This is a genomic window from Streptomyces beijiangensis, from assembly GCF_017315755.1.
GTDB lineage: Bacteria > Actinomycetota > Actinomycetes > Streptomycetales > Streptomycetaceae > Streptomyces > Streptomyces beijiangensis.
The window spans coordinates 1-112,503 of record NZ_JAFLRJ010000036.1 but is presented as its reverse complement, the minus strand read 5'-3'; the positions used below and the strand labels follow the sequence as shown (position 1 = coordinate 112,503).

The following is a 112,503-nucleotide window of genomic DNA, read 5'->3' as shown; positions in this document are numbered from 1 at the left end:
CCCTCGCCCTGCGCGCGCTCCCGGTGGCCGGGCGGGGCAACCGCAAGGGGCCGCGCGAATGGCTGCTCGCGCTGCTGCAGAGCCGGTTCATGCGGATCGTCACGCATCCGGCGTTCACGATCCCGCTCTTCATCGCGAGTCTCTACGGGCTGTACTTCTCGCCGCTGTTCGACTTCCTGATGGGCAGCAAGACCGGCCACATCGCGATGATGGTGCACTTCCTGGCGGTCGGTCTGGTCTTCTTCTGGCCGATCATGGGCGTGGATCCCGGCCCGCACAGGCCCGGCTATGTGATGCGGATGCTGGAGCTCTTCGCGGGCATGCCGTTCCATGCCTTCTTCGGGATCGCACTGATGATGGCGACCGAGCCGATGGTCACCACGTACAAGAACCCGTCGTCCTCGCTCGCGATCGATGCCCTCGCCGACCAGAGCGCGGCCGGCGGCATCGCCTGGGCGTTCAGCGAGATCCCTTCGGTGCTGGTGCTGATCGCGCTGGTCTTCCAGTGGTACCGCTCCGAGCAGCGCATCGCACGGCGCTCCGACCGGGCCGCTGACCGGGACGGCGACAAGGAACTGCAGGCGTACAACGCCTACCTGGCGTCACTGCAGGCGCGCCAGCAGTAGCGGAGCGGGCACGCTCCGGGTGACGATGGCCCCCTCCACTCGAAGGAGGGGGCCTCTTCATGACCGGTTCCACGAAGGCGATGGGTGTGATGACCGTCGGAGCGCTGGTCACGGTGACCGGCTACACGGTGGTGCTCGGCAGCAACGGCTGGCTGTGGTTCAGCTGGGTGGTACTGGGGCTCGCGACCCTGGGGATGGTCGCGTCGCGCGGCAACTGATCAGAAGTGCCGGAAGTGTCAGAAGTGTCAGAAGTGGAAGACGGGGCCCGTCGCCGCTTGCAGCATGCAGGCGTTGGCGTAGGTCTTGTGCCAGGCGGTGGGACGGCCGTGCCAGGTCCCCGTCGCGCCGACCGTCACCGGGGCGAACTCCCTGGTGCACGGATGAGGGTCGCCGGCCAGCACGTCGAGGTCGCCGCCCGCCGCGTCGAGCGCCGCGCAGGCGGCCCCGGCGTCCGGGTGGTGGCTGGGGCCGCCCGCCGGGCACTGCAGCAGAACTCCGCGGATCCAGGTGTTCTCGTCGCCGGTGACGGTGAGGAAGAGACCCTGCGCCGGGGTCGGTTCCGCCTGGGCGGCCGGGGCCGCGGCGGCGAGGGCGACGAGGCCTGCTGCGGCGAGGGCGACAGGGATACGCATCCGGGGCTCCTGGTGATTGTGGTGCGGGTGTGGTGCCAAGGGGAGAGCCCAGGGCACCGCCCGGCATCGGCGTACAGCAAGCTGCCGCGCCGGTCTTCCCTCGTACGAGCAGGGCATGTCCCTCGGTCAGCGGGCAGGTCCGGCGGTTCAGTGCGCGCCTGCGCCGAACTCGGCGTGGCGGGCCAGCATCGCGTACTCGTCGTCCTGCTCCGGCGCGGGCGGCAGCCGACCGTGGTCCGCTGCCTCGCGGAGCTCCGCCATCAGCCTGTCGAACTCGTCGTCCGTCATCGTCCTCACCTCACCCGCGCCGTATCCGCATCCGCCGCAACGGAGGGATTTCCCGTCGCTCGGTGCACAGGTGATCCGTAGCCGCCCCGGGGTACGGATTGGTCTTCACCGGCCCTTCCCCTTCTCGGCGGCTTTCGCGACGTTCCGTACCATTCCCCCGAAAACCACGGCGTGGAAGGGCGAGACGCTCCACCAGTAGGCATGGCCGAGCAGCCCGCGCGGATGGAAGATCGCCTTCTGGGAGTACCGGGACCCGCCCTCGTCGTCCTGGTCCACGCGCATCTCCAGCCAGGCCAGACCCGGCAGCCTCATTTCCGCACGCAACCGGAGCAGCCGGCCGGGGACGATCTCCTCTACCCGCCAGAAGTCCAGCGAGTCCCCCACGCGCAGCCGGAGTGCGTCGCGCCGGCCGCGGCCGAGGCCCACCCCTCCGACCAGCCGGTCGAGCCAACCGCGCAAGGCCCAGGCGAGAGGGAAGGAATACCAGCCGTTCTTGCCGCCGATGCCTTCGACGACCCGCCAGAGGTCTTCCGGGGATGCGTGTACGACGCGTTGCCTGCGGTCGGTGTAAAGACTGCCGCCCGTCCAGTCGGGGTCGGTGGGCAGCGGATCGCTGGGCGCGCCGGGCACGGAGGCGGAGGACCAGTGCGTCACCACCTGGGCGTCCTGGACCCGCTACAGGGCCAGCGACAACGACTGGTCGAAGCCGATCGGCATGTCCGGCCCGTCGGGCACATAACGCGCGATGTCGTGTTCGTCGCCGACCACTTCATGACGCAGGGACTCGGCGAGGGGCCGGGCGATCGACCGCGGCACCGGTGTGACGAGGCCGATCCAGTGGCTGGAGAGTCTCGGGCTCAGCATGGGCACGGGAAGGATCAGCCGCTTCCGCAGGCCGGCGACCGCCGCGTACCTCTCCATCATGTCCCGGTAGGTCATGATGTCCGGCCCTGTGATGTCGAAGGTGCGGTTGACGTCCTGGGGCATGAGGGCGCTGCCGACGAGGTAGCGGAGGACGTCCCGGACGGCGATGGGCTGGATCCGGGTGCTGACCCAGCTGGGGGTCACCATGACCGGAAGACGTTCGGTGAGGTAGCGCAGCATCTCGAAGGAGGCCGAGCCGGAGCCGATGATGACGGCGGCGCGCAGCACGGTGGCAGGCACCGGGGACTTGAGGAAGATGTCACCGACCTCGGCGCGTGAACGCAGATGGGGCGAGAGGTCCTGGGTCGGGACCTCCGTCGGGGTGAGCCCGCCGAGGTAGACGATCCGCCGTACTCCGGCGGTCGCGGCGGCGTCCGCGAAGACACGGGCCGCATCGCGGTCGGTCTGCTCGAAGTCGGCGCCCGTACCGAGCGCGTGCACCAGGTAGTACGCCACATCGATGCCGTCCAGCGCGGCGGCCACGGACGCCGGGTCGGTCACATCGCCTCGGACGGTGTCGACCTGACCGGACCACTCGTGGTCGCGCAGCTTCTCGGGGGAACGCACCATGCAGCGCACCTGGTGGCCCGCCTTCAGCAAGGGGGGCACCAGCCGTCCTCCGACGTATCCGGTCGCGCCGGTCACCAGGCATCGGAGCGACGGATTCGTATCGCTGTCCATGAGGCCTCCCACCTGCTCTGTGCTGATCCGTTGGCGGCTGCCATCACCCCACACGAGATCACGAGGGCAGCGGAATTCCCCGCAGGCGGTCCCGGCCGCGAATGCCGCGGACCGGGACCACGAGGCGATTCCCCCGGACGACAGGGTCAGCTCTTGGGCATGAGGACGGTGTCGACGATGTAGACGGTGGCGTTGGCGGTGGGGACGTTGCCGCAGACGACGTTGGAGGTGTCGTTGACCTTGTAGGCGGTGCCGGAGCCCGAGGTGGTGAGGCTGCTCTTCTCCAGGGTGGTGAAGGTGCCGTTCTCGAGCTGCTTGGGGGTGAGCTTCTGGCCGACGACGTGGTAGGTGAGGATCTTGGTGAGCTGGGCCTTGTCGTTGAGGACCTTGTCGAGGTCGGCCTTGGGGATCTTCGCGAAGGCGTCGTTGGTCGGGGCGAAGACGGTGATGTTCTGGGCGTTGTTGAGGGTGTCGACCAGGCCGGCCTTCTTCACCGCGGCGACCAGGGTCGACAGGGCGGGGTTGTTGGAGGCGGCGGTGGCGACGGGGTCCTTGGCCATGCCGTCGAAGCTGCCCGCACCGTCCTTGGGGACCGAGGCGCACCCCGGACCGAACGGCTTGTCCGTACTCATCGCATCACCCGACGACGCCATCGACTTGCTCGCGGTCGGCGTGGACTCCGCCGTGCTGTCCTTGCTGTCGCTGGAACAGGCGGTCAGTGCGATCGGCAGGACCGCGGCGGCAGCGGCGATGAGGGCGGCACGGCGGAAACGGGGGGCACTCATGATGGATTCTCCTGTGAGGGGTTGCTGAGGACCGGCCGGAATGTCCGGCCCGGTCAGAGGGTCTGGTGGGGGCGAGGAGGTTCAGTCGACGGTGATCACCACCGAGTGCCGGCCGCTCGCGCCGTCGGGGATGGTGTCGGTGCGCTCCTCGGTCTGGACCTGGCCCGTGCGGTCGGTCGCGCGGACCGTGAGGGTGTGACCGCCGGAGGTGGCGTTCCAGGGACGGGACCACTGGCGCCAGGTGTCGGAGGTGTCCTCGGCGGCGAGATCGGCCGGCATCCAGGGACCGTCGTCGACCTGGATCTCGACCTTGTCGATGCCCCGGTGCTGGGCCCAGGCCACCCCGGCGATCATCACGGTGCCGGCTTTGGGACGGGCGAAGGGCTTGGGGGTGTCGATGCGCGACTCGGTCTTGATCGGCGCTTTCCTGGCCCAGGTCCGCTTCACCCAGTACGGGTCGTAGGAGTCGAACGTCGTCAGTTCGAGATCCTTGATCCACTTGCAGGCGGACACGTATCCGTACAGTCCGGGGACGAGCATCCGGACCGGGAAGCCGTGTGCGAAGGGCAGCGGCTCGCCGTTCATCCCGATGGCCAGCATCGCGTCGCGGCCGTCCATGACGTCCTCCACCGGGCTGCCGATCGTCATCCCGTCCACGGAGCGGGCCACCAGCTGATCGGCCGGACCGCCCCGCGAGGGAGGCTTCACTCCCGCCTCCTTGAGGAGGTCGGCCAGCCGCACACCGATCCAGCGGGCGTTGCCGACGTAGGGGCCGCCCACCTCGTTGGACACGCACGTCAGCGTGATGTCCCGCTCGATGAGCCGGCGGTTCAGCAGGTCCTGGAAGGTGACCGTGACGGGACGGCCGACACCCTTGCCGTGGATGGTGAGTTTCCAGTCCATGGCATCGACCTTGGGCACCACCAGGGCGGTGTCGACGCGGTAGAAGTCGCCGTTCGGCGTGATGAAAGGGCTGATGCCCGGCACATGCAGGGCAGCCCCCGCAGGTACCGGCTGCGCGGCCGATGCCGGAGCGGGCAGGACCACCTTTCCCCGGGAGGCGACGGCTCCCGCGCCGCGCGAACTGTTCAGCGACCGTCCGACGAGCCCCGCACCGGCGGAGGCTGCGGCTGCGGCGGTCGCGGCGATGACGAATCCACGCCGGTCCCAGCCCTGTTCACCCGGTGTATCCGCCGGATCCCTCGCACCGCGCGGCGGCAGGGTGAGACGGCCGATGAGCCAGTACAGCAGCACCGCGCCGACCAACGCCCCGGCGACGGACGGCAGCGCGTCCGCGGAACTGTCCGAGTCCGGACGGCTGGTCGCCGCCAGGGCGCCGACCACTCCGAACAGCAGGACCCCCGCGGCCCCGATACGGCGGTGGCGCAGAGCCAGCACACCGAGCGCGAGCGCCAGCAGACCGAGTACGGCAACGATGCCGAGCTGCAGCACGAGCTTGTCGTTGGTGCCGAAGTGCCGGATCGCCCAGTCCTTCACCGCGGGCGGGGTGCGGTCGATGGCCGCACCGCCCACCGCCACCACGGGCCCCGCTTCGGGGCGTACCACCGCGGACACCAGCTCGGCGACGGCCAGTGCGGCGAACCCGGCCAGCAGTCCCGAGAGGGCTGCGAGCGGAAGGCGGATGCCTCTGCTCCAAATTTTCATCACGGCTGCTATTCGGAGCAGGTACGTGAGGGGATTGGTCGTTCACCTCAACGAGTTCCGAAGGCGCCGCGGAGGCGGACGCCGCCCGGCCGTCGCGAGGACAAGTGCGGTATGTCCCTGGGTGGTTACACCAGGCGACACCTGCCCCTACACTGAGCGCCCCGAAACGAGCTGCGACCAGCAAGAACACACTTCGCAGAGTGGTTCGCTGCAGTAGGGAGCAACCGGGTGTTCTATTACGTACTCAAATACATATTCCTGGGGCCTCTGTTGAGAGTCCTTTTTCGGCCGAGGACCGAGGGGCTCGAACACATACCGGAGGACGGAGCCGCGATCGTCGCGGGGAATCATCTGTCGTTCTCCGACCACTTCCTGATGCCCGTCGTCCTGAAGCGGCGGATCACCTTCCTCGCGAAGCAGGAGTACTTCACCGGCCCCGGCATCAGAGGCCGGCTGACCGCCGCGTTCTTCCGCAGCGCGGGACAGATCCCGGTGGACAGGTCGGGCAAGGAGGCCGGGCAGGCGGCGGTCCGTGAGGGCCTCGGGGTGCTGCGCAAGGGCGAGTTGCTGGGGATCTATCCCGAGGGCACGCGCTCGCACGACGGCCGGCTCTACAAGGGCAAGGTCGGTGTCGCCGTCATGGCGATCAGGGCGCAGGTGCCTGTGGTGCCATGCGCGATGGTGGGCACCTTCGAGATCCAGCCTGCCGGGCAGAAGCTGCCGAACATCAAACGGGTCACCATCCGCTTCGGGGAGCCCCTCGAATTCTCGCGCTACGCGGGCATGGAGAACGAGAAGGCGGCTCTCAGGGCGGTCACCGACGAGATCATCTACGCGATCCTCGGGCTCTCCGGGCAGGAGTACGTGGACCGCTACGCGGCCGATGTGAAGGCCGAGGAGGCCCGGAAGTTCCTGCGCCGTCCGCTGAGCTGAGAGCGAAAGACCCTGGAAACCGTGATCACTTCGCGCCTACGGTCGCCCCATGAGCAAGGGAATCGCGTTCGTGGTCGGGGCAACAGGAATGGTGGGACGGGCTGCGGTGCCCGCGCTCGTCGCGGACGGCTGGGAGGTGCGGGCCGCCTCGCGCGGCGGCGACCGCGTGGCGGGCTGGCCCGGTGAGGTACGTACGGTCACCGTCGACCGCAACGAGGAGGGCGCGCTCGAAGCGGCCCTGGGCGAGGGCTGCGACGTCCTCGTCGACGTGGTCGCGTACGGAAAGGGACACGCACAGCAGCTGGCCGGTCTCGCGGACCGGGTCGGATCGGCCGTGGTGATCTCCAGTCTCTCGGTGTACGAGGACTCCTCGGGCCGGAGTCTCGCCACCCAGGGCGAGCCGGACGGCGCCCCGCGCTTCCCGTTGCCGATGCCGGAGACCCAGGCGACGGTGGCTGCCGACGAGGCGGCGTACGCGGGGCGGAAAGTCGCCCTGGAGCAGGAGCTGCTGGCGAGCGCCCTGCCGGCGACGCTGCTGCGGGCGGGCGCGATCCACGGCCCGTACTGCAAGGCCCCACGCGAACTGTTCTTCGTCAAGCGGGCGCTGGACGGGCGGCCGGTGCGCGTCCTGGCGTACGGCGGCCGCAGCCGCTTCCAGCCGGTGCACTCCTCCAATGTGGCGGAGCTGATCCGGCTCGCCGCCTCGAAGCCCGGTGCGCGGGTGCTCAACGCCGCGGATCCGCAGGCCCCGACGGTGGCGGAGATCAGTGCGGCCGTCGACGGGGTACTGGGCGTACGGAGTGAACTGGTCACCTTCGAGGGGAAGCCGGTCGACGGCACGGTCGGGGCGACCCCGTGGAGCGGTGAGAACCCCGTCGTGCTCGACATGGCGGCCGCCGAGCGCGAGCTGGGCTACCGGCCGGTGACCTCGTACGCCGACTCCCTGCCCGTCACCGTCGCGCTGCTGGCCGAGCGGCTGCGGGGCAAGGACTGGCGGGAGGCCTTCCCCGACATGGCCAGGACGTACGACCCGCATCTCGATCTCTTCGACTACGCGGCCGAGGACACCTGGCTCGCGGCGCGCTGACCGCAGCACGGAGGGGCGGGACCGGATCGCTCCGGTCCCGCCCCTCCGCGGTTCGACCTACGGCTTGGGCGTGGCGTGCGGTGTGCACGTCACGTCGTGGCTGTCGGTCCTGCCGGTGAGCAGGTAGCTGTCCACCTTGGTGTTGATGCACGGGTTGACCAGACCGGTCACACCGTGCGAGCCCGCGTCCTTCTCGGTGATCAGACGCGATCCCCTGAAGGCCTGGTGCAGCTTCACGGCGCCCTCGTACGGGGTGGCCGCGTCACGCTGGGACTGGACGATCAGGACCGTCGGCAGACCCTTGCCGGTCCTGACCTTGACCGGAGTCTGCTGCTTGGTGGACCAGGTGGCACACGGCAGGTTCATCCAGGCGTTCGACCAGGTCAGGAACGGGTACTTCTTGTTGAGCTCGGTGTTGTCGCGGTCCCACTTCTTCCAGCTGGTGGGCCACTTGGCGTCCGCGCACTCGACCGCCGTGTAGACCGCGTTGCCGTTCTCCGCGGAGATGTTGCCCGCGATGTCCGACATGTCGGGGCCTGCTGCGTCGACGAGCGCCTGGGTGTCACCGGCGACGTACTTGCTCCAGGTGGAGGCGACCAGCACCCACGAGGAGTCGTAGTACGGGGCGCTCTGGAAGAAGCCGAGGAGCTCGGCCGGTCCGACGACCCCACCGATGGGGGCCTTCTTCGCGGCGGCCCGCAGCTTCAGCCAGTTGGCCTCGACCTTCGCGGGGGTGTCGCCGAGGTGGTAGGTCGCGTCGTACTTGGCGACCCACGCCTCCCAGTCGTTCCAGCGGCCCTGGAAGGCCACGTCCTGGCCGAGGTTGGCCTCGTACCAGATGTTCGACTGCTCCGGGTTGACCACGCTGTCGACGATCATGCGACGGACGTGGCCGGGGAAGAGCGTCCCGTAGACCGCGCCGAGGTACGTGCCGTAGGAGACGCCCAGGTAGTTGAGCTTCTTCTCACCGAGCGCGGCCCTGATGACATCCAGGTCGCGTGCGGTGTTCGGCGTCGTCATGTACGGCAGCAGGTCGCCGCTGCGCTTGGCGCAGCCGTCCGCGTACGCGGCGGCCAGCTTGCGCTGGACCTTCTTGTCGGCCTCGCTGTCGGGGACCGGGTCGGCCTTGGGGGCCTTCACGAACTCCTGCGGGTCGACGCAGGAGATCGGCGCCGAGTGACCCACACCGCGCGGGTCGAAGCCCACGAAGTCGTACGCCTTGGAAGTGTTCACCCAGAGCGGGTTCTTCGTGGTGACCCGGGTCGGGAAGCGCATGCCCGAGCCGCCGGGGCCGCCCGGGTTGTAGACCAGCGCGCCCTGGCGCTCGGCCGCCGTGCCGGTGGAGACCGCACGGTCGACAGCGATCTTGATCTGCTTGCCGTTGGGCTTGGCATAGTTGACCGGGACGGTCACCCAGCCGCACTGGATCGGCTTCGAGAAGCCCCAGTCCGCCGGACAGTCCGCCCAGGCGATACCCGTCTTCGCGGCCTTCGCGGCCGCGACGGCGGCGCCGTACGCCTCGGTCTTGCCCTGCGAGGAGCCGTGGCCTCCGTGGTGGCGGCCGTCGGCGGTCGCCGGAACTGCCATGGCACTCGCTATGAGGGTCGCTGCGGCGGCAATCGCGCCGGCCGAGCCGAGCACTGCGGTGCGTCTCAAGTGGTACCTCCCCCTCCGTGAAGCGCCGCTCGTGGCGGCGCGTCTCTGTACGTACCCGGGGATCCTCGCCCCTGGAGTGCCCCCGGCAACAGGTCGTACAGATGTTTCTTTACCAATCCGATAGCCGGAGCCGGTGGTACCGCTCAGCGGTGCGCCGGACCGGCCGCCCAACCTCCGCGCATGGAAGGGACATTGCGGGTGACCCGCATCTCCCCGGGACCGTCCCCGAGACCCAAGGAGTGCTCATGACCGGTTACGGAACCAGCGCATCGCACCGTGAGTCGCGCGGGATGGCGAAGGCCGCCGTGATCCTCGGCATCGCCGACCTGGTGATCTTCGGAGCTCTGCCGGCCTTCGCCGCCTCCAACGCCGGGTTCAGCTGGTACGTCGGCAGCTGACGGCCCGCGTCACCCGGCCTCGTCGCGCAGTACGGCGTCGAGGAGCCTGCGCAGCAACAGCGCGTCGGGGGCCAGCGCGGTGACGAGAACGGCGGGGCCTGCGAGAGGGGTGAGGACTGCTGTCCCTGACAGAATCCTCACCTCCGGCTCTTTCTCCTCGAACGCCGGATCCACGATCAGGAGCTGGCCGACGGCCCGGTGTCCGCCGAGAACGGCGCCGCCGTCCCAGCCGCCGGGCGCGCCGGGGCCGTACCCCAACTCCTGGTCCAGGAGCGGGCGTCCGTCGCGGTGGACAGTGAGGCGGGTGGAGAGCGTGCCGGGCATTTCGCCGTACCGGCCCAGGATCTGCTCCTCGCGGTAGACCAGCCGGGCGGTGGGGGCGAGATCGATACGGGTCCGCATCCTGAGGTCGCTGCCGTACGCGGAGATCAACTGCTCGGGCAGCCAGCGCAGTTCGGAATCGTCGCCGACCGTGAGGCGTACGTCGTAGTGGGCCCGTTCTCCGTCGCGGCCGGGGAGGGCGATGGTGGCCGCCGCCGAGTCGACCGCGAGCCGCGCCCCTGCCCCCACCTCGGCCTCGATCGCCAGCCGGTCGCCGCCGAGCGGTGCGCTCATCGCGCCGACGACGGTCACCTTGGCCCCTGCCCCCGAGGCGCGCGTGCGCCGCAGGGCCAGGGGTCCGGCGCTCTCCAGCACGGGGAGCGCGGTGGCGCCGCCCTCCGTACGGACCGCGTGGATACGGGCGGTGGCCCGGATGCTCATGCCACCCAGCCGGCGAGCTGCTCGCGCAGCCAGTCGACGACGGGCCCGACCCCGTCCTCGCCCTTCAACGAGGTGAAGACGACGGGCAGTTCACCGCGCTGCGCCGCGGCGTCGCGGGCCATCCGGTCCAGGTCGGAGCCGACGTACGGCGCGAGGTCGGTCTTGTTGATCACGAGCAGATCTGCCGTGGTGACACCGGGCCCTCCCTTGCGCGGGATGTCGTCGCCGCCCGCCACGTCGATGACGAAGATCTGGGCATCGACGAGCCCCTTGGAGAAGGTCGCGGTGAGGTTGTCGCCGCCGGACTCGACGAGAATCAGGTCGAGCGGGCCGACCGCCTCCTCCAGGTCTTCGACGGCTTCGAGGTTGGCCGATATGTCGTCGCGGATGGCGGTGTGCGGGCAGGCACCCGTCTCCACGGCCTGGATCCGCTCGGGCGGCAGCACCGCGTTGCGCAGCAGGAACTCGGCGTCCTCGCGGGTGTAGATGTCGTTGGTGACGACGGCGATGGACAACTCGGTGCGGAGCGCCCGGCAGAGGGCGGCCACGGTCGCGGTCTTGCCGGAACCGACGGGTCCGCCGAGGCCGACGCGCAGGGCGCGCCTGCGGCCGTCGGGGCGGGTGGCATCGGCACTGACGGCGGCGGGGCCTTCGTGGGAATGGTCGATGTGCATGGTGCGACTCCTTGGGCCGTGCGGAGTTCTTACGAGGCGAAGAGGCGTACGGGCCAGGCCGCATGCGCCTCCGCCGTGATGTCGAGCAACGGCGCGGAGGCTGCGGGGAGTTCGCCGAAGCCGCCGCGCGCGGCTTCGGCAGCCCGCCGGGCGACCTCGTCCATCTCCGGGGCCAGGCGCGCGAGGACGGCCGTCGCGTCGAAGGGGTTCAGGCTCAGCAGACGTACGACCGCTGTCGCCGGACCGCTCACCGTCTCGTACGCGACACAGTGCGCGGCGTCCTCGGGGCCGAGCCCCGCCGACCGGGCGGCGAGCCCGAGGACGACAGGCTGGTGCGCGCCGCGCGGCCGGGCCGCTGCCAGTGCTTCCAGCTCGGGTGACGGCCAGCTGGCGCGGGCGGCCCGCATCATCTGGCGGCCGAGCCTGCGCGCGGTGGCGCGCAGGGCGGGTGACGGCGTACGGGCGTCGGCCGCCTCGTCGAGGCGGAGCGGGTCGAGACCGAGCGCGGCCGCGGCGGCGAGCGCCGCCGCGGTGAGTCCGGCGGTGTGCAGCCGCCCCCGGCAGAAGGCGGCCAGATCCTGGGCGTCGCGTATCCGCCCCGCCTTGACGGCCGGTTCGGCGCCGCCGGAGTGCGCGTGGCCTCCGGCGGGGAACCGGCCGTCGGCGAGGACGAGCAGTGCTGCGCGGCTCATCAGGAGCCCATCAGAAGAGGAAGTAACGCTGGGCCATGGGCAGTTCGGCGGCGGGCGCGGGCTCGACCGCCTCGCCGTCGATGGTCACCGTGAAGGTGTCGGCGTCGACAGTGACGCGCGGCAGCGCGTCGTTCTCCCGCATGTCCGCCTTGGTGATCCCCCGAGTGGAGTGGATCGGGACGAGCTGCTTGCCGGGCCCGAGCCGTTCCTCCAGGCCGTCGTCGATCGCCGTCTGAGTGACGAAGTTGTACGAATTGGCCGCGGGCGCGCGCCCCTTGGCGCCGAACATCGGGCGCGGCATGACCGGCTGCGGGGTCGGGATGGAGGCGTTGGCGTCGCCCATCTGTGCGTACGCGATCTGTCCGCCCTTGATCACCAGCAGTGGCTTGACGCCGAAGAACGCGGGCTCCCACAGCACCAGGTCGGCGAGTTTCCCGGTCTCCACCGAGCCGATCTCGTGGTCGAGGCCCTGGGCGACGGCCGGGTTGATCGTGTATTTGGCGACATAGCGACGTGCCCGGTGGTTGTCGGCGCGCCCGTCCCCGGGGAGTGAACCCCGGCGCTTCTTCATCACATGGGCGGTCTGCCAGGTCCGCAGGGCGACCTCGCCGATGCGCCCCATCGCCTGGGCGTCCGAGGAGATGATCGAGATGGCGCCGAGGTCGTGGAGGATGTCCTCGGCCGCGATGGTCGAGGGCCGGATCCGGGACTCGGCGAACGCCAGGTCCTCGGGGACGGACGGGTTGAGGTGGTGGCAGACCATCAGCATGTCGAGGTGTTCCTCGATGGTGTTGACGGTGTGCGGGCGGGTCGGGTTGGTGGAGCTGGGCAGGATGTACGGCTCGGAGACCACCGTGATGATGTCCGGCGCGTGCCCGCCACCCGCCCCCTCCGTGTGGTACGCGTGGATGGTGCGACCCGCGATGGCGGCCAGGGTGTCGCCGACGAACCCGGCCTCGTTGAGGGTGTCGGTGTGGATGGCGAGCTGGGCGCCCGTCTCGTCGCAGACCCGCAGACAGGCGTCGATGACCGCCGGGGTGGCACCCCAGTCCTCGTGGATCTTGAATCCGAGCGCGCCGCCCCGCAGTTGGGAGTGCATCGCGTCGCGGGACATGGTGTTGCCCTTGCCGAGCAGCCCGATGTTGACCGGGTACTCCTCCAGCGCCTCGAACATCCGGGTGAGGTGCCACTGGCCCGGGGTGACGGTGGTCGCCTTGGTGCCCTCGGCCGGTCCTGTGCCGCCGCCGACGAGCGTGGTGACTCCCGCCGACAGCGCCTGGTCGACGAGGGTCGGCGAGATGAAGTGGACGTGTGCGTCGACGGTTCCGGCGGTGAGGATCCGGCCGTTGCCCGCGATGATCTCGGTCTCGGGACCGATGACCAGATCGGGGTGGACTCCGTCCATGGTGTCGGGGTTGCCGGCCTTGCCGATCCCGGATATCCGGCCGTCGCGGATGCCGATGTCGGCCTTGACGATGCCCCAGTGGTCGAGGATCACCGCGCCGGTGATGACGGTGTCGGGTGCGCCTTCGGCACGGGTCGTACGGGACTGGCCCATCGACTCGCGGATCACCTTTCCGCCGCCGAACACCGCCTCGTCACCGGCGAGTCCGGGTCCGCCGGAACGGTCCTCCTCGATCTCGATGAGCAGGTCGGTGTCGGCGAGACGGATCCGGTCGCCGGTGGTGGGGCCGAACAGGTCGGCGTACACGGCGCGGGAGAGCTCAGGCATCGAGGGAACCTCCGGTCTCTCCCCGCAGGCCGGGGATGATGCGCGCCCCGGTGAAGGGGACGAGTTCGACGTCGACCGGGATCCCGGGCTCGAAGCGCACGGCGGTGCCCGCGGCGATGTTCAGCCGCTGTCCGCGGGCGGCGGCGCGGTCGAAGGCCAGACCGGGGTTGGCCTCGGCGAAGTGGTAGTGGGAGCCGACCTGGACGGGCCGGTCGGCGGCGTTCAGGACGGTGAGGCGGGTGACGGGGCGCCCCTCGTTGAAGGGGACGACCCCTTCCGCGTACAGGATCTCTCCGGGAATCATCGGTGCCGCTCCCCCGTCAGGCTATGGGCTCGTGGACGGTGACGAGCTTGGTGCCGTCCGGGAAGGTCGCCTCGACCTGTACGTCGTGGATCATCTCGGGGATGCCCTCCATGACGTCCGCACGGCTGAGCACTTTGCGTCCGGATGCCATGAGTTCGGCGACGGTACGTCCGTCCCTGGCGCCCTCCAGGATGTGCGAGGTGATGAGGGCGATCGTCTCGGGGTGATTGAGCCGCAGCCCGCGCGCCCGTCGCTTCGCGGCCACATCCGCTGCCACATGAATGAGCAGCCGTTCCTGCTCATGCGGGGTCAATTGCACGCTTCCACCTCACAGTTCGCGGCCCAGTGCCCGGCTGGGCGCAGCGGGGCCGTACCCGAACTTCAACATTTCGTTGAGGTGCGACGACAGACCCCGCGGCCAGGCATTGCACATTAGGGCGGAAGTTTTTCCGATGCGTTAACTGATCCTTTGATTACTCATGATCAGCGGCACGCGGGCCGTTCCTCCGTATACGGACACGGCGTTCAGCGCTCGCGGTGCTCCGCGGCGATACCGAAGCGGCCGCGTTCGCCGGGAGCGGACGTGATCGAGCGCACGGAGGAGACCGAACTGATCACCTGTTCCTCGGCCACCACCGACTCGCTCTCGAGTCGCTCCAGGTCAGCGGCGGACACCAGTGCGACAAGCGGCTTGCCATGGCGTGTGACGACCACCCGTTCGCCGCCGTAGACGACACGGTTGATCAAGTCGGCAAGCTCTGCCCGGGCTTGCGTCACGGGAATCTCGTAGGCCATGCTCCCCATCATAACGCCCTGTACGTCCTGTACATTTTTTACAGGAGCGTCGCCCGAGGAGAGGTATGCCCATGCACAGCCCTTCCGCCCACAGCGCCCGTTACGTACTGCCCGAGTTCACCGAGCGCACCAGTTCGGGGAGCCGCACCCTCGACCCGTACTCGAAGCTGCTCGGGGAGCGCGTCGTCTTCCTCGGGACCGCCGTGGACGACATCTCGGCCAACGACGTGATCGCGCAGTTCATCCATCTCGAGTACGACGCCCCCGACCGTGACATCTCGCTCTACATCAACTCGCCCGGCGGCTCGGTCAGCGCCATGTCCGCGATCTACGACACCATGCAGCTCATCGGCTGCGACGTCGCCACCTACTGCCTGGGCCAGGCCGCGTCCACTGCCGCCGTACTGCTGGCCGCCGGCGCCCCGGGCAAGCGGGCGGCGCTGCCTGGTGCGCGGATCGTCGTGACGCAGCCCGCGATCGACGAACCCGTACAGGGGCAGCCGTCCGATCTGGAGATCCACAGCCGTGAGCTGCTGCGCATGAGGGAGCTGATGGCCTCGATCCTCGTCACGCACACGGGCCGCAGCGCCGGGCAGATCGCGGCGGACATCGAACGCACGCAGGTCTTCGACGCCACCGGGGCCAAGGCGTACGGGCTGGTCGACCATGTCGTCACCAAGAGGTGACCGGGATGCTGCCACCGGAGTTGCCGCCGCTGCCCGCGCTGACGCGCGCCGAGGCCGAGTTCATCGACAGCTATCTGGACGTGGTGGACCAGCTGGGGCGGATCAATCCCGCCCGCGGCAGCGACACCTACGGGGCGCTGAGGGCAGCGCAGGCGCTGGTCGCCCGCGCCGCCGAGCTCCGGGACGCACTGACGCTGATGCACGCCCGCGGCGAGGACCGGCTCCATGCCGGGACCCTCGCGACGGCGCTGCGGGTGCTGGACGGGGAGCGCAGAGCCGGACGGGTTACCGTGCCACCCCCGGCGGGGAATTGATCTGTCTCCCCCGGATGGCGTAGACGGGACTAGGCCCTCTGCACCAAATGACTTGCGCGGTGCACTGAGACGTAGTACGGAATCTGCGATTCCGCACCTGGCGGGGCGGTCGTCGAGGGCTCGACGCTCTACAGCTGCGGAGTCCTGTCCACCCGAACAGGGCAGTCGTGAGGAGCCTCACATACCAACGGTAAAGTTCGGAAATCCGGCACTTCATGCGTCAAGATCCCTGATGACGACAAGCCCCCGCCACCTCGGCGGGGCGGTCCGGGCGGACGCCGAGTCCTGCCGCCGCACCCGGACGTCTGGTCGACAGGAGTGCATCGGCAGGAGTGGAGGACCCAGGCAGTACGGGCCCGACCCGAGTGTGGGATCGGCCCTTGGGGTGAAGCCGCGAGCAGCGGCCGGGCATCTTCGCCAGTCCGAATCCGACAGGTCATCCTTCACAGGCGGTTGACGAAGGGTTGCGCATGACTGCGCGGATTTGTGTCCCGTCCCTGCTGTCCAGAACCGGTGCCGTAACGGTTCTCACCGCCGCCGCTGTAGGTGGCACCCTGCTGGCGCCCGGCGCCGCATCCGAGGCCCAGGCGGCCACACTCGCGACGAAGGCGCTGAATGTCGCCGCGTCCAAGAAGGGATCGCTGTACAAGTACGGGGCCGCGGGCCCGTCCCGGTTCGACTGCTCGGGGCTGACGCTCTACTCGTACAAGAAGGCGGGCAAGAGCCTGCCGCGCACGGCACAGGCGCAGTACAACAAGGTGCGCCACATCTCGTCCGGCAGCCGGGTCCGGGGCGACCTGGTCTTCTTCCACTCCGGACGCAACGTCTACCACGTGGGGATCTACGCCGGCAGCGGCAAGATCTGGCACTCGCCCAAGACGGGCTCCGTGGTGAAGCTCGAGAAGATCTGGACGAAGAGCGTCTGGTACGGACGCGTGCGCTGACGCGCTGTCCCGCCGGCCGGGGCATGGTCTCCGGCCGGCTGGCTACCCGCACTCCATGACTGACGAGGGTGCCGGCACAGAACGCGACGAGACACGGCTGGAGCGGGCCGACCGCAACTACGGCGAACTGCTCCAGGAGCTCAGGGTTGTCCAGACCGGCGTGCAGTTCCTCTTCGCCTTTCTGCTGACCCTCGCCTTCACCAGCCGTTTTCCTGAGCTCGACTCCTTCGAGCGGGGGACCTATGTGACGACCCTGCTGCTCACCGTGGTGGCCGCCGGGCTCTTCACCGCTCCCGCAGCGCTGCACCGAGTCCTGTTCGGTCAGGGCGCGAAGGAGCGGATCGTGACGGTGTCCTCGCGGCTCGCGGGCGCGGGGATGGCCGTTCTGGCGCTCGCCCTTTCGGCGTCGGTGCTGCTGGTCGTCGATGTGGTCCACGGGATGCCGGAGGGCATCGCGGCAGGCGTAGGCACGCTGCTCGTCTGCGGCGGGCTGTGGGCGGTGCTGCCGTGGCTGGTGGGACGCGAGCTCAGTGGGAAACGGAGCCGGCCACGAGGATCACGCCGAGACCGGCCAGAGCGGTCCCGGTGACGCCCTCGACCGTCCTGGCCGTACGAGGCCTGCGCAGCCAGTGCCCGAGCCGGTCCACCAGGAGCGCCACGGCCGGGAACCACACGAGGGCGAGCGCGACCACGATCGAGGCGAGCAGCAGGGTACGGGGCAGGACGGGCGCCCCGTGCGGGACGAACTGGGGCAGCAGGCTGAGGAAGAGGACCGGCGCCTTGGGGTTGAGGACATTGGTGAGGAAGCCCTGGCGCAGGCAGCGCCCGATGCCGTCGGCCGCATCCCCGTCCGCCTCCGGCTGCACGGGTGCGGGGCGGAGCACCGCGTGGAGCGCGCGGCAGCCCAGGTAGAGGATGTAGATCCCGCCCGCGATCTGGAGCGTACGGAAGAGGACCGGCACCGCGACGAGGACGGCGGCCAGTCCGGCGACGGCCAGCGCGGTGTGCACCAGGAGCCCCCCTGCCACGCCGACAGCGCAGGCGACACCGGCGCCGCGCGAGGCGAGCGCGTTGCGTACGACCACGGCGAAGTCCGCGCCGGGCATGGCGACCATGCCTGCGGCGACCCCGGTGAAAGCGAGCAGTTGAGCGTCCATGCCGTACAGCCTGGACTGCCGGAGGCTTTAACGTGTACTTGCAATCTTCTGGGTCTGCCTGAAGGAACCCTTAATGTACGATCCGACGCGCCTGACCGCGCTGGTGGCGGTCGCCGAGGCCGGTTCGATCACCGGGGCCGCCGTGCGGCTCGGTTACACCGCGCCCGCGCTCTCCCAGCAGATCACCAAGCTGGAGCGCGAGGCGGGAGCCACTCTTCTCGTACGCCACCGCCGCGGGGCCAGGCTGACCGCGGCCGGTGAGCTGCTGGCTGCGCGGGCCCGCACCGTACTGGACGAGATGGACCGGGCCCGGCACGAATTGTCCCAGCTGGCCGGCCTCTCCGGCGGCCGGCTGAAGGTGGGCACCTTCACCACCGCGGGCATCCATCTGCTGCCGCCGGTGCTGAGCTCCTTCCGCCGCGCCCATCCTGATGTGGAGCTGACCCTCGCCGACTACGAGCCGCCGAACGGTGTGAACGCGGTGGCCACCGGCGAGGCGGACCTGGCGCTGACCCATGCGTACGAGCCCGCCGTCTCCGCGCCGCCGCCCTCGGGGGTGGCCCTGGAGCCGCTGCTGGTGGAGGAACTGGTGCTGGTGACCGCGCCGGGACATGTCCTTGCGGGCGGTACGGGACGGCTGCCGGTGGCCTCGCTCGCCGGGCAGCCGCTGATCAGCAGCGCGCCCGCACATCCGCCCCGGCAGGGTGTCGAGTCCGCGCTGGCCGCGGCGGGGGCGACGCCCGCGGTGGTGTGCGAGACGCCGGGTTACGCCCTGGTGTGCGCGCTGGTCAGTGCCGGGATCGGGGTGGCGGTGGTGCCGGAGATGGTCGCTGCGATGTCGATGACGCCGCTGGGCGTACGCCCCCTGGAGCCCTCCGCGTACCGCCGTACGATCTCGGTCGCATACCGGACGGGCGAGGAGAGCCCGGCCGCCGACACCCTCCGGGCGCTGTTGCGCGGAGGGTTCGGGCGCGGCCAGGAGGGGCGTCCCTCCTAGGTTCTGTGCTCCTAGGAGCGGTCCGGCTGGGACCTGTCCGGCCATCTCTCGACGGCGGCCGTCCACGGCAGCGCGATCCAGACCGTCTTGCCGCCCTCGGGGGTCGGGGTGACGGTCAGCCGCCCGCCACACTCCGCGGCCAGCCAGCGGATGATCACCATGCCGCGGCCGTTGTCCTGCTGGACGGCGGCGGGCAGTCGCTGCGGCCACCTCGGATGGCTGTCGGTGACGCCGATGCGCAGTTGCTCGTCGCGGTCCAGCTGGACGTCGACCGTGAAGGTGGGTGACTGCCCGAAGGTGTGCTGTACGGCATTGGTCGCCAGCTCCGAGACGATCAACCGAACGGTGTCGGCGATCTCCGTATCCGCCGGAAGCCCCCATTCGGTCAGTACGTTGGCGACAAAGCGACGGGCGGAGGATACCGAGCCCGGCTCGCTCGGCAGAGTGACGGATGCTTCCTGATGGTCTGCCATGGCGTCGCTGTCCCTTTCCCTCCGAGGCCGGCTCCGACGCATTCCGGATATGTCCTTCGAGGACGGCCTCGGACTGTGCTTCGCGCCAGAGTGCCACTCATCGTGCCGCCATCGGCGCCGATCCACCGAGATGTGCATATATCTGTCGCCCGAAGTGATGAACTCTGCTACGGAAGGCCGTATTTGGGAGGCAGACTGGCCCATCGCCGCATGGCAGGAGTGAAGGGAGAATCCTATGGGCAACGGCCCTGCGGTGCGACGCCGCAAACTGGGCATGGAATTACGGAATCTGCGTTGCCGTGCCGGACTCACCAGCAATCAGGCAGCACAGCTCGTGGGCTGGCACCAGTCCAAGATCAGCCGCATCGAGACGGGTCGGAGCGGGGTGAAAACAGCCGATGTGACACTGCTCCTCGACGCGTACGGGGTGCGCGACCCCCAACAGCGCGCACTGTTCACGGCGTTGTCGGGCGCCGGCGACGACGGGGGCGCCCACTGGTGGCACGCCTACCGGGGGCTGCTGCCGCCCCAGTACCAGGATTTCATCAGTCTGGAGTCACAGGCGAGGACCGCAAAGACCCTGGAGACTTCGGCGGTGCCAGGGCTGCTGCAGACCCCGGACTACGCACGGGCCGTCACCCGCGCCTCGCTGGCCGAACTGCCGCAGGACGCCGTCGACTCACTGGTGGAGGTGCGTCTCGCCCGCCAGGAGGTGCTGAGGGTGGAGTACCCGCTGGAGCTGAGCGCCGTGATCGACGAGGCGGTGCTGCACCGGCCGGTCGGCGGCCGCAGGGTGATGGCGGACCAGCTGCGCCATTTGACGGATACCGCCCAACTGCCGCAAGTACGACTCCAAGTACTGCCCGTTGGTATCGGCGCCTACATCGGAATGACATGTCCTTTCATTATCTTCTCCTTTCCGAACATTGCTGATCTGGATGTGGTTGTTCTCGACCACTTGACGAGTAGCCTCTACCTTGAGCGGAAAGAAGACCTTGAGGCATACAGCGCCGCGTTCCGCACCATTCAGGCGCTCGCCCTTCCGCCACAGCACTCATTGGATCTCATCGCCGGGATCGGTGACGGCGTGTAAGGGGAGGCATCATGTCCATGCGCCATGCGAACACCTCTTCCAGCACTTCCACTTCTCTGCACGGCGCGCAATGGCGGCGCAGCAGCCGCAGTACCGGAATGAACAACTGTGTCGAGGCGGCACAGCTCGGCTGCGGCCGGCTTGCCGTACGTGATTCGAAGAACGTCACGTTCCCCGCACTGCTCTTCGCGGCCGGAACGTGGACGGACTTCCTGGCCGCCGTGCGCGACGAGGCGCTCGGGAACCTGGACTGACGGTCATCCGGTGGGCGCGGTCGCCACGATCGTGTCCACCGCCGTCCTGATCTGCCGGTCCGTCAGGTCGGCCCGCGCGGTGAGTCGCAGCCGCGAGATGCCGTCCGGGACCGACGGCGGCCGGAAACATCCGACGGCCAGGCCCGCGCTCCGGCAGTCGCCTGCCCAGCGCACCGCGGCTTCCGCGGACGGGGCGATGACGGAGACGACAGCGGCCTGCGGCCGTGACGCGGTCAGTCCTGCGCCGGTCAGACCTTCGTAGAGTGCGCTCGCCACGGTACGGGCACGCCCCGCCAGGGCGGGCTCGCGGCGCAGCAGCCGCAGTCCTTCCAGGGCGGCTCCCGCCGCTGCCGGTGCGAGGCCCGTGTCGAAGATGAACGTACGGGCGGTGTTCACCAGGTGCTCGATGACCCGGGCGGGCCCCAGGACCGCGCCGCCCTGACTGCCCAGCGACTTGGACAGCGTGACGGTGGCGACCACGTCCGCGTCGCCCGCGAGTCCCGCGGCGCTGACCGCTCCCCTGCCTCCCTCGCCGAGCACACCGAGACCGTGTGCGTCGTCGACGACGAGCGCAGCCCCGAACTCACGGCATACGGCGGCCAGTTCGGCGAGCGGCGCGGCGTCGCCGTCGACGGAGAAGATGGAGTCGGTGACGGTGAGCGCCCGGCCGCCGTACGCGTCGAGCGTCTTGCGTACGGCCTCGGGGTCGGTGTGCGGGACGACCGCGGTCCCGGCGCGGGAGAGCCGGCAGCCGTCCACGATCGAGGCGTGATTGCCCGCGTCGGAGACGATCAGCGAGTCGGCTCCGGTGAGCGCCGTGAGCGCGGCCAGGTTCGCCGCGTAGCCGGAGGACAGGACGAGGGCGGCCTCGAAACCGCAGAAGTCGGCCAGTTCGCGTTCGAGCTCGGCGTGCAGTTCGGTGGTGCCGGTGACGAGGCGCGAGCCGGTGGCGCCCGCGCCCCAGCGGCGGGCGGCCTCGGCGGCGGCACCGGTCAGTTCCGGCCGCCGGGTGAGCCCCAGATAGTCGTTGCTCGCCAGGTCGAGAAGCGCCGACACCGGGGGGCGCGGACGCAGCGTGCGCACCAGACCGGCCGCCTCGCGCCCCCGGGCCGCTTCGTCGATCCAGCGGAACCCATCAAAAGCGTCACGGGGCATGGGCGTTCCTTTTGTAGGCAGTGCACAGACACTAGCGGCGGCCGTCCGAGGTCAGGGTGTGGCAATGCACACACCGTGGACCGGGTCTGTTGTGCGGTTCCTCCTTGGCGGCGCATGGTGCCGTACGCCAGGATCAGGCCCATGGACCTGCTGAACACACTGGTGGACAAAGGGCTGCGGCGCGAGCTGCCGACCCGCGAAGAAGCTCTCGCCGTACTGGCGACCTCCGACGACGAACTGCTCGATGTGGTGGCCGCGGCCGGGAAGGTGCGCCGTCAGTGGTTCGGGAAGCGGGTGAAGCTCAACTATCTCGTCAATCTGAAGTCGGGTCTCTGCCCCGAGGACTGCTCGTACTGCTCGCAGCGGCTCGGCTCCAAGGCCGAGATCCTGAAGTACACCTGGCTGAAGCCCGACGAGGCCTCCAAGGCGGCGGCCGCCGGTGTGGCGGGCGGCGCAAAGCGGGTCTGTCTGGTGGCGAGCGGACGCGGTCCTTCCGACCGTGACATCGACCGCGTCTCGGAGACCATCGAGGCGATCAAGGGCGAGAACGAGGGCGTCGAAGTCTGTGCCTGCCTGGGGCTGTTGAAGGGCGGCCAGGCCGAGCGGCTGCGGGACGCCGGCGCCGACGCGTACAACCACAACCTCAACACCTCAGAAGCCACATACAAGGACATCTGCTCCACGCATGAGTTCTCCGATCGCGTGGAGACCGTCCAGCACGCCCAGTCGGCGGGCCTCTCGGCCTGCTCCGGACTGATCGCGGGCATGGGCGAGAGCGACGCCGACCTGGTCGACGTGGTCTTCGCGCTGCGCGGCCTGGACCCCGACTCGGTGCCGGTCAACTTCCTGATCCCCTTCGAGGGGACGCCCCTCGCAGAGGAGTGGAACCTCACCCCGCAGCGGTGCCTGCGCATCCTGGCGATGGTCCGGTTCGTCTGCCCGGACGCGGAGGTACGGCTCGCGGGCGGGCGCGAGGTGCATCTGCGCTCGATGCAGCCGCTCGCCCTGAACCTGGTCAACTCCATCTTCCTGGGCGACTACCTGACCAGCGAGGGCCAGGCGGGCAAGGCCGACCTCGACATGATCGCGGACGCCGGTTTCGTGGTGGAGGGCGCCGGGGAGACCACGCTGCCCGACCACCGCGACGGTCTGGTGTCGGTACGCCGCCGGGGCGCGGGGACGGATCTCGCACCCAATGCCTGAGCTGCTCGACCTGCGTGAGCTGCTCGAACTCGACCGCCGTCATGTGTGGCATCCGTACGGACCGATGCCAGGACGCCAGGAGCCGCTGCTGGTGGAGTCGGCCTCGGGCGTACGGCTGCGGGTCGCGGGCACCGGTGACCTCATCGACGGCATGTCGTCCTGGTGGTCGGCGATCCACGGCTACAACCACCCGGTGCTCAACGCGGCGGCCCACGGCCAGGTGGAGCGGATGAGCCATGTGATGTTCGGCGGGCTCACCCATGAGCCCGCCGTGCGGCTCGCCGCGAAGCTGGTGGAGATCACACCGGAGCCGCTGCAGCACGTCTTCCTCGCCGACTCGGGTTCGGTGTCGGTCGAGGTCGCGGTGAAGATGTGCCTCCAGTACTGGCGTTCGGTGGGGCGGCCCGCCAAGCAGCGGCTGCTGACCTGGCGCGGCGGCTACCACGGGGACACCTGGCAGCCCATGTCCGTATGTGATCCCGAGGGCGGGATGCACGAGCTGTGGTCGGGTGCGCTGCCGCGTCAGGTCTTCGCGGACGCCCCGCCGGCGGAGTTCGACGAGGCGTACGCCGACCGGCTGCGGGAGCTGATCGGGCTCCATGCGCACGAGGTGGCCGCGGTGATCGTGGAGCCGGTCGTGCAGGGCGCGGGCGGGATGCGGTTCCACTCCCCCGCGTATCTGCGGGTGCTGCGCGAGGCGTGCGACGCCCATGACGTGCTGCTGGTCTTCGACGAGATCGCCACCGGTTTCGGCCGTACGGGCGAGCTCTTCGCGGCGGACCATGCGGGTGTCTCCCCCGATGTGATGTGTGTGGGCAAGGCGCTGACCGGCGGCTATCTGACGATGGCGGCAACGCTCTGCACGGAGCGGGTGGCGGCAGGGATCGCGCAGGGCGAGGTCCCCGTCCTCGCGCACGGTCCGACCTTCATGGGCAATCCGCTGGCCTCCGCGGTCGCACTGGCCTCGATCGAGCTGCTGCTCGGCCAGGACTGGCGGCAGGAGGTCAAGCGGCTGGAGACCGGGCTGCGCGACGGTCTGGCCGATGTCGCGGGGCTGCCGGGTGTGCGGGACGTACGGGTCCTGGGCGCGATCGGTGTCGTACAGCTGGACCGTCCGGTGGACATGGCGGCGGCCACCAGGGCTGCCGTACGGGAGGGCGTCTGGCTGCGGCCGTTCCGCGATCTCGTCTACACCATGCCGCCGTACGTCACCGGGGACGCGGACCTCGCACAGATCTGCCGTGCGGTGCGCGCGGTCGCACAGGAGGGCTGAGATGACGATTCTCGTGGTGACGGGTACGGGCACGGAGATCGGCAAGACCGTGGTGACCGCCGCGCTGGCTGCGGCGGCCCGGGGCCGGTCGGTGGCGGTGCTCAAGCCCGCGCAGACCGGGCTCGCGCCCGGCGAGCGCGGCGACGCGCAGGAGGTGGAGCGGCTCGCCGGCTCCGTGACCGCCGTCGAACTGGCCCGGTTCCCTGAGCCGTTGGCGCCCGCGACGGCCGCGCGCCGTGCCGGGATGGCTCCGGTGCGGCCGCACGAGGTGGCGGACGCGGCCGGGAAGCTGGCAGCCGAGCACGACCTCGTACTGGTCGAGGGGGCGGGCGGGCTGCTCGTACGCTTCGACGACGAGGGCGGGACCCTCGCCGACGCGGCACGGCTGCTCGGGGCCCCTGTGCTTGTGGTGGCGCAGGCCGGCCTGGGAACACTGAACGCGACCGCGCTGACCGTGGAGGCGCTGCACGCGCGGGGGCTGGACTGCGCCGGGGTCGTCATCGGCAGCTGGCCGGCCGCCCCGGACCTGGCCGCCCGCTGCAATGTGCACGACTTCGCCGGGGCCACCGGGGCGCCGCTGGTGGGCATGGTCCCCGAGGGCGCGGGCTCGCTCACGCCCGCCGACTTCCGTGCCCGGGCGGCGAGTTGGCTGGCGCCGGGCCTCGGTGGCACCTGGGCGTACTGAGACATGAAGGGGGTGAGGGGGCCCGCGCGGGGGGACAATCACTGCAGCCGCCCGCTCGAAGGCGGACCGGTCCGCCGGAAGAGGTCCACGATGCCCCTGCGCCCCGCCAAGGTTCCCCGCGATGCCGTGCACCATCCGGTCTTCGCGCGCTTCTACGCCCGCGTGAGCGTCTCCGCCGACCTGAAGGGCGGGGTCGCGGCACACCGCACCGAGCTGCTCTCCGGGCTCTCCGGCCGGGTCATCGAGATCGGTGCGGGCAACGGTCTGAACTTCGCCCACTACCCGTCGGCGGTCTCCGAGGTCGTGGCGATCGAACCGGAGCGCACCCTGCGGCAGCTGGCCCTGCGCAGCGCATTGCGCGCCGAGGTGCCGGTGGATGTGGTGCCGGGTGCGGCCGAGGCGCTGCCGGTGAAGAGCGAGGCCTTCGACGCGGCCGTGGCCTCGCTGGTGCTGTGCACCGTACGGAATCTGCCGCGGGCGCTCGCCGAGATCAGGCGGGTGCTGCGCCCCGGCGGTGAACTGCGTTTCTTCGAGCACGGGCTGGCACAGGACCGGACCATGGCGACGGTCCAGCGGGTCGCGGACCGGACCCTCTGGCCGCTGCTGTTCGGCGGCTGTCACACCTCACGGGACACCCTGGCCGCGATCGAGGCGGCGGGCTTCGAACTGGGTGAGTACCGGCGGTTCACTGTGCCGGAGGAGGGGCTGCGGGTCCCCACTTCGCCCTGCGTGCTGGGCGTCGCGTACCGTCCCGGGCTCACCGGGGAGCAGTGAGGTCTCACAGGCTCCACTGGCGCAGTTCGTCGGCGATGGTCCGTACATCGGCCTTGTCCTGTTTGACGAGCCGGGCCAGATCTCTGACCTGCTCCGGCGAGGTGACCACCTTCAGGCCGCAGGCGACGAGATAGCCGTAGGCGACGGCCGAGGCGAACATCGCATTGGAGTGCTCCAACGCCGGTACATGGAGCAGGAGTTGGAGTAACGCCGCAGCGCGGGCGGGCGGGTCGCTGTAGACCGGGATGCCGAATATCTCCGCCTGATGACGCGATACGGCAGCGACCAGCGCACCCCAGTCGGTGACCTGCGGGTCGCCGGGGGTCTTGTGCTCGGCGACCATCAACAGCCAGGCGAGGTCGATCTCGAGGTTCAACGGTGGCCTTTGCGCTGCTGCTCGGAGTCGAACTCCTCGGCGAACACCGAGGCGTACTGCTTCATGAAGTCGGCCGCGGCGTCGACAAAGGTGCGCCCCACCTCGCCCGCGTCCTGCTTCACCAGCTCTTCGATGTACCGGTTCACGCTCATACCGCGCTGGAGGGCGCGCCGGCGTGCGGCTTCGGCAGTGGACTCTTCCACGCGTACGTTCAGCTGAGTCTTGGCCACACCACCACGCTAGCGCGATGACGCTAGCACTCGCAAGAGGACCAGACCTCCGGGGGATACCGGAGGCAGCTCCTCACCCTCTACTCTCAACGTCTGCACGGGAGTTGGGACGGCCACAAACGGGGAGGCGGCCTTGTCCACACCTACGACTGCACGCACGTACGGCCTGGCATCGGAGGTTCCGGTGGCGGCGCGCGCCCGGGGGCTCACCAAGGCGTACGGCAGCGGGGAGACCACCGTCCTGGCCCTGGACTCGGTCGACGTCGACATCGCCCGCGGCCGCTTCACCGCCGTCATGGGCCCCTCGGGGTCGGGCAAGTCCACGCTGATGCACTGCCTGGCCGGGCTCGACACCGTCTCCGCGGGGCAGGTGTGGCTGGACGAGACGGAGATCACCGGGATGCGGGACCGCGAGCTGACCCGGCTGCGCAGGGACCGTATCGGCTTCATGTTCCAGGCCTTCAACCTGCTGCCCACGCTCACCGCGGCGGAGAACATCACGCTGCCCATGGACATCGCGGGCCGCAAGCCGGACCAGAAATGGCTGGACCAGGTGATCGACACGCTCGGGCTGCGCGACCGCCTCAAGCACCGCCCCGCGCAGCTCTCCGGCGGCCAGCAGCAGCGGGTGGCCTGCGCGCGGGCGCTCGCCTCCCGGCCGGAGCTGATCTTCGCCGACGAACCGACCGGCAACCTCGACTCGCGGGCCGGCGCCGAGGTGCTCTCCTTCCTCCGTGACGCCGTGGACCAGCTGGACCAGACGGTGGTGATGGTGACCCACGACCCGGGCGCCGCAGGCCACTCCGACCTGGTGCTCTTCCTGGCGGACGGACGGATCGTGGACGAGATGGCGGAACCCACCGCGGACCTGGTCCTGGAGCGGATGAAACGCTTCGACCCGGCCCACAAGAGCTGAGGCCGCCGTGCTGAGGGCGACACTGCGGAGTTTCTTCGCGCACAAGGGCCGCCTGCTGCTGTCGGCGATGGCCATCATCCTGTCCGTGGCCTTCGTCGCGGGGAGCCTGATCTTCTCCGACACGGTGGGCCGCACCTTCGACCGGCTCTTCGCCTCCACCTCGGCCGACGTACAGGTCCAGCCGAAGAAGGACGTGGACGAGCAGATACCGTCCGGCATCACCCGTACCGTCCCGGCCTCGCTCGCGGGCCGGATCGGGAAGGTCGACGGGGTCTCCAAGGCGTGGGTCGACGCCTCCGTGGAGAACATCACGATCGTCGACAGCCACAACAAGAACGTGGGGCCGACGAGCGGCGCCCCCACGATCGCCACCAACTGGTATCTCACCGACCGCAGTCCGGTGAAGCTGACCAGCGGGCACGAGCCGCACGGCGCGGGCGAGGCACTCCTCGACAAGGACACGGCCGACAAGAAGAAGGTGCGGATCGGCGACTCGCTGACGGTCCTGGCCCGGCCGGGTTCCTTCACGGTGCGGGTCGTGGGCATCGCCACCTTCACGACCACCAACCCCGGTGCGGCGCTGGTCTTCCTGGACACGCCGACCGCCCAGACCAAGCTGCTCGGCAGGGCCGACGAGGCGACCGCAATCTCCGTCGAGGCGGCCAAGGGTGTCGACGACAAGGTGCTCAAGCAGCGGATCGCCACCGAGATCGGCGGCGGGTACGAGCTGAAGACCGCCGCCGAGCAGGCCAAGGACTCCGCCGCCAGCCTGGGCGGTTTCCTCGACGTGATCAAGTACGTGATGCTGGGCTTCGCAGGCATCGCGGTGCTGGTCGGCATCTTCCTGATCGTCAACACCTTCTCCATGCTCATCGCCCAGCGAACCCGCGAACTGGGGCTGCTGCGGGCGCTGGGCGCCGACCGCCGCCAGGTCCAGCGCTCGGTGCGGATCGAGGCGCTGCTGCTCGGCGCGATCGGCTCCACGCTGGGGCTGGCCGCGGGTATCGGGCTCGCGTACGGGCTCATCGCGCTGATGGGCACCTTCGGGATGAACCTCAGTGCCGCGGAGATCGTGATCGGCTGGGGCACCCCGGTCGCCTCGTATCTGGTGGGCGTCGGAGTGACCTTCGTGGCCGCTTACCTGCCGGCCAGGAGGGCGGCACAGGTGTCCCCGATGGCCGCGCTCTCGGACGCCGAAGTCGCCGGTGTGGGAAGGCCGTTGAGGGTACGCGCGGTGGTGGGCTCCGTCCTCGCGGCGGCCGGTGCGGCGGCGCTCGCGGGCTGCGCGGCGAGCACGAAGACCGCGACGTCCTCGTCGCTGCTGGGCCTCGGTGTCGTCCTCACGCTGATCGCCACCGTGGTGGCGGGACCGCTGCTGGTACGCCCGGTGATCCGGGTCCTGGGCGGTGCCTTCCCCCGGGTGTTCGGCTCCGTCGGCCGGATGAGCCAGCGCAACGCGCTGCGCAATCCCCGGCGCACCGGCGCGACCGCGTCGGCGCTGATGGTGGGTCTCGCCCTGGTGGTCGGGATGTCGGTGGCGAGCGCCTCCATGACCAAGTCCTTCGACCAGCAGATCGACCGGGTCCTGGGCGCCGACTACATCGTGCAGAACAGCAACTTCACCCCGTTCCCCGAGGAGATCACCGGGAAGATCCGTGGTGTGGAAGGCGTGGGCACGGTCGTACGGCAGCGGTTCGTCCCCCTCCAGCTCCGGCTCCCCGACGGCCGGCGCACCGACACGACGGCCGCGGGCTACGACCCGCAGCTCGACGACGTCGCCCACCTCAGCTACTCCGACGGCTCCACCGCCGAGGCCCTGGCGTCGGGGCATGTCGCCATGGACCGCGACTACGCCCATGACCACGGCCTGAAGCTCGGCTCCACCGTGCGGGTCGCCTTCCCCGGGGGCGCCACCGCGGTCCTGACCCTGTCCGCGCTCACCGACATGGACTCCTCCGGCGGCCCAGGCGCGGAAGCGGGCATGTTCATGGGGCTCGCGACGGCGGAGAAGTACCTCCCCGACGGCCAGGACGCGGTCGTCTACGTCAATGCGGCGAGCGGCGTCGATCAGCAGACGCTCCGTACGGCCCTGGAGAAGGCCCTCGCCTCGTATCCGCAGGTGAAGGTCAACAACCAGGCCGACTACAAGAAGATCGTCAGCGACCAGATCGCCGTCCTGCTCTACCTGGTCTACGCGCTCCTCGGTCTGGCGATCGTCATCGCGGTGCTCGGGGTCGTCAACACCCTTGCCCTGTCGGTCGTGGAGCGCACCCGGGAGATCGGGCTGCTGCGGGCGATCGGGCTCTCGCGGGTGCAGCTGCGGCGGATGATCCGCCTGGAGTCGGTGGTGATCGCCGTCTTCGGCGCGCTGCTCGGTCTCGCGCTGGGCATGGTGTGGGGCGTGGCGATGCAGCAGGTCCTGGCGCTGCAGGGTCTCAAGGCGTTCGCGGTGCCGTGGTCGACGGTGGTCGCGGTCGTGGTGGGTTCGGTGGTGGTGGGCCTGGCCGCGGCGGTGCTGCCCGCGCTCCGGGCCTCGCGGATGAACGTACTGACCGCAATCGCCCATGAGTGACATGAGCGATGTGAGTGACCGCATCGTGGAATCCGGTCGACCGCGCGCCCCGGCCGGTGATGGGATCCGCATATGAACGATCTTCGGATACGGTCCGCATCGCCCGACGACCTGGATGCCGTACTGGCTTTCTGGAAGACGGCGGCGGAGGGCACCAGCATCAGCGACGACCGGAGCGGCATCGAGCGGCTCGTCGCCCGCGACCCCGACGCACTGCTGCTCGCGGAGCGCGGCGGGGAGCTCGCCGGCACGGTGATCGCCGGTTTCGACGGCTGGCGCTGCCATCTGTACCGGCTCGCCGTCCATCCGGACCAGCGGCGCAGGGGCATCGGTTCCGCCCTGCTCGCCGCGGCGGAGGAACGGTTCGTCTCGCTGGGCGGGCGGCGCGCGGACGCCATGGTGCTCGACCGGAACGACCAGGGGCAGCGCACCTGGCGCGCCGCCGGTTACGGTCCTGAGGAACAGTGGACCCGCTGGGTCAAACCGCTGGCCGGCTGACCGGCCAACCCGCTACTTTGCCCTTCCTTTACCATGGGTGAACTTTGTTCCGACGACCGAAAGGTGTGAGCGTCCGCCCATGGGCGAGCCTCCCAGTACCCGACATCGCGCGTTCCTCCACTCCCTGCCTGATCATGGGACGGAGGTGAACCGATGACCGAAGTGCTCCTGATCGTCGTGGCGCTGCTGCTCTGCCTGGCCTGTGCGGCCTTCGTCGCCGCCGAGTTCTCGCTGACCACCATCGAGCGCGGTGAGCTGGAACGGGCCGTGGAGCGTGGCGAGCGCGGTGCGTCCAGCGCACTGCAGGCCGTACGCAGCCTCACCTTCCAGCTCTCCGGCGCCCAGCTCGGTATCACCGTCACCAACCTGGTGATCGGCATGCTCGCCGAGCCCTCGATCGCCGAGCTGATCCGCGGCCCGGTCGAGTCCCTCGGTCTGTCCTCGGGCGCGGCCTCCACCGTGGCGCTGGTGATCGGCACCGCGCTCTCCACCGTCGTCCTGATGGTGGTCGGCGAGCTGGTCCCGAAGAACTGGGCGATCTCGTCGCCGCTGGCCGTCGCGAAGGTGGTGGCGACCCCGCAGCGGGCGTTCAGCGCGTTCTTCCGGCCGCTGATCAGCCACCTGAACAACACCGCGAACCGGATGCTCCGCCGGATGGGCATGGAGCCCGCCGAGGAGCTGGCCTCCGCGCGCAGCCCGCAGGAACTGGTGGCGCTGGCACGGCACTCCGCGAAGGCGGGCGCGCTGGAGGCCGACACCGCCGAGCTGTTCGTCCGTACGCTCAACCTCGCCGAACTGACCGCGGAGAACGTGATGACCCCGCGGGTGCAGGTCACCGCGCTCGACATACAGGCCACCGCCGAGGACGTCGCCAACGCCACGCGCGCCACCGGCCTCTCGCGCTTCCCCGTCTACCGGGGCAGCCTCGACACGGTCGTCGGCGTCGCGCACATCAAGGACGTCCTCGCGCTGCCCGCCGAGCGCAGGCACCGCCACCCCGTCTCCGAGCTGCTGCGCGAGCCGCTGCTCGTACCGGAGACGCTGACCGTGGACCGGCTGCTCGACCGGCTGTACGGCAAGCGCACCATGGCCGTCGTCATCGACGAGTACGGCGGCACGGCCGGGGTCGTCACACTGGAGGACATCGTCGAGGAGGTCGTCGGCGAGGTACGCGACGAGCACGATCCGCACGAGACGTCCGACCTCGCCCCCGCGGGCCAGGACGCGGACGGCCGGACGGTCTACTCGGCCGACGGCGCCGTACGCACCGACCAGCTGCAGACGATCGGCATGCGCGTGCCGGACGGGCCGTACGAAACACTCGCCGGTCTGGTCGCGAGCGCGCTGGGACGCATCCCGGCCGAGGGCGACACCTTCGAGGCCGCGGGCTGGCGGCTCGACGTGGTGGACGCGACAGGGCGGCGCGCGGCGCGCGTCCTGCTGCACGAACCGCTGTCCACCGGCCAGGACGAGGAAGAGGAGGCGGGCCGATGACCGCGATTCAGTTGCTCATCGGTCTGCTCACGCTGGTCGTCAACGCCTTCTTCGTCGGCGCCGAGTTCTCGCTGATCTCGGTACGGCGCAGCCAGATCGAGCCGGAGGCCGAGGCCGGGAACCGTCGTGCGCGCAGCGTGCTGTGGGGCCTGGAGCATGTGTCGGCCCTGCTGGCGGCCGCGCAGTTGGGCATCACGCTCTGCACGCTGGTACTCGGTGTGGTCGCTGAGCCCGCCATCGCGCACCTCCTGGAGCCGGTGTTCCACACCGTCGGGATGCCGACCGGTCTGATCCACCCCATCTCGTTCGTCATCGCGCTGGCGGTGGCCACGTATCTGCACATGCTCTTCGGAGAGATGGTGCCGAAGAACATCGCACTGGCAGGCCCTGTACGGACCGCGCTGCTGCTCGGCCCGCCCCTGGTGACGCTCGCCAGGGCCCTGCGCCCGGTGATCTTCGCGATCAACTCCTTCGCCAACTTCCTGCTGAGACTGCTCAAGGTCGAGGCGAAGAGCGAGGTGGCCGCGACCTTCACCGACGACGAGCTGGCCCGTCTTGTCACCGACGCCAAGATCGCCGGACTGCTCGACGACCGGGCGACCGAACGGCTGCACGACGCCCTGGAGCTGGGCCGCCGCCCGGTGCGGGACGTGGTGGTGCCTCTGGAGAAGGTCGTGTACGCACGTCTGGGGACGACCCCGGAACAGCTGGAGCAGCTCTCGTCGGAGTCCGGCTTCTCCCGCTTCCCCGTGGTGGACTCGGCGCAGCGGATCCTGGGCTACCTCCATGTGAAGGACGCGCTGGACGCAACCCCGCGCGACGTGCCGTTCCCGGCGTCCGACATGCGGCCCATCGCCCGGGTGCGGGCGGCGACACCGCTCGACGACGTTTTGACCGCGATGCGCCGCAGCCGAACGCACCTGGCTGCCGTACTGGGTGACGAGGGGACGCTCGCCGGACTGGTCACGATGGAGGACGTCCTGCGGGAACTGGTCGGCCAGCCGCCCGCCGCGACCGCGGGCTAACGGTCGGTCGTCTCGGTGAGGCCGGGGCCCTCCCGGCCCACGCCGGAGGCTCCGATCGCGGTGAGTACGGCAAGAAGGGTGGCGAGGCCCGCCGTCGCGAAGGCGGCGCGCCACTCGACGTCGATGAGGCTGGTCGCACCGGCGACCAGGACCGCGGCGAGCGACTGCGCGAAGGTGCGGACGGCGCGCTCTGCGGTGGCCTTCCAGAAGGCTGCGGTGAACATGGATCGCTCCCTCTCGTGTGGCGGACCGGGGCCGGGAGCCCGGTGTGCTCCCGGCATACCGCGGCAGCGCCCCGGCGGACAGGTCCCGCGATGACAAGAGCCCGGGAGGGCCCCCGGCCCACTCCCTACTGCACGGTAGGATTGCGCCGCCATGGATTTGAATGCCTCGTACACCAGCCTCGTCACCGTCGGCGATTCCTTCACCGAGGGAATGTCCGACCGCCTCCCCGACGGTTCGTACCGCGGCTGGGCCGATCTGCTCGCCGCCCGCCTCGCCGCGCGCACGCCCGGCTTCCGCTACGCCAATCTCGCCGTACGCGGAAAGCTCATCAGCCAGATCGTCGACGAGCAGGTCGACGTCGCGGCCGCCATGCAGGCGGACGTGGTGACCCTGGTCGGCGGGCTCAACGACACCCTGCGGCCCAAGTGCGACATGGCCATGGTCTGCGGCCGTCTCGAAGAGGCCGTCGAGCGGCTCGCACCGTCCTGCAAGCAGCTCGTGCTGATGCGCAGCCCCGGCCGCAACGGCCCGGTGTTCCAGCGCTTCCGCCCGCGCATGGAGGAGCTCTTCGCCTTCATCGACTCCCTGGCCTCGCGGCACGGCGCCCTGGTCGTGGACCTGTACGGCGCCGAGGTCCTCGGCGACCAGCGGATGTGGGACATCGACCGGTTGCATCTGACCGCCGAAGGCCACCGCCGCGTCGCCGAGGCCATCTGGCAGGCGCTGGGTCTGGAGGCGGAGGACGACTGGCAGGCAGTGCTGCCGCCCTCCGTCGCCCCCGGCTGGACCACCCGTCGCACCACTGATCTGCGCTTCGCCCGCGAGCACCTGGTGCCGTGGATCGGACGGCGGCTCACGGGCAGGTCCTCGGGCGACGGAAGAGCTCCCAAGAGGGCCGAGCTGCTGCCGTACGAGAACGAGCCGCTCTCGTAGCAAGTCACAAATGAGGCCGGGGCTCTGGCCTGCAGAAACCACCAGTAGAATCTGGTTACGTGACTGCAAAGCCCCGCATCCCCAATGTCCTGGCCGGCCGCTACGCCTCCGCCGAGCTCGCCGTCCTCTGGTCCCCCGAGCAGAAGGTGAAGCTGGAGCGCCAGCTCTGGCTCGCCGTGCTGCGTGCGCAGAAGGACCTCGGGATCGAGGTGCCGGAAGCCGCTGTCGCCGACTACGAGCGCGTACTCGACCAGGTGGACCTGGCCTCGATCGCCGAGCGCGAGAAGGTCACCCGGCACGACGTGAAGGCCCGCATCGAGGAGTTCAACGCCCTCGCCGGGCACGAGCAGGTCCACAAGGGCATGACCTCCCGCGACCTCACCGAGAACGTCGAGCAGCTGCAGATCCGGCTCTCGCTGGAGCTCATGCAGGGCCGTACGGTGGCCGTCCTCGCCCGTCTCGGCAAGCTGGCCGCCGAGCACGCCGAGCTCGTGATGGCGGGGCGCTCGCACAACGTCGCCGCGCAGGCCACCACGCTGGGCAAGCGCTTCGCGACCGCCGCCGACGAGCTGCTCGTGGCGTACGGACGCCTGGAGGACCTCCTCTCCCGCTACCCGCTGCGCGGCATCAAGGGCCCGGTCGGCACCGCCCAGGACATGCTCGACCTGCTGGGCGGCGACGAGGCCAAGCTCGCCGACCTGGAGCAGCGGATCGCCGGTCACCTCGGCTTCGCGCACGCCTTCACCTCGGTCGGTCAGGTCTACCCGCGCTCGCTGGACTACGACGTGGTGACCGCGCTGGTGCAGCTGGCCGCGGCCCCCTCGTCGATCGCCAAGACGATCCGGCTGATGGCCGGGCACGAGCTGGTCACCGAGGGCTTCAAGGCCGGCCAGGTCGGCTCATCCGCGATGCCGCACAAGATGAACACCCGCTCCTGCGAGCGCGTCAACGGCCTGATGGTGATCCTGCGCGGGTACGCCTCGATGACCGGTGAGCTGGCGGGCGACCAGTGGAACGAGGGCGACGTCTCCTGCTCCGTGGTCCGCCGCGTCGCGCTGCCGGACGCGTTCTTCGCCTTCGACGGCCTCCTGGAGACCTTCCTGACCGTCCTGGACGAGTTCGGCGCGTTCCCCGCGGTCGTCGCCCGCGAGCTCGACCGCTACCTGCCCTTCCTCGCCACCACCAAGGTGCTGATGGGCGCGGTACGGGCGGGAGTCGGCCGCGAAGCCGCGCACGAGGTCATCAAGGAGCACGCGGTCGCCTCCGCGCTGGCCATGCGCGAGCAGGGCGCCGAGCGCAACGAGCTCCTGGACAAGCTGGCCGCGGACGAGCGGATGCCGCTGGACCGCGCCCAGCTGGACACGCTCATGGCGGACAAGCTCTCCTTCACCGGTGCGGCGGGCGCCCAGGTGGCGGCAGTTGTCTCCCGTATCGAGGAGATCGCCAAGCAGCACCCGGCCGCGGCCGGTTACACCCCCGGCTCGATCCTCTGACCGCCGTCAGGACCGTATGAAGCGCGAAGAGCTCGAAGCCGCCCGCGACCGCATCGTTCCCGATGTGGTCGCGGGCGGTCTGCGCGTGTTGTTCTGCGGGATCAATCCGGGGCTGATGACCGCCGCCACGGGCTTCCACTTCGCGCGCCCCGGCAACCGCTTCTGGCCCGTGCTGCAGCTGTCGGGCTTCACTCCGCACCGGCTGAAGCCCGAGGAGCAGGGCGAGCTGCTGTCGTACGGCCTGGGCATCACGAATGTCGTCGGGCGGGCCACCGCGCGGGCCGACGAGGTGAGCGCGGAGGAGTTCCGCGAGGGCGGCCGGATCCTCACCGCCAAGGTGGAACGGCTGGAGCCGGAGTGGCTGGCGGTCGTCGGCATCACGGCGTACCGCACGGCCTTCCACGAGCCGAAGGCGCGGATCGGGCCGCAGGAGCGGACGATCGGCGCCACCCGGATCTGGGCGCTCCCCAATCCGAGCGGCCTCAACGCGCGCTGGACGGCGGAGACGATGGCGGCCGAGTACGCCCGGCTGCTGCGGTCCGCCTGGCCAGCCGGTACCATCCGGCAGACACGCGCATGACACGTACATGAACTGAGCCAGGAGGACACGTTGGGGCGTCTGACCGGCGGGGATCCCTCTCTGTTGCGGCGGATCAACTCCGCCGTGGTGCTCCACGCACTGCGTGGAGCGGACTTCCCGACGTTCACGGATCTCACCCGGATCACCGGCCTCTCCCGGCCGACGGTGGAGGGTGTCATCGAGGGGCTCATGGTGGCCGGCCTCGTCGTCGAGGACGCGCCCGAGGAGGACGGCGAGACGCGCCGCCAGGGGCGGCCTGCCAGACGCTTCCGGTTCCGTGCGGAGGCCGGGCATCTGCTGGGCATCGAGATCGGGCCGCACCGGGTCGCCGCCATGCTTTCGGGGCTCGACGGACGGATCATCGGAGCGGGTTCGCGCGAGGTGACCGAGACCGCACCGGCGGACGAGCGGCTCGACCGGGTGCGTACGACGGTGGCCGATCTGCTGCGCCGTGCCGGGGTCGCCCGCAGCAGCCTGCGCGCGGTCGGGGTCGGCAGTCCCGGGATCGTGGAGGCGGACGGCACCGTACGGCTCGGCACCGCGCTTCCCGAGTGGACGGGTCTGGCGCTGGGCGAGCGGCTGCGGCGGTCCTTCCGCTGTCCCGTACTGGTGGAGAACGACGCCAACGCGGCGGCGGTCGCCGAGCACTGGAAGGGCGCGGCCACCGACTCCGACGACATCGTCTTCGTCCTCGCAGGGCTCAGCCCCGGTGCCGGATCACTGATCGGCGGCCGGCTGCACCGCGGTTACGGGGGCGCGGCGGGCGAGATCGGCGCGCTGCATCTGCTCGGCCGCGGGGCGACCCCGGAGACGCTCCTGTCGACGACGGACCAACCGCTGCACGCACTCGACGAGCCGGCGGTGGCGCAGGTCTTCGCGGACGCCAAGCGGGGCGATGCGCAGGCCCGGGCGGCGATGGAGCGGTTCATCGAGCGTCTGGTGCACGATGTCGCGGCGCTCGTGCTCGCGCTCGATCCCGAACTGGTCGTGATCGGCGGCTGGGCGGCCGGTCTGGAGGACGTACTGGAGCCGCTGCGCGGGGAGTTGGCGCGGTTCTGTCTGCGGCCGCCGCGCGTCGCGCTCTCGCTGCTCGGCGACTCGGCCGTGGCGACGGGTGCACTGCGGCTCGCTCTCGACCATGTCGAGGAGCAGCTCTTCGCGGTCGAGGGAACGGTGACGGCCCGCCGCTGAGATCAGCGAACGGGCCGTACGGTAAAGACTGTTGTTCAGGAGGCCTGGCGCTGCTCGCCGTCGTGGCTGATCTCCAGGTCGCCCGAGTCCCCGAAGGTGAGCCGGCAGGTGTCGGCGCGGTAGGTCGCCACCGAGACGGCGACCGTGCCGCCCGCCGCGATGTAGCGCGTGGTGACGACGAGCACGGGTGCACCGGGGAGCCGGTCGAGTTCCTTGGCGTCCTCGGCACGGGCCGAGCCGAGCTCCACCGAGCGGTCCTGGCCTTCGAGGCCGAGGCGCTGCAGCTCGCGCAGCACATTGCGCGCCCGGATCGCGCCCGAAGGGGCGTCGATGGCGGAGAGTTCGGGCACGGATCCGGCGGGTACGTACAGGAGCTCGGCCGCGACCGGCGAACCGTGCGTCATACGGATCCTGCGCACGGTGTGCACCGCGTCGCCGGACCCGGCGTCGGCGGCCACGTCCAGCATCCGCGCCACCGCGACCGGCGGTACGGCGAGCGTGCAGTCCACCGGCTTCCAGGCGTCGTCACCGGCTCCCGGCCAGACGTGCTGCGACGTCGACACGTCCACACCCACACGCGGCGGAGCGACAGTGGTGCCCACACCGCGGCGGCGCTGCAGACGGCCCTCCAGCTCGAGCTGTTCGAGCGCCTGGCGCAGCGTGGCGCGGGCCACGCCGAAGCGGGCTGCCAGGTCACGTTCGTTCGGGAGGATCTCCCCCACCGCGAAATCCGAGTCGAGAGCATCGCTCAGGACGGTCTTGAGGTGCCAGTACTTCGGCTCCGGCGCCGTTTCCAGCTGCGTGGTCCCCACCCTGATCCTCCGCAATCGCCGTGTCCCCGGCGGCTTTTCCGTGCCCTTGTTTATTAAAGGTTCCTGCACTAACTCTGCGACCATAGGGCGACGCTCCCCCTTGGTCAAGACCAATCCTCCTTCCGTTACGGAGCGAAACCGAGGCCTGCCGCAGAGCGTTCACAGGACGTTCGTACGGACGTGAGGCGCGCGCAGCACAAAGCCCCGCGTCCGGTACGGAACACGGGGCTCTGGAGTGCGCCTGCGTCACTCCTACTCCACGGCGAGCAGCGCGAGTTTGTCGGGATTGCGCACGATGTACAGGCACTGGATGCGTCCGTCCACGACGTCCAGCTGGAAGACGCTGTCCAGCGTGGAGCCGGAGAACACCAGCAGCGCGGGACCGCCGTTGAGCTCCGCGAACCGGAAGCCGGCGTCCTCGATCCCCTTGGCCGCAGCGCCGAGTACGAAGCGCCCGACCTTGTCGGAGCCCTCGATGACGCGCAGGGGCGCCTTGGACTTGCCGCCGCTGTCGCCCACCAGCCGCACATCGGGCGCGAGGATCGACAGCAGCCCCTGGAGGTCACCCTCGGTCGCCGCGGCGAGGAACCGCTCGGTCAGATCGCGGCGTTCGGCCGGATCGACGTCGAAGCGGGGCTTGCGCTCCTCGACGTGCTTGCGGGCGCGGGCACCGAGCTGGCGCACCGCCGCATCGGATCGGTCGAGGGTCTCCGCGATCTCTCCGTACGGGAATCCGAACGCCTCGTGCAGGACAAAGACGGCGCGCTCCAGCGGGGAGAGCGATTCGAGGACGACGAGGACGGCGAGCGAGACGGACTCGGCCAGGACCGCCTTCTCCGCCGTGTCCGGCGTGGTCCGCCCGAACTCGGTGACGATCGGCTCGGGCAGCCAGGGGCCGACGTAGGTCTCGCGCCGGGACTGGACGTACCGCAGGCGGTTGATGGCCAGCCGTGTGGTGATCCGTACGAGATAGGCGCGCGGATCGCGGACCTCCTCGCGCCCGTCGGCGGACCAGCGCAGCCAGGTTTCCTGGACGACGTCCTCGGCGTCGGCCACCCGCCCGGTCATGCGGTAGGCCACTCCGGTCAGTACGGAGCGGTGCTCTTCGAAGGTATCGGTTGCGAATTCGACTGCCACGCTCCCATCCCACCCGACCGGGTCCCCGCTGTCCAGGCACATTTACCGTGCGACAGAGCACAATGTCGGGGCGACCGCCGACCGGTGGCGGCCCGCCAGGGGAGGCATGCGATGCGCTACGGAGTTCTGGGGACGGGCGCGGTGGGCAGCGCGCTGGGCGGCAAACTCGTGGAGCTGGGGCACGAGGTGGTGATGGGCTCCCGCACCAAGGACAATCCGCAGGCGCTGGAGTGGGCGCAGGGGGCGGGCCCGCGGGCCGGCTGCGGCACCTTCGCCGATTCCGCGGCGTTCGCCGAGCGGATCGTCGTGGCGGTCAACGGCCGGGTGGCGCTCGCCGCTCTGCAGGCGGCGGGTGAGGCGGAGTTGGCGGGAAAGCTGCTGGTCGACGTGTCGAATCCGATCGCGTTCGAGGACGGTCTGCTGCGGGTGGCGCCCGTCGAGTCGGACAGTGTGGGCGCGCTGCTCCAGCGGTCGTTCCCCGAGGCGCGGGTGGTGAAGACGCTCAACACCGTCAACCTGGCCGTGATGATCGATCCGGACCGGGTGCCGGGTGAGCACCAGCTGTTCATGTGCGGCGACGACGTGGGGGCCAAGGAGGAAACGGTGGCGCTGCTCGGCGAGTTCGGCTGGCCGGCCCACCGGGTGCTCGACCTCGGCGGGATCGTGGAGGCGCGCGGTCTGGAGATGCTGATGCCGTTCTGGATGAACCTGTACCAGAGGTTCGGCGACGGGTCGTTCAACTACGAGATCCGCAGGGGGCATTGAGCCAACGGGTTCGCGGCGGCCTCTTGAAGTGGAAGCTACCCAGGGGTAATCCTTGTTGACACGGTGTCTCACCACCGTCCCCGACAGCAGGGAGCAGCAGCATGACCGCCGCCCAGGTCTCATTCACCGTCGAGTCCCCCCGGGGGAACCGCACGGTCACCGTCTCGTACGACCGCACCGGTACCGGCGATCCCCTCCTGCTGCTCCATGGCATCGGACACCACCGGCAGGCCTGGGACCCGGTCGTCGGGATCCTGGCCGCCGAGCGCGATGTGATAGCCGTGGACCTGCCCGGGTTCGGCGCGTCGCCCGCGCTGCCCGAGGACGTCTCGTACGGCCTCTCGACGGTGGTGCCGACACTCGGCGCACTGTGCGAGGCGCTCGACATCGAGCGCCCGCACGTCGCGGGGAACTCCCTGGGCGGGCTGCTCGCCCTGGAACTGGGCCGCGAGAAGCTCGTACGGTCGGTGACCGCCCTGTCGCCCGCAGGGTTCTGGACGCAGGCCGAGCGCCGGTACGCCTTCGCCACGCTGCGTGCGATGCGGGGGATCGCGAGCGCCCTGCCGCTCCCGGTCATCGAGCGGCTGTCGCACTCGGCGGCCGGGCGTACGGCGCTCGCCAGCACCATCTACGCCCGGCCCGCCCGCCGTTCACCCGAGGACGTCGTCGCCGAGACGCTCGCGCTGCGCGAGGCCACCGGCTTCGATGAGACCCTGGCCGCCGGCCGGTCCATCCTGTTCTCCGACGATGTGAGCGACATCCCGGTCACGGTCGCCTGGGGTACGAAGGACCGGCTGCTCCTGCGCCGCCAGGGGATCCGGGCCAAGCACACGATCCCCGGCGCCCGTCTCGTCCGGCTCCCCGGCTGCGGCCATGTCCCGATGAACGACGACCCGGCCGCCGTGGCGCGCGTCATCCTCGACACCAGCCGCTGAGCGGCGGGCGAGGACCCCGGAGCCGAGCGCGACCCCCGCTCCGACCAGTGCGCTCCCCGCCCCCTGCGCGATGCCGTACGCACCCGTGCCGACCAGCGGCGCGGTCATCGCGGCCGCCACGGGGATGAGCCCGGAGAAGAGGGTGGCCCGCTCGGCGCCGATCCGCTGCATCCCCATGTACCAGCAGACGAAGCCGATGACGGTCACGACGGCGGCCTGCCACAGCAGCGCCGCCGTCTCCCCCGCATCGGGTACGCGCACGAAATCGCGCCCGCCGAGTACGAGCCCGAGCACCGTCGCCTCGACGGCGGCCACCCCGCACACGGTCGCGGACAGCAGCTTCGGCCCGAGGGGCCGCAGCACGGGGACGGCCAGTACGGCAAAGCCCACCTCCCCCACCAGGGCGCCCGCCGAGAAGGCGATGCCCGCGAGGTCGCTGCGGCCCCAGCCCTGGACGGTGAAGGCCCCGGCCGCCACCAGGAGCGCCCCGACGAGGACGGGCCCGGTGGGCCGTCTGCCCGCGAGCAGCGGTACGAGCACGGCGACCACGACGGGTGCGCAGCCCACGAAGACCCCGGGGACCGCGGGCTCCGCGCTGCGTTCGGCGGCGAGCACCGCCAGGTTGAACCCGACCATGCCGACGGCGGCGACGAGCGCGATACGGCCCCACTGGGCCGGGGAGAGCGTACGGACCGCCTGCCTGGATCCGTGGCCGCGGCCGAGCAGGGGCAGGAGGAGCAGACAGGCGAGTGCGTAGCGCAGGGCCTGGCCACCCGCGTACGGATAGTCGCCGAGTACGGAGTTGGCGGTGAAGGAGCCGCCGACGAGGATGCAGGCGAAGGCCGCGAGGAGCGCCCCTCGCAAGGAAGTCACGTTCATGGGAGCGACGTTAGGCAACCGGGCGGTCCGTATTAGGGTCCACTTCCATGGAGCCATCGGGGACCAATTCGCCTGCCTGGGAACTGCTGCTGCCCTCCGCAGCGGCTCCCGCCCGCCGTCGGGGCAGGCAGTTCCAGGAGGCGCTGCGCGAGGCGGTCCGCTCGGGGCGGCTCGCGGCGGGCACCCGGCTGCCTCCCAGCCGTGAACTCGCCATGGATCTCGGGGTCTCGCGCGGACTGGTCACCGAGGCGTACGAGCAGCTGACCGCCGAGGGGTACCTGCGCAGCGGCCGGGGTTCCGGCACCTGGGTGGGCGACTCGGCGCGGGCCGCGGTCCCGGAAGTGGCCCGGGAAGCGGGCGATCCGGCCCCGCGCTCCCCCGACGCCCTCGTCAGCTTCCGTCCCGGCACTCCGGATCTCTCGCTCTTCCCGCGCGCCGCCTGGGGCGCCGCGCACAAGTCCGTCCTGAACACGCTGGAGCACCATGCGCTGGGCTATCCCGATCCGCGCGGACTGCCTCAACTCCGGATCGCTCTGGCCGAGTTGCTGGCACGCCGCCGCGGGGTGGTCGCCGACCCCGGGCGGATCGTGGTCTGTTCGGGCGTGGCGCAGGCGATGACGCTGCTCGGTTTCGTCCTGCGCGAGGAGGGACAGCGCACGGTCGGCACGGAGGACCCCGGAAGCCCCGAGCACTCCGCCCTCTTCGCTGCGGCCGGGCTGAAGGCGGTTCCGCTCCCCCTCGACGACGAGGGGCTTGCCGTCGGGCCGCTCACGGCGAGCGGCGTACGGACAGTACAGACGACGCCCGCCCACCACTTCCCCACCGGAATCGGCTATTCGGCCGCGCGGCGCACCGAACTCCTCGACTGGGCACGGTCGGTGGACGGTCTGATCATCGAGGACGACTACGACGGGGACTTCCGGTACGACCGGGCCCCTGTCGGCGCGCTCCAGGGTCTGGACCCCGAACACGTCGCGTACACCGGCTCGGTGAGCAAGTCGCTCGCCCCCGGCCTGCGGCTCGGCTGGCTGCTCGCACCGGCGCGGCTGACCGAGGCGGTCGCCGTCCGCAAGCGCACCCTGGACCTGGGCCATCCCGTCCTGGACCAGGCCCTGTTCGCCGAGCTGATCACCGGCGGCGACTACGACCGTCAGCTGCGCCGCTGCCAGCGCGCCTACCGCGAGCGCCGCGACACCCTGGTCAGCGCCCTCGCCGAGCACTTCCCTGGCACGGAGGTCAGCGGCATCGCCGCAGGTCTGCACATCATCGCGCGACTGCCCGAGCGTTACGGACCCGAGGCCGGCTTCCTGCGGCGGGCGGAGCGCGCCGGCGTGGCCGTCCGTCCGCTGACCGACTACGGCAGCGCGCGCCCGCAGGACGGAGCCGTCAGGCTGGTGCTCGGATACGCGCATCTGACGCCCGCTCAGATCGTCCGCGGGGTCCGGCTGCTGGCGGGCTCCGACTGACACCACCCGCCGTTCACCTGGGGTTCGCGCGGGCGCCTCGGCCGGGCAGTAGGCATGGCTCGGCACACCCGGCCGAACCGCCCCTGGAGGCGCATCGATGTCGTACAGCCCCCGCATCCCTGTACCCGACCGCCGCACCGTGCTGCGCGGTTCGCTCGCCGCATCGGCCGCGCTGGCCGTCCCCGCCGGCCTCGCGGCCGCCGCCCCCGCACAGGCGCTCGCCGGCCGCCCCCGCGCCGACTGGGGTGTCCAGGCCGGCGACATCACCACCTCGTCGGGCATCATCTGGGCGCGCTCGGACCGTCCGGCCCGTTTGACCGTGGAGACCTCGGCGACCGAGTCCTTCCGGCGCGCCCGCAGCTGGCACGGCCCGCTGCTCGGTTCCGGAACCGACTTCACCGGTACGACCGCGCTGCACGGCCTGCCCGCCGGCGAGCAGATCCACTACCGCGTCACCCTCGCCGACCCGGACGACCCGCGCCGCACCTCGGAGCCGGTGCACGGCACCTTCCGCACCGCGCCAGCCCACCGCCGCGACGGGGTGCGCTTCCTGTGGTCCGGCGACATCGCCGGGCAGGGCTGGGGCATCAACCCGGACATCGGCGGCTACACCGTCTACGACGAGATGAGCCGTCTGGACCCCGATTTCTTCCTGTGCAGCGGTGACAACATCTATGCCGACGGCGTCATCCTGCCCAGCGTGACGCTGCCGGACGGACGGGTGTGGCGCAATGTCACCACCGCGGAGAAGTCCAAGGTGGCCGAGACCCTTGCCGAATACCGCGGCAACTTCCGCTACAACCTGCTGGACGACAACCTGCGCCGGTTCAACGCACAGGTCCCCTCGATCATCCAGTGGGACGACCACGAGGTCCGCAACAACTGGTACCCCGGCCAGATACTCGACGACGTCCGCTACACCGAGAAGAACGTCGACGTACTGGCCGCCCGCTCGATGCGGGCCTTCCGCGAGTACTTCCCCATCTCCACGCTGCGTCCCGACCGGCCCGGCGGCCGGGTGCACCGGGTGGTCAATCACGGCCCGCTCCTCGACGTCTTCGTCCTCGACATGCGGACGTACCGCAACGCCAACTCCCCCGGCCGGCAGACCGACGACACCACGGGCATCATGGGCGCCGAGCAGCTGGCCTGGCTCAAGCGCGAGCTGGCGCGGTCGCGTGCGACCTGGAAGGTGATCGCCGCCGACATGCCGCTGGGGCTGGTCGTTCCCGACGGGGCGACCGACTTCGAGGCGGTCGCACAGGGCGATCCGGGGGCGCCGCTGGGGCGGGAGCTGCAGATCGCGGAGCTGCTGCGGTTCATCAAGCACCGGCGGATCACCGGGACCCTGTGGCTGACAGCCGATGTGCACCACACCTCCGCCCAGCACTACCTGCCGGAGCGTGCGGCGTTCAAGGACTTCGCGCCGTTCTGGGAGTTCGTCTCGGGACCGCTGGCCGCGGGCGGGTTCCAGGCGAGCCAGTTGGACGGCACCTTCGGCCCGGACCGCGTCTTCGTGGCGGCGCCGGCGTTCGCCAACGCCTCGCCGCTGGAGAATCCGCCGTACTACGGCGAGGTGGAGATCGACGGGGAGAGCGGTGAGCTGACGGTACGGCTGCGGGCGCAGGGCGGCACCGTGCTCTTCACCCAGGTTCTGCAGCCCGGGCGTGTCGGCCAGTAACAGCAACGGATCAAGGCATTTCACGCCATCTCTGGCGAGAAAAGGTACCCAAACAGCCAAAACCACACTTAACCCGTCAGTCACAAAACGTTCGTGATCACGCAACACCGCTTTGCCAGAGTGATGCCATGACTGATGTGACTTCTTCGAAGAGCGCCCGCCGTCCGCACCACTGGCGGCGGGACCTCGTCGAGCTCGCCGCCCTCTTCACCGCCGTGGCCGTCGCCGACGCGATCGCCAATCTCGTCGCGCATGGCCCGGACGGGCCATACCTCCTGGTGTTCTCGGCCGTCGCACTCGCCGCCACGGCCGGTTTCCACACATGGTGGGCACGCCGCCACAGCCATGCACCACCGGCCGACAGCGGGGCGGCCGGCGATACGGCCGGCGGCTCCCCCGCCGCCGAGGCCTCCGGCACCGCGACCGCCCTGTGGCGGATGCGCACGACCGTACGGGACGAACCGGGCACCCTCGCCTCGCTCTGCATCGCACTCGCCCGCCACCGGGTGGACATCCTGACCCTGCAGACCCATCCACTCGGCGACGCCACGGTCGACGAGTTCCTCCTCAGGGCGCCCGCCGATATGCAGGCCAACGAGCTGAGCCGGGAGGTCTCCGTGGCCGGCGGCCGGGACACCTGGATCGAGCGCGCCGACGCCCACGATCTGGTCGACGCACCCACCCGGGTCCTCGGTCTGGCCACCCGCACCGCGCTGGACGCCGCCGAACTGCCGCTCGCGCTGCGCCAGTTGCTCGGCCGCTGCACCATCCACTCGCTTCCCGCCGTCTCCTTCACCGGCCGGCCCACCGGCGAGACGGCACCCGTGGAAGGCGTACTCGAAGGAACGTCGCTGCGGCTGCGCGATCCCTCGGGCGGTGTCATCACCGTCGAGCGGCCCTATCTGCCGTTCACCCCGACCGAGTTCGCCCGCGCCCGCGCCCTCGTCGAGCTCGATGCCCGCCTCGGGCCGCGCATGCCGCGCAGCCGGGACGTCCTCACGCTCCCCGAGGGCAACGAGATCAGCGTCCGCCGGGCCGACCTCGACGATGTCGAGGCCGCCCGGGAGATGCAGGAGCGCTGCTCGGAGCGGACGCTGGGCCTGCGCTACCACGGCCCCGTCGGCGACGCGGACCGCTATCTCAGCCACCTCCTCAGCCCGCGCTTCGGCCGCACCCTCGCCGTGCAGACCGCATCGGGCCGGATCGTCGCCCTCGGCCACCTGCTGTGGGACGGCGACGAGACCGAGGTGGCACTGCTCGTCGAGGACGACTGGCAGCGCCGCGGCATCGGCTCCGAGCTCCTCGGCCGGCTGGTCACGCTCGCCGTCGAGGCCGGCTGCGAGAGCGTGTACGCAGTGACCCAGGCGTCCAACACCGGGATGGTCGCGGCCATGCGCGGTCTGGGCCTGCCGCTGGACTACCAGATCGAGGACGGCACCCTGGTGGTCACCGCACGACTGGACGCAACACCGGTACGCTCCCGCCTTCCGTACGAGCAGGCTGAGTACTGAGGGCCTCACACAGGTCCCGCCACAGGTCCTCGACGTCCTCGAGCCCGACCGACATCCGCAGCAGCCGGTCGCTGACGCCCCCGGCGCGCCGGTCTCCCTCGGCCACGATGCGGTGGCTTATGGAGGCCGGGTGCTGGATGAGGCTGTCGACGCTGCCGAGGCTGACGGCGGGAGTGATCAGGGTGACGCCGGCGATGAGCCGGTGCGGGTCGCCGTACACCTCGAAGGCGACCATGGCGCCGCCCAGTTTCGGATAGTGGACCCGCGCGACGCGCGGGTCCACGGTCAGTCTGCGGGCCAGTTCGGCGGCGGTCGCCGACGCTGCCCGCATCCGTACGGGGAGAGTGGAGAGGCCGCGCAGCAGCAGATATCCGGCCATCGGATGCAGGATGCCGCCGGTCGCGAAGCGCATCTGGCGGAGCTTCCCCGCGAACTCCTCGTCGCAGGCCACCACCCCGCCCATCACATCGCCGTGCCCGCCCAGGTACTTGGTCGCGCTGTGCAGCACGATCCGTGCGCCGAGTCCGAGCGGCCGCTGGAGCACCGGGGTGGCGAACGTCGAGTCGACGAGCAGCGGGACGGAGCCGCAGGAGTGGGCGAGCGCCCGGATGTCGGTCTCGGCGAGGGTCGGGTTGGCGGGCGTCTCGACCATCACCAGACCGGTGTCGGGGCGGATCGCGTCGGCGACCCCAGCCGGGTCGACCCAGGTCACCTCCGTGCCGAGCAGCCCCGCGGTCAGCAGGTGGTCGCTGCATCCGTAGAGCGGACGTACGGCCACGACATGGCGCAGGCCCGCCGCCGCCCGTACGAGAAGGACCGCGGTCAGCGCCGCCATGCCGCTCGCGAACGCGACCGCGCTCTGGGCCCCTTCGAGCCGGGCGAGCGCCGTCTCGAAGCGGCCCGTGGTCGGGTTGTCGAGGCGGGCGTAGACGGGCGGTCCTTCGGGGCGGGCCCCGGTGGCGGCGAAGGCGTCGATCCTGGCGGCCTCGCCCCTGCTGTCGTAGGAGGGGTAGGTCGTCGACAGGTCGAGCGGCGGGGCGTGCAGTCCGAGCCCGGCGAGGTCTTCGCGTCCGGCGTGCACGGCTTCGGTGGCCAGGGCCCTGGGTGTGGTCGAGGCGTCGGTTTCCATGGCCGTACTCTGAACAACCGTCGGGCTGGCACCGCCAACTGCCGTGTTACGTTCGCCCGATGACCGAATCTGTCGCACTGGACCCGGTCGATCTGCACATACTCCGCCTGCTGCAGAACGATGCCCGGACCACCTACCGGGAGCTCGCCGCGGAAGTGGGCGTGGCCGCCTCGACCTGTCTTGACCGGGTGGCGCGGCTGCGCCGCTCGGGGGTGATTCTCGGCCATCAGCTCCGGCTCGACCCGGCGAAGCTGGGCCGGGGTCTGGAGGCGCTGCTCTCCGTGCAGGTGCGGCCGCACCTCCGCGAGCTCGTCGGACCCTTCGTGGACCGGATCCGTGCGCTGCCCGAGGTACGGGCGCTCTTCCACCTGGCCGGTCCCGAGGACTATCTGGTCCATGTGGCGGTGGCCGACACCGCGGACCTCCAGCGGCTCGTCCTCGACGAGTTCACCGCGCGGCGCGAAGTGGTCAGGGTGGAGACCCGGCTCATCTTCCAGCAGTGGGAGTGCGGGCCGCTGCTGCCGCCCGAGTCAGGAGTCAGGGTCTGAAGGGTGATGACGCGGACCCCTCTTCCGTACGAGGATGTCGGCATGTCAGAGACACCCGGCAGCTCACTGCCCCGCCAGGTCGCCGACGCCTACGTCGACGAGCTCATCGCGCTCGACCCGATCACCGGTACCTACCTCGGAGTCAAGGAGAGCTCCGCCGGCCTGCCCGACTTCTCCCCCGCAGGCACCGCGCGCCTCGCCGCGCTCGCCCGTACGACGCTCGCGAAGCTGGACGCGGCCGAGCAGCTGCCGGGCGCACAGAACGATGCGGAGCGGCGCTGCGGACGGCTGCTGCGCGAGCGGCTCACCGCGGAACTCGCCGTCCACGACAGCGACGAGGCACTGCGCGCCGTCTCCAACATCCACTCCCCGGCACACGGCATCCGCGAAGTGTTCAGCGTGACGCCCACGGAGACCGAGGAGGACTGGGCTGCGGTCGTCGAGCGGCTCGCCGCCGTACCGGCCGCGCTGGAGGGTTACCGTCAGTCGCTCGCGCTGGGCCTGGAGCGCGGGCTCCTCGGCGGTCCGCGCCCGACCGCGACCTTCGTCGGGCAGCTCACCGAGTGGGCGGGTGAGGACCGCGGCTGGTTCGAGGACTTCGCGGCGACCGGTCCCGACTCGCTGCGCAAGGAACTGGACACCGTGGGCCGCTCCGCCACCGAGGCGGTCGTGGCACTGCGCGACTGGATGCGCGACGTGTACGCGCCCGCCGTCGCGGACGCCCCCGACACGGTGGGCCGCGAGCGGTACGCCCGCTGGTCGCGCTACTTCAACGGCACCGACCTCGACCTGGACGAGGCGTACGCCTACGGCTGGTCGGAGTACCACCGTCTGCTGGCCGAGATGAAGACCGAGGCGGAGAAGATCCTTCCCGGCGCCGGCCCCTGGGAGGCCCTGGCGCATCTCGATGTGCACGGTACCCACATCGAGGGCGTCGACGAGGTCCAGGCCTGGCTGCAGTCGCTGATGACCGAGGCGATGGACGCGCTCGACGGCACCCACTTCGAACTCGCCGAGCGGGTGCGGAAGGTGGAGTCGTGCATCGCCCCGCCGGGCGGCGCGGCGGCCCCGTACTACTCGCCTCCGTCGGAGGACTTCTCCCGCCCGGGCCGCACCTGGCTGCCGACGATGGGCGAGACGCGTTTCCCGGTCTACGACCTGGTCTCCACCTGGTACCACGAGGGCGTCCCCGGCCACCACCTGCAGCTGGCGCAGTGGGCGCACGTCGCCGACCAGCTCTCCCGCTACCAGGCGACCGTCGGCATCGTCAGCGCCAATGCCGAGGGCTGGGCGCTGTACGCGGAGCGGCTGATGGACGAGCTGGGCTTCCTGCCCGACGCGGAGCGCAGGCTCGGCTACCTGGACGCGCAGATGATGCGCGCCTGCCGGGTGATCGTCGACATCGGCATGCACCTGGAGCTGGAGATCCCGGCGGACTCGCCCTTCCACCCGGGTGAGCGCTGGACGCCGGAGCTGGCCCAGGAGTTCTTCGGCAGCCACAGCGGCCGTCCCGCGGACTTCGTGGAGAGCGAGCTCACCCGCTATCTGTCGATGCCCGCGCAGGCGATCGGCTACAAGCTGGGCGAGCGGGCGTGGCTGCTCGGCCGCGAGAACGCCCGTAAGGCGCACGGCGATTCCTTCGACGCCAAGGCCTGGCACATGGCGGCGCTTTCGCAGGGTTCGCTGGGTCTGGACGACCTGGTGGACGAGCTGTCGAAGCTCTAGCACGGGTTACGGGGGCCGGGTCCTGGCACATCGCCGGGACCCGGCCCCCGTGCTGTGGTCAGCAGCCGCAGTCGTCCGAGTCGACGGGGGCGGTCAGCGGGTCGGCGTCGCGCTTCTCCCTGCCCTCCCAGGTCTCGAACTCGAAGCCCTCGCGCACCCAGTACTCGAATCCGCCCAGCATCTCCTTGACCTGGAAGCCGAATCCGGCGAGGGCGAGCGCGGCGCGGGTGCCGCCGTTGCAGCCGGGGCCCCAGCAGTACGTGACGACCGGCACCGACGTGTCGAGGAGCTTCCCGGCCTGCTCGGCGATCAGCGCGGTCGGCAGGTGCACCGCACCGGGGACGTGCCCCTGGTCCCAGGAGGCGGTGGAGCGCGAGTCGACGACGACGAAGCCCGGGTCACCGTCGGCGGCGAGCGCGGCGGCGACGTCGGAGACATCCGCGTGGAAGGCCAGGCTGGCCGAGAAGTAGGCGGCGGCCGCCGCGGGAGACGCCGGCGGCACTCGGAGAACGGCGTTGGCGGGTGCGGTGAGCTGTGAGGTCATGCCCAAAAATCTACGGCGCGGCGACCACCCCAGGAAGTGAGATTCCCCGGCACTTCCCTTGATCGGCCGGTGATTCGGCGCTTGAATGTGGAGCATGACCGAGTATTCCCCGGACGCCACCGACTGGCGCATTCTCGATGTCCTGCAGCGCGAGGGACGGGCCGGTTTCGCCGAGCTGGCGCGGGCCGTCTCCATGTCCGCGAGCGCCGTGACCGAGCGGGTCCGGCGGCTGGAGGAGTCCGGGATCATCTCGGGTTACGCGGCCGTGGTCGACCCGGAGCGGCTCGGGCTGCCGATCCTCGCGTATGTGCGGCTGCGCTACCCGAACGGCAACTACAAGCCGTTCCACGACCTGGTGGCGGTCACTCCGGAGATCCTGGAGGCGCACCATGTGACCGGCGACGACTGCTTCGTCATCAAGGTCGCGGCCCGCTCCATGGGGCATCTGGAGGAGGTGTCGGGCCGGATCGCCACGCTCGGCGCGGTCACCACCAGCGTCGTGTACTCCTCGCCGCTGCCGCGCCGCCCGATCAGCCGCTGAGCCCCGCGGCGCGCAGCCGCACCGCCGATCCGTCGCGCTCCTTGACGATCTCCAGCTGGGCCGGGATACGACGGCGCAGATCGGCGACGTGACTGACGATGCCGACGCTGCGGTCCCGCTCGCGCAGCGAGTCCAGTACATCAAGGACCTCGTCCAGCGTCTGCTCGTCGAGGCTGCCGAAGCCCTCGTCGATGAAGAGGGAACCACAACTTCGACCCTGACGACCCCAAGCCTCTGACCTGGGGAAATAGCACGGAAAGGGCCCCTCGGAGTGATCTCCGAGGGGCCCTTTCCGTGAGCGGGGGACAACACGCTCAGGCCGCGTCCGGCGCTGCCTCTCCAAGGTTGGAGAGTGTCTTGTTTTCCGTGTAAGCCCTGGTGATGACGTTATTTGGGTTTAGTTCGGTGTTACTGGTTGTCAATGACGCGGTCGCCGTAGAAGCCGGCGAGGACGTTGATGGCTTCCTTCCAGTTGTAGGTGCGCCCCGTCGGGTTGCGGCGGTTGGGCTGTCGGTCGCGGATCACGAGGTAGAGGACCTTGAGGGCGGCCTCCTCGCTGGGGAAGTGCCCGCGGCGAGTGGCCTGGCGGAAGCGGGAGTTGAGGGACTCGATGATGTTGGTGGTGTAGACGATCTTGCGGATCTCCGGTGGGAACCTCAGGAACATCACGAAGTGCTCCCAGCTGCGCCGCCAGACCCCGATCAGGGCCGGGTAGCGGGCGCCCCAGAGCTCCTCGAACTCCGCGAACCGGGCCTCGGCGGCGTCCGCGTTGGCGGCGGTGTAGACCTGGCGGAGTTCCTTGGCGATCTGCGACCAGTGCTTCGTCAAGGCGTATTTGAGGCTTGCGCGGACCATGTGAACCACGCAGAGGTGGACGTCGACGAGCGGCCAGATGTTCTGGATGGAGTCCGGCAGGCCCTTCAGCCCGTCACAGCAGGCAATCAGTACGTCCTCGACGCCGCGGTTCCTGAGTTCCGCCAGCCACGTCATCCAGGTCTTGGCACCCTCGCCGCCGGAACCTACCCACATGCCCAGCACGTCACGCTCACCCTCGAGATTGATCCCCACCGCGATATAGACAGGCCGGTTGGCGACCGCTCCGTCGCGGATTTTCAGGACGATCGCATCGATCATGATCACGGCGTAGACGCGGTCCAGCGGGCGGTTGCGCCAGGCGTCGAGTTCCTCGGAGACCTTGTCGGTGGCCCGCGAGATCAAGTCCCGCGAGACATCGACGTCGTAGATCTCCGCGAGATGGGCCTAGATCTCTCCAGTGGTCAGGCCCTTGGCGTACAGCGAGACGATGGCCTCGTCGAAGCCCTCGGCCCGCCGTGCGTGCTTGGGCACAATCTGCGGGTCGAAGCTGCCCCGCCGGTCGCGGGGGACCTCGATATCGACCGCGCCGACATCGGTCAGCACCCGCTTGCGGGACGTTCCGTTCCGGGAGTTGCCTGTCCCCGCGCCGGCCGGATCGCCCTTCTCGTAGCCGAGGTGATCAGTCATCTCCGCTTCCAACGCGCCCTCCAGGACCAGCTTCACCAGTCCCTTGAACAGCCCGTTGTCCCCGACCAGATTCAGTCCCTCACGCCGGGCTCGGGCCACCAACTCGCCCGCCAGCTCCCGGTCGCGCTCGGATGCTCGTGCCAACTCGGCCCCCGTGTTTACGATGTTCGCGCTCTCGCGCGGGCGTTCGTCCTTGATACCCACGGTGATCCTTCCCGGCAGAGACCACGTCTCATGCCAGACGGGTCACACCGGGGCATACACGAAGTTCAGGACAGTCTCGGGAGGCGGGCCTCCTTCTCTGTATTCATGACGGACGTCCTCCTCTCGGCGGCAAGATCAGTGCGGGCCACATCCTGCTCGGCAAGAGGAGGTTGGAATTTGATGTCTTGTTCGAAGATTGCGTTCTGTACGGGCAATCTCGGCAAGTTCGCCGCCGCGCAAGAGCACTTGATGCCCTGGGGCATCGAGATTGAGCAGGTGCCTCTGGACCTGGATGAGATCCAGACGGTTTCGGTTAAGGAGATCGCACGACACAAGGCTCGTCAGGCATTCGCGGCGCTGGGCCGACTGTCCTGTGCCAACGAACCTTGCGTGGATGCCACCGAACGTTGAGCAGGGCTTACTGCCAGGGCGCTTAACCTGCGGTGGGACGATCCGGCCGCGACCCGATGCGCTGGGAGTGGTGGTGTCAGCAGTTGTCGGTGCCGGGGGCGCCGTTGGCCAGGCCGACTCCACTGTCACCGCCGGGCCCACACGGGCCGATCGTGCCGCTGCCGGTGGCCGCCCCGCCGTTGCCGCCGCCTCCGCCCGCACCACCTGTGCCTTGGGGGCCGTCGCCACCGGCGCCGCCGCGCCCGCCCGCTCCACCAGTGCTGTCGTTGCCGCTGGCGTTGCCGCCCGCCCCGCCGTTGCCGCCGACTCCACCGGTGTCGGCGCCGATGGCTGCGCCGCCGCGCCCGCCGGTCCCGCCTGCCGCACCACTGCTGCCGCCGGGACTCCCTACGCCGCCAGCTCCGCCATTGCCGCCCACGCCGCCTGCCCCACCCATGGTCCCTGAGGTGCCGCCGTTTCCGCCGGCTCCGCCTAGGCCGGTGGCTCCGCTGCCGCCGATCCCGCCGTCTCCTCCGGCCCCGCCTGTTCCGCCGCCGTAGCCCTGGCCGCCGTTTCCTCCGGCCCCGCCGGTGCAACCGGGCGCACCGTTGCCGCCGTCGGCGCCGGGGCTCCCGTTCGGGTGGGACGGTGTGCCGTTGGCACCGTCGGCACCTTGGGTTCCGGAGCAGTCAGCGAACGACGGGGTGGCGCCCACGGCCAGGACCGCGACCGGTGCCGCGGTGAGCATCACTGCGGCAAGCAAAGTGCGCAGAGCTGGGGCAGGGATGAGCGAGGTGAGAGGCACGCGGAGGGCTCCTGGTACGTCGAAGTGAGCGTGGACGTGGTCAGCAACTGCCTCGGCTGCCTCGACGACACGGCACAAGCAGCAATCGGGTGACGGTCATTGGGAGTTCCCAGTCGGGGCAGCCACAGTCCGATGGCACGAACCAGACGGCGACCAAACTTCGACGGCACGCGGACCCCTGATACCCCAACGTCTTCGCCGTCCTCCGATAGATTCCTACAAACTCTTCACCCGCCCGCTCGATCTACTCAAGATCGACCGACCTGCGACGTTCCAAGATCAAAAGACTTTGCAAAAGCCTTGACCTGCACGCCGTCCTGATTTCGGAGCGCGTGGTCGAATGCAGCCTGAGGCAACCGCAGTTGACTGACGGATCAGTCACCCTGCACAGGGGAATTGCGGGCCACCCATGCACCGCAGCCCATCCCTTACGTAAAGCACCACCCCGCGTTCCACCCAAGGACTGTAAATTCTTGGCCAAGAAACACATAGGCGGAGGGGTCGACGCGGTACGGCCTTAGCGGAATCCAGCACCTCTCCAACTAATGGGTAATGGAGGCTAGTTGGCATTCGCGGACGCCAATGTGACGCCTTCATGCATGCACCGAGCATGCGGCATCGCGAAACGGGGCGAGATGAATTTGTGACAGTCGAGTACAAGCCCAAATGTCCATTTCATGGAGAAATTGTGATGATCTAATGACCGAGTCGTCGAGGGGGTGCTCATGTGGCACACAGGCCGCAGCTCCGTCTCGCGACAGATGAATCGACGCGCAACCGGGAGGGGAATGCTGTACAGCGTGTCGAGCTGTCTGCTTCGGGATCTGGAGATAGCGAGTACAGCAGGGCTGGGTCACTGAATTGTGGTCCGCTTTCAGCGTCGCTCCTGCACCCTGATCACAAGCTGCAGTAATCAGCAGGACATCCGTGCCGTCTGTGCGTTTCGTGCGTACGGCAGCGGCCTGTCCACTATTCCCCTCAATTCTTTGCAATGAGGAGAATCATGAACCTGAAGAAGACTCTGGCCGTTACGGCCACAGCGATTGGCCTCGGGATGTCGATCATTACTCCCGCGCACGCTTCCACAGGGGAAGAGAACCAGGAGAGCCCCGATGCATGTATGAAGTCGCAGTCTGCTTCGGTGTTCAAGTACGCCATCTATTTCAATTCGAACTACGGTGGCGCCTACCGTAACGTCGGATATCCCGTATACGACTTCGCAGACGAGCGGGTCGGGGGCTCTCCTCAGGCCGGCACTCAGCCATTGCTCTTCTGCCACGGCGGCTCCGGAAACAATCAGGGCATCAAGAACAATGCAGCCTCGGTGAGGAACAAGCACTCCACGTACTACGCAGTCACGTATTACAACTCGGGCTATAAGGGAAGCTCCGACTGGGCCACCCCTAACAGCTCACGGAATCTCTCGCAGGCGTACAACCAAAATGCTTCCTTCAACTGGTCGTCGCTGTAAAGCGACACAAGTCGCGCACCGCTGACCAGCCTCAGGGAAACGTGGCGATCCCTCGTCTGGACGTAGTTGCGTGTTAGCGAGAAGATCCCGGATTGGTGACGGAATCTTCGTTTCGCAAGAAGGGGCACCTCTGAGGGTTGGGTGGGCACGGTTGTTTCGTTCCACGACACCAATCAACAAGGCCGGGCCCACCTCATCCTCATTTCATCTACCCATAACCAAATCACGAAGCCCATCCGAGTGTGCCAATCCTTCAACTTGAAAGGAATGCACCCAGACAGATAGCTGGAAGAATTGATGAACTATCGTTTGAAGAATCACATGCTTGCGGTTTCGCTTTCTGTGGCAACCCTTGCGGTCGTGACAGGATGCGCGGGGTCGGACACAGAATCCAGCACTAAGCCGACAAGAATATTGCCCTCCCCGGCGGTTCCGTTCGATGAGAAAGACCCGTCCACTTGGACCCTTCCCATCCAAGGCTACCTTCCTTCCGATAGCGCGAAGGCGCAGATTTCTCAGGCCAGGAAGCAGCTCATCGGCGATTGCATGAAGGGTTTTGGTTTCACCTGGGCTCCGGCCCCAGACCTCCCCAAGATCGGCGGGAAGACTCTCGTCGACTGGCGGTACGGAATCCACGATCTGGCTTTGGCGAAGGTTCGGGGGTATAAGCCGGATGCCAATGACCAAGCCGCTTACGACAATGCAATCAATGCAGGGGCCGTTGACAACTTGACGGGGGGCGCGGATTCCCAAACACTGGACGGCAGTGGCGTCAAGGCCGTAAACGGGAAGAAGGTTCCCGAAGGCGGCTGTATGGGGCAGGCGGATAGGCGGATAGGCGCTCAGGCCGTCCAAACGAACACAGCCCAAGAAATAAGCGCAGAAGCATTCGTGAAATCTAAGGCGGATGCTCATGTGGTGAAAGCCTTCGGGGCATGGTCTGCGTGCATGAAGGCGAGTGGGTATAACTACGCCGCACCTCTTGACGCCAGCGATGACCCGCGTTTCGGTTCGCCGGACGTGACAGCTCTGGAGATCGCAACAGCTACCACTGACATCGACTGTCGCAACAAGACAAATGTTGCGAAGATCTGGTTCGACGCCGAGACAACCCTCCAGAACAAGGCAATTGAGAATAAGGCCGAACTATTGGACCACGAGTCCAAGGCCCTCGACGCCGCAGTGAAGAAGGCAGCCAGTGTTATTGCGGGGACACGGTGACACGGAACGACGTCGACACCAGGAACGAAACGGATTCCTCGATCGCGGCGTCGGCCTGTGAACCGACTCGAGCACGCGGACTCGTCCGACGACGACGTGCCCTACTGGCGGTGATAGTCGGATGCCTGCTGTGTACGGGTGCTGGTGCTGGTGCTGCGATGCTCATCAAGTCGCCGGCACAGGCTGCTGCGGATTCTGCGGCACCACAGCCCGATGTGTTGACAGCACCGGTGGTACGCAAGGTGCTTGCACAGTCTGTGGTGACCCGCGGCACTGTGACGGCCTCGCAGCGCACTGACATCGCCAGCACGGGATCGGCCAAGGACGTGGGCCGGTCCGTCGTCACCAAAGTGAAGATCGCCCCGGGGGGGACTCTCAGCCCCGGGCAGGTGCTGTTGGAAGTCTCGGGGCGCCCGATGTTCATCCTGCAGGGCGATCTTCCGGCCTACCGCGATCTGATGCCCGGCATGAGCGGGGAGGACGTCACGCAACTACAGCGTGCACTCTCCCGCATCGGATACGCCTCGAGTGGGGACACCGTGGGCGTGTTCGGCCCGGGGACCGAACACGCGGTGACCCGCTACTACCGGGCAATCGGCTATGCCCCCGCCACATCAGAGGTATCGCAGAAGCCGCAAACCACAGACGACGCAGCACAGAGAACAGCCAAGCAGGGGTCTGGCGTGCCCATGTCGGAGGTGACGTTCGTACGCTCAAGCTTGGCGCGCGTCGACACAGTGGGGGCCAAGGTGGGAGGCGACGCGAATGGAACCCTGCTGTCGGTCACGTCGGGCACCCTCATGATCGACGGTTCCGTCGCGTCATATGAGAAAGACTTGATCCGTGCCGGGCAGAGTGTGCAAGTCCTGTCCGAGGTGACGGGAAAGCAGGCCACAGGAACGGTCATCTCGGTCGCCAAGTCCCCTACCAAGGCTCACGAAGGGGACTCTGAGCAGAGCGGCGAAACCTATGCCGTGCGGATCAAGCCGTCCAAGGCGCTCTCTGCAGACTTCAACGGTGCAGATGTACGTCTGACCATCGTCGCCGCATCGTCGCAGGACAAAGTACTGGCTGTACCCACCTCGGCGATTTCAGCCGGCGCTGACGGACTGACGACCGTGACGGTACGAGCGGACAATCAGGAGCGCCGCGTTGCTGTTCGGGTCGGGATGACCGGAGACGGTTACGTGCAGATCACCCCCGAAGGCTCGGATCACATCGCCCAGGGCGACCAGGTCGTGGTGGGCGTCCAAGCACCCGTCACCGCTGGGCAGTCATGACCAGGGCATTCCAGGTCGGAGAACCTGTCGTCGACTTCAACGCGGTCGGCCTCACCTACCCCGGACCTCCCACCGTCGCGGCGCTCCAGCCGTGTGACCTACGGATCGGCCAAGGCGAGTTCGTCACCGTGGTAGGGCCGTCCGGATCCGGGAAATCGACACTCCTGAACATTGTCGGCCTCCTCGATGCGCCGACACATGGAACGTATCTCTTGGACGGCATCGATACCGGTGCCGTGAGTGAGGCGAACCGTGCCGCCCTTCGCAGTGAACGGATCGGCTTCGTCTTTCAGTCGTTTCATCTTCTGACGCATCGCAGCGCCCTTGAAAACGTCGAGCTCGCCATGCTTTACCAGCGACTGCCCCGTCGTGAACGACGTGTCCGGGCGGAGACTGTGCTGCGGAGGGTTGGTCTTGCACACCGTCTTCATTCGCTACCGACTCAACTCTCCGGCGGTGAGCGCCAACGCGTAGCGATCGCGCGGGCACTGGTCGCCGATCCTTCGCTCCTGCTGTGCGACGAACCGACCGGCAATCTCGACTCACGGACGGCCTCTTCGGTGCTGGACCTCCTTCACGGCCTCCACCAGGACGGCATGACCATCGTTGTCATCACTCACGACGCCCACGTCGCGGCACAGGGGCAGCGCACTGTGACCATCCACGACGGACTGCTGACGGAGCAGATCCCTCATCAGGTGATCGCGTGAAAAGAGCACACCGTCGGCGCCACGCCGAGACCTACGCGATTAGCCGCTCCCGTCTTGCGCTGAGGGACCTGCTCGCTGAGGCGATAGCGGGAATCCTCCAGCGCCCGGCCCGATCCATCCTGACCGCGCTGGGTACCGTGCTGGGCGTAGGAGCGTTCATCGCGGTCCTTGGGCTCACCGGGACCGCGGCCTCCCAGATCGACACCCGTTTCAACAAGCTCACCGCGACCGAGGTCAATGTGCAGGACACCGGCGGACAGGATTCCGCGCGGGTGCACCTGGCCTTCCCAAAGGATGCGGATGCACGGATTGGCCATCTCAACGGAGTCGATGCTGCCGGCGTCTATTGGAGGGTCCGGCTCGGACCCGAGGAACCAGTCCGGTCTGCTCCGCTCGGGATTACCAATGGGGCCGATGCTCAGACTCAGGTGATCGCTGCCTCCCCCGGGGTGCTGGCTGCAGCGAACTCCCGGTTCGCTCAAGGCCGTTCCTTCAGCGAATTTCACGAGCAGCACCACCAGCAAGTCGCTGTCCTGGGCGCGGCCACCGCCGCCCGACTGGGCATCACCACTCTGCGTACCAACCCGGCCATCTTTATCGGCGATGTTCCATTCACTGTGATCGGCATCGTCAAGGACGTGGACCGCAAACCGGAGTTGCTGATGTCGATCGTGGTTCCCCGTGCCACAGCAGAGCGCATCTGGGGGCCCCCGACGGACTCACGTGCACAGATGCTGATCTCCACCCAACTTGGTGCCGCATCACAGGTTGCCCACGAGGCTGCGGTTGCCCTGCGCCCAGAACATCCCGAGTACTTCAACGCCGTCCCGCCACCCGACCCCAAGTCGCTGCGAACGGCGGTAGGCAGTGACCTCAGTCAGCTGTTTCTCATCCTCGCGGCGGTCTGCCTGGTGATCGGCGCCGTCGGTATCGCCAACACCACCCTCGTCGCCGTCATGGAGCGCACCGGAGAGATCGGTCTACGGCGAGCACTCGGCGCACGCGGCCGCCACATTACTCTCCAGTTCCTGACCGAGTCCGCAGCGTTGGGACTCATCGGTGGCCTGATGGGTACCTCGATCGGCACCGCAACCGTGGTCTGTGTCTCGGCAGTCCGCGAGTGGACGCCCGTCGTCGATCCGATGACCCTCGCCGTAGCGCCAGCGATTGGCCTGGCAACCGGGCTGCTGGCGGGCCTGTATCCGGCATGGAGAGCCTCGCGGATCACACCGGCTGAGGCGCTCCGCCGCTGAACTAGACGGGCTGACGATTCCCGCTCGCGACACGTCCAGCGCAGTTCAAGTCACGGCCCGTCTGCCCGGACGCTGGCTAGCCGCTCGTCCACGGTCAACCGCATTCATTTGAACTTCCGCTCCCGCGCCATATCGGCGCGGGAGCGGTATGTCCCGCGCCGATATGGCACGGGATCTTCCCAGAGGAGATTCGTTGAGATTCCGCAAGAGAGCGAGAGCCCCGCTGGCGGCGCTGGCTGCTGGGGCAACCCTGACCGGCTTGGTCCAGGCTTCCGCCTGGGCCGGCACCCCGGCCCCGGCGAAACCACCCACCGCCAACACCAGCGCGGCGAAGCCGGATCCGGCCGGGATACCCGTTGCCAAGCGGACCGAGCTGCTCGGCAAGGACGGGACGGCGTCGGGCGACCGGGCGTGGAGCACCGCCGGTGACGCCACCGGCCTCCATATCCTGGTCGCCGACGCGAAGGACGCCTACCACTGGCGGACCGTGGCGACCCTGGCCGAGCCTGGCCTCTCGGCCGACCAGTGGGTCGGCAACGCCTGCGTTACGGGTTCCGGCAAGCGCGCCGTCGTCGCGTACGCGCCCCGGTCCTTCACCAACAACGCAGACCTGTATGACCGGGGAGCCTTCACCGCCGTCGTCGACCTCGACACCGGCGCGGTCACCAAGGTCGCGGTCAATGCCAGCCTGGCCTACTTCGACCCCGGATGCGGCAGCGCCGAGACGGCGGTCATCACCCAGGCCTCCAGCACCGCCAAGGGCGACCAGACCCAACTGCAGACCGTTGACGCCGTCACTGGCAAGGTCATCGCCACCAACTCCCTGCAAGGCCAGGCCACTTCGGCCGTGCCGGTGGGCAGCACCATCGTCGCCTCCGACGAGCGGCGACTGCTCCGCCTGGACCGCAAGGGGCACACGACCGTGGCGGCTCATACCCACGGCAACGCCCTGCGTCTGCGCCCCGACAGCAGCGGTGACGTCACCTTCATCGACCCTTCCGCCACCACGGTCGCGGTCAAGCACCTCAGTGGCAGGAAGGTGTCCACCCTCGGCACCGGCAAGCTGGGCGACGTCGGGCTGTCGCAGGGGGCCCACGGTCAGGTGCTGCTGTCCGGCAACGCCAAGGTGACGGGGGCGCTGCCGAAGACGGTGCGCCGGATCGACGCGCCGGCGCAGGCCGACCTCTCGACCAAGGGCGGGCTGGCCATCACCCGGTCCACTCCGCGTCACCTCGCCGACAAGGTCGCCAACCCGCTGCAGCGTGCCCAGACCGCCGCGCCGGAGACCGTCGACATCAAGGCGACCGCCACCGCCACAGGCAAGGACCTGTCCTTCGCCGTCTCGCCTAAGGCCTCCTCGGCGCATGAGGCGGACGGTGTGAAGCCCTCCCCGATCCTCCCCTACGTCGTCGGCGGTGCGAGCGCAACTGGCAAGAGCGCCGCGGAGAAATCTTCCCGCGCCATGCTGGCATCGAGCGAGTCGTCGTCGGACCCGGTCGACCAGGACGGCTACTGCGCGGTTCCGCGCAACGACCCGAACACTCAGGTGTACCAGCCGACCCCCAACCAGGTTGAATGGGCCGCCGACATGGCCGTCAGGGGACTGCTGACCTCCGCCAATGCCAGCCGGCCCGCCGACTGGCGCCACTCGGGGCTGCCCGCCTGGTCGCCCCAGGGAATGTTCCCCCAGGTCGGCCTGACCACCGGCGGTAACATCCCGGCGCAGGTGATGCTCGGAGTCCTCGCCCAGGAGTCCAACCTGTGGCAGGCCTCCTCACATGCGGAGCCGGGCGAGTACGGCAATCCGCTCATCGGCAACTACTACGGCACCAACATCTACGCCGGCACCGACGGCTACGACCCGAACCGCATCTGGAAGATCAACTGGGACAAGGCCGACTGCGGCTATGGCATCGGCCAGGCCACCGACGGCATGCGCAAGGCCGGCCACCCCAAGCCCAACGAGAAGATCCTGCCCGCGGATCAGCAGCGGGCTGTCGCCCTCGACTACGCCACCGGCATCTCGTACTCGGCGCAGATCCTCGCCAAGAAGTGGAACGAGCTCCACGCCGCCGGTTCCACGATCAAGGTCAACAACGACGATCCGTCCCGGCCGGAGAACTGGTTCGCCGCGGTCTGGAACTACAACGCCGGCTTCAACCTTCCTGGCAGCGACCCGTCCGGCCGCTGGGGCCTCGGCTGGGGCAACAACCCGGCCAACCCCAAGTACCCGGCCGACCGCCTCGCCTTCCTCGACAACAACCACTACGCCGACGCGGCCAAGCCGCAGAACTGGCCGTACGAGGAGAAGGTGATGGGCTGGGGTGCCTTCCCCCTCGACACCGGACGCTCCTACGACGACAACGGTGTGAAGAACAGCGGCAACACCCATGGCTACTCCGCCGCCTGGTGGAGTGTCGCCACCGACCGCACCAGTGCGATCAGGCCTCCGCTGAGCGCGTTCTGCGACACCAGCAACTCATGCGACCCGCTCGCACCGCCGGTCTGTCACGACGTGGCCTGCTACACCCCCCACTGGTACAACCAGGACACCAAGTGGAAGGACTGCACCGCCAACCAATGCGGCAACGAGTACATGACGTACAAGACGGTCCGCAGCGAACCCGGAAGCGCCAATCCCAACCCCGGCCCGTGTGATGCCTCGACCCTGCCCAGCGGATCCACTCTCGTCGACGAACTCCCTGACTCAGTGCCGTCCGTCCGGTGCTCGACCAAGGGATGGAGCAGCGGGGGGAACTTCGGCTTCTCCTTCGCTGCTGACGAGGAGAACCACTACGAGGCCAAGGAGGACCTCCACCAGATCGGCGGAGGCTTCGGCGGCCACTACTACTTCTCCCACGGCCGGCAGCCCAATAACTGGGACAACCTGCTGACCACCACCGGCGCCTGGTCCTCGAAGCTGAGCGACCACGTCTACAAGGTTCAGGCCTACATCCCCTACCTGGGCAACACCACCAAGTCCGCCCACTACGAGGTCACCACGAAGTCCGGCAAGGTCTACGAGCGCGTCGTAGACCAGACCAAGGCCAGCAACGGCTGGGTCACCGTCGGATACTTCCAACTCGGAGCCAACGCCAAGGTCACCCTGAGCAACGTCACCGACGACGCGACCTCCGGAGACAGCGCCGTTGCCTACGACGCACTCGCCTTCGTCCCGTTCGCGGGCCATGAGGTGCACCACACGTTCGATGCCGTGTCAGCGATCGATCCCAATCAGAACCTCGACACCAACACGCCCAGCACCATCAACAGCCCCATCCGCACGCGGCAGACGCTGTACGACTGGGCCCGCAACAAGACCGCTGGCGGAGCACCCTGGTACGACGCCAGCAAGCCGAGGGTGAAGGGACTCACCGAGTTTCCTGCCTGCAGCAGTACGCTCAGCACCGGGTGCGTGGGAGCGCAGAGCGAGGCGGCCATGCAGGCCTGGTCGCAGCAGATCACCGAGGCTGGCACCGCCACGAGCGGATCGAAGTCGATCACACGGTGGATGGGGTTCGACAACCCCGTTCCCAGTGCTTCCACTGCGCCCGACACCGCGTTCGCCTCCGATCTCGACTACAAGAATAAGACGCACATCAACGTCAACTTCATCGCCGGAGACGACGGGAAGATCATTCCCGGAACTCAGGACTACGACGTCAACTGGCGTGTCGGAAACACCAAGATCGCCCCGTTCGTCGTCTCGTTCGTCAAGGGCACCGTCGCCGACTACGGCAGCGCCGGGGTCTCCATGCCCGACCTCTCGTTCGACGAACTCGACGCCAACACGGTCACCGGCAGTGCGACTCACGTCGACAACCCACTCCAGACCGGCTTCACGCGCGCGCGTGCTTACCTGCCGCACTACAGCACCCCGACCATCGACAGTTCCGGGCAGTGCTTGAACACCAAGTCCATCGGAGGCGGTGTCGACGGCTACCGTCCGCTCGGCGGCGCCCCGACCACGGACAAGAATTTCAAGGCCTGGGTCGACCAACTTCAGAAGGCCGTCGACGCGGGCAAGGCACCACAGGAAGTCGCCGACACTGCAGGTGATTTCTATAACATGTTCTTCCGAGAGTTCGACGTCAACAGCGCCTCGGGCTCTCTGTTGTACGCGGCCCCGCCGATCTGGCAGAACGTGTCCGTCGCTTTCTGCGCCGATGGCAGTGTGAAGTCCACCCAGGCAGTGCCCGACGCCGACAACAGCCCTGCCTACGGGCTCGTGTACCAGGGATACATGCCTGACCTGTACCTCTACCACAACGGCGCGATGATCGACCAAACGGGGAAGTCGACCAGCGGCCCGGTACAGCGCGGCAGCTTCTCCAACTTCACCAATATCCCCGGGATCACATCCGATGCGGGCAATCCGTACGGAAAGTGTGACATTGCGGTACGTGGGAACGGCGGAAACCCCTGGAACATCTCCGTTCCACCGCTCTCGTCGACGAACGAGACGCCCACCCGAGTGATCTATTGTGACGATAAGACCACTCACATGACCACCGGTCCCGACGGCGACTAGCCGTCTGGCCTCTGGTGCCGACGCCGCACAGCAGCGTCGGCACCAGAGGCCGTCTTGCACCACAAGGACACATTTATGACTATTGGCCTGTTGCGCACCGCACTACGCATCACGGCGGTGCTCTGGGGTATCGCCGCACTCGCTGCCATCCTGGGAGGGGTGCCCCTCATCTGGTGGCTGTCCGGCCTCGGGTGGCTCGCGTTTCCTGCGTTCTGGTTCTACTTCGCCGTCCATGCGACGCTGGCGCTCCTCATTTTCCGGAACACCTCCAGCACTAGCAGACTGCGACCCGCCGTCCGTGTCTGCGCGGCAGCGACAGCGTGGCTCGCTGTTCCGTTCGTATGGATGGCACTGCGCGCACAAGCGCAAGCGGACCACAGCGCAGCATGGACAGACGTGTTTCATAGCAGTTCGGTATTGGCGGTCGCACTCATTGTCGTGAGCGGAATCTTCTTCGCCTTCTCGATCGGGTGCAGATCTTCTGAGGGGGCGTAGAAGGCCGGCGTGACCTGCGCAGGCACACATCCCTTGTCCCGTGGGGCGCCTCGCGGAGGCGGTGTCCGTGCTGGTCGGCGCGGCTCGTCACCACCGCTCGGCTGTTCCGGCTCCCACCGCACCAGTGGACTGATACCCCCTCCGGAAAGGAGGCGGACCCGTGGCCGCCACGGGAATAACCACCATCGCCTCTGCCACTTGCGTCGGGGCAGCGGCAACCTGTCTCTGGATTCAGCCGTCACATTTCCCATTTCCTGTCGTGTACGCCTCCGCGATCCTCTCTTCAGCAACGCGGATTTCCCTCGAACTCCGCACAAGCGACTGAAAATCGAGCGACTATCGCTGGAACGCAATGGCGGTAATTCGACGTCGGCCGGCGCCCCATCCTTCTGCGTCGAACGTTTACCCGTCGACCATGAAGCGAACCCCAGCCCGGTAGAGCCGCCTGGCGGTGGCCCTGCCCTATTCAGAGAAAGCGCGAAGGCCGCGGATGGATCTCGGAATAAGCGGTGAAACCGGTGAGCCCAAGGCTGGCGTGTCCGCAGGAACGTGTGATGCCCAACCCGGCAGAGCCGATGGCGTCCGTCGAGTGGTAGCCGGTCAGGTCCCTGGCGTCGGCGTACTCCTCTGACTGCACCATCAAGTACGGCGAAATGTGCACCACGGCCCAGGTCTCGTAGTCTGCTCGGGTCTTGGACGTTGTCGTCAGGGGGCGAGTGTGGAGGTGGGGTTTGCCCCGAAATGTGGACAGTCCTTGAAGGTCGGATCGTGGGATCCGACGAGGAGGTGTCCAGGTGGCTGTCACCCGGTATTCGGAAGAGTTCAAGCGGGATGCGGTCGGGCTGGTCATGTCCAGTGGCCGGTCCATCAACTCGGTGGCCAAGGAGCTCGGGATCAACACCGAGTCCCTGCGCAAGTGGGTCCTGCAGGCCCGCGGCGCTATGGGCGGCGGGGCCGGTGAAGCGATGACGCCGGACGAGCGTGCGGAGCTGAAGCGGCTGCGGAAGCAGGTTCGCGATCTGGAGCTGGAGAAGGAAATCCTTCGCAAGGCCGCCCAGTATTTTGCGAAGGAGATGATCCTGGTGGTCAATTCAGGCGGTGAGGGCGAGTTCGAGTCGGGCGAGGTGGCTGGTGCGGGTGCGGTCGAGGGGATTGCCGTTCCACCAGGTGTCGAGCCGGATCAGGTTCAGTGCGACCGCGCTGTAGATGTGGTCGAGGTGGGTCTTCCGCAGGCCGTGGTAGCGGGCACGTCGGATACCGGTGACGGCGGTGGCTTGGTGCATGGTCCCCTCGACCCCGGCGCGCAGTGCGTAGTCGTGTTTCCATTCCTCGGTCTTCTGCCGGGCGCGGGCATCGCGCAGGGCTTCGTGCATCTCCTGGGGCTGCAGGGTGAGTTGACGGCGCCCGAGTTGGGAGGTGGTGCACTGGGGTCGCTGCGGGCAGGGGCCGCAGTCTCTGGTGGAGAAGGTGACCACCGTCGTGGCCACGCCGGCCTGGTGGCAGGGGCTCCAGGTGGTGCTGGTCTGCCCGGTCGGGCAGACGGCCTGCTGCATCTGCCAGTCGATACGGAAGTCGTGGGTGGCGAAGCCCTCGTTGGCCCTGGCCTGGCGGGACAGGTCGCGCAACATCGGGGTGATGAGCGCGACGCCGAACTTCTTCAGGGAGCCCACGATCAACTCGGCCGAGGCGTATCCGCTGTCCAGGTAGTGCTCCCCGGGCAACAGTCCGCGGCGCTGGAGGGCCTGGTGGATAGGGTCGAGCATGGCGCTGTCGTGGACGGTGGCGTCGGTCGTGATGACGTTCGTGACCAGGTTCGGCCACGGGGAGCGCGGTGGCCGTCCTGATCTCGCGTCGGCGTTGTTGCCGGGCGCGGCCGATTCGGGGGCCTGGCAGGTCTCGCTGATATGGATCTTGAAGCCGTTCCACAACAGGCCGCCCTTCACGCTGCGGCGGGCATCGGTGTCATACGGCGAGGTCAGGCGCTGTTGGCCGGGCGGGAGACCGTCCGCTTCCGCCTCCCGCCGCTTGACCGCCTCCCGTCCGCTGCCCGACACGGTGCGGGTGTAAATCTGGACCAGCACACGCCGCAGGACCTGGACGGCCGGCAGCTCCCGCAGCCATGGCGGGGACTGCGGCGCATATACCGCGGTGAGCAGGGCGAAGCCGTCCCGGCCGAAGTCGAGAGCGAGGCGGTTGCGTTTGGCCTTGGAGGTTGGTGCGTGCCAGCCCGGGATCCGGTCGCTGTAGCGCCGACTCCAGGAGGGCACGTCGATTGCCTGTTCCACCCAGCGCGGTGCCGCACAGGCCAGCGCCTCAAGTGCGGCGCGGACGGCCTCACCGGCCAGGTCCAGCTAGCTCAGGTCCCGTACCGCGGAGATCACGTGGGTGGAGTCGGTGCGTTGCTTGCCTCCGCTCGCCAGAAGCCCCTGCTGGACCAGTTGGGCCAGCAGCAGGTCCAGGACCTTCTCCTCCAGAGCGTGCGTGACCACCCGGGAGCGGAACTCCGAGAGCACGCTGTGGTCGAACCCTGGATCCTGAAGATCCAGTCCGAGCGCGTATTTCCACGACAGGTCCGTCCGTACTGCCTCGGCGGCCTGCCGGTCGGTGAGGTTCTCCGCCTTCTGCAGCACCGTGACCAGCGCGAGGCGGCCCGGCGACCATCCGGGCCTGCCACGCTGCCCGAACGCAGCCGAGAACTCGCCGTCGGCGAACAGCTCACCGAACCGGTCACGGACCCGCACCGCCAACGGGACCTCCCGCCGGCCTGAGTACATCGTCCGGATCGCCGCCGCGATCTGCGGGTCCGGAACGGGCCAGGACTGCGGCTGCACCGACACCACATCTCCATCCTGCGGACAGACACCACAAGACTGCCGCAAAACCCAGGCTCCACCCACAGCCTGACGCTCACTTACCGATCCCCTGAATTGACCACCAGGATCGGAGATGAGTCGATGAACAGCCGCTGGCGGTTCATCTCCGATCACCACATGGAGTACGGCATACAGCGGCTGTGCAGGATTTTCCGGGTGTCCCGGTCGGGGTTCTACCGGTGTCGCCAAGCGGAGCCGGCGGTGGACCACTTACCCGGACTTCGGCAACCGTCACTGATGCCGGACCGTACCGTCGCCACGGATCACGAACGTCTCACTAAGGGGCACAGGCAAAGCCGGGGCATTACGAGGCGCCGTCGGCGTGCCCAGTACGGCGATGCCTCCAGGTGGGCTCTGACGACCGAGATGAGTCGCTGTGGAAACCGTGCCCGACGGAACAGGCAGTCCTCAAAGCGCATGAGCATCGCCCCCAGGCTCAGCAAGTCCGCGAACTTAGAGCGGTAGTCACTCGATTCAGCCGGGCCCGCTACCTGCAGGGACGGACAGGCCATCGATTCGACCGCGACCGCATGTAGGCCCGGGGGACAGTCTGGGGGACAAGCGGGGGACAGCAGGGCGAAGACGGTCCAGGTCAGAGCGGGCAAAGTAGGGCAAGATTCCATTGCGATGACCGCCACGCACTGGCGGGTCAGTCGCGGGCTCCCTGCTGGGACACGATCGATCCCGCCCGGTTCTTGATCACTTCCAGCTGCGCGGGGATACGACGGCGCAGGTCAGCGACATGGCTGACGATGCCGACGCTGCGGTCCCGCTCGCGCAGCGAGTCCAGTACATCAAGGACCTCGTCCAGCGTCTGCTCGTCGAGGCTGCCGAAGCCCTCATCGATGAAGAGGGTGTCGAGACGGATGCCGCCGGCCTCGTCGGTGACCACGTCGGCCAGGCCCAGGGCCAGGGCGAGCGAGGCGAAGAACGTCTCACCGCCCGAGAGTGTCGCGGTGTCCCGCTCGCGCCCGGTCCAGGCGTCGACGACATGCAGACCGAGGCCGGAGCGGCTGCGGCCGCCCGCTCTGGCGTCGGAGTGCACCAGGGTGTAGCGGCCCGACGACATGCGCTGCAGCCGTACGGTGGCTGCTGCGGCGACCTGCTCGAGGCGGGCCGCGAGGACGTACGACTCCAGGCGCATCCTGCGTTCGTTGTCCGTGGAGGTGCCCGCCGTGAGACCCGCCAGCCGGGCCACCCGGTCGTACTCCTCGCGCCGTGGCCCGAGGCTCCTCAGCTCCTCGGCGGCCTGCCGGGAGAGCCTGGCGAGTGCGCTGCCGCGCTCGCGGGCCGCATCCAGGGCCGACCCCGACTCGCGCACGCTGCGCTCCGCCCGGTCGAAGGCGGCCCGTGCGGTGTCGGGGTTCGCCTGCGGGAGCTCTGCCGCCCGTGCCGCGTCCTCTTCGGCGAGCCGGTCGGCGACCGCCGCCTCCTCGGCCTGCCAGGCGTCCGCCTGGTGCTGCAGACGACGGTGCCCGTCCTCGGGGAGCAGCTCGGCGGCGGCTGCCTGCGGGGTGTCGAAGCCGGCCCGGAACGCCGCGTCGGCGAGGCGGTCGTCGGCCTCCTTCAGCTGCTGGGCGGTCGTCTCCACCGCGCGTACCGCATCGACCGCCGCTTCGAGCAGCCGTACCCGGCGCTCCAGGAGGGCGGCGTGCTCGGCCACGCTGCCGGCGTCCCCCCGCGCACGGGTCAAGTCCTTCTCCAGCGCACCCCGTTCGCCTTCGAGGGTCTCGCGCCGTGAGGTCCGTCCGGAGGCTCGGAGTTCGGCCTGCTGTTGTGCGGCGACGCGTCGCGCGTGCTCGCGCTCGGCGCGGTCGAGTGCTTCGCGGGCCGCGTGCGTCCCTGCCGCGACGGTGTGCGCTTCGTTGTACTCCTGCTGCAACCGGCCGGTGAGCCCGGCCAGTTCGGCGACGGTGGCGGTGCCCGCCTCGCCGCGGGCCACGGCCACGGCTTCCCGTACCCCTGCGAGCCTGCGCTCCTCCTCGGCGCGGGCCTCCTCGGCGCGGGTGTGGCGGGCGTACGCCTCTTCTTCCGCCGTCCGGTCCACATGGCCCGCACCGGCCTGCGCCGGGGACGGGTGCGCGGTCGCCCCGCAGACCGTGCACGGTTCGCCGTCGCGCAGACCGGCCGCCAGTTCGGCGGCGATGCCCAGCAGTCTGCGCTCCCTGAGGCCGAGCCAGGACTCGTGCGCCGCACTCGCCCGCTCGCGGGCGGCGCGCAGCGCGTCCTCGGCTGTGGCGGCCCCGCTCTCCAGCCGGTCGCGCTCGCGCGCCGCCTCCAGCCTGCCGCGGGCCGGTTCCAGCTGTCCGGCGAGCTGTTCGGCGAGCGTCCCGGCTTCCCGCGCGGCTTCGATACGGTCCTGCAGACGGCTGCGCTCGGTGTCCCAGCCCGAGAGCCAGCCGGCCGACTCCTGGATCAGTTCGTCGTCGCCGCGCGCCTCGCGCTCCAGCGCCGCCAGGTCTGCGGTGATCTCCGCGCTGCGCCTTTCGTCCCTGCAGGCGGCCTCCAGGCCGCCCAGCTCCTGCCGCAACGTCCTTCCCAGCGCGGAGAGTTGTTCCGCACCGGCGTCGTGGAGGGCGGAGGGAAGCTGGGCGCGGGATCTTTCGCGGCCGTTGCTCGCCGCGCCGTGAGCGCCCTCGGCCTGCTCGCGGAGGGAGAGTGCGGGCGCCACCCGCTCCGCCTTCCTGGCCCGGTCCAGGCGTGCCCGTACCTGCTCGTACTCGGGGCGGCGGGCCGCCAGCTCACCGGCGCGCCTCTGCGTGTCCGCGTACCGCTGCTGGAGCCTGGCCAGCTCACGCTCGGCATCCAGCGCGAGCCGGGCGGCGGCCTGCCTGCTCTCGGCCGCCTGCACGGCCCCCGAGGCGATGTCGAGGCGTTCGCGCGCGCCGCTGCGGGCGATCGCGGCCCATTCCAGTACGGACTCGGCGAGGCCGGGGTCGCCCGGCTGCGCGTCGGGCAGCGGCCACTCCGCCGCCGCCCTGCCCGCGGCCTCGGCCATCCGGTGCGCCAAGGTCAGGAGCCGCTCGTCACCGGCGCGTACCTGCTGCTCGGCCGCGCGCCGCAGCTCGGCAAGGCGCTCCTCGACCGCGGCGAAGCGCCGGGTGTCGAAGAGCCGCCCGAGGAGCTTGCCGCGCGCCTCGGCGTCAGCACGCAGGAAGCGTGCGAAGTCTCCCTGCGGCAACAGCACCACCTGGCAGAACTGCTCCCTGCTCATCCCCACGAGCTGGCTGATCTCCTCGCCGATCTCCTGGTGGGAGCGGCTCAGCGCCTTCCAGGCCCCGGCTTGCGGGTCGTACTCACGGAGCCCGCTCTGGGCCTTCTCCGTCACATATCCGGTTCCGCGCTTTTTGGGCCTCGGCTGTGCGGGCTGCCGGGTGATCTCCAACCGCCTTCCTGCCACGGTCAGTTCGAGGCGGATCTCGGTCAGCTGCGCGTCCGCGGCGTGGTCGCTGCGCAGCGTGGCACCGGGGCTCTGCCTGGCGCCCGGCACCGCGCCGTACAGCGCGAAGCAGACGGCGTCGAGGACGGAGGTCTTGCCCGCGCCGGTGGGCCCGTGCAGCAGGAAGAGTCCGGCGGAGGACAGTGCGTCGAAGTCGACGACCTGGGGCGCGGCGAAGGGGCCGAAAGCGCTGATGTGCAGCGAGTGCAGTCTCATCGGGCCACTTCCTTCACCCCGTCGTCCACACGGACGTCGTCGAAGGCGCCGACGAGCACGGTCCGCTCCCGTTCGTCGGGCCCGGCGCCGCCGCGCACATGCGCCACGAAGTCCTCGGCGATCTGCTGGTCGCTTCGCCCCTTCAGCCGCTGGGCGTACGAAGCGAGGGGATCCTCCGGGGCCCGGTCGGGCTCGAAGAGGAGACTCAGTACGTGCGGGAAGCGCCCGGCCAGTTGCGCCATGGGCTCGGGCGGCCGCACCGGGTCGGTGAGCGTCGCCTCAACCCACGACTCCTCATGACGTACGAGAGCGGGATCGTCCAGGAGCTCGTCGAGCCTGCCCCTGATCCGGGCGAGCCCGCGCGGAACCGGGCAGTCGAGACGCTCGGCTCCGATCTCCCCGCCGGGGCCGAGGTCGATGAGCCACATCGTCTTGCGGTGGTCGACCTCGGAGAAGGAGTAGGCGAGCGGCGAGCCTGAGTAGCGGACGCGCTCGGTGACCGTCTGGCAGCCGTGCAGATGCCCCAGCGCGACATAGTCGATGCCGTCGAAGACCCCGGAGGGGACGGCGGCCACCCCGCCGACGGTGATGTCGCGCTCACTGTCGCTCGGTTCGCCGCCCGCGACGAAGGCGTGGGCGAGGACGACGGACCGTGTGCCCGCGGCCCGGCCCGCGAGATCGGTCCGTACCCGCCGCATGGCTGCCGCGAGAACGGCCTCGTGCCCGGCCATCTCCGCCTTGAGCTCGTCGCGCACCAGCGCGGGCTCGAGATAGGGCAGCCCGTAGAAGGCCACGTCACCATGCGTGTCGGAGAGCACCACCGGGGTGGCGCAGCCGGCCGGGTCGGTCCGCAGATGGATGCCCGCACGCCCCATGAGCCCCGCGCCGACACCGAGCCTGCGCGCCGAGTCGTGGTTCCCGGAGATCATGACCGTCTGCACACCGGCGTCGGCGAGCCGGTGCAGCGCCCGGTCGAAGAGCTCGACGGCGGCGAGCGGAGGCACCGCCCGGTCGTAGACGTCCCCGGCCACCAGCACCGCGTCCACGTCGCGCTCGCGCACCGTCGCCACCAGGTGGTCGAGGTACGCGGCCTGCGCGTCGAGAAGCCCGACCCGGTGGAAGGACCGTCCCAGGTGCCAGTCGGACGTGTGCAGGAGCCTCATGATCCCCGAGGTTAACCGGGTGGTCTGACATCACGGGCGGTTACCCCCGTATCCGTGCTTTCCGGAGACACTCAGGCGTCGCCGTACGCCTCCCCGCCCAGCTCCAGCACCGCCGCGCCCGCAGTGCTGTCGGCGAGCCAGCCGCGGAAAGACTCCACATCGGCGTCCGGCAGCCCGATCTCGATCGTCACGTTCTCCGTGTAGCGCACATCGCGCACGGACCGCCCGGTGGCCCGGAGATCGTTCTCCAGCTTCCCTGCCCGCTGGTGGTCGACGGTGACGGTGACCAGCCGGAAGCGCCGGCGGGTGATCGTGCCGACCGCGTCGAGCGCTTCACCGACGGCCCCTCCGTACGCCCTGATCAGCCCGCCCGCGCCCAGCTTCACCCCGCCGTAGTACCGGGTGACGACCGCGACGGCGTACCGCACCTCGCGCCGCATCAGCATCTGCAGCATCGGGACACCGGCCGTGCCGCCGGGTTCGCCGTCGTCGCTCGCCTTCTGCACGGAGGCGTCGGCGCCGATGACGTACGCGAAGCAGTTGTGCGACGCGGTCGGGTGCTCCTTGCGGATCCGGGCGACGAACTCCTGCGCCTCCTGCTCCGTCGCCGCGGGGGCGAGCGCGCAGAGGAAGCGCGACCGGTTGATCTCGGTCTCGTGCACGCCCTCGCGGGCGAGGGTCAGGTACTGCTCCTGCATCCCGTCAGCCTATGCGCCGTGCGGCGGACCCCGGACAGGCCGCCGGGGAATCACCGGGGGCTCCGGAGAGTTACGTGATCAGGAAGACCCCCCGGGCCGGAGGAGAAGGACATGCAGGACCAGGACACGATCCGCAGGATCCTCGCGGAGTCCGGCGACACCTGGGCCGTCGTCGGCCTGTCGTCGAACAAGGAGCGCGCCGCGTACAGGGTCGCGGACGTCCTGCAGCGCTACGGCAAGCGAGTCGTCCCCGTGCACCCGAAGGCCGAGACGGTCCATGGGGAGCAGGGGTACCCCACCCTGCAGGACGTTCCGTTCCCCGTCGACGTGGTGGATGTCTTCGTGAACAGCGCCCTCGCGGGGAAGGTTGCCGACGAGGCCGTCGCCGTCGGCGCGAAGGCCGTCTGGTTCCAGCTCGGGGTCGTGGACCAGGATGCGTACGACCGCACCCGTGCCGCCGGACTCGACATGGTCATGGACCGCTGCCCCGCGATCGAGATCCCGCGCCTGGGCTGACCTGGCCGACAATGGCCCCATGCAGCGACCGTGCCACAGCGAACAGCAACTGACCGACCAGCTGGCCGAGTTGGGCGTGAAGCCCGGCGACGTACTGATGGTGCACGCCTCACTTCGTGCGGTCGGCGCGGTGGACGGTGGCGCGGAGTCCGTCGTCCGCGCCCTGCGGCGGGCGCTCGGGGCGGAGGGGACGCTGGTGGTGCCCGCCTTCACCCCGGAGAACTCCGACAGTTCGCCGGGCTATCGCGCACGGGTACGGGACCTCGGGACCGAGGCCGCGGCTGTCGTACGAGCGAGCATGCCGCCCTTCGACCGGGCGGCCACCCCCGCTTCGCCGTCGCTGGGGATCCTGGCGGAGACAGTACGACTGACCCCGGGCGCCGTGCGCAGCGGCCATCCACAGACCTCGTTCGCCGCACTGGGCCCGCAGGCCCGGCAGCTCCTGGCCGGGCACCGCCCCGACTGCCATCTCGGCGAGGACTCCCCGCTGGCCCGCCTCTACGCCGCCGGCGCCCGCGTCCTGCTCCTGGGGACCGGGTTCGCCAGCTGCACCGCATTCCACCTCGGCGAGTACCGGGTGCCGGCGCCACCTCGCCGCACCTACCGCTGCGTGGTCTCCGCGCCGGGCGGGCGTACGTGGTGGAGTTACGAGGATGTCGCCCTGGACGACAGCGACTTCGCCTCCCTCGGGGACGCCTTCGAGCGCACGTACGGAAGCCGGAACCTGTGCTCAGGACCCGTCGGCGCCGCGTCCTGCCGACTGTTCCGCGCCACCGATGCCGTGGACTTCGCCCGGCAGTGGCTTCCGGCCAACCGCCCGTACTGAAGGGGCGCATTCGCCTTGTGCGGGTATGTACCAACCCCCCGGCCCATGCCCATACTTGCCGCGTACCGGGACTTACGGGGGGAGGCACGACGTGGGGCAGGTGATACGTACCAAGGACGGCCGGAAGCTGGCGGTCGAGCACCACGGAAATCTACGGGGCAGGCCCGTCTTTCTGCTGCACGGGACCCCTGGCAGCAGGCTGGGACCGGCGCCGCGCAGCGCGGTGCTCTACCGGCTCGGGGTGCATCTGATCACCTTCGACCGTCCTGGATACGGCGATTCGGACCGGCTGCCGGGGCGACCGGTGGCTCATGCGGCCGCGGATGTGGAGACCATCGCCGACGCCCTGGACCTGGCCGAGTTCGCCGTCGTCGGCCGCTCCGGCGGCGCCCCGCACGCACTCGCCTGCGCCGCACTGCTGCCGCGCCGTGCCGTGCGTGCGGCATCCCTCGTGGGACTCGCGCCGCGCGATGCGCGGGGCCTCGACTGGTTCGACGGCATGACTGCGGCCAATGTCCGTGAGTACGTCAACGCGGCTGCCGGGCACCGCCAGTTGACCGCGGCGCTGGAGTTCAGGTCAGTGGGGATCAGATCGGATCCGGCGGGTTCGGTCGCCGATATGCACCGCGACCTCTCCGACTCCGACCGGGGCATCGTCTCGGACACCGGGATACGGGCCATGCTGGTGCGCAACTTCGCCGAGGCGCTGCGGAGTTCGGCCGACGGCTGGGTCGACGACGTCATGGCCTTCGCCAACGACTGGGAGTTCCGCCCCCAGGACATCAGCGCGCCGGTGCTGCTCTGGCACGGTGAGGACGACGTCTTCGCCCCGGTGGCCCACACCCGCTGGCTGGCCGAGCGGATCCCCCGCGCCGAACTGGTGGTCGAGCGCGGGGCGGCGCACTTCGGGGCTCTGCGGGTCCTCGCCCGCGTACTGAGCTGGGCCACCCGGTGAGCCGCCCGTACCGCGTTCAGGACCTCAGACCGGCTGCGGTTCGAGGTCCCGGTTGAGCCGACGCCAGGCCCGGGCCGCCTCGGTGATCGGATGGTCCACTCCCAGCTGCCTGGCCGCGGGCTCCAGGACCGCGGTACGCAGCAACTGGGCCTCCTCGGTGCGGCCGGAGGCCCGCAGAGTGATGGCGAGGTTGGACTGGCAGGCGAGTACGTCCGGATGCGTGGGCCCGTACCGCTCCAACAGTCCCTCCAGCGCGGCGAGTTCCCACGCCTCCGCGTTTTCGAGCTCCCCCATGTCGCCGTAGGCGTTGGCGAGGTTGAGTGCGGCGCACAGTGTGAAGGGATGGCGCGCGCCCAGTGCGTCCTCCAGCGCCTCCCGGACCCATTCGCCGGCTTCGGCCGCTTCGGCGGCAGCTCCCAGCCCCCGCTGGTAGATCGCGATGTTGTTCCGGCAGGCGAGGGTGAAGGGATGGTCGTCGCCGAGGGTTTCGCGGTATCCCTCGAGGACCTGGTTCGCGAGGTCGAGCGCCGCCTTCTTGTCACCGACGGCGGAGAAGTCGGCGGCCAGATTCAGTCCGCAGGCCAGGGCGTCGGGCACCTTCGTCCCGTACCGCGCCCGGTAGCGGCCGTACGTCTCCTCGGTGAGCCTTTTCGCGTCGTGCGGATGACCGGCTTTGCGCAGCGATACCGCAAGGCTCTTGGCGGTACGCAGCACCTCGGGCACATCCGCGTTGAGGACCCGCTCGAAGGCGGCCACGACCTCCCTCAGGACCTGGACCGAGGCCCGGTAGTCACCGGTCTCCCGCAGATCGCGGGCGAGATGCCCCTTTGTGGTGAGGGTGAAGGGGTGGTCGTCCCCCAGGAGTGCGCTGCGGCGCTCCACCGTCTCCTCGTCCAGCCTGCGCGCCAGTTCGCTGTCGCCGCTCAGCCGGTAGTCGATCGCGAGGTTGTTGGCCGCGATCAGGGTCCGGGGATGGTTCTCGCCGAAGATCTGACGCAGTCCGCGGTAAATCCCGAGGTCCCTGCCCAGCGCCTCCTCGAACCGGCCCAGCGCACGCAGATCGGCGGCGAGGGAGCCCGTGGTGATCAGGATGCTGGGGTGGTCGTCGTGCGGGTGGTCGTCGTGGAGTACCCGGATCTGCCGGGCCAGGGTGTCCTCGTCCAGGACGCGCGCCTCGTCGTACTTGCCCTGCGCCCGCAGGGCGTTGCCCAGCTCGAAGCGGATGTTGAGGGTCTGCAGATCGTCCTCGCCCAGCTGCCGGCTCCAGATGGTGTTGAGCTGGGTGCCCAGGACCCGGGCGCTCTCCAGCTCGCCGCGCTTGAGCAGGTAGCGGATCCGGTCGACCATGATCTGCCGGACCTTCTCGTCGTCGCAGTCCGCGATGCCGGACGGACCCAGATGCGGCCAGATCAGCTCGAAACTCGGCCAGCTCTTCGGGTCATTGACCGGATTGTCCCGGTCCACGCCTTCCGCGGGTCGGGCCTCGGCAAGGATCAGATGCACTTCGTGGCTGGCCTTCTCCTGCTCGTCGGCCGACAGACTCGCACGGACCGCGGCCTGGACCAGACGGTGCACCTGGATACTGCTGTCGGCCGGGTCCACCTTGGCGAGGGCGAAGCGGTTGAGGGCCTGGATGACCTTCCCGAGCATGTACCGCTCCCGCAGATCCGGGTCGTACGGCAGCAGGGATTCAAGCATCGCGTCGCTGCCGATGAGCCGCATCGAGATCGGTTCGGCGGAGAAGAATGAGCACAATTCGAGGAGGCGGACCGCCGCCTTCGACTCTTCCCTGAGCCGGTCGATGGAGATGTTCCAGGTCGCCCCGATCCGCTGCGCGTAGTCCTCGGGCTTCCCGAGCGACAGGACCCTGGTGCTCTGTTCCTTCAACTGCTCGACGTAGGCGTCCACCGGAGTGGCGGTCTCCGCCAGCCAGGCCGCGGCGACCTCCACCGCCAGGGGAAGGTCGCCGACGGCCTCGGCGACCCGCTCGGCGTCCGGGACAGCCAGCTTCCGCACCCGCCTGCGGAGGTGCTCCACGCTCTCGCCGCGTGTGAAGACGTCCACTTCCGTCGGCTCGACCCGGGGGGAGACCGGCTTGTTGCGGCAGGTGGCGAGGATATGGCCGTAAACATTGCCGGAGACTGGTCCGGTCTCCTCGGGGAAGAGCGCCAGCTGCTTGTCGAGGTCCTCCACATTGTCGAAGATCAACAGCCAACGGGCGTACGGCGAACCGCTCCGCAGCGCCTGCAACGCTGCCGCTGCCGCCTCGGCGACGACGTCACCCGCCCGCAGGTCCATGGCCTCGGCCAGCTCCGCCAGCGAGGAAGGCACCCGGTCCGCCTGTTCGGCCTCGATCCACCAGACCAGGTCGTAGTCGGCGCGGAACCGGTGTGCGTACTCCCGTGCGACCTGCGTCTTGCCCACCCCTCCGAGCCCGTAGAGCACCTGCGGGAAGCGCTGGGCGGAGCGCGGGTCGCCGCGCATCTGGTCGCGGAGGCGTTCCAGTACGGACGTCCGGCCGGTGAACGACGCGTGCCGCTGTCGTACGTTCCACACCATCGGCGCCAGTCCGGGATAGCGCGGTCCAGCCGGAGCGACGGTGGGGAGGTCGTCAGTCTCCTCGCGGTCCAGCGCCGCCAGCAGTTCGGCGATCGCCTCGGTCTCCTCCAGCCTCGTCAGTTCCACGACACCGCGCGTGCTCATCTGCACGGCGAGGCGTACGTCGTTGACCTTCACGATCAGCAGCTGGTGCAGGTCGGCGACGTAGTCCCACACCCCTTTCACCCAGGGCGAGTTGATGAATGCCGGGGAGACGACCGGCAGGACCCGGTACGTACCGCCCGACGCGAACTTCGGCTCGAATCCGGGCGATCCGGCCGTCCGTATGTCAGTGGCGACCACTTGGAATCCGGCCCTGGTGAGTGTCGATGCCAGCCAGTCGGCCCACATCTGGTCCTCCGCCCCATGAATGAGGAGCACATTCGACGGCGGTACGGGACGCCGCCGCGTGTATGCCGAGACATAGGTGAGCCGCTCCGCCTCGTCGATCGGTGGCAGCGAGCTGACGCGTCCGCCGGTGAGCACCGAGGTGAGCCGCTCGCAGGCGGTCAGCATGGAGCTGGAGACGTTCGGTGCGTCGCCGAAGGTGGCCAGGATCTCCTCGTACGCGTAGAACGGCCGGTACGGGATCTCCACCGATCCCCAGTAGGTGGCGAGGTCCTCGCCTCTCAGCCCGGTGGGCAGGCCGGGGAAGCTCTCCCGCGCCAGCGCCCGTCCGGCATCGGCCTTCTCCTTCTCGCCGTCGTCGATGCGCATCGGCACGGGCAGAATCCGGATCCCGTTGTCCCGGTAGCGCTCTTCGATGTCACGGGCCACGGCGGACGCGCCGTCGATGCTCTGGTCGCTGAGGGTGAAGCAGACCACCAGGACATGGGGCATCTGCACCGTGCAGATGTCGGCGATGTCGCTGAGGCCGGTCCGGCTGTCGATCAGGGTGTAGTCGTAATGCGTACGCATGTCGGCGCGCATGGCGTCGAAGAACTGGCCGCCGCCGAACCGTTCGTAGAAGTCGTCCCAGTCCATCCGCCCGACGGTCGACGAATAGTCGCGGTTCCGCCGGCCGGCCGACAGGAAGTCGAGCCCTCCCGGCTTGGGGAAATTCCATTTCAGGGAAGTGGCGTGCGGTCGCACCCGGGCGTAGCTGCGGTGCCAGTCGCTCTCGCGCTCCGCAGGCCGCCGGGCCTCCTCCTGGTACTCGGTGATCAGATTGATCAGCCCCGGTGTCCCCTCCAGATCGGAGAGATCGAGGAAAGGGTGGAAGAACCGGTGCAGTCCCGGCGCTTCCAGATCCCAGTCGACGGCAAGCACCCGGTGTCCGTTCGCCGCCAGGATCCAGGCGACATTGGCGAGTGCCATGGTCCGGCCGGTGCCGCCCTTGTAGGAGTAGAAGGTGACAACGGTCCCTTCACGGTTCTCGATCACGTAATGAGCCCTCCGCTTTCTCAGCGTTGCTCTTCGTCTCCCGGGCGGGAATTCCGGAGCCGTACCCCACGCCCGACGGCAGGACCTGGGGCTTCGAACCGCCGCCCCCGTCGGGCGGATAGGTCTGTGCATGCCGGTCGTAGTGTCTGGCCGCCGCCTTCACCGCGACCGGAAGTTCCTGGCTGAACGCCTGCAGAGTGGGCACCCCGCCGCTCGGCGAGCAGTGGCCGCCTTCGTCGCCGGGTCTCGGTGCCAGGTCCGTTTGTATGGTGGCGCGCATCGCGTCCTCCTGGAGCGCGGCGTCGGGATCCGCACGGTTCCAGGGGACCATCACGCTGATCCACGGCCGGTTCTCGGCGGTCAGCTTCCCCAGCAGCTCCGCACCGCGCGCAGTGCTCAGCGCCCAGTGGTCGAGCAGGAGCATTCCTGGGGTGACCGGCGGCCCTTTGGGCAGCATGCGGTCCGCATCGGCCTCGAACTCCCCCACGCTCACCTGGTAGTCGAGGTTGCGGACCAGGTCGGCCGCGTGGTCGGCGAGCGGGCGCGACGACTCCGGATGGTAGGGGTTCCACTCGCGCGGATGGGCTCCGTAGCAGTCGGGGCTGCGCCCTGTCGGCAGTTCGGACCGGGAACAGGCGAGCACGGAGATGTCCATCCTGCGCTTCCCTCCCGGCGGGCCGAATCCGGTGGGTACGGAGTGATAGTCCTGCTCGGCGTCGCCGTCCGCGATCTGGGTCATCTCGGCGACTTCCTTGATGCGCTTCGCCAGGTGGTAGACGGCACGCTCGTACTCGTCGCGCAGATAGCGGAGTTTGATCAGCCCGTAGAAGCCCTCGGCGGCGTAGTCCTCACCGAACTCCTCGTTGGCGAACTGCAGCCGCTCCGCCTGTCGCGGCAGCTGTTTCACCGGCACAGGCACCCAGAGCGCGGGCACGATTGCGCTCGCCGACGAGCTGTTGTTGCTGTTCAGCGCCCTGGAATGGGCGGCCCGACGGGAAAACGCGAACCATTCCCGGCCGCACTGCTCGCTGAGGAAATAGCGCGGCGCGTAGAGGGGCACGAAGACCCGGCAATGCGCGAGGGCCTTGGACAGCTCAACCGGCCATGGCTCCCCCGGCTTCATCTGACGGTCCATGAACCCGGGAGACGCCCCGTCGGGGAGCGACGTCAGGTTCATCAGGTGCTCGCACAGATCCCGGTAGAACCTCTCCACCCAGACATTGGGGTTGGCGTCCTTGGGATCACTCTTCGGTATATGCGCATAGCTGAGAAAGAAGTACGGTCTCGGGTCGTCCCCCGGGGCCCCCGCAACTCCGATCACAGGCGTCTCCCCCGGTCCGCGTGGCTGGGAACCCAGTGTAGGAAACGGCAATTCTCCACCGGAATAGACGGAACGAACCTATTCAGTACCGGAGTTGGCCCGATTCCAGCTCTGCCGGTGCTCCTGGGACGACCGCTCGGCCCGCGCCTGTGCGGCAGCCGTCACCGGTTCCTGGAGCCACTGGTGCACGGTGTCCCCCATCTTCGCCACGAACCGCTCCCCGAGCGGAGTCAGCGCCCCCGACCCGGCGAGCACCTCCACCGCATCGGCGGTCTGCCGGCGCCAGCGCGCGAAGTGCGCCTCCGCCGCGGTGAAGTCCCGCCCTTCGGCGGTGCGCCGCCGGGTGCGCCAGAAGTCGGTCACCGCGATATGGGCGTACGTTCCCTGGAGCAGCCCTGGCAGCGGTCGCGGGTCGGGGCGCCAGGGTGCGTAGAAGGTGCGGCGGTCCCCCGTGTCGTAGAGGTCGAGGCGGTCCAGTACCGCGCCCAGTTTGACGTGCTGGAACTCATGGACGATCAGCAGCGCGAGCAGAGCGGGGGTCGCGGGCCTGGCGGCCCCGATGGCGCCGAACGCCTCCCGGGAAGCGGCACTGACATCGCTGCCGTCCGGCGCGTACAGCGGGGTGATGGACCGGAGTCCGGCGGCCACTCCGGGTGCATAGCGCGGGAGTTCGCTGCTGATCAGCGACCAGGCCTCGGTCAGGTCCTCCGCCCAGATCTTCGCCTCGCCCTCCGTGAGGCGCCCGGAGACCGGCCATTGGTGGCTGTCGCGCAGTGGGTCGGTGTCCTCCAGAGCTACGGTCCAGCCGGGCATCTGCACGAGACGTACCGGGTTCCAGTACGGATTGAGTCCGTCGACCCCTTCGTCCCATCCGGCCCGCAGCGTCCGCTGCCCGGCGCGGACGGTGAACTCCTCTGCCCCTGCGGTGATTTCAGCCAGTCCCTGATGGCCGGCGAGGGTGACCGAGCCAAGGCCCGGGAGCCTCAGCGTCCCGTCCCGCAGGGGCACCTGCACGGTGTCCCCGCGCCTGGCGCGCATCGCGGCGGCGGCGGCGAGTTCCGCGAGTCCTTGGGACACCTCGCCCGGCGAGTGCTCCTTCAGGGCGCGAAGACCCCAAGGCCTGGTGTAGGGATGGGAGATCGCGGCGTCGAACGCCTCGGGTGCATTGCGATCCAGGTCGACCAGCAACTCCCAGGCACGGTCGGCCAGTTCGTCACCGATCGGGGCCCTGTCCCGTACGGCCGCGAGCAGATCGCGGTCGGTGTCGAGCTGGGCCGCCACCAGGCGTCCGACCGTCTCCGCGTCGCCGAAGCCCTCGGCCAGCAGGTCCAGGTCCGCGAGGGGCACGGCGGGGCCGGCAACGGCCTCCCTGTCCCGTACGGTCACGATGAGCTCCATCAGATCGGGGCAGAACACCGACGGATTGTCGAATCCCGTCCCGGTGCGGTAGCGGTGGGCATAGAGGCCGCCTCCGCAGGAATTGACCACCGGGCAGGAACGGCACTCCTCGCTCAGCTGCTCGACGCCCTGGTGCCGGGCGAGCATCCCGGGGTGGGCCATGACCTCGTCGAGCGAGTGCGTGAAGACATCCATCCCGGTGGCGGGAGCACCGTCGTACGCCGTCTTCAGGCTGTCGGCCTGCTCATAGGTGCCGTCGGTCTCGATCACGACGAGGTCCGCGGGCGCGAGACCCAGCGACTCGGTGAGGCTGCTCTCGCCGCGCAGGGTGCGCAGTACGGAGTCGAAGATCCGCACCGGGACCGCCCGGCCGCCGTCGTCCCACCGCCGGTACACGACATCGAGCCAGTCCGCGTACGGAGTGGCCGACGCGCCCGGTCTGGGCGGCGGATTGTCCCAGGTCGCGTGCGGCAGCAGGAAATCCAGCCGGGGCGGATCAAGTGCGACCAGCGCGTCGTACACGGCGGCCGGGTCGTTCTGGACATCGATCGTGCAGAGCAGTCCGGCGAACAGGGGTCGGTAGACGGGGCGGTTGAGGAGTTCGACCGCGCGCAGCACCTGGGGGTGGCTGCTGCGTCCGTCCGCATAGCGGCGGTGGCGGTCGTTGGACGCCCGGTCGCCGTCCAGGGAGACACCGACCTTGATGCCGTACTCGAGGAAGAGGTCACAGAAGCGTTCGCTGAGGAGAACCCCGTTCGTGTGGATCCGCAGATCCAGCGCGCACACTCCTCGTAACGCGCGACGAAGCTCATCGGCGGCCCCGCGCAGTCGGTCGGGGCCCGCGAGGAGCGGTTCGCCGCCGTGCAGGACGACGTGGACCGCGGAGAGCCGGTGGGCCGCCGCGTGTTCCGCGATACGGTCCGCGGTCCTCGCCATCACCTGTTCGGGGAGTGCCTTGGGCCGGCCGTGCCAGCTCTGGTCCGCGTGCTCGTACACATAGCAGTGATCGCAGGCGAGATCACAGCGGCTGTGCACCTTCAGGACGAACTGGCTCAGAGACGGCGCAGGCCGGTCCATGGCGGGGAGTACGTCCGGCCGGTCAGACCGAGGACTGGAACGCCGCAACGATCGGGGTCGTCCCCGTACCGGTCGACATCAGCCGGCCGACGGATGCGGGAAGATCACCACCGGTCCGCGTGGCACCACGATTCGTCAGAGAAACCCGGGGCACGTCCTGCCGGGGAGCTACGCGCGCGGGCCTGTCGGCCGCGGATACCAGAGCGGTGTTCATATTGCGCCTTTCCGGAAGTGACATTGCCCCTCCTAACGACCACGGATCCCGTTCGTCACGGTTGGTCATATCTAGTCACGTTTAGTCACGATCATGTCGGTCGAGCGCAAGCCCCGCATCCGCAGGACGGACATGGAGCAGCTCATTCTCTCCACGCGGGTTGCCCGGCGCACTGCTTCTGACAGATCCGAGGGCCTCAGTTTCCCAGACCGTCCAGGACGACCGCCCCCGGCAGCCCCGCCAACGCCTTGCCCGGCACGATCAGTTTGCCGCGGCGGCTGCCGCTGCCGATCAGAACCCACTCGGTGTCGGCCACGGCCGGGTCGACCAGCACCGGCCAGCCGGCGGGCAGTCCGATCGGGGTGATGCCGCCGTACTCCATTCCGGTCTCCCCGGTCGCCATGTCCATCGGGGCGAACGACGCCTTGCGGGCTCCGAGGTGTTTGCGTACGGCACCATTGACGTCGACCCGGGTACGGGAGAGCACCACGCAGGCGGCGAGCGAGGTCTCGCCGCCGCGCTTGGCCGCGACGACCACGCAGTTCGCGGAGGCGTCGAGGAGCTCGGGCCCGTAGTGCTCCACGAATACGGCGGTGTCGGCGATCTCCGGGTCGGTGTCGACATGGATCAACTGGTCCGCCGGGACGTCACCGCGCCAGGTGCGCACGGCGTTTGCGACCGGCGCCACGAGCCTGTCGAGGCGGTCCAGGGCGGGGGCGGCGTCGTCGAAATCGCCGAGGGGTGCACGCATGGCGGCACCGTAACAGCCGCCGCCCGCGCGGTGGTTGGGCGTCTCAGCCCACGGGTGGGATGGAGACCGCCATCGTCATTTCGACCGGTTCGGTGCCCTCGTTGCGGTACGCGTGCGGGACATTCCCCTCGAAGGTCGCCGAGGTCCCTGCCGGTACGGCGTGGGAGACCCCGTCGACGACCAGAGTGAGCTCGCCCGCCGTGACATGCAGCAGTTCGATGGTCCCCTTGGGGTGCGGGTCCGACGCGCTGCCGTCCCCGGATTCCAGACGCCAGTCCCACAGCTCCAGCGGTCCGCGCTCCTCCGTACCGACGAGGAGGGTGGTGTGACTGCCCGCGTCCGTCCACCACATCCTTACCGCCTGCTCCTGCGGTACGACCCTGACCTGCGGCCCCTGTTCGTAGTCGAGGAGCGTGGTGATGCTGACCCCGAGCGCGTCGGCGAGCTTCACCGTGGTGCCCACGCTCGGGTTGGTACGGGCCTGCTCGATCTGGATGATCATGCCCCGGCTGACACCCGAGCGGGCGGCGAGAGCGTCCAGCGTGAAGCCCCGCTCCCCTCGCCAGCGCTTGAGGTTCCGGGCGAGCGACTGCGTGAGCTGGTCGAGGTCCGACACATTCCGTCCATTATTTTGAATGACAGGGTTCAGTATCTTGCACTACGGTGTGGTGCACCTGACGGTTCACCACACTGTACTGCGAGGCCCTCCCATGACTGCACTGTTCGCCCTGGCCACCAGCCTCCTCTGGGGGCTGGCCGACTTCGGCGGCGGGCTGCTCACCCGGCGATTCCCCGCGCTGACGGTCGTCGTCGTCTCGCAGTCGATCGCGGTGGTGGTGCTCGGCGCGGTGGTCGTCGCCACCGGCGGCTGGAGCGAATTCGGCCCGCAGCTGTGGTTCGCGGTGGCGGCCGGTGTGGTCGGTCCGGTCGCGATGCTCAGCTTCTACAAGGCCCTGGCGCTGGGGCCGATGGGCGTGGTCTCACCGCTCGGATCGCTCGGCGTCGTCGTCCCCGTCGCCGTCGGTCTGGTCCTCGGTGAGCGGCCGGGCGTCCTGCAGTTCGCGGGGATCGCGGTCGCCGTGGCGGGTGTGATGCTGGCCGGCGGGCCCGAACTGCGAGGGGCCCCCGTACAGCGCCAGGCCATCGCCCTCACGCTGATCGCCGCCGTCGGATTCGGTGCGGTGATGTCGCTGATCGCCGAGGCGTCCACCACCATCACCGGACTCTTCCTCGCCCTCTTCGTCCAGCGCGTCACCAACGTCGCCGTGGGCTCGACCGCCCTGTTCGCCTCGGTGAAGCGCGGTGCGCGTGCCCTGCCCGAGGGCGGCGGCGCACGGCTGATCCTGGCCTCGCTGCCCGCCCTGGCCTTCGTCGGACTCGCGGACGTCGCCGCGAACGGCACCTACTCGGTCGCCGCGCACGCGGGCCCGGTCACTGTCGCCGCCGTACTCGCCTCGCTCTACCCGGTGATCACCGCGGTCGCCGCCCGGGGAATCCTCAAGGAGCGGCTGCGCGCCGTCCAGGCCGCGGGGGCAGGACTCGCCCTGGTCGGCACGGTGTTGCTCGCGACGGGCTAGCCGCCGGTCAGGACTCTTCCAGGTCGGCCAGCGCGAGAAGCTGCTCGGAGGTGACGCCGTCCGGGATCGGTACGGGTGCGGGCGTACGCAACGGAGGCAGCCACCCCGTCTCCTCGTCCCAGCTCCGTACGACGCGGGCGGGCGCCCCGGCCACCACCGAGTGGTCGGGCACCTCGCCCCGTACGACCGCACCCGCGGCGACCACCACATTGCGGCCGAGCCTGGCGCCGGGAAGGATCACCGCGCCCGTGCCGAGCCAGCAGCCGGGGCCGATCTCCACCGGCTCCATGCGCGGCCACTGCTTGCCGACCGGCTCGTGCGGGTCGTCGTAACTGTGGTTGGTGGAGGTGATGTAGACGTACGGACCGCAGTAGGTGTCGGAGCCGATGGTGATCTTCGTATCGGCGATGACATGGCTGCCGCGGCCCAGCACCACCCCGTTGCCGAGGCGGAGGATCGGCTCGGACCCGAGATCGAGGTCCGGCATCATCCCCGCGGTCAGCGTGACCTGCTCGCCGATGATGCAGTGGTCGCCCAGTTCGATCCAGGGCTCGCCGAAGACGGTTCCCTGGGGGAAGGCCAGCCTGGTGCCCTCGCCGATGCGGCCGAAGCGCAGCCGTCCCGGGCGCTCCGCGGTCACCGCGCCCGCCTGCTGCACCCGGCGCCAGCCGGCATGAAGTGCGCGGGACGTCAGCGATGAGAACGTGTTTCTGTTCTTCGGCACCCGCACACGGTACTCACGGGTAGCGCACCCGGCCTGACCCGTACGCTGTGATCTTCACCCCACCGAGAGGCAGACGAAGATGAAGACCCGCCTGAACGGCAAGGAGCCGGAGCTCGACCCGGGGGCCTTCGCCGCGCCCACTTCCGTGCTGATCGGTGAAGTGGCCATGGCGGCGGGCTCCAGCGTCTGGTACCACACGGTGCTCCGCGCCGACTGCGGTCCGATCGTGATCGGCGCCGACAGCAACATCCAGGACAACTGCACGGTCCATGTGGACTTCGGCTTCCCGGTGACCGTCGGCGAGCGGGTCTCGGTCGGCCACAACGCGGTGCTGCACGGCTGCACGGTCGAGGACGACGTCCTGGTCGGCATGGGCGCCACGGTCCTCAACGGGGCACGCATCGGCGCAGGTTCGCTGGTCGCCGCACAGGCGCTCGTACCGCAGGGGATGCAGGTCCCGCCCGGTTCGCTGGTCGCGGGTGTGCCCGCCAAGGTCAAGCGTGAGCTGACCGAGGAGGAGCGCGAGACGATCAGGCTCAACGCCGCGATGTACCTGGGTCTGGCGAAGGCGCACCGCGAAGCGCACGAGGCCCAGGACACGCAGGAGGCCTGAACCTCCGGCCCGGCGCAGGCGCGCCTCAGTCGGCGGCCGGCACCGTCTCCACGGCGTCCGCCGACTGGGCGCGCGTATGCGCCTTCTTGGCACGGTTCTTCAGTACGAGCATGGAGCCGGCGCCGAACACGACGGCGATGCCCAGCCCCGCGTAACTGAAGTTCTTGAACCACGACTCGGCGACCACGCCCACGTAGTAGACGGCGGCCGTCGTGCCGCCCGCCCAGAGGATGCCGCCGATCACATTGGCGATCAGGAACTTCCAGTACGGCATGTGCAGGACGCCCGCGAGCGGCCCGGCGAAGATCCTCAGCAGGGCGACGAAACGGCCGAAGAAGACCGCCCACATGCCCCACTTCTGGAACGAGCGCTCCGCCATTCCGACATTGCTCTCGCTGAAGTGCTTGGGGAACTTTTTCGCCAGCCAGGCGAGCAGCGGTCTGCCGCCCTTGCGCCCGATGGCATAGCCGATCGAGTCGCCGATGATCGCGCCTGCGGAGGCACAGATACCGAGGATCACCGGGTTGATGTGCCCGTGTTGGGAGGCGAGCAGCGCGGAACTGACCAGGACGATCTCGCCGGGGAGCGGAATGCCGAGGCTCTCCACCCCGATCACCACCGCCACCAGGAGATAGACAAGGGCCGCAGGCACGCTGTCGAGCCATTCCTGGACGTGCAAGGCCGCATCCTCCCGATTGGTCTGTCCTTGCCGGGCAGCCTACCTGGTCACACCGACACGGCCGCCTCGGCCGCCGGGCGCGGATCCCTTGCCGGTACGCCGACTTGAGGCGCCCGCGGACCCGCACCGAGAGGCCCCGGAGTGGAACCACGGCGTCGTCGGCTCAGTCGTTGGGCCGCAGCGTCCAGACCACATTGACCTCGCCGGTGACCGCGCCGTCCTCGCGCCGGATGGAGACGGCGACCGGGAATTCGGGACGCTCCCCCTTGTCCAGCTCCGCCACCACGTCCGCGACGGGCCGCCCCAGCGTCGCGGTCGCGGTGACCACTCCCCTGGCGATCTTCTTGAACGCGATGTCGGCCGTGACGGGGAGCGGCACGGCACGGCTCAGCTGGTCGCCGAAAGCGGCGAGCACGATCGCGCCGCTCGCGGACTCGGCGAGCGTGAACATCGCGCCGGCGTGCGGTCCGCCCACGTGGTTGTGGTACTCCGGCTGGTCCGGCAGACGGAGGACGGCCCGCTCCGGGGTGGTCTCCAGGTACTCCAGGTTGAGGGTCTTGACCATGGGGACCGTGGCGGCGAGCAACTCGCCGAGAGACATCTGATCTTCACTCATGGACAGGCATGTTACCCATGAGTAGCCTAACTTGGCCATCCCTCCACGGCCGGTGAGCGAGTTGGCAGTCGAGCGCCTCACCGGCCATAGTCCCGTGGTGACCACACCCGCCGGCCCCCGCCGAATACACCGCCCCGCATGGGCCGGCCGCAACTACACGCTGCTGACCTCCGCGGCAGTCGTGACGAACCTCGGCGCCGGCGGGGCGCTGATCGCGTCCGCGTTCGCGGTCCTCGAATCGGGCGGCAACGCCGGCGACGTGGGCCTGGTGGCGGCGGCCCGCACCCTGCCGCTCGTCCTCTTCCTGCTCATCGGCGGAGCGCTCGCCGACCGGCTGCCGCGCCACCGGGTGATGGTCGCCGCCAACGCCCTCAATTGCGTATCGCAGGCCGCCTTCGCCGTACTCGTCCTGACCGGCGACCCCCAGCTCTGGCAGATGATGCTGCTCACGGCGCTCTGCGGCACCGGACAGGCCTTCTTCTCGCCCGCGTCCGAGGGCATGCTGCTCTCCACCGTCAGCGGCGAACAGGCCGGCCGGGCCTTTGCCCTGTACCGGATGGCGATGCAGGGCGCGGGCATCGGCGGGGCGGCCATCGGCGGCGCACTGATCGCCGCCATCGGCCCCGGCTGGGTGCTGGCCGTGGATGCGGCGGCCTTCGCGGTGGCGGGCTCGCTGCGCGCCTTCCTCGACGTCGGTCACATCCCCGCGCGCAAGCCGGGCGGCGGCATGCTGTCCGATCTCCGGGAGGGCTGGCAGGAGGTCGTCAGCCGTCCGTGGCTGTGGTCGGTCGTGGTGCAGTTCGCGGTGGTCAACGCGGTCGTGGGCGCCGCCGAGGCGGTGTACGGACCGCTGGTCGCCCGGGACAGCCTCGGAGGACCAGGACCGTGGGGCCTGGCGCTCGCCGCCTTCGGCGCGGGAACGGTCGGGGGCGCGATGGTGATGATGCGCTGGAAGCCGAAGCGGCTGCTGTTCGCCGGTACGCTCTGTGTCCTCCCGCTCGCGCTGCCGTCGGCGGCCCTCGCGCTGCCCGCTTCGGCCACCGGGCTGACGGTGGTCATGTTCCTGACCGGGATCTCCATCGAGGTCTTCGGCGTCTCCTGGATGACGGCGCTGCACCAGGAGATCCCGGAGGAGAAGTTCTCCCGCGTCTCCGCCTACGACTGGCTCGGTTCGCTCGCTATGCTTCCCCTGGCCACCGCTCTGGCCGGGCCCGCCGAGAACGCCTTCGGGCGGTCGGCCGCGCTGTGGGGAAGTTCCGGGCTGGTCCTGCTGCTCACCGTGGCGGTGCTGTGCGTTCCCGCCGTACGGAATCTGGAGCGCCGGACTCCGGCTGACTCCGCGCCCATGGAGCCTGCCGCGGGACCGGACGTGGAACCGGCCGTGGCACCGGCCGCCGAGTCAGCCGATACGGAAGGCGCTGTCGGGCGGCTCGGGTGAGGCGACCGCCTCCGCGTCCCGCACCGGCCGCGCGCTCCCGATGAACCGCTCCAGCGAGGCTCCGTGCTCGACCCGCGCGGGAAAAGCGTCGGATGCGGTACGGCGGGCCAGTCGAGCCGTGTCGATCTCGGCGTGCGAGGCGACCAGGACCGCATTGCCGAAGCGACGGCCACGCAGTACGGCGGGCTCGGCGATCAGCGCGATCTCCTCGAACACCGCCCGGAAGGTGGCCAGCTGGGAGCGGAGGAAGGTGAAGGGAGCGCCGTCGGCGAGGTTCGCGGCATAGACCCCGCCGGGTTTCAGGGCCCGCTCGGCCGCCTGCGCGTACTCGAAAGAGGTGAGATGCGCGGGCACCCGTGAACCGCCGAAGACATCCGCGATCAGCACATCGGCGCCTGCGGCGGGAGCCCCCTCGATCCAGTGCCGCGCATCGTCGGCGTGCACGGCGATGCCGGATCCGTCCCGTACGGGAAGATGCTCGGCGACCAGCGCGAGAAGCCCGCGGTCCGCCTCCACCACGTCCTGCCGCGAACCCTGCCGGGTCGCCGCGACATAGCGGGGCAGCGTGAGCGCTCCCCCGCCGAGATGGGTCACATCCAGCGGATCGCCCTCCTCCGCCGCGCAGTCCACGACGTGGGCGAGCCGCCGGGCGTACTCGAACTCCAGGTGCGTCGGATCGTCCAGGTCGACATAGGACTGCGGCGCACCGTCCACGGTGAGCAGCCACGCCCGCTCCCGGTCCACGTCCGGCATCAGCTTGGCAGTGCCCCAGTCGACGTCCCTGGTCACCGGTATCTGTTCGCTCACGCCTTCATTGTGCCGCCCGTCCAGAGGGCGGCCACCGCCTCGGCATGGGCGGAGGCCTGGGCAAGACCCGCGCGGGCGGCCGGTGCGCGGCGCGCGGGGTCCAGCACATTGCGCCCGAAGGCCTTCCTGGCCGCTGCGTCAGGCGTGATGACCTCGACCCGCGCCCCTTCGGCCGCGAGCCGTGCGGCCTGCCGGCGCGGGGAGACCAGCACGCCGCCGCCTGCCGCGTTGGGCGCGATGACGACGACGCGTGCGTATCCGGCGGCCAGCTGGGCGTTGGCGCACGAGTGCACGCCCCCGTCGATCCACTTGCGCCCTTCGGCGGTCACGGCGGGCCAGACACCGGGGACGGCGCAGCTGGCCGCGACGGCGTCCACGACGGGGACACCGTTGTCCTTCTCGAAGACCCTGAGCTCACCGGTGACCGCGTCGACGGCGGTGACCCGCAACGGCCGCGCGGGCCATTCGTGCGAGACGAGCCGCCGGGCGATCACCTCGCGCCGGGCGGCCTCGTCCTGGCCGCCGGCCGCGGGCCGCATCCTGGCCAGCTTCTGTGCGTACGCCTCAGGGGTACGGGAGGTGAGCGCGGCCTGTACGAAACGAAGGAGCGTGGCGGCCCCGAGGTGGGAGACGATCTCGCCCCGGGGATCGGCCAGTTGGCGCTCGTACAGCTCGGAAAGCGTGAGCAGCCCTGAGGTGAGCTGCGCGCCGACGACCGCCCCTGCGGAGGAGCCGATCACCAGGTCCGCGGTGGAGAGATCGGTGCCGGCCTCGGCGAGGCCGTACAGGATGCCGATCTCCCAGCCGACGCCGGTGAGTCCCCCGGCGCCCAGTACCAGTGCTGTATCCGTCATGAGCGCAGTGTGGCCCGCGCTCGGCGCCGTGCGGAAGACGGGCCGCTGCACTTACCCGGGCGCGGCAATCGCGCGTGAGACCGTTTCGGTGTCGGCCGAACTCGTCAGGATGCGGATCTCCTGCCCGTCGGGAGACCGATAGGAGATCAGGGTATTTCCCGCCCGCCAGCTGGGCTCGGAGCTGATCGTTCCCCCGGCAGGAATCTCGACCGACTGCGCGGACCGCCTCCTGAACAGCACCGCGCCGCCGGAGACCGTCATCTTTCCGTAGACGAAGGCTCTTTTCCCGATCCCCTCGGTCCAGGAGATACGGCAGGGAATGCTGACCTCGCCCGTTCGCTTCATCTCGGCGGCACGCCCCGCCGCTCTGCGGCGCGTCATCGCGAGAATAATCTTCACTGCGCCGAAAGCCATGAGGGCTCCGATGGCAGTCTCCATCATGAATTCCATATCCCCCTAAAAATACCTCGGAGATCGGCCGGGGAGTGGCGGGCCGGAGGCAGCGCAGCGCGCGAGCCGGTGGGGCGTGGCTCGCGCGGCGGGGGGCAGCTCTGTTCCGCGGGCTGTCAGCCGGTGAAGCCGGCGAACATCTTGGAGAACTGGGAGAAGCTGCTGGGCGTCGGTCAGACCGAACACCTCGGAAGGCGTGTCGTTCTGTCCCAGCATCGGGGTGACGCCGACCTCGGCCCAGGCCCGGGCATCGGTCAGGCTGCCAGTTCTGGGTGACCGAGTAGGTGGCGATCAGCCCGGTCGGAGCGTCGTCGGCGTGCGCGCCTCCGGCGGAGAGCGAGGCTGCGGTCAGTGCCGCGGCCGCAACGGCGGCAAGGGGCAGGGCAACGCGCCTCATGGGCGAGTTCTCCTCGTCTGTGGGGATGCAACCGCGCGGCCCCCAAAAAATGGTCCAGCCCAACCTCGACGTCGCTAGGAACGTGCCGGTGTCCGGCATGCGTTGCCGCATGCCGGACACCGGCCGGAGACTGAAGGTCTAGCCGAGGACTTCGGTCACCGTGCCCGAGCCGACCGTGCGCCCGCCCTCACGGATCGCGAAGCCGAGGCCCTGCTCCAGCGGTACGTCGTGGCCCAGTTCGACGGTCATGGTGACCGTGTCGCCGGGGCGCGCGACCGCCGTTTCGCCGAGGTCCACATCCCCGACGACATCGCCGGTACGGATGTAGAACTGCGGCCGGTAGCCGGTGGAGACCGGCGTGGTCCGGCCCCCCTCGCGCGCCGACAGGACGTACACCTGAGCGGTGAACCGCCTGGTCGGCGTGGTACTCCCGGGCGTCGCCACCACATGGCCGCGGCGTACCGCGTCACGGGGCAGTCCGCGCAGGAGCAGCGCCACGTTGTCCCCCGCCTGGGCCTCGGCCATGGGCTTGCCGAAGGTCTCCAGGCCGGTGACGACCGTCGAACCCTCCTTCCAGGACGCAGCCGCGCCGAGCACCTCGACGCGGTCCCCGATCCGTACGGTGCCGCGCTCGATGGCGCCGGTGACGACCGTGCCACGACCGGTGATGGTCAGCACGTTCTCCACCGGGAGCAGGAACGGCGCGTCCACATAGCGCTCCGGCATCGGTACGTACGTGTCGACCGCGTCGAGCAGCGCCTCGATCGACGCCGTCCAACGCGGGTCGCCCTCAAGGGCTTTGAGGCCGGAGACCCGTACCACCGGGACCGCGTCGCCGCCGTACCCGTGCGCGGAGAGCAGTTCGCGGACCTCCAGCTCGACCAGGTCGGTGAGCACTGTGTCCTCGCCGTCGTCGACGGCGTCGGCCTTGTTCAGCGCGACGACGATGTGGTCGACTCCCACCTGGCGGGCGAGCAGCACGTGCTCCGCGGTCTGCGGCATGATCCCGTCGAGCGCCGAGACGACGAGGATCGCCCCGTCGAGCTGGGCCGCGCCGGTGACCATGTTCTTGACGTAGTCCGCGTGGCCCGGCATGTCGACATGGGCGTAGTGACGGGTGTCGGTCTCGTACTCGACGTGCGCGATGTTGATGGTGATGCCGCGCAGCGCCTCCTCCGGGGCCCGGTCGATGCGGTCGAACGGGACGAAGGTGGCGGAGCCGGTCCGGCTGAGGACCTTGGTGATGGCGGCGGTCAGGGTGGTCTTGCCATGGTCGACATGGCCCATCGTGCCGATGTTCAGGTGCGGCTTGGTGCGCACGTATGCCGTCTTGGGCATGGCTGTTTTCTTCCTCGGGAACTCGAAGCGTGATGGGGACCCCCGGGCCTTGCCGACCCTCCCCCTGCGGGGTCCGCCGGACGATCCGGGAAGGGTCAGCTTCGGGCGCCGCCGAAGGGCGCTGCCGCAGTGGCTGCTGCTGCGACTGCGGCAGCGGGGTCTGCGAAATCGGCAGCCTTCGGCGCTGCCGCGACTGCGGCCCGCGCTGTGAGGAAGACGTACCGGTACATGTCGCTGATCATGCCCTCGGGACCCGGGGCACGTCGAATGGTTTTTCGCCGTACGGGAGTTGTCGCGGTCAGAGGTTTTTGAGGGCTTCGCGCACGGACAGCGGGGAAAGCCGGGGCCCCGACTCCGCGACGAACGCGCGCACCGCGCCCGGGTCCGTCCTGCCGTACTCCCGCAGGCACCAGCCGATGGCCTTGCGGATGAAGAAGTCGCTGTGCCCGGATCGGCGCAGGCAGTAGCCGAAGAGCCGATCGGTGTCGGTCGCGTCCTGGTAGCGCAGCTGGTGGAGGAGTGCGGTCCGCGCGACCCAGAGGTCGTCGTCCTCGATCCACTCGTCCATGACGGTCCGCAGCCCCGGGTCGGCGGCGACGAGCGGGCCGACGACGTGCGCGGCGAGATGGTCGACCGTGTCCCACCAGGAGGAGGTGGAGACGAGCTGCCCGGCCACGGGGAGGAAGCCGGAACCGCAGCGCTTCACATGGCGGCGCAGGTAGTCGACGGCGAAATAGTGGTACTCGCGCTCCGGGAGCTCCCAGCAGCGCAGGGCGATGGCCGTGCAGTCCGCCTCGCCGGGTCGCGGAGTGCCTTCGAGGACCGTACGGGACAGGGCGCGGCGCTCCGGCGAGCGGATGCCGAGGAAGGGGGCGACGCCCTTCATGTACGCGACCATCTCGGCGGCGCGGTAGGGGTTCGCCGCCGCCGGATACTCCGTGGTGAGCCGTGCCAGCACGGTGTCGGCGAGCGCGCTCGGCGACACCGGTGTGATGGTCATACGATCCACATTACGGCGATCACACACCGATGTCGGTTACGCTCCCCGGATGCTCGAGACCGCCACCCGGCCGGCGTCCCCCGGCTTCGCTGCGCGCTGTTCCAGGGCCTTGCTCTCGCCCAGGTCGCGGCTCTCCCTGCTCGTACTGATCCTGCTGGCGGCCGCGACCGCCATGGTCCTCCTCCAGCCGCAGCGGCTGCTCTCCTCCGATCTGCCGCCCGCGCTGGGCGGCGGCGCCGCGGTGGTCCTGTTCGGTGTCGCGTACGGCCTGTGCACCGCGGCGTTCGTACCGCGACCACTGCTCAATCTGGCCGCCGGCGCGCTCTTCGGTACGGCGGCGGGCCTCGGCGCGTCGATCGCCGGGACGGTCATCGGCGCGGGGATCTCCTTCGGCCTCGGCCGGGTGCTGGGGCAGGAGGCGCTGCGGCCGCTGCTCCGGGGCCGCTGGCTGAAGGCCGCGGACGGGCAGCTGAGCCGGCACGGTTTCCGCTCGATGCTGGCACTGCGGCTCTTCCCAGGGGTCCCGTTCGCCGCGGCCAATTACTGCGCGGCGGTCTCCCGGATGGGCTGGACTGCTTTCCTGGTGGCGACCGGGGTCGGTTCGCTGCCGAACACAGCTGCGTACGTCGTCGCCGGCAGCACGGCGTCATCACCGACCTCGCCGGCGTTCCTGATCGCCATGGGCTTCATCGTGGTGACGGGCCTGAGCGCGGCGGCGGTCGCCTGGCGCAGGCGCCACCGGCTGCACGACCGCTGACCGGAGCGGCCCGAAAAACCGGGGTCCGTCGCATGCCGGTCATTTTGGGACGCTACTCTGCCCCGGACCGATCACCATTTGATTCACCTTGGACGGCGTACACCCATGTCTTGGTTCGAAGCGTTCGTCCTCGGATTCGTGCAGGGGCTGACCGAATTCCTGCCCATCTCCTCCAGCGCGCATCTGCGCCTCGCCTCGGCCTTCGCCGACTGGCCGGACGCGGGAGCGGCCTTCACGGCCATCACCCAGATAGGCACCGAGACGGCCGTCCTGATCTACTTCCGCAAGGACATCGCCAGGATCGTCTCCGCCTGGTTCCGGTCGCTCACCGACCGCTCCCTGCGCGGCGACCACGACGCCCGGATGGGCTGGCTCGTCATCATCGGCTCGATCCCGATCGGTGTGCTTGGTGTCGTACTGAAGGACCAGATCGACACCAGTTTCCGCGATCTGCGCGTCATCGCCGTCACGCTGATCGTGATGGGCATCGTCCTCGGCGTCGCCGACCGTCTCGCGGCCCGTGACGAGTCCGGCGGCAAGCACCGCGCCGTGAAGGAGCGCAAGTCGCTCCGGGAGCTGAGCATCAAGGACGGGCTCGTCTTCGGTGTCTGCCAGGCGATGGCCCTGGTCCCCGGGGTCTCCCGGTCCGGCGCGACGATCAGCGGCGGTCTGCTGATGGGCTACACCCGCGAGGCGGCGGCGCGTTACTCATTCCTGCTGGCAGTCCCGGCCGTGCTGGCATCAGGAGTGTTCGAGCTGAAGGACGCCGGCGAGAGCGGTCACATCTCCTGGGGGCCGACGGCCTTCGCGACGCTCATCGCCTTCGCTGTCGGATATGTGGTCATCGCGTGGTTCATGAAGTACATCTCGTCGAAAAGTTTCATGCCGTTCGTGGTCTACCGGATCGTGCTCGGCATCGTCCTGTTCTTCCTGATCGGCTCCGGTGCGCTCAGCCCGGACGCGGGTCCGGCCGGGGGCTGAGCACCGCCCGCCGACGGCCGGCGGACCGCCTCTCCCGCCATGCGGTGGAGACGGCTGCCGATCCCACCCGCTAGCCTGCCCTCATGCCTGCACCTGCCCCCACTCCTGTTTTCCCGCGGCCGAGCGCCGTGTGGAACGAGGCGATCCGCGAGTTCCTGCGGTCGCGGTACGGGCGGTCGTTGAGCTCTGCGGAGAGCGAGGAGTACCGGCGGCTGCGCAAGGGATACACCGACGCGCTGAAGGCGGAGATCTCCGCGGCGGCGTAGCCCTTCGGTCACCGTCGCGAGGCGTTCAGGTGGTGACGGTGAACCCGTGCTGCGCGCCCAGCCGGGTCAGGGACCCCTGGCCCGGGATGCCGTCGGCGGCCGGTCCCGCGAGGTGGCAGCGGCGCTGCCATGCGGAGTAGGCGTCGACGGTCCTGGCGCCGAAGCTTCCGTCGACGTACTGGTGGGGCAGGAGCCCCTCGGCGCTGAGCGCCTTCTCCACGAGCAGGACATCGCCCTTGAAGCTGGTGTGTCCCTGGGCCGCGGGCGGATCGTGACGGGCCGCGTGGACCACATGGGCCAGGGAGACCGCGGGCTTCGATGCGGGTGCGTGCCGCCAGGAGGCGACGGCCCCGCCGCCCCGCGGGTCGGCCGGATCGGCCGTCGGCGGGCACACTCCGTCGGGGAAGTGCGGGGCGAAGTAGCCGACGACGCGTGCGCTGCGCCGGGCGGTGGAGTGGGACCAGACGCCGTTGCCCTGCCCATTGTCCGCGGCTCCCGACCGGACGCTGTTGCCGCCCTTGGTGAAGACCGTGTCGGCGTCGAATCCGGTCACCAGCTCGGTGTGCGCGCCGTTGCCGAGATTCACCCACGCCCCGATGCTCGGATACGCGGACCAACTGCCGCGCTTCTTCGCCCAGTCGGAGAAGACAGCGACGTTGTCGACCTTCGGTACGACCGCGTCGAGGCCGACGTCGTGGTACATGTCCCAGTTGAAGATCACACACCAGCTCACCCCGTTCTCGCCGTACTCCTTGCCGAACTTGGTGATGTTGTTCCAGCCCTCCGAGCTGGTCCACGTCTCATAGATCTGCTCGGGTACGGCCACGACGTGGTCGACGAGTCGCTGCCACTGTGCTGATGCCATCGGGGATCCCTCCGTGCCGGCGAGGCATGAACGGCGTTGTGCCGCCGCCGTGTTCAACGAGCAGCACCCCCGGAGGTCAGCGCGGGTCTGGGCTAACCTGCCGGTCATGATGACCGCCGACGACGTCCTGTCCGTTCTCGCCGTACTGCGCGGTGCCGGCGCCGACACCTGGATCGCAGGCGGCTGGGGCATCGACGCCCTCGTCGGGGATCAGGGGCGGGACCACCGCGATCTCGATCTCCTGCACCGGCGCGAGCAGGAGGGGGACGTGCTGGCCGCCCTTGCCGGGGCCGGATTCACCGAGACCCTCGATCAGCGCCCGGTGCGGTTCGTCGTCACGCACGCGGAAGGCCGGGAGATCGATCTGCATCCCCTGGCCTTCGCACCGGACGGCTCCGCCGTACAGCAGTCGTTCGACCCCGGCAGTCCGTTCCCGTACCCCGCCGAGTGCTTCGTCACCGGGACGGTCGCGGGGACGACGGTCCCCTGCATCTCCGCGGAGCAGCAGGTCTACTTCCACCAGGGGTACGAGCCCGCGGACCGCGACCTGCGTGACATGGCGCGGCTGCGCGAGGCGTTCGGCATCGCCACGCACTTCTGATCAGCGGACCTCACAGCTCCCGGAGTGCGGGGAGCAGCTTCGACCCCGGCCGGCTGACCTTGGTCCGTGGCGTGCTCGCTTCATCGGTCAGGGGCGGCGGGCAGCCCAAGTGGTCCTGGTGGTACGGACGGTGAGGTCCTCGCGCCTCAGGACGCTGTACGGGCTGTCGCTGTCGAGGATCGTGTCGAGTGCGGCCAGGTCGTCGGCGGGCAACTGCTCGTCGAGGTGCGAGCGCAGCTTCCGCAGACACGCCTGCGCGTAGCGGGCCGTGGCGGCCGGGAGGGGAGTTGTCAGGGCGACGGCGAAGGGCCGCTTGGCTTCCATCACGAATCCCGCCCGGGTCAGATGATCCGTCCAGTCGACGGCCGGACCCGGGTTCAGCGTGGCGTGGACGCGGGCTTCCAGCCCAGGGCGGCCGATGCCGGTGTCGTCGGGCAGGAAGCGGGGGAAGAAGTCCATCTCGGTGACGGCCAGCAGACCGCCCGGGCGCAGGGCATCGAACGCTCCGGCCAGTACGCGGTCGGGGTCGGCCATGTGGTGCAGGGAGGCGGCCGCCCAGACCAGATCGCTGGTTCCGAGCGCGGGCCAGCCTTCGTCCAGATCCGCCTGGACGCCCCGGACCCGGTCGGCGAGACCCAGCGTGGACGCTTTCTTCGCCAGCCGGTGAAGCATCTGGGGGGAGATATCCACAGCCGTTACGCCGGCCTGCCCGAAACGCCGCGCCAGGGCGATGGTGCCTGTTCCTGTCCCGCTGCCGAGATCGACGATGCGGGCGGGCTCCGGGTCGGACAGTTCGCCCAGCCAGGCGGTCAGCTCCGACAGACAGGTCTGCAGAACCTCGGCGTCGAGCTCCAGGAGTTCGGCCATCGCGACAGTGCCGGCATCGGCTCCGGCGTGGCTCTGGTGCGGGTGGGAGGCGCTCGTTCCGGTGGTGATCATAGGTCGACGGTAACTCCGCTTTGCGCACACCGCGTAGGCTCTTGCGTATGACGCAAGAAAGCGACGTGGACAGCACGGTCCGCATGCGCATCAGGAGCCTGCGGCAGGCGCGCGGCTGGTCACTGGACAGCCTCGCCGAGCGCGCCTTCCTGAGCCCTTCCACCCTGAGCCGCATCGAGACCGGTCACCGGCGCATCAGCCTCGACCAGCTGACCTCACTGGCGCGGGCCCTGGGGACTTCGCTCGACCAGCTGGTGGAGACCCTGAACGACGACGACGTGGTGATCAGGCCCGAGCGCGACGAGCACCGCGGACTGACCACCTGGCTGCTGAACCGGGGATCCGGGCAGGCCGCTGTCACGGTCGCCAAGATGCGTATCACCGACGAGGCGCAGGGCCCGGGGGCCGACATGCTCGGAGTCCACCCCGGCAAGGACTGGTTCACCGTCCTGTCGGGGACCATCACCCTGATCCTCGGCGAGCGTGCCATACGGATCGAGACCGGCGAGGCCGCCGAGTTCTCCACCATGATCCCGCACGCCATCAAGGCGCTCGGCGGGCCGGCGGAGATCCTGATCATCCTCGATCACGACGGGCAGCGCACCCATCTCCACCCCCCGGCGCACACCTGATCCGCCCTCACGGCGAGGCGCCTCACCCGTCGGCGGCGAGGCGGTCCAGCCACTCCCTCAGCAGGTCCTGCTCCGCGCCGCTGAGGATCGTCTGCTCGGGCAGCATGGCGCGCAACGTGCGGGCGGCCCCGGCCGGGCCCGCGTCCCGTACGGCCGGTTCCTCGTTGGTCACGGTGGTGACCATGGACTCCCGCAGCGTGGTCAACAGGGCCGGGTCGCGCCGGTCTTCGGCCAGGGAGAGCCAGGTGAGCACCGCACCGCGTGCCGTGGCGTGGATGAGCATGGCCGCGAGTTCCTCGTCGACGCGGAGCCACCCGCCGGCGGCGAGCCGACGGATACGGCCCTTCAGGACCTCCATCCCGGCCCTGAAGGCAGCCGAAGCGGTCCTGGTGGGCTCGCCGTACATCAGCGTGTAGAGCGCCGGGTTGGCAAGACCGAACTCGACCGCCAGGTCCCAGCCGGCCCGCAGGTCCTCGATGGGGTCCTTCGGGTCCGGGTCGACGTGCTTGGCGGCGAGAAACGTGGCGAAGCCGTGCTCGGCCACCGCTTCGAGCAGCCCGTCCTTGTCCCCGAACAGCCGGTAGATGGCAGGCGCCTGCACGCCCGCCGCGACCGCGACCGCGCGGGTGGTGACGGCGTCGCGGCCCTCGCGCGCCAGCAGGTCGGCCGCGGCCTCGATGACGCGTTGCCTGGCCTGCTCGCGACCCACGGCTGCGGTGTCGGACTCGACGGCTGCGGCGCCGTCCCTGATACGTGAACGCGGTGGCATGTATCGACGATATAGCACTTCCGTTTCCGTCGTTAGTATCAGTGATACGCTCAATGCGATTCCATTGGAACTGGATTTACTGGAGCGCAATATGATCATCGTTACCGGAGCCACCGGGCTGCTCGGACGCCAGATCGTCGAACGGCTGCTGACCCGCGTGCCTGCCGACCGGGTGGGCGTCAGCGTCCGCGACCCGCAGAAGGCGCAGGCGTTCGCCGACCAGGGGATACGAGTGCGGCAGGGCAGCTTCACCGACGCCGACAGCCTCGCCCACGCCTTCGAGGGCGCCTCACAGGTGCTGATCGTCTCCGTCGACAAGATGGGCGAGGAGGCCGTGCGGCAGCACCGTGCCGCGATCGACGCGGCCGCGGCGGCGGGCGCGCGTCGCATCCTCTACACCAGCCACATGGGTGCCGGCGCCTCGTCGCATTTCGAGCCCTGCCGCGACCATGCCGCCACCGAGGAGGCACTGCGCGCCTCCGGCGTGCCGTTCACCTCGCTGCGCAATGGTTTCTACGCCGCCAGCGCGGTGCAGTTCGCCGGCCATGGCGTGGAGTCGGGCGACATCGTGCTCCCCGCGGACGGGCCGGTGAGCTGGACCGCCCATGCCGACCTCGCCGACGCGGCCGCCGCCGTCCTGGCCGACGAAGGCCGCTTCGACGGCCCCACTCCCCCGCTCACGGCGGGGCAGGCGCTGACCTTCGACGACATCGCCCGCATCGCCGCGGAGATCACCGGCCGCACCGTCACGAGGACCACCGCACCCGACGACGCGTTCTGCCGGGAGCTGGTGGGCCGAGGTGTCCCCGCCCAGGCGGCGGACCAACTGCTCGGCGTCTTCACAGCCGGCCGCGCCGGTGAGTTCGCCGCCGTCGACCCGACGCTGGCCACCCTGCTCGGCCGCGAGCCCCTCTCCATGGCAGCAGTCCTGCGCAAGCAGCTGTCCGGCAGCAGCGTGCGCTGACGGGCCGTGCCCGGTTACGGGCGGCGACCCCAGGCGGAGATCATCGGGGCCGTCGCCAGATCGAGCCGTCCGGTGGCGACGTGGGACAGATGGAGGTCGATGTCCTCGTCGGTCGCGATCCCCGCAGCCACGAGCCGGCCACGGATCTGCCGGACGGTCGCCGCCTCAAGGACGGTGCAGGCCGGCGAGGTGATCGGGAAGTAGGCATCCGCCCGTACGTCGGCCAGACCGGCTTCGCGCAGCAGCCGGGGCAGTGTCCGGCCGTACGAGAGATCGGCGCCGCGCGCCGCCATGAGTTCACGGAACCCGGACCGGAGACGGTTGGCCAGCCGCTGCTCGGGGCCCGACTCGTCCGGGCACAGCAGAGGCTGCAGCCCCGGATCGGCGTCCTCCAGGAGCAGCACACCACCGGGTCGCAGCGCCTGGACCATACGGCGCAGCGCCTCGGCACGTTCGACGACATGCACCAGGACCAGCCGGGCGTGCACCAGGTCGAAACCGCCCGGCGGCGGAGGATCGGCCGCGACGTCGTGGCGCAGGACCTCGACGACATCGGATGCGGCGTCCCGCGCCCAGGACACATCGATGTCGGTGCAGACCACCTTCCCCTCGGTCCCGACCCGCTCGGCAAGACCCGTGGGAACGGACGGACCGCCGGCCCCGACCTCCCAGCACCGCATGCCCTTGGTGATGCCGATCCGGTCGATGTGCCGGAACGTCACCGGATCGAACAGCTCGGCCAGTGCGCCGAACCGGATGCCCGCTTCCGACTGCTGGTTGTCGAGCAGATACCCGTGGTCCGTTCCGTGCTCACCCATGTCCTGCCCCGCCATCTCTCTCCGTCCGCCGGATCGATCCGTACGGGGCAAGTATCCGGACGAAGGGGCCGGGGAGCGCGGTGAGCGCCGGCGAAGCGGTAATGGCCCGGTAACAGCCGGTGCCTAGCCTCCTCGCGCAGCAGGACCGGCAGCACGATCCGGCGGCGCGGAGGTACCCCCATGACGTCTTCGACGGCCGAACGAGCCGAACGGGTGGACATCCGGCTGATCGGTGGTCTCCTCGTGCGCCGGGGCGGAGCACCGATCCCCGAGGAGCGCTGGACCCGCCCGGGTGCCCGTCGGCTCCTGAAGGTGTTGGCGCTGGCTGGGGAGCGGGGGGTGCGCCGCGACCGGCTCGGTGCGCTGTTGTGGCCGGATGCGCCCGCCGCCGCTGCTGCAGGCAGTCTGCGCGTGGCCCTCCATGCGGTACGCCGGGTGCTGGAGCCGGAGTTGAGACCGAGGGCCGGATCTTCGTACATCGTGTCGTGCGCCCCCGGATTCCTGTCCCTCGCACCCCACGCGGTCCGGGTCGATCTGTGGGAGCACCGGTCCGCGCTCCACGAGCGGACGGCGTCGGCGGACGTGCTCGAGCAGCTCACCGAATCGCTGACGGCGGAGCTGCTGCCGGACGACGACGTACCCCTTCTCCTGGAACGCAGACAGGAGCTGCGCGCCCTGCGCCGGGAGGCGGCCCTTCTGTACGCAGCCGCCGCCCGGAGAGCGGGCCGCACCGAGCGGGCGGTCGAACCGCTCCGCCGAGTACTGGCCGCCGACCCGGTTGCGGCCGACGTCTGCCGCGAACTTCTGGGCATTCTCCTGGACTTGGGCTACGACAGCGAGGTGGCGCGGCTCTACCATCTGCACCGCCGTGCGCTGGCCGAGGACTGTGGGCTCGCGCCGGACCCGCCACTGCGGGAGGTGTTCGCCCGAGCCGTCGCGACCCCCCGGGACCGGCGGATCGTACAGAACCAACGGTCGGAATTCGTCGGCAGGGAACGGGAGTTGGCGCTGCTCACCACGGTGCCGCGGGCGGGTGCACCCCCCAGAGTGTTCACGGTCACCGGCGAACCGGGCATCGGGCTGAGCCGCACCCTGGAGGAGGCCGCCCTGCGGCTTCGGGCGCGGGGTGCCGTCGTCCTGCACGCACGCCGCACGGCGTCCGGGTCCGTGCCGTACGCACCGGTGCTCTCCGCTTTCGACGACCTCCTTCGGCACTCGGGGCGGCGTCGGCGCTCCGCGGTGGCGACCGGCTGTCCGGATCTGGCCGCAGCACTGCCGACGCTGCACGGTACGGGGGACGGCCGGGCTCCCGAGGTGCTCGCCGACGCCGCCGCGCTGCTCATGGACCTCTCGTACGAAGGGCCCGTGGTGGTGCTCCTGGACGATGTGGACCGCTCCGCACACGGAACGGTGCCGCTCCTGCGTCATCTGATGCGCCGCTGTACGCACCGGCCCGTGCGATTCGTCCTCGCCGGCCGCACTCCGGTCGTCCAGGACGCCCTTGCGTGGGGACCCGTAGGGAAGATCGAGTTGGGGCGCCTCGGCCCGGCGGAGTGCGCCCGGCTCGTGGGTCCGGCGCTGCTCCGGAAGGGCGTTTCGCGCACGGCCGGGGAGATCCACCGGCTCTCCGGCGGCAATCCGCTCTTCGCGCTGGAGCTCGCGCGCGACACGCTGGGCCGCGGCACGGTGCTGCGGCGCCTGCGGGAGGAGCCGCCGGCGTTGCGGCAGGTGCTGGAGCTGCTCGCACGTACTCCGGATGGGCTGACGCACCCTCAATTGCGGGCTGCTGCAGGGACCTTGGCGACTCGACACGCACTCCTCTCCGGGCTCGATCGTGCTGTGCGGACCGGCTGGGTGCGCACGGAGCGCGGACCGGTGTACGCGCTGGCCCTCGACGCCGTGCGGCTGGCCCTGGCGCCGACGGCTGCCGCCGACGGGTGGTCGGTGGCAGCCGCGGCACACGTGCAGCTGTGCGGTTACTTCAGGGCGTAGGCCCGGGTGATGTCCTGCGAGGTGCGGTTGCCCTCGCTGTCCCAGACCTCGGTGCGCAGGCTCACGAACCCGTTGGTGGCGGACAGTTCGGGGTGCTGGACGGTGGCCTTGAAGGAGTTGGCGTCCTTGCGGCTGACAGCGACCGGCTGCCAGGTGGCGCCGTCGTCGTAACTGACGGACACCTTCGCGCCGGCCATCGTGGTGGAGGCGGTCGAGGCCTTCGAGCGGGAGGCGTCGACGGTGAACGAGAACGCCTTGTCCGCCGCGACCCTGTTGGTGATGTCGGCCTTCATCCCGTAGTCGAGCAGGACGACCGGCAGCGCCTCGCAGAGCGTCGCCTTGGGAACGGAGACCTTGCAGTCCTTGACGGACATGGCCGTCGGGGCCGCCGAGGAGAAGCTGTACTCGGTGTGGGTCTTCGTCCCGAGGTTCACCCCCGGGTAGTCGGCGAGCCTCGCGGTGTCGTCCACGAAGCGGTAGCTCGCCTTCTCGGGCACCATCAGCTTCGTGGTGTCGGTGATCTTCTGGCCGTCCCGGTAGTACGTGTAGACCCGGGACCGGCCGGTCTTGCTGAAGTGGTCGGCGTCCGAGTCGCCGCCGAGCTGGGGGGCGAACACCGTCCCGGCGTCGGTGCGGCAGAAGTTGCAGGCGTACGGGGTGACGTTGGCCGGGTGCATGGCCGGCGCCCACCAGTCCTCGGTGGAGACCGCGCCGGGCAGGTAGCCCTTGGCCGATTCGACCATCGCGGTCGCGTAGTCGGTGCGCGCCCAGATGTTCTGCTCGTACGTCAGGCTGTTGCCTGCGCGCACATAGTCGTCACGGGTCTCTCCCTGCTGGACGAACTGGCCCGAGCGCAGCGACGTCATGGGGTAGCTGCCCCATGAGTGGATGGTCGCGTATCCCATCCGGGCCGCGCCGTCGGTGTGGAAGGAGTTCTTGATGGTGGCGAAGTCCTTGGCGCGGGCGGTGGTCCGCAGGTTCGCCGGGATGCCGGAGAAGTCCCACTGTCCCGAGTACTGGTAGCCGGACTCCTCCACGCCCTTGAGCGAGAGGGAGGTACGGCCCTGGGCGACGGCGGCGGCGAGTGCGCGCCCGTCGGCGTAGGTGGTGGAGAAGTACGGAACGTTCACGCCGAGGACGACGATGGAATGCGGCGCCTTGCTGTTCGGGGCGAGGACGACCGCCTCGGCGCCCGCTGCCTCGACGGCCCGGATCTGAGAGCTCTTGAGGGTGTCGAAATGGATCAGGGCTGCCTTGCCCTTGACGTCGACCGCTGCGAGGTCGGCGGCCGAGCCGCTGCCCGCGTCGACGACGTCGTACTTGTAGGTGCCGGAGAACCGCTTGAGGTAGCTGGAGGTCTTGGCCGCGAGGGCGAAGGTCTCCGGGCGGGTGACCGTGGCACGGATCAGCGGCTCGCGCTTGGACTGCCAGAAGGAGGACAGCAGTTCACCGGTGGCGGGCTTGGCCGCGGGGATGGCGCCGAACTGTTCCTGGCTCCAGTTGCTGAGACCCGCGATGCCGTACGTGGCGCGCCGGGCGCGGTTCTCGGTGTACCGGGTGAGCTGGTAGGAGAGCTGCGAGTCCTCCAGGGCACGCGTCTCGTCCGGCAGCCGCATGTCGAAGTTGGTCGCCGTCGTGCCGTCGACCGTCTCCGCGGCGTCCTTGGTCGTCAGGTCGATCTCGGGGACGCTGAAGAGGTCGGTGGAGTGGTCGACGGTGGCGTTGCCGCTCGCCGAGGTGACGAGCAGACCGGAGACGGAGTACTTGCCGACGGGCAGGCGCAGTTCCTGGTGACCGCCGGCCGCGCTGAACTGGGCGAAGTAGTTGTTGTCGAGGCCCAGGACCGTGAAGCTGGCACCCCCGGGGGCGTTGCCCAGCCGGTCCTTGAAGTCGAGGGTCAGGCCGCGTCGCTCTGCTTCCTTGGAGAAGCCGATGGCCGTGTGCGCGCTCTTCCCTTCGGCGGTGGTCGCCGTGAGGTAGCCGCTGTACTCGCCGGTGGCGACGTCACTGGGGTCGAGGGTGAGCGTGACGTCCGCGGTGCCGCCTGCGGGGACGGTGACGCTGCCGTCCGAGAGCGACAGCGCTCCGGCGGGAAGGGCGTCCCCCGCGGTGGCGGAGAGTGCGACGGTGGCGGCTGTGGCCGTGGGGTTGGTCAGGGTGACCTTGCGGGTCTCCTTCTCGTACCCGGTGTCACTCCACTCGACGAGCCCGAAGTCGCTGCTTCCGGAGATCTCCAGCTCGGGGTCGAGGGCCGCTGGAATGTCCACCCGGCCGTCGCCCTGCTCGTACACGGAGGAGTTCGGGGCGATCTTCGCGTGGGTGGTCAGCGCCTCCTTGATGTGCTGACCGGTCCAGTCGGGGTGCCGCTGGGCGAGGATCGCGGCGGCGCCCGCGACGTGCGGGGTGGCCATCGAGGTGCCGCTCGCTGAGGTGTAGAACTCACCGGTCGGGGTGCCCATGGTCGTACCGGCCGCGCGGGCCGCCACGATGTTCACTCCGGGGGCGGTGATCTCCGGCTTGATGGCGTTGTCGCCGAGGCGGGGGCCGCGGCTGGAGAAGCTCGCCAGTACGTCGGACTTGTCGACGGCGCCGACGGTGAGCGCGGAGTCGGCCGTTCCGGGGCTGCCGATGGAGCTCGCCCCGGGCCCGGCGTTGCCTGCGGCGATGACGAACAGGGTGCTGCTCGATGCGCTGAGCCGGTCCACGGCCTGCGTCATGGCGTCACCGCCCGGAGTGGCGGGACCGCCCAGGCTCATGCTGACGACATCGGCGCCCTCGCCGACGGCCCACTCCATGCCCGCCATGATCCAGGAGTACTCGCCGCTGCCGGTGTTGCCGAGCACCTTGCCGATGAGCAGGTCGGCTTCGGGGGCGACGCCCTTGTACTTGCCGCCGGAGTTGGCGCCGCTGCCCGCGATGGTCGAGGCGACGTGGGTGCCGTGCCCGTGGCCGTCGGTGACCGGTACGCCCGGCACGAAGCTCTGGGACTCGGTGACCCGGTCCTTCACATCGGCGTTGGTGAGGTCGACGCCGGTGTCCAGGATGGCGACCTTGGAGCCCTTGCCGTCGTAGCCCTTGGCCCAGGCCTCGGGCGCGCCGATCTGGGGGACGCTCTGGTCGAGGCTGACCTTCGCCTTGCCGTCGTACCAGACCTTGGTCACTCCCGCGCTGCCCGGGGCCGTGACGGCCTTGCCGTTCCTGGGCACCTTGCTGACCGGTTTCACCTGCTGCCAGAAGGACTTGGCGTTCTTCTTGCCGACCTGGACCCCGGCCATGTCCAGCCGGTCGAGGACGGCGCCGCGGTCGCTGTCGGGCAGGGCGTCGGCCCGCTTCGTCAGCGTGGCGGCGTTCGGCTTGTCGCCGTAGGAGACGATGACCGGAAACTCGTCCGACTTGCTGTCCGCGTACCCGTCCTTGATCAGCTGGGTGACGTTGAACAACCGTGCGTCCAGGGCCCCTGACGCCACACCGTCGAGTACGTCCGACGGATAGACGTAGAGGTCTCCGTCGGGACCGCTGACGGTACGGAAGGTCTTGGCACTGCCCGCCGCCGGGTTGGCGTCGACGGACTGCCGGCCGTCGGGCGCGGTGTTCACCGTCACGGTGTCACCGGTGACGAGAGTGATGGTGGCGGTACTGGCCGTTCGCTGCGCGGAGTCGACGAGCCCGGTGGGGGCCTGCGTCGCCTGCGCGCCGGCGACGCTGGTGAGCGAGGCGCCGAGTGCGACTACTACGGCGGTGGCCAGCAGTCCTGATCTGGTTCTCCCTCGTGGGGGGTGCTGCACGTGCTCCTCCTCGATCGGGGGGACATGGCGCGGGGCACGCCGGACACACCCATGCAAGACATGGCATGTACGGGTCACCACTGCGTGCCCTGGACGCTACCGGCGGTCACCGCAGGGGAAGAAGGGGCGGATGCGGCGCTTAGGTGACAGCGACACCTAAGCGCCGCCCACCGCCCTGGCCGTGTCCGCCGGGGGCCGCTCGCCCGCCCACGAGGCGGCGGATTCCCTGTGCTGCGTACCGATCCAGCCGTGCCTGGCCGCATGCCAGCCCAGTTGCATCCGGGTCGCCACTCCGGCCCGGTCCATGAGTCCGCGCGCCCGGCGCAGTACGGTGCGCCGTCCCACCCCCAGCTGACGGGCGATCACCTCATCGGTCAGACCGCTGAGCAGCAGCGTGAGCAGCCGGAGTTCCGTCTCGTCCAGTTCGGGACCGCCCCGGTCCTTCCCGTCCGCCGTCGGATCGAGGGGCAGTGCGCTGCCCCATGTGTGCTCGAAGAGGCCGATGAGCGCGTCGAGGAGCGGGCTGGGGTGGATCAGCGCCGAGTCGTTGGGGCCCTCCGCGGTGGCCGACGCCGGCACGATGGCCACCGCACGGTCGACGATCATCATCTTCAACGGAAGCCGGTGCGCGGCACGCGCCTCCTCGCCCGCCGCGATGTAGCCGCCGATCCGCACGAGGCCGCCCGACTGCTCGATGGCGAGGCGGTCGTACACCGTCCGGTACCGCACCCCGGCGGCCAGTTGCTCCATCTCGCAGCTGTTGCCCTTGGCCGTGCCGTCGGCGTCCGCGGTGACGTACGGCGGCATGTCGAAGATCATCACCTCGTCCTGTGCCGTGCGCTGGATCTGGTCGATCCGCTGCGCGACCGCCGCGTCCGGGGTGAACTCGACGGCGACCCGGCCGTCCCCGGGTCGCGGGATTCTGCGGTACTCGTCCACCAGCCGTCCCATCGCGGCCCGCGCCGTGTGCAGTTCCTGCATCCGGCGCAGCAGCAGCACCTCGCCCACGATGTCCGGGGGCGAGGCGATCAGCCGGGCCCGGTCGCCCGTCGTACGGCTCAACAGCCCTTTCGCCGCCAGTCCTTCCAGCGCGACGGCGGCACGGACGGACGGGACTCCGGGCAGGTCGGGAAGCCGGTCGGCCCAGCAGGGTCCTGACCGCACCAGCGCCTGGTACAACTCCGCCTCGTCGCACGTCAGTCCAAGGGCCTCGAGCACGGCGTCTCCTGAGGATCGTCGGGATGTACCGCCAGCCTCACCGTCCACTTCGGTCCCGGGAACCTCCATCTTCGGCCCCGCGGCCTCTCCGTAACGGGGCAGTAACTCCCCACTGGTTAGGCTGTACGTCATGTCCGCATCAGCCAGTCCCCACAGACCGGGGCCGGCCCCGTTGCGGATTCAGCTCCTCGGCGGCTTCCGCGTCGAGCGCGCGGATTCGGTTCCCGTGGCCCAGACCTGGCGGCGGAGCAGCGCCAAGACTCTGGTGAAGCTGCTCGCCGTGGCGCCGGGCCGGACACTCCACCGGGAACGGGTCATGGACGTCCTGTGGCCCGATGCCGGAACGGACGCAGCGCTGCGCAATCTGCGGGTGACCCTGCACGCCGCACGGCACGCCCTCGAACCGGAACTCGCCCCCCGGGCAACCTCCTCGTACCTGCTCGCGGACGCCGAGATGCTGCGCCTTGCACCCGGCCGCGTGCGCGTCGACACGGATGAGACACAGGAGGCGGCCCGAGCAGCCCTCGCCTCGGGCGACCTCCCCGCGCTGGAGGCTGCGCGGACGGCGCTGGAAGAGGAGTTGCTGCCGGAGGACCGCTACGCCGACTGGGCCGAGACACACCGTCGTACCCTGCGCTCACTGCACGACCGGCTCACGCCCGCGCTCGCCGCCGGCCTGCTGGCGGCCGGGCGTCCCGACGACGCGGTCCGGATGCTGCGCTCCGCCGTCGACCGCTCCCCGACCGACGAGCCGCTCCAGCTCCTGCTCGCCCGTACGCTGCTCGACACGGGCCGCCCCCGGCAGGCCATCCAGCAGTACCACGCCTGCCGGGAGGCGCTCTCGGAGGAGCTGGGGGTACGGCCGGGAGCCGCGTTCGAGCAGCTGCACCGGGCCGCACTCGCGTCCATCACCCCACGGCATCCGGCCGTGTCAGTCCCCGGACCCACTCCGCTTCCCTCGGCGATACGGCGCCACTCCCCGCTGCCGCTCTTCGGGCGCGAGCACCCGCTGGCACTGCTGGTCGCGCACTCGACGAACACCGACGGGTCGCCTCTCGTCCTGGTACGCGGAGAGCCCGGCATCGGCAAGACCCGGCTGGCCGAGGAGACCGCCAGGGACGCCGCACGACGCGGAGCGTCGGTGGTGTGGGGCACGAGCCACGAGGCGGAGGGGCATACACCGTACGGAGTCTTCGCCGACGCCCTCGGCGGCCACCTGGCGGGCTGCACGGCCGAAGAGGTGGCGGTCATCGGCGCGGAACACCCCGGTCTCGCGTATCTGCTTCCCGTCCTGGGCGCGGAACCGGTGGCCACCGGGAGTCCGGAGGAGGAGCGGGCCAGGCTGTTCCGTGCCGTGTCGGGGCTGCTCACGGACATGGCCGCGGTACGGCCCGTCCTGATCGTCCTGGACGACCTGCACACCGCCGATCCCGGTTCGCTGGCCCTGCTGCACCATCTCGTCCGTACCGCGCATCCGCGCCGCTGGCGCTTCATCGCCACGTGCCGGGAGGAGACACTGCCGCCCGGCTCCGTCTGGGGCGAGGTCCGCGACACCTTCGTGGGCCAGCGGATGGCGGTGGAGATCGACCTGCTGCGGCTCAGCCGTGCCGACTGCGTCGGTCTGGCCGCGCGGGCCACCGGAAGCAGCAGGGCCGCGGCGCGCGGGGTCGCCTCGCGGATCTTCGAACTGTCGCTGGGCAACCCGTTGTTCGCGCTGGAGCTGACCACGGGCGCGTACGAGGACCTGGAGCGCACGACCGGGCCACGCGGCAGTGGCACACCGGACTCCATCGCCGTGCCGGAGAACATCCGCAGAGTGGTCGGCGGCCGTCTCAACCGCCTCCCGCCGGATGCCAGGCGCGCCCTGGCGGCGCTGTCCGTCGCGGACCGCGGCGCGGTGTCTCTCAGCGAGTTCGAACCGGTGGCTGCCGCCGGGCTGCACCCTCCGATGGCCGGACCCGCCGTAGTGGCGGCGCTGGATGCCGCGCTGGCGGCGGGCATCGTCGAGGAGCGAGAAGTGGTGGTGGGCGGACGGCCCTCGGCGGGGTACGCCTTCAAGCATCCGCTGGTCCGGCTCGCCTGCGCCGAGCAGTTGAGCTCGGCCGCGCGCGGGCACCTCCACCGTGCGTTCGCCGACGCGGTGCTGCGCACCCGTCCGGAGGCGGTGGACACCATCGCCTTCCATCTCTCGCACGCCGACGACGTGCGGGCGCCCGAGTATCTGCACCGTGCGGCGCGGCGCGCCGCCGCCCTCTACGCCAATGACAGCGCCTGTGGCTACTACGAGGACCTCGTCGCCCGGCTCGACGCCGCCGGTGACCCGTTCGCGGCCGGCGCCCGGCTCGAGTGGGGCATCGTCCTGCGCCACAGCGCCCGGTACACCGAGGCGGAGGCCGTCCTCGGACGGGCCCTGCGAGAGCTGACCGCCGCCGGGGAGGAGGCGGGCGCACTACGTGCGACGGTGTCGCTCGGTGAAACTCTGGGCCGTGCGGGCCGACCGCTGGAGGGCCTGGCGGTCCTCTCCGGTGCGTCGGAGGTACGGGGATCCTCGGACCGCGCCGGTGAAGGACGGGCCTCGCTGCACCTGGCCATCGCCTCCCTCCGTTTCAGCGCCGGGCTCGTGCCCGGGGCGCTGGCGGCGCTCGGAACCGTACAGAAGGAGGCGGCAGGTCTGCCGGAAGATCTCCGACTGCCGCTGCTCTCCCAGATGTTCTCGGTGCGCGCCGCCTGCCTCGTGGTGACCGGGCAGCTCCGGGAGAGCCGCACGGTGGCCGAGCAGGCGCTGAGCATCGCCGAGCAGACCGGGGACGCCGCACTGCAGTCCGGCGCCCTGTCCGTCGTGGGCGAACTCGCCCGCAAGGACGGGCGGCCGGAGGCCGCGAGGGACTGTGCGCGCCGCGCGGTCACCATCGCGCGGCGCACCGGCGACCCGTCCGTGCTGGCCTTCGACCAGAGCAATCTGGCGGGCGCCGAACTTCTCCTGGGCGAGCACCGGCGGGCCACGGCCCTCGTCGAGACAGCGGTCCGGCTCGCCCGCTCTCTCGGCCGGACCTGGTGTCTCCCCTACGCGCTGATCACCCTCGCCGAGGTGCGCCTGCGCAATGGACGGCTGGATGAGGCGCGGTCCGCCCTGTCGGAGTGCACGCTGGTCGTCGGCGCGAGCGGCGATCCGCAGCTGCGGGAAGGGCTGCGGCGCCTGTCCGAGGAGCTGGGCGAGGCACGCGCCGCCTCCGCGCGCTGACGCTCCGGTCAGCGCTCCCCCGCACCCCCGAACGATCCGTGCC

At 69.7% G+C, this 112,503-nt stretch carries 102 protein-coding genes, 5 pseudogenes and 1 riboswitch (1 of these 108 only partly in view); of the genes and pseudogenes, 56 read left to right on the top strand and 51 right to left on the bottom strand.

Annotation, left to right across the window (positions count from 1 at the left end; genetic code table 11):
* Both J0695_RS04900 and J0695_RS04895 read left to right on the top strand, forming a co-directional pair.
* Window positions 1-626: the 3' portion of a cytochrome c oxidase assembly protein gene (locus tag J0695_RS04900; protein ID WP_206960494.1), read on the top strand. The gene continues 328 nt to the left of window position 1, outside the view; the window shows 626 of its 954 coding nt (coding positions 329-954); its start codon lies off the left edge, out of view; the stop codon is at window positions 624-626.
* Between the two features lie 59 nt (window positions 627-685).
* Complete coding sequence (locus J0695_RS04895) at window positions 686-844, top strand: hypothetical protein (protein ID WP_206960493.1); 159 nt, start codon at window positions 686-688, stop codon at window positions 842-844.
* 27 nt (window positions 845-871) lie between these two features.
* On the opposite strand, the gene J0695_RS04890 is transcribed toward J0695_RS04895, so the two are convergent.
* From J0695_RS04890 to J0695_RS04870, 5 genes and pseudogenes are all read right to left on the bottom strand, one after another.
* On the bottom strand, window positions 872-1,258 hold the full coding sequence (locus J0695_RS04890; protein ID WP_206960492.1) for an SSI family serine proteinase inhibitor: 387 nt from the start codon (window positions 1,256-1,258) through the stop codon (window positions 872-874).
* Between the two features lie 147 nt (window positions 1,259-1,405).
* On the bottom strand, window positions 1,406-1,546 hold the full coding sequence (locus tag J0695_RS04885; RefSeq protein ID WP_206960491.1) for a hypothetical protein: 141 nt from the start codon (window positions 1,544-1,546) through the stop codon (window positions 1,406-1,408).
* Between the two features lie 105 nt (window positions 1,547-1,651).
* A pseudogene (locus J0695_RS04880) lies at window positions 1,652-3,151 on the bottom strand (SDR family oxidoreductase).
* A gap of 146 nt (window positions 3,152-3,297) precedes the next feature.
* Window positions 3,298-3,936, bottom strand: coding sequence for a fasciclin domain-containing protein (locus J0695_RS04875; RefSeq protein WP_206960490.1), 639 nt, complete (start codon window positions 3,934-3,936; stop codon window positions 3,298-3,300).
* 81 nt (window positions 3,937-4,017) lie between these two features.
* Window positions 4,018-5,601: a molybdopterin-dependent oxidoreductase gene (locus tag J0695_RS04870; RefSeq protein WP_206960597.1), complete on the bottom strand. Its 1,584-nt coding sequence runs from the start codon at window positions 5,599-5,601 to the stop codon at window positions 4,018-4,020.
* A 228-nt stretch (window positions 5,602-5,829) separates the two neighbouring features.
* On the opposite strand from J0695_RS04870, the gene J0695_RS04865 reads away from it, so the two are divergent.
* Window positions 5,830-6,534 carry a lysophospholipid acyltransferase family protein gene (locus tag J0695_RS04865; RefSeq protein ID WP_206960489.1) on the top strand — a complete coding sequence of 235 codons (705 nt, stop codon included), beginning with the start codon at window positions 5,830-5,832 and terminating at the stop codon, window positions 6,532-6,534.
* 49 nt (window positions 6,535-6,583) lie between these two features.
* Window positions 6,584-7,621: an NAD-dependent epimerase/dehydratase family protein gene (locus tag J0695_RS04860; protein WP_206960488.1), complete on the top strand. Its 1,038-nt coding sequence runs from the start codon at window positions 6,584-6,586 to the stop codon at window positions 7,619-7,621.
* 57 nt (window positions 7,622-7,678) lie between these two features.
* Here the strand turns inward: J0695_RS04860 and J0695_RS04855 are convergent, their stop codons facing one another.
* Entirely contained in the window at window positions 7,679-9,277 is a 1,599-nt protein-coding gene (locus J0695_RS04855) for an alpha/beta hydrolase (protein WP_242552216.1), read from the bottom strand.
* A 245-nt stretch (window positions 9,278-9,522) separates the two neighbouring features.
* Here J0695_RS04855 and J0695_RS04850 point away from each other — a divergent pair, with 245 nt between their 5' ends.
* Window positions 9,523-9,675: a hypothetical protein gene (locus J0695_RS04850; protein ID WP_206960599.1), complete on the top strand. Its 153-nt coding sequence runs from the start codon at window positions 9,523-9,525 to the stop codon at window positions 9,673-9,675.
* A 9-nt stretch (window positions 9,676-9,684) separates the two neighbouring features.
* Here J0695_RS04850 and J0695_RS04845 read toward each other — a convergent pair whose 3' ends face one another.
* From J0695_RS04845 to J0695_RS04815, 7 genes are all read right to left on the bottom strand, one after another.
* Complete coding sequence (locus tag J0695_RS04845; protein WP_206960486.1) at window positions 9,685-10,437, bottom strand: urease accessory protein UreD; 753 nt, start codon at window positions 10,435-10,437, stop codon at window positions 9,685-9,687.
* Window positions 10,434-11,111, bottom strand: coding sequence for an urease accessory protein UreG (ureG, locus tag J0695_RS04840; protein WP_206960483.1), 678 nt, complete (start codon window positions 11,109-11,111; stop codon window positions 10,434-10,436). Before ureG ends, J0695_RS04845 begins: the two co-directional genes overlap by 4 nt.
* 29 nt (window positions 11,112-11,140) lie before the next feature.
* On the bottom strand, window positions 11,141-11,803 hold the full coding sequence (locus J0695_RS04835) for an urease accessory protein UreF (RefSeq protein ID WP_206960481.1): 663 nt from the start codon (window positions 11,801-11,803) through the stop codon (window positions 11,141-11,143).
* 10 nt (window positions 11,804-11,813) lie between these two features.
* Entirely contained in the window at window positions 11,814-13,535 is a 1,722-nt protein-coding gene (locus J0695_RS04830; protein ID WP_206960479.1) for an urease subunit alpha, read from the bottom strand.
* Window positions 13,528-13,839, bottom strand: a complete 312-nt coding sequence (locus tag J0695_RS04825) for an urease subunit beta (RefSeq protein ID WP_206960478.1) — start codon at window positions 13,837-13,839, stop codon at window positions 13,528-13,530. The genes J0695_RS04830 and J0695_RS04825 overlap by 8 nt, the downstream gene beginning before the upstream one ends.
* Window positions 13,840-13,855: 16 nt before the next feature.
* Window positions 13,856-14,158, bottom strand: coding sequence for an urease subunit gamma (locus tag J0695_RS04820; protein WP_206960474.1), 303 nt, complete (start codon window positions 14,156-14,158; stop codon window positions 13,856-13,858).
* 206 nt (window positions 14,159-14,364) lie between these two features.
* Window positions 14,365-14,634 carry a type II toxin-antitoxin system Phd/YefM family antitoxin gene (locus J0695_RS04815; RefSeq protein ID WP_206960472.1) on the bottom strand — a complete coding sequence of 90 codons (270 nt, stop codon included), beginning with the start codon at window positions 14,632-14,634 and terminating at the stop codon, window positions 14,365-14,367.
* A gap of 71 nt (window positions 14,635-14,705) precedes the next feature.
* Here J0695_RS04815 and J0695_RS04810 point away from each other — a divergent pair, with 71 nt between their 5' ends.
* The 4 genes from J0695_RS04810 to J0695_RS04795 all read left to right on the top strand — a co-directional run bounded on the left by J0695_RS04810 (window position 14,706) and on the right by J0695_RS04795 (window position 17,167).
* A complete protein-coding gene (locus tag J0695_RS04810; protein WP_206960470.1) occupies window positions 14,706-15,320 on the top strand; it encodes an ATP-dependent Clp protease proteolytic subunit in 615 nt (204 codons plus the stop codon).
* 5 nt (window positions 15,321-15,325) lie between these two features.
* Window positions 15,326-15,634, top strand: coding sequence for a hypothetical protein (locus J0695_RS04805; protein ID WP_206960468.1), 309 nt, complete (start codon window positions 15,326-15,328; stop codon window positions 15,632-15,634).
* A 309-nt stretch (window positions 15,635-15,943) separates the two neighbouring features.
* Window positions 15,944-16,101: riboswitch (cyclic di-AMP (ydaO/yuaA leader) on the top strand.
* A gap of 3 nt (window positions 16,102-16,104) precedes the next feature.
* On the top strand, window positions 16,105-16,578 hold the full coding sequence (locus J0695_RS04800; RefSeq protein WP_206960466.1) for a C40 family peptidase: 474 nt from the start codon (window positions 16,105-16,107) through the stop codon (window positions 16,576-16,578).
* A 55-nt stretch (window positions 16,579-16,633) separates the two neighbouring features.
* Window positions 16,634-17,167 carry a DUF6328 family protein gene (locus J0695_RS04795; RefSeq protein WP_206960464.1) on the top strand — a complete coding sequence of 178 codons (534 nt, stop codon included), beginning with the start codon at window positions 16,634-16,636 and terminating at the stop codon, window positions 17,165-17,167.
* Here the strand turns inward: J0695_RS04795 and J0695_RS04790 are convergent.
* On the bottom strand, window positions 17,106-17,735 hold the full coding sequence (locus tag J0695_RS04790) for a LysE family translocator (RefSeq protein WP_206960462.1): 630 nt from the start codon (window positions 17,733-17,735) through the stop codon (window positions 17,106-17,108). The two genes, J0695_RS04795 and J0695_RS04790, sit on opposite strands and share 62 nt — an antisense overlap.
* A 73-nt stretch (window positions 17,736-17,808) precedes the next feature.
* Here J0695_RS04790 and J0695_RS04785 point away from each other — a divergent pair, with 73 nt between their 5' ends.
* The gene (locus tag J0695_RS04785) at window positions 17,809-18,732 is read left to right on the top strand and encodes a LysR family transcriptional regulator (RefSeq protein ID WP_206960460.1); all 924 of its coding nucleotides are present in this window, start codon (window positions 17,809-17,811) and stop codon (window positions 18,730-18,732) included.
* 11 nt (window positions 18,733-18,743) lie between these two features.
* Here J0695_RS04785 and J0695_RS04780 read toward each other — a convergent pair whose 3' ends face one another.
* Complete coding sequence (locus J0695_RS04780; protein ID WP_206960458.1) at window positions 18,744-19,205, bottom strand: ATP-binding protein; 462 nt, start codon at window positions 19,203-19,205, stop codon at window positions 18,744-18,746.
* 235 nt (window positions 19,206-19,440) lie between these two features.
* On the opposite strand from J0695_RS04780, the gene J0695_RS04775 reads away from it, so the two are divergent.
* The gene (locus J0695_RS04775; protein ID WP_206960456.1) at window positions 19,441-20,298 is read left to right on the top strand and encodes a helix-turn-helix domain-containing protein; all 858 of its coding nucleotides are present in this window, start codon (window positions 19,441-19,443) and stop codon (window positions 20,296-20,298) included.
* Window positions 20,299-20,315: 17 nt separating this feature from the next.
* Entirely contained in the window at window positions 20,316-20,552 is a 237-nt protein-coding gene (locus tag J0695_RS04770) for a DUF397 domain-containing protein (RefSeq protein ID WP_206960589.1), read from the top strand.
* Between the two features lie 3 nt (window positions 20,553-20,555).
* Here the strand turns inward: J0695_RS04770 and J0695_RS04765 are convergent, their stop codons facing one another.
* Window positions 20,556-21,707: an 8-amino-7-oxononanoate synthase gene (locus J0695_RS04765; protein WP_206960455.1), complete on the bottom strand. Its 1,152-nt coding sequence runs from the start codon at window positions 21,705-21,707 to the stop codon at window positions 20,556-20,558.
* Window positions 21,708-21,848: 141 nt separating this feature from the next.
* On the opposite strand from J0695_RS04765, the gene bioB reads away from it, so the two are divergent.
* The 4 genes from bioB to J0695_RS04745 all read left to right on the top strand — a co-directional run bounded on the left by bioB (window position 21,849) and on the right by J0695_RS04745 (window position 25,642).
* Complete coding sequence (bioB, locus tag J0695_RS04760) at window positions 21,849-22,910, top strand: biotin synthase BioB (protein ID WP_206960454.1); 1,062 nt, start codon at window positions 21,849-21,851, stop codon at window positions 22,908-22,910.
* A complete protein-coding gene (locus tag J0695_RS04755; protein ID WP_206960453.1) occupies window positions 22,903-24,183 on the top strand; it encodes an adenosylmethionine--8-amino-7-oxononanoate transaminase in 1,281 nt (426 codons plus the stop codon). The genes bioB and J0695_RS04755 overlap by 8 nt, the downstream gene beginning before the upstream one ends.
* 1 nt (window position 24,184) lies before the next feature.
* Window positions 24,185-24,868, top strand: a complete 684-nt coding sequence (gene bioD / locus J0695_RS04750) for a dethiobiotin synthase (protein ID WP_206960452.1) — start codon at window positions 24,185-24,187, stop codon at window positions 24,866-24,868.
* 90 nt (window positions 24,869-24,958) lie between these two features.
* Complete coding sequence (locus J0695_RS04745) at window positions 24,959-25,642, top strand: class I SAM-dependent methyltransferase (RefSeq protein WP_206960451.1); 684 nt, start codon at window positions 24,959-24,961, stop codon at window positions 25,640-25,642.
* A gap of 4 nt (window positions 25,643-25,646) precedes the next feature.
* On the opposite strand, the gene J0695_RS04740 is transcribed toward J0695_RS04745, so the two are convergent.
* Together J0695_RS04740 and J0695_RS04735 are read right to left on the bottom strand one after the other, a co-directional pair.
* Complete coding sequence (locus J0695_RS04740) at window positions 25,647-26,018, bottom strand: fic family toxin-antitoxin system, toxin component (RefSeq protein WP_206960450.1); 372 nt, start codon at window positions 26,016-26,018, stop codon at window positions 25,647-25,649.
* Window positions 26,015-26,248 carry an antitoxin gene (locus tag J0695_RS04735; protein WP_206960449.1) on the bottom strand — a complete coding sequence of 78 codons (234 nt, stop codon included), beginning with the start codon at window positions 26,246-26,248 and terminating at the stop codon, window positions 26,015-26,017. The genes J0695_RS04740 and J0695_RS04735 overlap by 4 nt, the downstream gene beginning before the upstream one ends.
* A gap of 133 nt (window positions 26,249-26,381) precedes the next feature.
* Between J0695_RS04735 and J0695_RS04730 the strand changes: the two genes are divergently transcribed.
* From J0695_RS04730 to J0695_RS04710, 5 genes are all read left to right on the top strand, one after another.
* Window positions 26,382-27,164 carry an ABC transporter ATP-binding protein gene (locus J0695_RS04730; protein ID WP_206960448.1) on the top strand — a complete coding sequence of 261 codons (783 nt, stop codon included), beginning with the start codon at window positions 26,382-26,384 and terminating at the stop codon, window positions 27,162-27,164.
* A 7-nt stretch (window positions 27,165-27,171) separates the two neighbouring features.
* Entirely contained in the window at window positions 27,172-29,736 is a 2,565-nt protein-coding gene (locus J0695_RS04725) for an ABC transporter permease (RefSeq protein WP_206960447.1), read from the top strand.
* A gap of 72 nt (window positions 29,737-29,808) precedes the next feature.
* Entirely contained in the window at window positions 29,809-30,234 is a 426-nt protein-coding gene (locus J0695_RS04720; protein ID WP_206960446.1) for a GNAT family N-acetyltransferase, read from the top strand.
* Window positions 30,235-30,387: 153 nt separating this feature from the next.
* A complete protein-coding gene (locus tag J0695_RS04715; RefSeq protein WP_206960445.1) occupies window positions 30,388-31,728 on the top strand; it encodes a hemolysin family protein in 1,341 nt (446 codons plus the stop codon).
* Entirely contained in the window at window positions 31,725-32,753 is a 1,029-nt protein-coding gene (locus tag J0695_RS04710) for a hemolysin family protein (protein WP_206960443.1), read from the top strand. Before J0695_RS04715 ends, J0695_RS04710 begins: the two co-directional genes overlap by 4 nt.
* On the opposite strand, the gene J0695_RS04705 is transcribed toward J0695_RS04710, so the two are convergent.
* On the bottom strand, window positions 32,750-32,977 hold the full coding sequence (locus J0695_RS04705; RefSeq protein ID WP_242552215.1) for a holin: 228 nt from the start codon (window positions 32,975-32,977) through the stop codon (window positions 32,750-32,752). The genes J0695_RS04710 and J0695_RS04705 overlap by 4 nt on opposite strands.
* Window positions 32,978-33,128: 151 nt before the next feature.
* Here J0695_RS04705 and J0695_RS04700 point away from each other — a divergent pair, with 151 nt between their 5' ends.
* From J0695_RS04700 to J0695_RS04685, 4 genes are read left to right on the top strand one after another with little or no spacing between them, the layout of a single operon-like run.
* Window positions 33,129-33,911: an SGNH/GDSL hydrolase family protein gene (locus J0695_RS04700; protein WP_206960439.1), complete on the top strand. Its 783-nt coding sequence runs from the start codon at window positions 33,129-33,131 to the stop codon at window positions 33,909-33,911.
* A gap of 59 nt (window positions 33,912-33,970) precedes the next feature.
* Window positions 33,971-35,404, top strand: a complete 1,434-nt coding sequence (gene purB, locus J0695_RS04695) for an adenylosuccinate lyase (protein ID WP_206960438.1) — start codon at window positions 33,971-33,973, stop codon at window positions 35,402-35,404.
* A gap of 16 nt (window positions 35,405-35,420) precedes the next feature.
* Window positions 35,421-35,984 carry a G/U mismatch-specific DNA glycosylase gene (mug, locus tag J0695_RS04690; protein ID WP_206960437.1) on the top strand — a complete coding sequence of 188 codons (564 nt, stop codon included), beginning with the start codon at window positions 35,421-35,423 and terminating at the stop codon, window positions 35,982-35,984.
* Between the two features lie 30 nt (window positions 35,985-36,014).
* Window positions 36,015-37,175 carry an ROK family transcriptional regulator gene (locus J0695_RS04685; protein ID WP_206960436.1) on the top strand — a complete coding sequence of 387 codons (1,161 nt, stop codon included), beginning with the start codon at window positions 36,015-36,017 and terminating at the stop codon, window positions 37,173-37,175.
* Window positions 37,176-37,210: 35 nt separating this feature from the next.
* On the opposite strand, the gene J0695_RS04680 is transcribed toward J0695_RS04685, so the two are convergent.
* A complete protein-coding gene (locus J0695_RS04680; protein ID WP_206960435.1) occupies window positions 37,211-37,987 on the bottom strand; it encodes a GntR family transcriptional regulator in 777 nt (258 codons plus the stop codon).
* A 252-nt stretch (window positions 37,988-38,239) separates the two neighbouring features.
* Window positions 38,240-39,166 (bottom strand): RNA polymerase sigma-70 factor, encoded by a 927-nt coding sequence (locus J0695_RS04675; protein WP_242552213.1) that lies wholly within the window; start codon window positions 39,164-39,166, stop codon window positions 38,240-38,242.
* Window positions 39,167-39,235: 69 nt separating this feature from the next.
* On the opposite strand from J0695_RS04675, the gene J0695_RS04670 reads away from it, so the two are divergent.
* Together J0695_RS04670 and J0695_RS04665 are read left to right on the top strand one after the other, a co-directional pair.
* Window positions 39,236-39,889: an NADPH-dependent F420 reductase gene (locus J0695_RS04670; RefSeq protein WP_206960433.1), complete on the top strand. Its 654-nt coding sequence runs from the start codon at window positions 39,236-39,238 to the stop codon at window positions 39,887-39,889.
* A 101-nt stretch (window positions 39,890-39,990) separates the two neighbouring features.
* Complete coding sequence (locus J0695_RS04665; protein WP_206960432.1) at window positions 39,991-40,824, top strand: alpha/beta fold hydrolase; 834 nt, start codon at window positions 39,991-39,993, stop codon at window positions 40,822-40,824.
* Between the two features lie 468 nt (window positions 40,825-41,292).
* Here J0695_RS04665 and J0695_RS46240 read toward each other — a convergent pair.
* Window positions 41,293-41,703 (bottom strand): annotated as a pseudogene (locus tag J0695_RS46240) (EamA family transporter); the annotation flags it as partial.
* A gap of 47 nt (window positions 41,704-41,750) precedes the next feature.
* On the opposite strand from J0695_RS46240, the gene pdxR reads away from it, so the two are divergent.
* From pdxR to J0695_RS04645, 3 genes are all read left to right on the top strand, one after another.
* Window positions 41,751-43,169 (top strand): MocR-like pyridoxine biosynthesis transcription factor PdxR, encoded by a 1,419-nt coding sequence (gene pdxR, locus J0695_RS04655; RefSeq protein WP_206960430.1) that lies wholly within the window; start codon window positions 41,751-41,753, stop codon window positions 43,167-43,169.
* 97 nt (window positions 43,170-43,266) lie between these two features.
* Window positions 43,267-44,850: an alkaline phosphatase D family protein gene (locus J0695_RS04650; protein ID WP_206960429.1), complete on the top strand. Its 1,584-nt coding sequence runs from the start codon at window positions 43,267-43,269 to the stop codon at window positions 44,848-44,850.
* Between the two features lie 128 nt (window positions 44,851-44,978).
* Window positions 44,979-46,361: a GNAT family N-acetyltransferase gene (locus J0695_RS04645; protein WP_206960428.1), complete on the top strand. Its 1,383-nt coding sequence runs from the start codon at window positions 44,979-44,981 to the stop codon at window positions 46,359-46,361.
* On the opposite strand, the gene J0695_RS04640 is transcribed toward J0695_RS04645, so the two are convergent.
* Window positions 46,297-47,490: a trans-sulfuration enzyme family protein gene (locus J0695_RS04640; RefSeq protein WP_206960427.1), complete on the bottom strand. Its 1,194-nt coding sequence runs from the start codon at window positions 47,488-47,490 to the stop codon at window positions 46,297-46,299. The genes J0695_RS04645 and J0695_RS04640 overlap by 65 nt on opposite strands.
* 59 nt (window positions 47,491-47,549) lie before the next feature.
* Between J0695_RS04640 and J0695_RS04635 the strand changes: the two genes are divergently transcribed.
* Both J0695_RS04635 and J0695_RS04630 read left to right on the top strand, forming a co-directional pair.
* The gene (locus tag J0695_RS04635) at window positions 47,550-48,038 is read left to right on the top strand and encodes an Lrp/AsnC family transcriptional regulator (protein ID WP_206960426.1); all 489 of its coding nucleotides are present in this window, start codon (window positions 47,550-47,552) and stop codon (window positions 48,036-48,038) included.
* Between the two features lie 42 nt (window positions 48,039-48,080).
* The gene (locus J0695_RS04630) at window positions 48,081-49,763 is read left to right on the top strand and encodes a DUF885 domain-containing protein (RefSeq protein WP_206960425.1); all 1,683 of its coding nucleotides are present in this window, start codon (window positions 48,081-48,083) and stop codon (window positions 49,761-49,763) included.
* 58 nt (window positions 49,764-49,821) lie between these two features.
* On the opposite strand, the gene J0695_RS04625 is transcribed toward J0695_RS04630, so the two are convergent.
* Window positions 49,822-50,307: a rhodanese-like domain-containing protein gene (locus J0695_RS04625; protein ID WP_206960424.1), complete on the bottom strand. Its 486-nt coding sequence runs from the start codon at window positions 50,305-50,307 to the stop codon at window positions 49,822-49,824.
* 94 nt (window positions 50,308-50,401) lie between these two features.
* Between J0695_RS04625 and J0695_RS04620 the strand changes: the two genes are divergently transcribed.
* Complete coding sequence (locus J0695_RS04620; RefSeq protein ID WP_206960423.1) at window positions 50,402-50,848, top strand: Lrp/AsnC family transcriptional regulator; 447 nt, start codon at window positions 50,402-50,404, stop codon at window positions 50,846-50,848.
* Here the strand turns inward: J0695_RS04620 and J0695_RS45595 are convergent.
* Window positions 50,838-51,050 (bottom strand): annotated as a pseudogene (locus J0695_RS45595) (hypothetical protein); the annotation flags it as partial. The gene J0695_RS04620 and the pseudogene J0695_RS45595 overlap by 11 nt on opposite strands.
* Window positions 51,051-51,256: 206 nt before the next feature.
* Window positions 51,257-52,495, bottom strand: a pseudogene (locus tag J0695_RS04610) (IS256 family transposase).
* A gap of 240 nt (window positions 52,496-52,735) precedes the next feature.
* Between J0695_RS04610 and J0695_RS43680 the strand changes: the two are divergent.
* Window positions 52,736-52,966: a non-canonical purine NTP pyrophosphatase gene (locus J0695_RS43680; RefSeq protein WP_242552211.1), complete on the top strand. Its 231-nt coding sequence runs from the start codon at window positions 52,736-52,738 to the stop codon at window positions 52,964-52,966.
* Between the two features lie 76 nt (window positions 52,967-53,042).
* On the opposite strand, the gene J0695_RS04595 is transcribed toward J0695_RS43680, so the two are convergent.
* Window positions 53,043-53,750, bottom strand: coding sequence for a hypothetical protein (locus J0695_RS04595; RefSeq protein ID WP_206960417.1), 708 nt, complete (start codon window positions 53,748-53,750; stop codon window positions 53,043-53,045).
* 1,003 nt (window positions 53,751-54,753) lie between these two features.
* Here J0695_RS04595 and J0695_RS04590 point away from each other — a divergent pair.
* The 8 genes and pseudogenes from J0695_RS04590 to J0695_RS45590 all read left to right on the top strand — a co-directional run.
* Complete coding sequence (locus J0695_RS04590; protein WP_206960416.1) at window positions 54,754-55,221, top strand: hypothetical protein; 468 nt, start codon at window positions 54,754-54,756, stop codon at window positions 55,219-55,221.
* A gap of 297 nt (window positions 55,222-55,518) precedes the next feature.
* On the top strand, window positions 55,519-56,442 hold the full coding sequence (locus tag J0695_RS04585) for a hypothetical protein (RefSeq protein ID WP_206960414.1): 924 nt from the start codon (window positions 55,519-55,521) through the stop codon (window positions 56,440-56,442).
* A gap of 158 nt (window positions 56,443-56,600) precedes the next feature.
* Entirely contained in the window at window positions 56,601-57,722 is a 1,122-nt protein-coding gene (locus tag J0695_RS04580; protein WP_206960412.1) for a peptidoglycan-binding protein, read from the top strand.
* A complete protein-coding gene (locus tag J0695_RS04575; protein ID WP_206960409.1) occupies window positions 57,719-58,432 on the top strand; it encodes an ABC transporter ATP-binding protein in 714 nt (237 codons plus the stop codon). The genes J0695_RS04580 and J0695_RS04575 overlap by 4 nt, the downstream gene beginning before the upstream one ends.
* Window positions 58,429-59,685: an ABC transporter permease gene (locus J0695_RS04570; RefSeq protein WP_206960407.1), complete on the top strand. Its 1,257-nt coding sequence runs from the start codon at window positions 58,429-58,431 to the stop codon at window positions 59,683-59,685. Before J0695_RS04575 ends, J0695_RS04570 begins: the two co-directional genes overlap by 4 nt.
* Window positions 59,686-59,944: 259 nt before the next feature.
* Window positions 59,945-64,216 carry a golvesin C-terminal-like domain-containing protein gene (locus J0695_RS04565; RefSeq protein WP_206960406.1) on the top strand — a complete coding sequence of 1,424 codons (4,272 nt, stop codon included), beginning with the start codon at window positions 59,945-59,947 and terminating at the stop codon, window positions 64,214-64,216.
* A 75-nt stretch (window positions 64,217-64,291) separates the two neighbouring features.
* Window positions 64,292-64,711, top strand: a complete 420-nt coding sequence (locus tag J0695_RS04560) for a hypothetical protein (RefSeq protein ID WP_206960404.1) — start codon at window positions 64,292-64,294, stop codon at window positions 64,709-64,711.
* 794 nt (window positions 64,712-65,505) lie between these two features.
* Window positions 65,506-65,712, top strand: a pseudogene (locus tag J0695_RS45590) (transposase); the annotation flags it as partial.
* A gap of 90 nt (window positions 65,713-65,802) precedes the next feature.
* On the opposite strand, the gene J0695_RS43675 reads toward J0695_RS45590, so the two are convergent.
* The 5 genes from J0695_RS43675 to J0695_RS04535 all read right to left on the bottom strand — a co-directional run bounded on the left by J0695_RS43675 (window position 65,803) and on the right by J0695_RS04535 (window position 73,100).
* On the bottom strand, window positions 65,803-66,978 hold the full coding sequence (locus tag J0695_RS43675) for a transposase (RefSeq protein WP_307798418.1): 1,176 nt from the start codon (window positions 66,976-66,978) through the stop codon (window positions 65,803-65,805).
* Between the two features lie 84 nt (window positions 66,979-67,062).
* Window positions 67,063-67,548 (bottom strand): transposase, encoded by a 486-nt coding sequence (locus J0695_RS43670; protein WP_307798417.1) that lies wholly within the window; start codon window positions 67,546-67,548, stop codon window positions 67,063-67,065.
* Between the two features lie 685 nt (window positions 67,549-68,233).
* Entirely contained in the window at window positions 68,234-71,239 is a 3,006-nt protein-coding gene (locus J0695_RS04545) for an AAA family ATPase (RefSeq protein WP_206960401.1), read from the bottom strand.
* Window positions 71,236-72,402: an exonuclease SbcCD subunit D gene (locus J0695_RS04540; protein ID WP_206960400.1), complete on the bottom strand. Its 1,167-nt coding sequence runs from the start codon at window positions 72,400-72,402 to the stop codon at window positions 71,236-71,238. The genes J0695_RS04545 and J0695_RS04540 overlap by 4 nt, the downstream gene beginning before the upstream one ends.
* A 71-nt stretch (window positions 72,403-72,473) precedes the next feature.
* Complete coding sequence (locus tag J0695_RS04535; protein ID WP_206960398.1) at window positions 72,474-73,100, bottom strand: YigZ family protein; 627 nt, start codon at window positions 73,098-73,100, stop codon at window positions 72,474-72,476.
* 111 nt (window positions 73,101-73,211) lie between these two features.
* Here J0695_RS04535 and J0695_RS04530 point away from each other — a divergent pair, with 111 nt between their 5' ends.
* From J0695_RS04530 to J0695_RS04520, 3 genes are all read left to right on the top strand, one after another.
* Entirely contained in the window at window positions 73,212-73,616 is a 405-nt protein-coding gene (locus J0695_RS04530) for a CoA-binding protein (RefSeq protein ID WP_206960396.1), read from the top strand.
* Between the two features lie 19 nt (window positions 73,617-73,635).
* Window positions 73,636-74,442 (top strand): AAC(3) family N-acetyltransferase, encoded by an 807-nt coding sequence (locus tag J0695_RS04525; protein WP_206960394.1) that lies wholly within the window; start codon window positions 73,636-73,638, stop codon window positions 74,440-74,442.
* Window positions 74,443-74,533: 91 nt separating this feature from the next.
* A complete protein-coding gene (locus J0695_RS04520; RefSeq protein ID WP_307798416.1) occupies window positions 74,534-75,397 on the top strand; it encodes an alpha/beta fold hydrolase in 864 nt (287 codons plus the stop codon).
* A 24-nt stretch (window positions 75,398-75,421) separates the two neighbouring features.
* On the opposite strand, the gene fxsT is transcribed toward J0695_RS04520, so the two are convergent.
* The 5 genes from fxsT to J0695_RS04495 form a co-directional block, all read right to left on the bottom strand.
* Window positions 75,422-79,378: an FxSxx-COOH system tetratricopeptide repeat protein gene (fxsT, locus tag J0695_RS04515; protein ID WP_206960390.1), complete on the bottom strand. Its 3,957-nt coding sequence runs from the start codon at window positions 79,376-79,378 to the stop codon at window positions 75,422-75,424.
* The gene (locus tag J0695_RS04510; RefSeq protein ID WP_307798415.1) at window positions 79,362-80,699 is read right to left on the bottom strand and encodes a TIR-like protein FxsC; all 1,338 of its coding nucleotides are present in this window, start codon (window positions 80,697-80,699) and stop codon (window positions 79,362-79,364) included. Before J0695_RS04510 ends, fxsT begins: the two co-directional genes overlap by 17 nt.
* Before the next feature lie 78 nt (window positions 80,700-80,777).
* A complete protein-coding gene (locus tag J0695_RS04505) occupies window positions 80,778-83,174 on the bottom strand; it encodes an FxsB family cyclophane-forming radical SAM/SPASM peptide maturase (RefSeq protein ID WP_206960388.1) in 2,397 nt (798 codons plus the stop codon).
* 410 nt (window positions 83,175-83,584) lie between these two features.
* Entirely contained in the window at window positions 83,585-84,139 is a 555-nt protein-coding gene (locus J0695_RS04500) for a YbaK/EbsC family protein (RefSeq protein ID WP_206960386.1), read from the bottom strand.
* 43 nt (window positions 84,140-84,182) lie between these two features.
* Window positions 84,183-84,755, bottom strand: coding sequence for a helix-turn-helix domain-containing protein (locus J0695_RS04495; protein WP_206960384.1), 573 nt, complete (start codon window positions 84,753-84,755; stop codon window positions 84,183-84,185).
* Between the two features lie 94 nt (window positions 84,756-84,849).
* On the opposite strand from J0695_RS04495, the gene J0695_RS04490 reads away from it, so the two are divergent.
* Window positions 84,850-85,716 carry a DMT family transporter gene (locus tag J0695_RS04490; protein ID WP_206960382.1) on the top strand — a complete coding sequence of 289 codons (867 nt, stop codon included), beginning with the start codon at window positions 84,850-84,852 and terminating at the stop codon, window positions 85,714-85,716.
* Window positions 85,717-85,723: 7 nt separating this feature from the next.
* Here the strand turns inward: J0695_RS04490 and J0695_RS04485 are convergent, their stop codons facing one another.
* Window positions 85,724-86,440 carry an acyltransferase gene (locus J0695_RS04485; RefSeq protein WP_206960380.1) on the bottom strand — a complete coding sequence of 239 codons (717 nt, stop codon included), beginning with the start codon at window positions 86,438-86,440 and terminating at the stop codon, window positions 85,724-85,726.
* A 79-nt stretch (window positions 86,441-86,519) separates the two neighbouring features.
* On the opposite strand from J0695_RS04485, the gene J0695_RS04480 reads away from it, so the two are divergent.
* On the top strand, window positions 86,520-87,053 hold the full coding sequence (locus J0695_RS04480; RefSeq protein WP_206960378.1) for a gamma carbonic anhydrase family protein: 534 nt from the start codon (window positions 86,520-86,522) through the stop codon (window positions 87,051-87,053).
* A 25-nt stretch (window positions 87,054-87,078) separates the two neighbouring features.
* On the opposite strand, the gene J0695_RS04475 is transcribed toward J0695_RS04480, so the two are convergent.
* Both J0695_RS04475 and J0695_RS04470 read right to left on the bottom strand, forming a co-directional pair.
* A complete protein-coding gene (locus tag J0695_RS04475) occupies window positions 87,079-87,732 on the bottom strand; it encodes a DedA family protein (protein ID WP_206960376.1) in 654 nt (217 codons plus the stop codon).
* Between the two features lie 163 nt (window positions 87,733-87,895).
* Window positions 87,896-88,333 carry a DUF4442 domain-containing protein gene (locus J0695_RS04470; protein ID WP_206960583.1) on the bottom strand — a complete coding sequence of 146 codons (438 nt, stop codon included), beginning with the start codon at window positions 88,331-88,333 and terminating at the stop codon, window positions 87,896-87,898.
* A 109-nt stretch (window positions 88,334-88,442) separates the two neighbouring features.
* On the opposite strand from J0695_RS04470, the gene J0695_RS04465 reads away from it, so the two are divergent.
* Window positions 88,443-89,786 carry an MFS transporter gene (locus J0695_RS04465; RefSeq protein ID WP_206960581.1) on the top strand — a complete coding sequence of 448 codons (1,344 nt, stop codon included), beginning with the start codon at window positions 88,443-88,445 and terminating at the stop codon, window positions 89,784-89,786.
* Here the strand turns inward: J0695_RS04465 and J0695_RS04460 are convergent.
* From J0695_RS04460 to J0695_RS04440, 5 genes are all read right to left on the bottom strand, one after another.
* Window positions 89,748-90,593 (bottom strand): spermidine synthase, encoded by an 846-nt coding sequence (locus J0695_RS04460; protein ID WP_206960374.1) that lies wholly within the window; start codon window positions 90,591-90,593, stop codon window positions 89,748-89,750. The genes J0695_RS04465 and J0695_RS04460 overlap by 39 nt on opposite strands.
* Window positions 90,590-91,447, bottom strand: coding sequence for a patatin-like phospholipase family protein (locus J0695_RS04455; protein ID WP_206960373.1), 858 nt, complete (start codon window positions 91,445-91,447; stop codon window positions 90,590-90,592). Before J0695_RS04455 ends, J0695_RS04460 begins: the two co-directional genes overlap by 4 nt.
* Before the next feature lie 51 nt (window positions 91,448-91,498).
* Window positions 91,499-91,888: a hypothetical protein gene (locus J0695_RS04450; RefSeq protein WP_206960371.1), complete on the bottom strand. Its 390-nt coding sequence runs from the start codon at window positions 91,886-91,888 to the stop codon at window positions 91,499-91,501.
* Between the two features lie 544 nt (window positions 91,889-92,432).
* Window positions 92,433-93,632, bottom strand: a complete 1,200-nt coding sequence (gene tuf / locus J0695_RS04445) for an elongation factor Tu (RefSeq protein ID WP_206960369.1) — start codon at window positions 93,630-93,632, stop codon at window positions 92,433-92,435.
* A gap of 298 nt (window positions 93,633-93,930) precedes the next feature.
* Window positions 93,931-94,632 carry a DNA alkylation repair protein gene (locus tag J0695_RS04440; RefSeq protein WP_206960367.1) on the bottom strand — a complete coding sequence of 234 codons (702 nt, stop codon included), beginning with the start codon at window positions 94,630-94,632 and terminating at the stop codon, window positions 93,931-93,933.
* Window positions 94,633-94,681: 49 nt separating this feature from the next.
* Between J0695_RS04440 and J0695_RS04435 the strand changes: the two genes are divergently transcribed.
* From J0695_RS04435 to J0695_RS04425, 3 genes are all read left to right on the top strand, one after another.
* The gene (locus tag J0695_RS04435; RefSeq protein WP_206960365.1) at window positions 94,682-95,389 is read left to right on the top strand and encodes a TVP38/TMEM64 family protein; all 708 of its coding nucleotides are present in this window, start codon (window positions 94,682-94,684) and stop codon (window positions 95,387-95,389) included.
* A 105-nt stretch (window positions 95,390-95,494) separates the two neighbouring features.
* Entirely contained in the window at window positions 95,495-96,370 is an 876-nt protein-coding gene (locus tag J0695_RS04430) for an undecaprenyl-diphosphate phosphatase (RefSeq protein ID WP_206960364.1), read from the top strand.
* Between the two features lie 83 nt (window positions 96,371-96,453).
* The gene (locus J0695_RS04425; protein WP_206960362.1) at window positions 96,454-96,636 is read left to right on the top strand and encodes a hypothetical protein; all 183 of its coding nucleotides are present in this window, start codon (window positions 96,454-96,456) and stop codon (window positions 96,634-96,636) included.
* A gap of 25 nt (window positions 96,637-96,661) precedes the next feature.
* Here the strand turns inward: J0695_RS04425 and J0695_RS04420 are convergent, their stop codons facing one another.
* A complete protein-coding gene (locus J0695_RS04420; RefSeq protein WP_206960359.1) occupies window positions 96,662-97,501 on the bottom strand; it encodes a peptidoglycan-binding domain-containing protein in 840 nt (279 codons plus the stop codon).
* Window positions 97,502-97,607: 106 nt separating this feature from the next.
* On the opposite strand from J0695_RS04420, the gene J0695_RS04415 reads away from it, so the two are divergent.
* Window positions 97,608-98,102 carry a nucleotidyltransferase domain-containing protein gene (locus J0695_RS04415; protein WP_206960358.1) on the top strand — a complete coding sequence of 165 codons (495 nt, stop codon included), beginning with the start codon at window positions 97,608-97,610 and terminating at the stop codon, window positions 98,100-98,102.
* 87 nt (window positions 98,103-98,189) lie between these two features.
* On the opposite strand, the gene J0695_RS04410 is transcribed toward J0695_RS04415, so the two are convergent.
* A complete protein-coding gene (locus J0695_RS04410) occupies window positions 98,190-99,041 on the bottom strand; it encodes a class I SAM-dependent methyltransferase (protein ID WP_242552208.1) in 852 nt (283 codons plus the stop codon).
* A 47-nt stretch (window positions 99,042-99,088) separates the two neighbouring features.
* Between J0695_RS04410 and J0695_RS04405 the strand changes: the two genes are divergently transcribed.
* On the top strand, window positions 99,089-99,673 hold the full coding sequence (locus tag J0695_RS04405) for a helix-turn-helix domain-containing protein (protein WP_206960357.1): 585 nt from the start codon (window positions 99,089-99,091) through the stop codon (window positions 99,671-99,673).
* A 22-nt stretch (window positions 99,674-99,695) separates the two neighbouring features.
* Here the strand turns inward: J0695_RS04405 and J0695_RS04400 are convergent, their stop codons facing one another.
* Window positions 99,696-100,442 (bottom strand): TetR/AcrR family transcriptional regulator, encoded by a 747-nt coding sequence (locus J0695_RS04400; protein ID WP_206960356.1) that lies wholly within the window; start codon window positions 100,440-100,442, stop codon window positions 99,696-99,698.
* 91 nt (window positions 100,443-100,533) lie between these two features.
* Here J0695_RS04400 and J0695_RS04395 point away from each other — a divergent pair, with 91 nt between their 5' ends.
* The gene (locus J0695_RS04395) at window positions 100,534-101,406 is read left to right on the top strand and encodes an NmrA family NAD(P)-binding protein (RefSeq protein ID WP_206960354.1); all 873 of its coding nucleotides are present in this window, start codon (window positions 100,534-100,536) and stop codon (window positions 101,404-101,406) included.
* Between the two features lie 14 nt (window positions 101,407-101,420).
* On the opposite strand, the gene J0695_RS04390 is transcribed toward J0695_RS04395, so the two are convergent.
* Window positions 101,421-102,224 (bottom strand): class I SAM-dependent methyltransferase, encoded by an 804-nt coding sequence (locus J0695_RS04390; protein ID WP_206960353.1) that lies wholly within the window; start codon window positions 102,222-102,224, stop codon window positions 101,421-101,423.
* Window positions 102,225-102,404: 180 nt separating this feature from the next.
* Here J0695_RS04390 and J0695_RS04385 point away from each other — a divergent pair, with 180 nt between their 5' ends.
* Window positions 102,405-104,216: an ATP-binding protein gene (locus J0695_RS04385; RefSeq protein WP_206960352.1), complete on the top strand. Its 1,812-nt coding sequence runs from the start codon at window positions 102,405-102,407 to the stop codon at window positions 104,214-104,216.
* Here the strand turns inward: J0695_RS04385 and J0695_RS04380 are convergent.
* Together J0695_RS04380 and J0695_RS04375 are read right to left on the bottom strand one after the other, a co-directional pair.
* Window positions 104,201-108,001, bottom strand: a complete 3,801-nt coding sequence (locus J0695_RS04380) for a S8 family peptidase (protein ID WP_206960351.1) — start codon at window positions 107,999-108,001, stop codon at window positions 104,201-104,203. The genes J0695_RS04385 and J0695_RS04380 overlap by 16 nt on opposite strands.
* A 156-nt stretch (window positions 108,002-108,157) precedes the next feature.
* Window positions 108,158-109,219: a TrmB family transcriptional regulator gene (locus tag J0695_RS04375; protein ID WP_206960349.1), complete on the bottom strand. Its 1,062-nt coding sequence runs from the start codon at window positions 109,217-109,219 to the stop codon at window positions 108,158-108,160.
* A gap of 172 nt (window positions 109,220-109,391) precedes the next feature.
* Between J0695_RS04375 and J0695_RS04370 the strand changes: the two genes are divergently transcribed.
* The gene (locus J0695_RS04370; RefSeq protein WP_206960348.1) at window positions 109,392-112,460 is read left to right on the top strand and encodes an ATP-binding protein; all 3,069 of its coding nucleotides are present in this window, start codon (window positions 109,392-109,394) and stop codon (window positions 112,458-112,460) included.
* The last annotated feature ends 43 nt before the right edge of the window (window positions 112,461-112,503 follow it).

Bases quoted from the DNA above. Each gene is read 5' to 3' on its own strand.
- J0695_RS04700 (WP_206960439.1), top strand. From the start codon at position 33,129: ATGGATTTGAATGCCTCGTACACCAGCCTCGTCACCGTCGGCGATTCC.
- J0695_RS04545 (WP_206960401.1), bottom strand. From the start codon at position 71,239: ATGAGACTGCACTCGCTGCACATCAGCGCTTTCGGCCCCTTCGCCGCG.
- J0695_RS04625 (WP_206960424.1), bottom strand. From the start codon at position 50,307: ATGACCTCACAGCTCACCGCACCCGCCAACGCCGTTCTCCGAGTGCCG.
- J0695_RS04500 (WP_206960386.1), bottom strand. From the start codon at position 84,139: ATGCGTGCACCCCTCGGCGATTTCGACGACGCCGCCCCCGCCCTGGAC.
- J0695_RS04825 (WP_206960478.1), bottom strand. From the start codon at position 13,839: ATGATTCCCGGAGAGATCCTGTACGCGGAAGGGGTCGTCCCCTTCAAC.
- mug (WP_206960437.1), top strand. From the start codon at position 35,421: ATGAAGCGCGAAGAGCTCGAAGCCGCCCGCGACCGCATCGTTCCCGAT.
- pdxR (WP_206960430.1), top strand. From the start codon at position 41,751: ATGGAGCCATCGGGGACCAATTCGCCTGCCTGGGAACTGCTGCTGCCC.
- bioB (WP_206960454.1), top strand. From the start codon at position 21,849: ATGGACCTGCTGAACACACTGGTGGACAAAGGGCTGCGGCGCGAGCTG.
- J0695_RS04455 (WP_206960373.1), bottom strand. From the start codon at position 91,447: ATGACGGATACAGCACTGGTACTGGGCGCCGGGGGACTCACCGGCGTC.
- J0695_RS04530 (WP_206960396.1), top strand. From the start codon at position 73,212: ATGCAGGACCAGGACACGATCCGCAGGATCCTCGCGGAGTCCGGCGAC.
- J0695_RS04395 (WP_206960354.1), top strand. From the start codon at position 100,534: ATGATCATCGTTACCGGAGCCACCGGGCTGCTCGGACGCCAGATCGTC.
- J0695_RS04470 (WP_206960583.1), bottom strand. From the start codon at position 88,333: ATGTCTCTCGGCGAGTTGCTCGCCGCCACGGTCCCCATGGTCAAGACC.
- J0695_RS04815 (WP_206960472.1), bottom strand. From the start codon at position 14,634: ATGGCCTACGAGATTCCCGTGACGCAAGCCCGGGCAGAGCTTGCCGAC.
- bioD (WP_206960452.1), top strand. From the start codon at position 24,185: ATGACGATTCTCGTGGTGACGGGTACGGGCACGGAGATCGGCAAGACC.
- J0695_RS04665 (WP_206960432.1), top strand. From the start codon at position 39,991: ATGACCGCCGCCCAGGTCTCATTCACCGTCGAGTCCCCCCGGGGGAAC.
- J0695_RS04775 (WP_206960456.1), top strand. From the start codon at position 19,441: ATGGGCAACGGCCCTGCGGTGCGACGCCGCAAACTGGGCATGGAATTA.
- J0695_RS04895 (WP_206960493.1), top strand. From the start codon at position 686: ATGACCGGTTCCACGAAGGCGATGGGTGTGATGACCGTCGGAGCGCTG.
- J0695_RS04810 (WP_206960470.1), top strand. From the start codon at position 14,706: ATGCACAGCCCTTCCGCCCACAGCGCCCGTTACGTACTGCCCGAGTTC.
- J0695_RS04670 (WP_206960433.1), top strand. From the start codon at position 39,236: ATGCGCTACGGAGTTCTGGGGACGGGCGCGGTGGGCAGCGCGCTGGGC.
- J0695_RS04765 (WP_206960455.1), bottom strand. From the start codon at position 21,707: ATGCCCCGTGACGCTTTTGATGGGTTCCGCTGGATCGACGAAGCGGCC.
- J0695_RS04845 (WP_206960486.1), bottom strand. From the start codon at position 10,437: ATGAGCATCCGGGCCACCGCCCGTATCCACGCGGTCCGTACGGAGGGC.
- J0695_RS04870 (WP_206960597.1), bottom strand. From the start codon at position 5,601: ATGAAAATTTGGAGCAGAGGCATCCGCCTTCCGCTCGCAGCCCTCTCG.
- J0695_RS04650 (WP_206960429.1), top strand. From the start codon at position 43,267: ATGTCGTACAGCCCCCGCATCCCTGTACCCGACCGCCGCACCGTGCTG.
- J0695_RS04505 (WP_206960388.1), bottom strand. From the start codon at position 83,174: ATGGACCGGCCTGCGCCGTCTCTGAGCCAGTTCGTCCTGAAGGTGCAC.
- J0695_RS04480 (WP_206960378.1), top strand. From the start codon at position 86,520: ATGAAGACCCGCCTGAACGGCAAGGAGCCGGAGCTCGACCCGGGGGCC.
- J0695_RS04745 (WP_206960451.1), top strand. From the start codon at position 24,959: ATGCCCCTGCGCCCCGCCAAGGTTCCCCGCGATGCCGTGCACCATCCG.
- J0695_RS04525 (WP_206960394.1), top strand. From the start codon at position 73,636: ATGCAGCGACCGTGCCACAGCGAACAGCAACTGACCGACCAGCTGGCC.
- ureG (WP_206960483.1), bottom strand. From the start codon at position 11,111: ATGCACATCGACCATTCCCACGAAGGCCCCGCCGCCGTCAGTGCCGAT.
- J0695_RS04620 (WP_206960423.1), top strand. From the start codon at position 50,402: ATGACCGAGTATTCCCCGGACGCCACCGACTGGCGCATTCTCGATGTC.
- J0695_RS04720 (WP_206960446.1), top strand. From the start codon at position 29,809: ATGAACGATCTTCGGATACGGTCCGCATCGCCCGACGACCTGGATGCC.
- J0695_RS04435 (WP_206960365.1), top strand. From the start codon at position 94,682: ATGCTCGAGACCGCCACCCGGCCGGCGTCCCCCGGCTTCGCTGCGCGC.
- J0695_RS04790 (WP_206960462.1), bottom strand. From the start codon at position 17,735: ATGGACGCTCAACTGCTCGCTTTCACCGGGGTCGCCGCAGGCATGGTC.
- J0695_RS04410 (WP_242552208.1), bottom strand. From the start codon at position 99,041: ATGATCACCACCGGAACGAGCGCCTCCCACCCGCACCAGAGCCACGCC.
- J0695_RS04450 (WP_206960371.1), bottom strand. From the start codon at position 91,888: ATGATGGAGACTGCCATCGGAGCCCTCATGGCTTTCGGCGCAGTGAAG.
- J0695_RS04390 (WP_206960353.1), bottom strand. From the start codon at position 102,224: ATGGGTGAGCACGGAACGGACCACGGGTATCTGCTCGACAACCAGCAG.
- J0695_RS04575 (WP_206960409.1), top strand. From the start codon at position 57,719: ATGACCAGGGCATTCCAGGTCGGAGAACCTGTCGTCGACTTCAACGCG.
- J0695_RS04535 (WP_206960398.1), bottom strand. From the start codon at position 73,100: ATGCAGGAGCAGTACCTGACCCTCGCCCGCGAGGGCGTGCACGAGACC.
- J0695_RS04710 (WP_206960443.1), top strand. From the start codon at position 31,725: ATGACCGCGATTCAGTTGCTCATCGGTCTGCTCACGCTGGTCGTCAAC.
- J0695_RS04835 (WP_206960481.1), bottom strand. From the start codon at position 11,803: ATGAGCCGCGCAGCACTGCTCGTCCTCGCCGACGGCCGGTTCCCCGCC.
- J0695_RS04875 (WP_206960490.1), bottom strand. From the start codon at position 3,936: ATGAGTGCCCCCCGTTTCCGCCGTGCCGCCCTCATCGCCGCTGCCGCC.
- J0695_RS04675 (WP_242552213.1), bottom strand. From the start codon at position 39,166: ATGTGCCTGGACAGCGGGGACCCGGTCGGGTGGGATGGGAGCGTGGCA.
- J0695_RS04580 (WP_206960412.1), top strand. From the start codon at position 56,601: ATGCTCATCAAGTCGCCGGCACAGGCTGCTGCGGATTCTGCGGCACCA.
- J0695_RS04425 (WP_206960362.1), top strand. From the start codon at position 96,454: ATGCCTGCACCTGCCCCCACTCCTGTTTTCCCGCGGCCGAGCGCCGTG.
- J0695_RS04415 (WP_206960358.1), top strand. From the start codon at position 97,608: ATGATGACCGCCGACGACGTCCTGTCCGTTCTCGCCGTACTGCGCGGT.
- J0695_RS04405 (WP_206960357.1), top strand. From the start codon at position 99,089: ATGACGCAAGAAAGCGACGTGGACAGCACGGTCCGCATGCGCATCAGG.
- J0695_RS04635 (WP_206960426.1), top strand. From the start codon at position 47,550: ATGACCGAATCTGTCGCACTGGACCCGGTCGATCTGCACATACTCCGC.
- J0695_RS04860 (WP_206960488.1), top strand. From the start codon at position 6,584: ATGAGCAAGGGAATCGCGTTCGTGGTCGGGGCAACAGGAATGGTGGGA.
- J0695_RS04830 (WP_206960479.1), bottom strand. From the start codon at position 13,535: ATGCCTGAGCTCTCCCGCGCCGTGTACGCCGACCTGTTCGGCCCCACC.
- J0695_RS04770 (WP_206960589.1), top strand. From the start codon at position 20,316: ATGCGCCATGCGAACACCTCTTCCAGCACTTCCACTTCTCTGCACGGC.
- J0695_RS04755 (WP_206960453.1), top strand. From the start codon at position 22,903: ATGCCTGAGCTGCTCGACCTGCGTGAGCTGCTCGAACTCGACCGCCGT.
- J0695_RS04645 (WP_206960428.1), top strand. From the start codon at position 44,979: ATGACTGATGTGACTTCTTCGAAGAGCGCCCGCCGTCCGCACCACTGG.
- J0695_RS04805 (WP_206960468.1), top strand. From the start codon at position 15,326: ATGCTGCCACCGGAGTTGCCGCCGCTGCCCGCGCTGACGCGCGCCGAG.
- J0695_RS04885 (WP_206960491.1), bottom strand. From the start codon at position 1,546: ATGACGGACGACGAGTTCGACAGGCTGATGGCGGAGCTCCGCGAGGCA.
- J0695_RS04630 (WP_206960425.1), top strand. From the start codon at position 48,081: ATGTCAGAGACACCCGGCAGCTCACTGCCCCGCCAGGTCGCCGACGCC.
- J0695_RS43680 (WP_242552211.1), top strand. From the start codon at position 52,736: ATGTCTTGTTCGAAGATTGCGTTCTGTACGGGCAATCTCGGCAAGTTC.
- J0695_RS04590 (WP_206960416.1), top strand. From the start codon at position 54,754: ATGAACCTGAAGAAGACTCTGGCCGTTACGGCCACAGCGATTGGCCTC.
- J0695_RS04640 (WP_206960427.1), bottom strand. From the start codon at position 47,490: ATGGAAACCGACGCCTCGACCACACCCAGGGCCCTGGCCACCGAAGCC.
- J0695_RS04850 (WP_206960599.1), top strand. From the start codon at position 9,523: ATGACCGGTTACGGAACCAGCGCATCGCACCGTGAGTCGCGCGGGATG.
- J0695_RS04795 (WP_206960464.1), top strand. From the start codon at position 16,634: ATGACTGACGAGGGTGCCGGCACAGAACGCGACGAGACACGGCTGGAG.
- tuf (WP_206960369.1), bottom strand. From the start codon at position 93,632: ATGCCCAAGACGGCATACGTGCGCACCAAGCCGCACCTGAACATCGGC.
- J0695_RS04420 (WP_206960359.1), bottom strand. From the start codon at position 97,501: ATGGCATCAGCACAGTGGCAGCGACTCGTCGACCACGTCGTGGCCGTA.
- J0695_RS04800 (WP_206960466.1), top strand. From the start codon at position 16,105: ATGACTGCGCGGATTTGTGTCCCGTCCCTGCTGTCCAGAACCGGTGCC.
- J0695_RS04560 (WP_206960404.1), top strand. From the start codon at position 64,292: ATGACTATTGGCCTGTTGCGCACCGCACTACGCATCACGGCGGTGCTC.
- J0695_RS04440 (WP_206960367.1), bottom strand. From the start codon at position 94,632: ATGACCATCACACCGGTGTCGCCGAGCGCGCTCGCCGACACCGTGCTG.
- J0695_RS04585 (WP_206960414.1), top strand. From the start codon at position 55,519: ATGAACTATCGTTTGAAGAATCACATGCTTGCGGTTTCGCTTTCTGTG.
- J0695_RS04780 (WP_206960458.1), bottom strand. From the start codon at position 19,205: ATGGCAGACCATCAGGAAGCATCCGTCACTCTGCCGAGCGAGCCGGGC.
- J0695_RS04430 (WP_206960364.1), top strand. From the start codon at position 95,495: ATGTCTTGGTTCGAAGCGTTCGTCCTCGGATTCGTGCAGGGGCTGACC.
- J0695_RS04385 (WP_206960352.1), top strand. From the start codon at position 102,405: ATGACGTCTTCGACGGCCGAACGAGCCGAACGGGTGGACATCCGGCTG.
- J0695_RS04715 (WP_206960445.1), top strand. From the start codon at position 30,388: ATGACCGAAGTGCTCCTGATCGTCGTGGCGCTGCTGCTCTGCCTGGCC.
- J0695_RS04785 (WP_206960460.1), top strand. From the start codon at position 17,809: ATGTACGATCCGACGCGCCTGACCGCGCTGGTGGCGGTCGCCGAGGCC.
- J0695_RS04705 (WP_242552215.1), bottom strand. From the start codon at position 32,977: ATGTTCACCGCAGCCTTCTGGAAGGCCACCGCAGAGCGCGCCGTCCGC.
- J0695_RS04490 (WP_206960382.1), top strand. From the start codon at position 84,850: ATGACTGCACTGTTCGCCCTGGCCACCAGCCTCCTCTGGGGGCTGGCC.
- J0695_RS04540 (WP_206960400.1), bottom strand. From the start codon at position 72,402: ATGAGGCTCCTGCACACGTCCGACTGGCACCTGGGACGGTCCTTCCAC.
- J0695_RS04400 (WP_206960356.1), bottom strand. From the start codon at position 100,442: ATGCCACCGCGTTCACGTATCAGGGACGGCGCCGCAGCCGTCGAGTCC.
- J0695_RS04890 (WP_206960492.1), bottom strand. From the start codon at position 1,258: ATGCGTATCCCTGTCGCCCTCGCCGCAGCAGGCCTCGTCGCCCTCGCC.